Source organism: Pedobacter sp. N36a (assembly GCF_014472395.1).
Taxonomy (GTDB): Bacteria; Bacteroidota; Bacteroidia; order Sphingobacteriales; family Sphingobacteriaceae; genus Pedobacter.
Map to the genome: position 1 here is coordinate 1 of NZ_JACSZW010000002.1, position 115,343 is coordinate 115,343.

Sequence of the window (115,343 nt, forward strand, 5' to 3'; positions counted from 1 at the left end):
GAACCACCTAAGCTGGAACCCAATACCAGCATACAAGGGATTCTTTTTTGAATAATCCTTAAAATGCGATTATTTCAATCCATCCTAAGCCTTTTTACAAAAACATTAAACGTTTAGGACACTATTGTTTAATAACCTCAGATAGGTTCTTGTTATGCACATTTCGATCCGTTAATTTATTTCATAATTTTTATTATGCTGAATAGAATTATAGCTTTTTCTGTTAAGAACAAGCTGATTATAGGGCTTTTTATGCTGGCCTTAATTGGCTATGGCAGCTATGAGCTCAAGCGTTTACCCATTGATGCAGTACCTGATATTACTGATAATCAGGTTCAGGTGATTACTGTTGCCCCTTCATTTGGGGCAACCGACATAGAACGATTGGTAACTTATCCCATTGAACAGGCCAATAGTAACATATCCGGACTAAAAGAGATCCGAAGTTTTTCCAGGTTTGGGCTGTCCCTGGTGACCATTGTTTTTGACGATGCTACCGACGTTTATTGGGCAAGACAACAGGTTGCTGAACGGCTGCAAAAGGTTCAGTCACAAATCCCTCCTGGGATTGGTGTTCCGGAGCTTGGGCCTGTTAGTACGGGTTTAGGTGAGATTTATCAATATGTTCTGAAACCAAAACCAGGTTATGCCGGCAAATTTAATGAAACAGAATTACGTACAATTCAGGACTGGATAGTACGTAGACAATTGTTAGGTGTTAAAGGAATTGCTGAAGTGAGTAGTTTTGGCGGGAAGCTAAAGCAATATTCCATTGAAGTAGAACCTAGTAAATTATTGTCTCATCATTTGACAATTAATGATGTATTTACGGCACTTGAAAAGAACAATCAAAATACCGGAGGCGCCTCTATTGAAAAAGGTCCTACGGTTTTATATATACGTAGTCAGGGTTTATTTGGTAGTGTGGATGATATAAAGAACACACTGGTAAGGACGCTTGAAGATGGCACTCCATTGTATATTAAAGACGTAGCTGAGGTCAAAACCGGATACGCTACCCGTTATGGTGCAATGTGCTACAATGATGAGGGAGAAGTGGCTGGGGCGGTGGTGATGATGCTTAAAGGAGCGAATAGCAGCGAGGTAATAAAGAATGTAAAAGAACGAATCGCCCAAATCCAAAAAACTTTACCCGAAGGGGTGATGATTGAACCCTTTTTGGACCGGACAAAAATGGTGGACCATGCGATTGGTACGGTAACACGCAACCTGATGGAAGGTGCCTTAATCGTAATTTTCGTGCTGGTTTTATGCTTAGGAAATCTCCGGGCAGGTCTTTTAGTCGCCTCTGTTATCCCTTTGGCTATGTTGTTTGCCATCATTTTGATGAATTTTTTTGGTGTCAGTGGTAATCTGATGAGTCTGGGGGCGCTTGACTTTGGTTTGATTGTAGATGGAGCTGTAATTATAGTGGAGGCGGTGATGCATCGCTTGAGTCACAGTAAACATTTTCAGCAGGTGGATCAACTCAGTCAACAGGAGATGGATTCTGAGGTGAAGACCTCGGCAAGTAAGATGATGAACAGTGCGGTATTCGGCCAAATCATCATTTTGGTGGTCTATCTGCCAATTTTTACGCTAGAAGGTATCGAGGGTAAGATGTTCAAACCCATGGCGCAGGTGGTCGCTTTTGCTTTGCTAGGCGCCTTTATTCTGTCTTTAACCTATATTCCAATGATGAGTGCGCTGTTTTTGAGTAAAAAGGTAAAGCACAAACCGAACTTATCGGATCGGGTAATCGCCAGCATAGAACGTGTTTACCAATCTGCTTTAACCGCGGTTTTAGAAGTCCCTAAAATCGTGATTTCTGCGGTGGTTTGCTTGTTCATTACCGCTTTAGTTGTTTTGACTACCTTAGGTGGGGAATTTATTCCCGCACTAGAAGAAGGGGATTTTGCCGTAGATACGCGTGTCCTTCCAGGAAGTAGCATTAGTACAACGATTGCACACACCCAAAAGGCCGCCCACATCCTGAAGTCACAGTTTCCTGAAGTGGAAAAGGTGGTGACCAAAATTGGCAGCGGTGAGGTGCCTACAGATCCGATGCCGATGGAAGCTAGCGATATGATGGTCATCTTGAAGCCTAAAGAGGAGTGGACCTCAGCTAAAACTTTTAATGAGCTCTCTGAAAAGATGGGGAAAGCGCTTCAAGATGTACCAGGTATTACTGCGGGCTTTCAATTTCCTGTGCAAATGCGGTTTAATGAGTTGATGACTGGTGCCCGGCAGGATGTGGTTTGTAAAATATTTGGGGAGGATTTAGATACTTTGGCAAGCTATGCTGAAAAACTGGGAAAAATCGTAAATACAGTGGAAGGAGCAAAGAATCTTTATGTTGAAACGGTTTCAGGTATGCCACAAATCATCATCGTCTATAATCGTAGTGCCATTGCCCAATACAGCTTAACTATTGAGGATATTAATAAAATCATCAATACGGCGCTGGCAGGACAAAGTACCGGTATGCTGTTTGAAGGCGAGAAAAGATTTGAAGTAGTGGTTCGTGTGGCCGGAGCTCAGAAAAAAGACCTCAAGGACATACAAAACCTGTTAATAGCAACGCCTAAAGGGACTCAAATTCCTTTATACCAATTGGCTAATGTAGAAATAAAGGATGGCCCTAATCAGATTCAGCGTGAAGATGCCAAAAGAAGAATCGTTGTTGGTTTCAATGTTCGGGGGCGCGATGTGCAGAGTATCGTTCATGAACTTCAGCAAAAGGTAAATGAAAAATTGAAATTTCCACCGGGATATTATGTCAGTTACGGAGGAGCTTTTGAAAACTTAAATGCAGCTAAGCAACGGCTGATGATCGCTGTCCCGATTTCTCTTTTATTGATTTTCTTATTGCTTTATTTTGCGTTCAATTCTGTTAAACAAGGATTATTGATTTATTCGGCAATACCCTTATCTGCAATTGGCGGAATTTTATTCCTTGCGCTGAGGGGAATGCCTTTTAGTATCAGTGCAGGAATAGGCTTTATCGCTTTGTTTGGCGTTGCGGTCTTAAATGGAATCGTACTGATCTCTGCATTTAATCAATTGAAAGAGGAAGGAATGACAGATTTGAAGCGTATTGTACTGATGGGAACAAAGGTTAGGCTTAGGCCGGTACTGATGACGGCATTTGTTGCTTCTTTGGGATTTCTACCTATGGCAATTAGTAATGGGGCGGGAGCGGAAGTTCAAAGGCCTCTGGCTACGGTAGTGATTGGTGGTTTATTGATTGCTACATTTCTAACCTTATTCGTCCTACCTGTTCTGTATATCATGTTCGAAACCGGTTTTAAAAAGACAATGAATAAATCAATAATCACAGCTGCTTCCTGTTTGTTCTTATTACTCGGTAGCCAAGTCTGTGTGGCTCAAACGCCAATTAGCTTAAAAGCAGCCTTAGATACGGCTCTGAAAAACAACCTGAAAATCAAGAACGAGGAATTAAAAGTTCAATACCAGCAAATGTTAATGAAAACGGGTGCAAATATTCCGTTAACAAACATATTTGCGGAATATGGACAAATCAATAGCAGTTATACAGATACCAAATTCGGGCTAACTCAGTCTTTTAGCTTTCCCAGGGTTTATGCCAGACAGAAAGCATTACTACAACAAGATTGGAAGAGCAGTGTGATGAACGTGGCGCTTAAGGAGGCCATGCTAAAGAAGGAAGTTGCACAACTGTTTTACCTGATCCAGTATATGGAGCAAAAAAGAAAGCTGTTGGTTCAGTCGGATAGTTTATACCGAAATTTTTATGAAAAGTCTACACTCAGACTAGCTAAAGGTGAAAGTAATATCCTGGAGAAAATAAGTGCCGAAACCTTGCTGTCTCAGATCGAGCTACAAATGAGCCAGTTGAAGGATGATCTGGCGGTACTTCAGCTCCGATTTCAGCTGCTGTTAAATTCAAGAGAGGTATTTGTTCCTGATGATGAAAAATGTTTGCTCATCACTAGTGGTCATTTTACAACATTAAATTTGGAGCATCCTGAATTAAAATTGATGCAACAACAGGAAAATATTGCAGCTGCTAGTCTGGCATTAGAGAAAAGCAAATTGCTACCAGAGTTGACCATTGGATATAACAATGGAAGTATCCGGGGTATGGGGGCGGATGAAAAGTTCTATAATAGTGCCCAACGCTTTCATTCGGTACAGCTGGGTTTAGGGATTCCGATATTTGCTTCATCCATCAAGGCTAAAATTCATAGTGCTGAGATCAGTAGAAAAGTAGCCGGAAATGAGTATAATATAGCCGTTCAGCAGCTTTCTGCAAGTTACCAGTCCGCAGTATTGACCTATCAGAAGTGTTTTCAAACAGTCAATTATATGGAAAGTAAGTCCTTAAAAAATGCAGGACTGATTACTAGTACTGCAAATTTGCAACTCGCAGCCGGATATATCAATTACCTGGAATGGGTTCAGTTGATTAATCAGTCAACAGTAGTGAAAAATGATTATCTGGAGGCAGTTAAAAATCTAAATGAAGCCATCATTCAACTTTATTATCTCAGCAATAAATAGGAAAAATCATGAAAAAAATTATATATTTTGCCACCATACTGTTGGTATTCAGTGGCTGTCAAAACAAAGAAGGTAATTCAATAGTCACATTGCCCGCCCAGGATGGCAATGTGCTTAAACTCAATGACGCCCAGATGAAAAATGCGGAGATTATAACCGGGGAAATTGAGCAGAAGGGAATTTCTTCAGTGCTAAAGCTCAATGGTAAAATTGATGTGCCCCCTCAAAATATGATCTCTGTAAGTCTACCTATGGGTGGGTACTTGAAATCTACTAAACTGCTCCCAGGAATGCACGTGGTTAAGGGGCAAGTGATCGCCATTGTGGAAGACCAGCAGTATATTCAGCTACAGCAGGACTACCTAACTGCAAAAGCAAAAATAGGTTTTTTTGAAAATGAATATAAAAGACAAAAGGACCTTAATCAAAGTAAAGCCAGTAGCGATAAGAATTATCAGCAGGCAGAGGCAGATTACAGAAGCTTGCTGGTATTGATGACCGCCTTGAAAGAGAAGTTGAAATTGGTAGGGATAAATGTGCAGCATATCAATGAAAATAAAATACAAACCAACATCAACATATATGCACCCATAAATGGTTATGTTTCTAAGGTTAATGTGAATGTTGGGAAGTACGTTAACCCTACGGAAGTGCTCTTTGACTTGGTTAACCCGTCAGATATTCACCTTGCCCTGAAGGTTTTCGAAAGAGATTTACATCAGCTTTACATTGGTCAGCAATTATTTGCCTATACTAATAATGATTTAGGGAAAAAACTGAAATGTACTATTTTACTGATTGGTAAAGACCTTTCTACTGATGGAAATGCTGACGTTCATTGTCATTTTGAAACCTATGATAAATCACTGGTGCCCGGAACTTTCATGAATGCCGAAATACTGTTGAAAAATGTGAGTTCAGCTGCCGTTCCTACCGACGCGTTGGTCCAGTTTGAGGGGAAACAATTTTTATTCCTTGCAAAAAACAAGAATACTTTTGAACTCAAGGAGGTTAAGGTAGGGGAGAATGAGGGGGGCTTCACTGCTGTTGGATTAACAGATGGTGTAGATTTTAAAACGGATAAGGTTGTCGTTAAAGGCGCTTATTCTTTGCTAATGATGATGAAAAATAAGGAGGAATAAAAGTGAAATTGAATGAGTTTAACCATCACCGATTTTCAAATTGATGATGGTTAGGCTTTTCTCAGTAGGAATGTCTAACGACAAAAAAAGACAGTATAGATCATATTTAAACATGATGGTGATCATTGTTTAAGCGTCTGTATTACAGTATGTTTGTTTTTGTTATAGCGCTACCTTCTCTTTTTAAAACTGGTGTGTTTGTAAAAGACGGTACAAATATCTTAGGAAATTTTGTTGTAGTAAAAATGTAATCATATTTTTTTATGAAAAAGATTTTAGTGGCCACCGATTTCTCAGTGCCGTCTGAAAATGCTGCCCATTATGCCTTAGCGATAGCCCAAAAACTTAAGATGGATATCTTATTGTGCAGTGCTTTTAAAATGCGAACTGAAGTTCAGTTTGGCAAGTCATTAGTGGATGATCAAACGAGGGACACAAGGGATCGTGATTTAATAGGTAAACTGTTAGCTGATCCAGCATACTCAGTTATTGAGGAGGAATATTGTCCTCGTTTAGCCTATGAAAGGGCAGAAGGGAATATTTGTGATGTAATGTGCTCCTTTGTTCAAGAGGAGAATGTAGAAATTATTGTGATCGGAATATCTGGAACTACTGGGATCAGCCCATCTTTTTTCGGGAGCAAGCGCAAAGAAATGATGGAAAAATCTACAGTTCCCTTGTTACTGGTACCTGATACGGCAGGTTTTAATAGTATTCGAAAAATAGCATTTGCAACCGACCTCAATTTAGAAGATTTGAGCTCATTGCAGTTTATAATCAATATTGCGTTACTCCTAAATGCTCAGATAACGATTGTTCATATCACAAATAAAGGGGTAGAGCCACAACAGAATATGAAGCGTAAAATAGATGCCTTCTTTAATAAGGTTAGCCTTTGTATCAATTTTTCAATCATTAAATATGATTATGTCTGGAATATCGATATAGATAATGGGCTGGACTGGATTGCTGAGCAGGGAAATTATGATATGATCGCAATCACCCATCATAAATATAATTTTTTGGAAAGAATGTTTAAAGGAAGTTATACTCAAAAACTTTCAAGGCATACTAAAATTCCATTACTGGTCTGCGCTCCAAATTAATTGGACAATCTTGAGTTTAAAAATTCCCACCTAAATAAAATCCTGCACTTCCATTTTGGTAAGTCGGCATAAAACTAAGAGTGCTCGCTTTCTTTCCAAAAAGTAGTTTTTTTACCTCAGGATAAAGTAAATAACTTAACTTTGTAGATATAATACCGAATCCAGCACCAGCCACTACATCACTTAGCCAGTGTCGGTTGTTGTACATTCTCAAAGCGCCTGTTCCAGTTGCGACGGCAAAGCCTGCATAAGTCATCCATGGATACCGATCCCCGTATTCCTGTTTTAGAAATTCTGCTGATGCAAAGGCTGTGGCGGTATGTCCTGAGGGAAACGAGTTAAAGGTTGAATGGTCAGGTCTTTCTCTTTTGGTGATGCGCTTCAGTGCCGTAACTGAGCCAGTCATAATGGTTATTGACATCAGATAAATTCCTGCTGCATCACCTATATGGTGTTTTCCTTTTATTCCCGCAAGGTTGAGTCCAAATACAATAGCTGCTGGAGAGAACTGCAGGTAATTGTCTGCATGTGCAGCAAATTGGGGATGATCTTCTTGTAGTTCGTTTTTAGTGGTCAAGTCAAGACTGCGGATCGGATTATTTCCTCCAATAGATATCAATCCATAACCGATAAAAATTGCTGGAATAATGAAAGAGGCCACCTTTGGACGGTAATATGAAGATGCTAGGGTATCTATGGTTTGAGCTTTAGAAACACATGGGCTGAAGAAGAGTACTAGAAATGCGAGGTGTAGGAAGGATTTGAATAGACGATGCGTTTCCATAATTAATTGCGTTAAATTTAAGTGCTTCTTTAAACTTAATCATTTTGATCCATTTTTTTTCATGTCGTGCTGCGTTATAAAGAATTTTTTTAAATATGATTTACTTTTTGGTGTATTTTTTTGCTAAAAGCGTCTTCTATTTAAATGATGAAGATCTTCAGCGTTCCCGGAACGCTTTTATAGGTATCAATATGCATGAGGCCATCCTTTAAGGGGCTTAAGCCAGTGTACGATGATTTCATCTATCAAACATATATTTCGTGTGTTTGTTATTTATTATAATTGTTCCAGGTGTCGCAGTTCAAAGGCACTTGGGGTTTTAGAAATTCTTTTTAAAAATAGCGTTTATGAGTATAGAAAATTTAGACCATCGTGATGCATTAGATAAGCTAAAAACCCTGGTTGATAAGATTGATATTGGGATGATGTGCACCAATACTTCTGAACTGGGTCATCTTCATGCTGTGCCAATGAGTAGGCAGGAAGTAGATGAGGAAGGTAATTTATGGTTCCTTTTTTCTTCTGCAAGTGAAACTTATGAAAACTTGCAAAAAAGCAATCAAATCAGTGTTTTGTACTCGGATATTAGTAATTACAATTTTCTTAGTATTAATGGAATTGCAGAGGTATCTAAGGATAAACATAGAATAGAAAAATACTGGAATAAGATGATTGAGGGCTGGTTTGAAAAAGGAAAAGAGGATCCACTTATTAGAATTTTAAAAGTTATACCTTCAGAGGGGCATTATTGGGATAATAAATCAAATAAATTAGTTACCTTTTTAAAAGTTGCCGCAACTGCAGTTTCTGGCAAAAAGCTTGATATTGGTCGTGAGGGAGACTTAAATCTATAATTCGATATCCAAAAAATACACTGTATTTTGATTAGGTTTGGCTATATTAATTCTTTGGCACAGGCATGGAGCAGATAGAAACAGTAGTCTCAAAAGGCCTTCCCCACAACGTAGTTGTGGGGATCAATGCGGCTAAAATTCCTTGCTGATCTTGCACCTTCTTCATCCTCTTGCCAAAAGGATTATTTTCTGTTCGTGTAATAAGGGCCAAAGCCGCCATTGAAAATGCAATAAATAACAACCATGTTAAGACATCTGGGCGCAAAGCGTACGCCTCAACACAACCTTAAATTAGCAACTTTACTGGGACTAACCGCAGGATTCGTAAACGCAGAGGGATTTCTGGGCTTCGCGGTGTTGACTACTAATGTTACCGGACATGCCGCGTTATTGGCTGAGAGAATTGCTCTTGCAGACTGGTATGCCGCTCAGGTTGTTGCCCTATGGATGTTCCTTTTTTTAGCTGGCGCCTTTATTTCAAGCTTAATTCTTTCCTTGACCGGGCATAACCAACGCTTTTCTTATTTCATTGCTATTATTATTGAAATCATTATCCTTCTTTTTTCTGCACTATATGGTCATCGATATGACGGAACTTTAGTTGCTAAAGAGATCTTTGCTGGCAGTCTGCTTTTTGCTATGGGTTTACAGAATTCTTTGGTGTCTATGATTTCTGGATCAGTGGTAAGAACTACGCACCTGACCGGAACGTTTACCGATCTAGGTATAGAGTTGGCACAGTTGTTTAATAAAAATAAGCAGGATCATCCAGCGCTGATCGCTAAAATAAGGCTTCGATTAGTCATTATATTCTTCTTTATGACAGGAGCAGTTGTTGGTGCCTATCTTTTTCATCATTTCGGGTTTAAGTCTTTTTTTGCGCCTATAACCATTTTAATTTATGCATTATCCTACGATATTTTTAGAATTAAGGCAAAACGGTACTACCAAAAAACAGCAAATGCCAGGAAGGGTCATTAAGTAGCTACTTTACATCATGCAAGCCCAGCGAAGAACTGAACTCGGTAATGTCCGATTTCTATCTGGTAATTTTACGGAATCGAATCTTTGACGCCTTAATGCAATTTTTCCACTCTATGTTCGCTACTGGATCTCCTAGGTGGTTTTAACACCAAACAAATAGCCAACAGCTGCAGTCATTAGCATAGCAGCAGTTCCCCAAAAGCAAATCCTCATCACAGCCTTCCGCGGGTTTGAGCCACCTGCCTTTGCGGCAATCATAGCCGATAGTGCTAAAAATAGGATGGAAAAGCCATACTGGTAAAAGACCATTAGTTTTATTGGTGCAAATATGGAAACGATCAAGGGCAGCAGGCCACCTATTATGAAAGATGCAGCGGAGGCGAATGCAGCTTGCATCGGTTTTGCCTGTGTAATTTCATTAATCCCCAATTCATCCTTTGCATGTGCACCCAAGGCATCGTGGGCAGTAAGTTGAATGGCAACCTGCATGGCCAGGCGCTCCTCGATTCCTCTTTTTTGGTAGATTTCTGCCAATTCCAGTAACTCTAAATCGGGGGTGTCTTTCAGTTCCATTTTTTCTCTGCTCAGGTCAGCAACCTCAATATCTGATTGGGAACTTACTGAAACGTATTCTCCAGCCGCCATGGATAAAGCTCCTGCAACCAGACCAGCTACTGCAGCCAAAACAATAGGCTCACGGGTGGTACTGGCTGCAGCAATACCTATAGCCAGACTTGTGGTGGAAAGGATGCCATCGTTGGCACCTAAAACTGCAGCTCTAAGCCAGCCACTCCTGTTGGTGTAATGTTCTTCTGATTCCATTTTATACTTTACCTCCATTGATCATATCCGATACGATTCCTTTACTTTCTTTTTTTTCTGCTAGCAGTACACCAATAATATGTACTGCAATAAATATAAGCATCAAATACATACAAAAGCCATGAAACTCTTTGATGCTATGGCTTGTTGCTTTGCTAATCCCCAATTCCTGGTCGAAAGCCATCGCTAATCCTGTGAGCGCCATAATTGCCAGGAGCAAATAAAAGAAAAGATATAATGATTTTACAGTAAGGTCGTGAAGGGCTAAAGTTGACTTTTGACTTCGACTACGATAAGTCTGATAAGCATCTTTTAGGCTGGAAAAAAAACGTTGCCGGCCAGGCTGATAAAATTCAGCAATGAACCTGAATACGAATAGTCCGGCTAGTGCATAGCCAAAATAGATATGGATAGCCCAAACCTGGTCTTCCAGTCCATGTGCTACACTTTTAGCCTGCTGTGCTGTTACGGATACCCCTGATTCCTGCAGCTGCTGCTGCACATAGGTCGTATTGCTTTTTACATCAAATAGGGTCGAATTCAATAATACCGTTAATAATGATCCGGTAATGACCAGCAGGTTTAGCCAATGCCAAAGCCTCAGGGCGCCAGTATGTTTTTTAATCTCTCCTGGATGATCTATATCTTTTCTTAATGGGACAATGGTAGCCATGTTGATTGCGTTTTAAAAGCATCTGGATTTGATGTTCCAGATGCCCTGGATTTTTATTTTACTTTTAAATTTAAACTAATAATGTTGGAAACCAGTCCGGTAGATCTGCTATAATGGCCGTACCTCAGTTCCAGCATATTTAAGTGCTGCCATCCAAATACGCCATGCGGCGGTGCCAGTCGGATGCCAGCCCCATAGAAATCACTGTTTAAGGTAGACAGGTCATAGTCACTGGTGAAATACTGAGCCGATGGATCATGCTGCCCATAAGGAGCAAAGTATTTTGTTCCTGTTTGGTTATTGTACCGGTAAAATGGGCTCAAAGAAATGAAAGAAGTTAGTTTAACAGGAACTTCTATTTCTGCAGTATGTGCTCTGATACCCCAATTGTCCATAAAATAGCGGTAATAGGCTCGGATGATCACCTGATCGGTGGCAAAATAATTTAATCTTGCAGCGATAGGAAGTTTATACCGTTGATCCGGTAAGTTTTCTGCTCTTAAAGAACCATCAGTAAAGTAAACACGCTGGTATTTGGTCGCCAGTAAACCCTTTTGGTAGGCGGGTTCAACAATGATCATTGCCTGCAGCTTCTGATTGATGACTTGCGAAAGAGAGAACGATGCACTGAAGGAATTTCGCGGACTAGATCCTTCACTTCTCGACTCGTGACCCTTGCCAAGACTAGCATCGGATCTCAATTCAATCGGAAGAATCACCTTCCAGGTATCTAAAAATGCCTGTAATTTGAAGTCAAACTGAGTGTTTTTATCTTTAGATAAACGGGTAAGGTTAAATCCTGCACCTAAAGACTGGTAATCATATTCTGTTGAATACGATCCTGTGAAACCGAAAGCATTTCCAGTTTTTTCATTGCTGTGTGTCCAGTTTAAGGAAGGGTAAACGCGCGTATCTGCCATAGAAGCCGAGGAGATGGTACTCGGATCTATCTGATCAGAGGAGGCGGAAGTGTAATGGTCTACACCCAATTCAAACAAAAAAGTATTTTTATTTCCCACCTTATTTAGCTTGGATAACTGCAGATCAATCGTATTCGCAAAATCGCTGAGTTTTTCTGATCCAATTCCTCCGGTTACCGCAGAATTATTGCCATTCTGATGATAATAAGCGGATACCAGATTGATTTCATCGATCTTTAGCTTGCGACTTTGGTAATGAGTCGTATCAGATGCAGTCGGTTTAATTTTAATTTGTCCTTGCGCCCCTAAGACGCCAGCGAACAGCATGAGTACATGCAGATAAATTTTTCTCATGATTTGAGTTAATTACAACCACAGCCACCACCGCTTTTGCCACCATTGGCACCAGATCCACCTTCCCGGTACAACTGGAAGCTTTGCTCAAACTTCTGTACCTTTCGGGAGGATAAGGCCATTTCAGAATCGTTTAACTTGCTTTTCTGGTAAGGTTTTACTGTGGCGCAGGCGCTCAGCATACACAGGGCGAAAAAGCTCACACCCAGTACTAAAGATCGGTCAAAGGACGTTTTCATATCAGTGTTTTACATTAATATTCTTAGAAGTAAATAGCCTATCATGGTCATCAATGATGATACAGGCTACTTGTTGTAATTGGTTGATCAAGTCAAGCCCGACTTGAACTCCCATGACGATCACTGGAGTCGCCAGGGCATCTGCAAGTTCTGCGCTCGGACAAAGCACACTGACACTTTTAATTCCAGTAACCGGCAAACCAGTCTTTGGGTCAATGGTATGTGAATATCTTTTGCCATTAATCGTGGCGTATTTTTCGTAATTACCAGAAGTAGCAATCGCCATATTGCTGATGTTAAGGGCAGAGAAAGGGCGCTCACTTTGATCCGGATCAGCGATGCCAATGGTCCAGTTTTTATCATCTGACTGGCTGCCCCAGGTCACAAGGTCGCCAGCAGCATTAACAATACCACTCTTGATTCCAAGATTTTGTAATACCTGTTTAGCCCGGTCTGCCGCATACCCTTTGCCTATACCTCCAAAACCGATACGCATGCCTTCATGCTTTAACATCACTGTAGAATGCGGAACATCGACAAGCACATTCTGGTAGTCAATCAAACTCACCGACTGAAGCGCAGTTTCAGCGTCAGGTAAGGAAGTCATATTGGTATCAAAGTTCCACAGGCTTTTATCAATGGAGCCATAGGTAATGTCAAATGCACCTTGGGTAAGGTCTGATATTTTTACTGCACGCTGAATCAGCTGGATCATTTCCGGATCAACTTTTACAGGTTTTATACCGGCATATTGATTGATCAGACTTGTCTGGCTGCTTTCTTTAAAGGTACTGAATAAGGCCTCAATCCGGCTCACCTCTGCTATGGCAGCGTCAATGGCTTTTTGCCCTGAATGCTCCTGCTCAGCAATGACAGTGAATTCAAAACGGTTTCCCATCAGCTTTAACACTCGCTTATAAGTGGCCATAGTTTTCATAAGGCGCTTTATCTGGTTTTAATTTCTGATACAAATTTATCCGCAGGTTCGTTTGGATAGCCATCCCATGTTTTGATCACTTTTCCGTTTTCATCCAGTAATAGGGTATAAGGAAATTTTCCCTCAGGATTATATTGCTCGGCCAGAGATTCGTTCTGTTTAACTTGTGCAGCAGGTAATTGGTTTTTCTTTTGTCTGGGGAAATCGGCCCTTACCAATACCAGGTTTTCTTTTGCATAAGCTTCAAAAACTTCGGATTCCAGAATTTCTTTTCTCAAACGGATGCATGGACCACACCAGTCGGATCCTGAAAAATTAATTAAGAGCTGCTTATGGGTATTTTTTGCTTGTTGCTGTGCCTCGTTGAAGTTTTCATTCCAGATTAAAGTGCTGGGAATGAGTCCGAGGAAAAAAATTAATAATAATTTCATCGTGTTAGCTGTAAATTATGCAGCTAATATCTATGGCAATTCTGAAGACATTATGAAGATCAGAGTTAAATTATGTTAATTTAATCAACTGAGTATTTTATTGGGGCTTGTTGAACTCGATTTTGAAGCGGTGCTGGCCTTCCTGATAATCGTAAGTAAGAAGGTAACTTTGTCTCAGGCATACCTGTTTTAGAATGGCCAGACCCAAACCAGTACCTTCCGATGCATGGTCTTTATAAAACCGTTCAAAGATCTTAACCGGGTCTAAGCATGCCTGGGTGCTGGTGTTCGAAAATTGAAGACTGCAGGGAGTCAGTACAATCTTTATCATGCCTCCAACATAATTATGCCTGATCGCATTACTGAAGAGGTTGTTCATGAGCATCTCTACCATTGACCGGTTGGCGTAAATGGAAAGCTTGCTGATCTCTGTGTTTACGCTCAGGTTTCTTTTTTGAATGAAATCCTGAAAGTAATTCATTCGCTCATAAAGTAATGCTTCCAGGTCGATTTCTTCCTTGTCTTGAAGTTGATTATTATCGATCTTAACCAATAAAAGGAGAGATTGGTTTAATTTGGTCAATTTAGAGGTCGCCTTATAGAGATCTGCCAGGATCTCACTTTCTTCTTTATTTAAAGTGTTAGACTGCAGCATGGTGTCCAGCTTGGAGTTAATCACAGCTAAAGGTGTCATCATTTCATGGGAAGCATTTTCGGTAAATAACTTGATTTCCTTATAATCTGATTTCACTTTCAAGGAGACGTCAAGCACTGCGTTGTTCAACTCTCTAAATTCATCAATGTTGGTTTCAATGGGTTTAAAAACTTCTTCCTGGTTGATGTTAAATGCTTTAATATTTGTTAATATTTGTCTGAATGGAATCCACATTTTTCTGATCAGTACTCGGTTTACCAGCCATAAGATCAACAATAACACCACTACAGGTAATAAAATAATGAGTACAATGCTTTTTATCTGTTCTTTCCGTTCAAACTTTGAGGCAATAATCTTCAGCTCATACGGCTGTCCATTTAACACCATTTGCGTCATCAGGTAACGACCGGACTCTTGATGTTTTTTCTTTGGGTTATAAAAATTGGTGTCGGCAAAAAATTTGCGCTGATCTTCCAATTTTTTAATCTTCTTATATTCCACGATGACATCATCGAAACCATCAGGAGAGGGCAGAATGTTTTTCACGTGCGCAAAGTCCCTAACTTCCAGGAGCTCCTCATACAGATGATCTTCAATCTGTCTGTTGAGGTATTGACCAAGCATTTGATAAAACAGAAAGCCTATGACTAATAACCCTGTTAGGGTAATGACAGATAAGATCCGGTTATAGCTGCTAAATAGTTTCATGATTCGCTGAATTTATAGCCTATTCCATACACAGATTGAAAATAATCTTTGCAGCCAGCATCTGTTAATTTCTTTCTCACATTTTTAATATGAGTATAAATGAAATCAAAACTGTCTGCCATATCTGCTTCGTCACCCCAGATGTGTACCACGGCTGCAGATTTTGAAATGACTTTATTTTTGTTTGTCACAAAGTATAATAGGAGATCAAACTCCTTTCTGGTTAAATATACGAGCTTATTGTTTACTTTGAGTTCCTTAGAAATCGTGTCGATCTCCAGCTCATTAAACTGTACAAGGCTATTTCCGTTAAAACTCCTCCGTCTTACAATGGCCATGATTCTGGCGTATAGTTCTGACAAGTGAAATGGTTTGATCAGGTAATCGTCTGCACCCATACTTAAGCCTTCGATTTTTTGATCTAAAGAATTACGTGCGGAAATGATGAGAACACCATCCGATTTATTGATCTTTTTAAGGTGTTTTAATAGCTGAAGCCCTTCTCCATCTGGCAGTGTTAAGTCAAGTAAAACACAGTCATAGTCGTAAAGGGATAGCTTTTGATAGCCTTGCTCATAGCTGGAAGCCCAGTCACAAATATTGCCTTCAGCAGTCAAATACTGATCAATACTTTTTCTTAATCCTTCTTCGTCTTCAACAATTAGAAATTTCATCAAGTAAATATGGTGTTTAATTCTGAAGACTCTTTGAAGTTAAAGTACTGGCATTGGTAATTATTACAATGATAATAGCACCGTCGAATTTTGAATTCATCATTGATTTAGATCAATAATGAATTACATAAAGCCTGAAAAGAACGTAGAAAGACACCGTACCTTTAAGCCCTTACCTCATCAAGTTCTGATTTAAATTATGTTTAAGCTACCTTACTTAGAGATTTGTGCTGAAATTTTCGATAGAAAATATAAAAACAGACTGCTGCAAAAGCTGGACATTAAACAGCATAAATGTATCCATGTTTCCATTGCAGCGCTAAATGAAAATCTGGTGGGTCATGAATTGAAAAAAGTCTGGCGGGAAGGATTTTCATTATTTTTTCAATTCAAGAATTATTCGGTTTTGGAAATCAACTTATCAATTGCGGCAGAATTTGAAATGAGGCTGCAAAATCAGGAGGTCACTGCTGGGTTATTAGCGCTTAGCTTTAGCGGAGGACAAATTCTTAGTGTCAAGGATCGTCAACAAATGAGTAGGTTTAATCTGAACCCAGTTCCTTTGACTATTCCTGATGTTTTGTCTAAGGAAATGTCTGTGGATTTCCTCATTACCTTGTTTTCCGAAACAGAAGTGGAGATCAAATCCCTATTGATTGATCAGGAAGTAATCAGAGGAATCGATCAATCTTATGCCGACGAAATTCTTTGGTTTGCTAATATTTCTCCTTTTTCAATTGTAAGTAGCATTCCAAATGCTGAAGTCAAAATACTTCATAAAACAATTAAGTACGTTTTACAGGATGTGATCAAGCAAGCAAGGAAGTTAGACTTGTTCAACAATAGGCAAAAAGGCATTGATTTATTGATGATTCATAATGCCAAGAAAAAGTATAGTCCAACAGGGAAGGTGATTAAAATGAAAAGAGATCATCATATCACAACCTATTACACCGATGAGCAAACGCTTTATGTATAAATTTTTCATTAATCCTATGTTCTGAGCTTCTGGGAAAGCTAAATTGAGCCCTACAGTAAAATTCGCCCAGCTTATTTTGGTTAATTTTGTCTATCTTAATACGTATTGGGCATTATTATGGAACAGCCAGAAAAACTTAAAACCATCAACTACTCAGGTATATTCCTATCCTGCTTTTCTGATTACAGCGAAAAGTGCGTCCACGCTACACCAGAACACGTTCTTTTGTATTTATATTCAGGAGAGCAAATTGTAGAAGACAGAAATAAAACGATCACCATCCAGGCAGGAGAATGTGCGTTTATTAGAAGGAACCATAGGTTGCTGATGTACAAGAATAGCAAGGGAGATGAATTGTACAAAGGTATATCCTTAACATTTAACCGCAGTTTACTGCGCGAATTCTACAGTAGGATAAACAAGGGGGATATTCCTAAGAAAGTAATGGTTTCACAAGATAACGTTTTCATGATGGAGCAAAAAGCTGACATTAACAGTCTGTTCCAGTCATTAAATCCCTATTTTGAGGAGGGGCTGAAGCCATCGGATGGCGTAGCTAAATTAAAGTTACAAGAAGGGATTTATGCCCTGCTGAATGCCTCTGATATTTATTTTCCAATGCTGTTCGACTTTACCGAACCCTGGAAAATTGACATCCTGGAATTTCTTAATGAAAATTACATGGATGATCTCTCCATGGAACAGATTGCTGCTTATACCGGTCGGAGCCTTGCGACGTTCAAAAGAGATTTTAAAAAAATAAGTACGCTTAGTCCTCAAAAATGGCTGATCAAAAAACGCTTGGAAACTGCCTATGTTAAACTAAAGGAAGAAGGAAGAAAAGTACAGGATGTATATGTGGAGGTGGGCTTTAAAAATCCTTCTCATTTCTCTACCGTGTTCAAAAAGCAGTACGGATTTTCCCCTACAGAGCTCTGAAATGTCATAAAATCTGAGCTTCTCAGAATAAACAATTGAGCTCCTCACTAAGGTTAATCCGGAGCTTCCTATTAATTTTGCTTTATGAAAAAAGCAATGAAAGAAGTCGTACGAGAACCTGTCCAGCGCGTGCCTTCTTTATTGCTATAACCTAAACTATGGACCAGTAGCGTTTCCTTCTGCTGTTAGAAAACGAATGATGATTACCTAAGTCCTATCGTTTGAATGCATATGTATAAATTTAATAACAAAAAAATAAAGGAGGGTATTGATTCCCAAAAGCCATCCTTCATTTTTAGACGAATGCAAAATCCGATCAGCATCAATAATGACAATCCCCCCGAGGCAATGATCAATGCCGGTTGCCAGGCAAATCCGACAAGCAATCCTGCACCGCCAAGCAGTTGCAGGAAGCCAATAAGTTTCCTGAACTTATCCAGGCCATAACGATAAAATTCCTCCTTCATACCGGAATTGAGCAAACAGGAGATACCATAAAATAGAAAAGAAACGGCAGAAGCGAGAATTAAGATATTTAGCAGCATACAAATTAGATTACCCCTGAACCTACTCCGGCTACAAACAGCGACAGCATCAATAATAGCAATGATGGAACAAACTTCTGCCAGGGGTTTCTGACTTTTAAATGTGCTGCCTGTGCGCATAACATCAGTCCAGCCATCAAAAGGGCAGGCAGCGGCACTAAGGCGGTATACCAGATACCGGTAATAAGAAGCGTCGACAGGGCTATTTTGGCGGCTCCCACCATATTTCTTAACAGGTCTGGAATACCATACTGTTTAAACTCTTTGACAATGTTATCATACCGGAATATCCATACGTAGGTAACGGATATGGCTATAATGAGCTGGGCATACATTGAAGTGGTTTGCATATAAGAATTGCTTAAGATAGTTCAAGAACGGGGTTAATTTTTAGGATTTTGCTGGTTTTTTTGCGAGACGAATAAACCCCAGGCAAAGCCCACGTATAATACGATTACAATGACCGTAAGAAGGATTAGATCTAAGTTTTCCATTTTAGTTTTTCTTTTTAAGGTTGAGGTAGATCAGTAAGCCGATCATGGTTGGAGGCCAAAGACCTATAAAAATGGCGCGGTCATGGTCTTTCAGGATGATGTAATAGTACTCCGATACAAATATGATGGCGACAGTCATCATCAAAATGGCGAATTCGATTTTTGAAAATTTATTCATGGGTTTAAAAATTTAGTTACACTCAAGGCTGGCTACAGACTTCATTGCCGGTAGAAAATAAAGGAAATGGTATAAGAAACCCCCCTAAAGAGGCAAGTAGGATAGTAATGGGATCAGCAAGGAAAATAAAAAAGCGAGCAGGTTCATAAGTGCCTGGTTGTGAAAGACGTCAGGGCTTAATCAGGCCCGGTACAAATGAATTGATTAGAGAAGTATCAAAGTTATTGTATTAGTTTATTAATTTAGTGATAATTTCTCAGTAATGCCTTATTTAAATTTAATAGGTAATTGCCAGTACCTCATCTGACAGTTGGGTGCTGGTTATAAGGTAGATGGCGGTTCCTCTTCAATTTTATTCCAGCCTTTTCAGCTTAAAGCTTTTTTCTACAAGTTTAAAATAAGTTCCTTTTTCTCTTTATTTTTTTACTCTTGTTTGCATCAATTGTGCCACTTTTTAATGTTTGAGAAAAAAAGCTGGTATTGGAAGTTATATTTTCATAATTGATACCCTGTGGTTCCTGAAGCGCATAAATATATTTTCGATAAATTTTAATAGAATTAATGCTTTTGAGCTGGTATGTGGTTTGTATAGTACGATGTCGTGATGGTAGATGATGAAATAGAGATCTTGAGCTATTCCTTACCCGAATATTTGAAAATATCAATGATTTACCAGTTAAAATAAGATGGAATTTTTGGGAACCAATATGACAAGATTTTTAGAGAAATTTAAAGCAATCCGCAACAATGAAGTGGGGCTGCTCAACCGAGGAAGAATCGCCATTCTTGTCCAATTGCTGATTGCTTTTTCTGTACAGAGCATTGTATTGTTGATCATTTATTCCTTTCAGGAACCTAATATCTTAGTGTATAGAAACAGTTTATTATTGCTGCTGTTGATCCTGGGTCTGATCCTGCTATATAAGCAGGTTTCCTGGAAAAAGGTAGGGCATTATTTTATCTTTTGCCTGACTTGCTTTATTTGGTCGAACCTGTTCTTACTGCAGGAAGGAATAAATATAGTGACCCTGCAGTATGTGCTGATTATTATATCAGGTGGTTATTATATCCTTGGATTTCGATGGGGATTGGTCTACTCCCTAGTCAACGCCCTTTCTGTTGTGGCCTTGTTTTTCATCAAAGAATTTACTCAAATTGACCTCTGGGTTGGCAACCAGTCCATCAGTTTTTATGAGTATAGTTTCGCCTTAGTGTTTAACTTTTTACTGCTGATTTTTATCCACCATTACTTTTTTCGGGCATTTAAGAAAACCAGTCGTAAGGAACGGTTGCTGAATGCTGACCTGAAAAATTCGCTGCTTTCGGCAGAAAAAATGGCTGCAGCGAAAACTAATTTCCTGGCAACCATGTCTCATGAACTTCGTACTCCTTTAAATGCAGTGATCGGGATGACCAACATTTTATTAGAAGATCATCCCAGTGCTCGTCAAAAGGAAAATCTGGAGATCTTAAGTTTCTCAGCAGAAAACCTGATGTCGACCATTAATGACATCCTGAGTTTTAATCGGCTGGATGCTGGAATGGAACAGCTGGAAAATGCAAGTTTTAGTCTGGAACGTTTGCTGAGCAATGTGCATGGGGCGCTAAAACTGCGAGTTTTAAATAGTGATTTGGCCTTTGAACTGGAGATGGATGAACAGATTAAGGGCATGCTGGTGATTGGAGACCAGATCAGGCTGGCCCAGATATTTTTTAACCTGGTCGGAAATGCCATCAAATTTACACCCAGGGGATTTGTTAAAATCAGGGCGATGGTCCTGAATACTGATTCAGCTGGGCTAAGGATTCGCTTTGAAATTGAAGATTCCGGAATCGGAATTCCTGAACTGCAGCAAGATCGTGTTTTTGAGCCTTATTTTCGCGCCGAACACCATACTTCCGATCAATTTCAGGGAACTGGTCTTGGTTTAAGTATTGCCCGCAGGCTGGTGGATCTCCATGGAGGTGTTTTGAACTTTAAATCCGAACATGGGCAAGGGACCTTATTTAGTTTTGAATTGACCTTTCCTGAGCTCATGAACGAGGGGTTGAAAGACGATAGCATGTCCGAGGAGTTGAGTACTAAAATTGAGCACTTGAGGATTTTGATCGCCGAGGATAATCCTGTAAATGTAATGGTGCTCCAGAAAACTTTGACCAGATGGGGACTACTTGCTGATGTGGCGGAAAATGGACAGCTCGCACTGAATGCAGTGTTAGCAAAAACCTATGATCTAATATTTATGGACATTAATATGCCTGTGATGAGTGGTTTTGAAGCTAGTAAACAGATTCGAGAGCTGAGCGATCCACAAAAAAACAAGGTCTGTATCATTGCATTGACCGCTTCTATAGGGATGTCCTTAGAGGAGCATCCCGAGCTTCGGTATCTGGATGATTTTTTACTGAAACCATTTTCTGTCGAACAGCTCAAATCAAAGCTGGAGCAGAGCGCCAGGATGGGACATAGTAATTATCAGGTTTAAAATGCCTCTCCAAGGTTAAAGGAGATATTTTTGTAACCTTTACTCATCCCATAGTCAACGCCAATATTGGTATTCGATCCTTTATTAAATTTCAGGCGGAGTCCCGTTCCTGCCGCTGGTTTCCAGGAAGAAAATAAGTGCTGTCCTCCGCTAACGCCAACACTATTGACATTGGCAAATACCACAAATCCAACCAGGCCATTGCTGGTGATGTCACGTCTGTATTCGCTTTCCAGGTATAAAAGGCTTCTTCCTCTATAACGGTTCTGATCTATCCCTCTTGCCGAACGGTTATAGGGATCCCAGCCTGTACTTGGTAAATCAAGGTATGGAGTTTTAGCATCCAATGCAGTCCAGAAATAAGACCAGAAGGCAAGGGTATTTTGCTGATTTTGGTTTTCCTTGTTCATGGAAATGTATTTCCTCACATCCAGGTATAAGGACCTCCAGGTGTTGTTACTGCCCAAATAAGTAGGATTGATGCGGTATACCAGGTTTGCGTATATTCCAGGCATCGGATTTATCGCATTACTGCGCGTATCATAAACCAGGTTTAAACTCAGACCCGAGGAAACCGAATTACTGCCTGTTCCATATTTATAACCGGTATAATTGGCAAGATCTATATCTGCATTTTCAGGTTTAATGTTAAATCGATAATCCAGATTATAACCCAGTCCGGCGTAAAAGTAGGGGCGGATCCGCTTCAATGCATTCTGATAAAAACGGATGTACTTATAATCTAGCAGGACTTTTTCCTCTTCAGCGCGTTTAGTACCTAAGCCCCAGGTATATTGAGGATATACTAAGAAACGAGTATCTCCCTGTATCAGCCAGGTATTATCCGGAAGCCAGATGTTATTGCGTATAGGCAGGCCAAAGCGGCTGCCAAAGTTCCAGTAAGGCGTAAAAGTTGCGGTGGATAGGTTGGTAGTCGCCTTTGGGCCAAGATACACTGCAGCCGTCGTACTGGTGATCAAAGCTCTGCCGGATCCCCCTGGCACGGTTGCACCAACAGGCAATATGGAGAAGTAAACGTGTTTTCCCTTTTCCTCCTTTATTTTTCCGGGCTTAATGTTAAAAATAGATTTGGCCACATCAATCAAGTCTCTTTGTTTGGCGGTATCGAGAACCTGGTTGTTTTCCGGAAGTACATTTCCGGCATTTTGCGCATGAACACAAAAGGGGAACAGCAGCAGCATTAAGAAAATATTAAAGTAAGGTTTTAAATGTATCATAAGCAGTAAATGTGATTAAGGAATTTTGGAGAATAGCGCTTCAGCATCTTAATCAAAATCAGCAGGCAAAGATCGCTCTATTTATGGCTCAAATTCTTTTTTAAGAAAAACTTATAATTTCTGGTATGGTAGCAAGCGTCTCATTCATTTTTACCAGGTACTTTTTCTTACCCGAAACTTTGAATACGGCCATGAGCTTGTCGTTTTCTTTGGATACTTCTACACGTTCCATAAATTTTGATGATTTGCTCTTCTCTAACTGTTATTGGGATGATTTGTTTTAAAATAGTAGATTTTAAATCATACAAGAAAGATCGTTATGATAAATAACGATCTTTCTTTATAGGTTCAGTTCTAAATAGACTAGGAGGATACGCGATCTCTAAGTGCTTTTATTTCATTGTGAGAATCGTATAAATCTGCTTTTTGTTCAGAGATAATATTTTTTAGGTGTACAGAAAGTCCTTCTGCTTCTAGAGCTGCTTGGTATGCTTTCTGAGCAGCATCTTCACCAGCTTCGCAGTTATTTAAAACCGTTTCACGATCGTTGCCTGTAAAAACTGCTTTTAGATCCATCCATGCTCTATATATTTTTCCTGATGTGGTCGTACTGGAAGTTTCTGCGTTACTGCCCAATACCTGCACTTCTTGTGTAAGTGTGGCTTTATGCTGTTTACTCTGTCTGATCATTTCTGAAAATAGAGATCTTAAGTCACTGTCTTGATCTGATAATTCAGAAAGCGCCTTTTCATAGCCAGCTACTCGATCGTTATTAATTTGAATGAGGTCGTTAAGGATTTCTGAGTTAATTGCTGTGTTTTCCATTTTTATAGATTTTGTTTACTAGGAATAACAGCCCTATCATTAGAAAGGTTTCATTTTAGCGTAATCCTCGAAGGGAATGGAAAGGGGGTACTTTATAAATGAAAAACTATTTTTCTGAATACTTGTTTAAGCATTAGTAATTTATAAAACGCGAATTTCCTGTACAGACATGACCACCAAAAATGAACAAACCAGCGCATTAATCGATCTTAATGAAGATTTGGAGAATTATTTCAGTAATACCATAATCCCTCAGCTTTTCGTAGATGCGCAGCTTATACTTAGAAAGTTTACTCCGCCTGCGATGAAGCATTTTAAGCTTAAAGCGGAGTTCATCGGAATGCCCTTTGAAGAAATCAGGGATAATTTTAGGTTTCCTACAATTATGGAAAACATAAAGACGGTGATTGACACCGGTGAAATTCTGGAGAAAGAAATTCAAACCACGGATATGCGCTGGTATCAGATGAATATCTTGCCCTATCTTGTAAGAAAAGAAAAAAAAACCAATGGAGTGATCATCACTTTCGTGGACATTACTCCAAGGATCAACGAACTCAAAGAGCAGGAAAAACTGATCACAGAACACGAACTTCTATTAGATACCATTGCCCACGACATTAAAAACCCGATTTTCGCATTGGGATTAACGGTTCAGGTGCTTAAAAAATTGCCAGAAAAGGGTATGGACGACTTTCCTGTACTGCTGCAGAACATTGAAAACAGCTTACTGGAAATGAAAAAGGTAGTTGGAGATCTTATAGATACCCGCTGGCAAAAACACAAATATCAGGCAAAGCCTGAGCTATTGGATCTTCATCATATCATTGAAGATGTAAAACTGGCGCTTGCTCCACAGATTATCGAAAGGAATGTATTCATCAAACAAGAAATTGATAGCGCTGAAATCACATTTATCAGACGTAAACTTCGTTGTATTATTAACAACCTCATCAATAATGCGATTAAGTATACACCATCAGACCGAAGACCTGAAATCTTTCTGAGATCTTTCAGCGAAAACGGATACCTGGTCATCAGTGTAGCTGATAATGGTATAGGGGTCCCGAAAGCTGAGCAGCAATCCGTATTTGAAAAATTTAATCGCGTAGATCTAACCGCTGAAGGATCAGGGGTAGGACTTTATCTGGTGAATACTATCGTAGCACTTGCCGGGGGCAAAGTTACGGTAGATAGTGAGCCTGGGAAAGGATCTGTTTTCACTGTATATTTGAAATTGCATGATTGATCGTTTGAAACTGCAGACTCTTAACCCTGCTGCGATAAGGTTTTGCCTGAGATTTCGATGTCAAAGAAAAAGGTAGAGCCAACACCTTCTTTGCTATGGATATGAATTTCACTGTTATGGTAAGTAAGGATTTCTGAAGCCAGGTATAGGCCTATGCCGAAACCAGATGCGGTATATTCATTTTCATCATCCACTCTGTAGAACCTTTCGAAGATTCTTTTCTGGTCTGATTTTTTAATGCCAATACCCTGGTCAGTAATAGAAATCCTTACTTTTTCATCCAGTCTTTCGCATTTGATGAATACGTAACCACCTTGGGGTGAATATTTAATCGCATTGCTCAATAGGTTACTCAGTACATATCCTAGTTTTTCTTTATCTGCGTAGACTTTTAAATCCTCGCAATTCACGATATTGATGATGTGCAGGGTGCTCAGGAACTGCCCATCTTCAGCGATTTCTTTTACCAAAGGGGCCAGTTCGAATTCCTGTTTCATAATCTGGAGTTTACCTTCTTCCAACCTGGTGACATTTAGGAAATCCTGCACCATTGCGGTCATCTTTTTGACCTTTACATCCGCTCTGGAGAGCATGTTGAGGTAAAAAGTGTCTTGTTCTTTTTGGGCTTTTTGCAACAGCATTTGCAGGTAAGCAGCTACTGCGGTGATTGGAGTTTTGATTTCGTGACTGACCATCGCTATGAACGAGTTTTTCCGCTGTTCTTCGTGATTCTTTTCAGTAATATCGCGTATGATCTCTGAAAAGCCAATGAGATTACCAGTGGCATCTTTAATTGGACTTAGGGTAATGGCCACTTCTATTTCAGCTAGATCTTTACTGAGCATCCTGGTTTCCAATTGATGGACACGTTCTGCACGGGCAACCTTTGTTAACAGGTTGCTGAGTTCCTGATGTTTTTTTTCAGGAATAAGGGCATGTGCCGTTGATCCGATGACCTCATGCTGCTGGAAACCGAAAATATCTTCCGCAGCATTGTTCCAGCTCGTGATTTTTCCTTCCAGATTGAAACTGATAATCGCATCGTTGCTGGAATCAATAATGGCCAGCAGACGCGAATTTTTCTCTTCTGCAAGGACTGCTGCTGTGATGTCCAGCACGGTGCCAATAAATCGGATCGTTTTCTTGTTGGATGTTAATATGATCTTTCCTTGTAAGTGTAACCAGCGTTCCGCATGGTCGCTAGGTCTGATGATTTTAAATTTAGTACTGTAAATTTCATTTCCTGTAGCTTTGACAGAAGCGTTTAATCCTCGATGAACCCGGGTTCTTTCCTTCGAGTCGACAATTCTTAAAAAACGGGCATAATCTACAGTCTGGTCTTCTCGAAATCCCAGAATACAGCTCGCTTCTGCTGAAAGATACAAGTAAGATGGTGAGGGGCTATATTCCCAGGTTCCCATATTTGTGGAACTGATCGCCATTTTCATCCGGGTTTCACTTTCTTTTAATTCCAGCAGCAGGCTTTCCTTGCGTTCCATTTCCGTAACCAGTTCGGTTACATCTCTGGTAAAACAGCGGGTGTGAATAAATTCGCCATCTTTTCGGGCTACGTTGGAACTGATCAGCACATGTTTAATGGAGCCGTCCTTACATTTTAGCCGAGCAGGATAATTGTGCAGGGTCTCATTGTTGGAGAGTCTGGTCAGTATGTCGCTGATCACCTCCTGATCTACATGGAAATTGGTAATAGAGGCGCCGATGTATTCCTCTCTTGTAAAACCTAAGGCATCTAGTTCGGCTTGATTGGCCCAGGTAATATATCCGTTTTTATCCACCCAATGCAGGGGGAGAGAAGCGTTTTCAATGAAGTCTGACAATTCATCAACACGTGCCTGCAGTGCCTGTATTTTTTCGTCATGTGCAAATTCGCGGGGAATATTTGTTAATTTTTTCATGAGTTAATGCTAGGCAGACTGAACTGAATGGCAGGTGTAATTTATTTGTTTTGATTGAATCCCATTATGGGCTGGCCATATGGTGTAAAAAAGCCTAGATAGATTCAGAAAAACGTGTGTTTTTTATTCAGGAGTTGATGACTTCGAAGCCCCCGTAGCTGAGCATTTCTGCATCATGTTGAATGGTCAATTTAAGGCCTAATCTTTCAATCAGGTGCTGGGCTTGAGTGATGGTAGTATGCATGTTGCTGATCCCTCTTACTTCAATGCCGCGAGTTAAGTGTTTAAATTTGTTGGGCTGAAAGATGTTAATGAATTGCTGCAAATCTGGGCTAATATTTGTTTCTTGATTTTTCATAGTGATATTTTACTGCTTAATGGCGTTGTTCTGTTTTAAATGAAATGTATATATGCTAACTTTTATAAGTTGTTTTGATTTCCAGTGCGGTTATTGCGCTTCCTAAATCGAGCATCATCAAAGTGTTTGTGGGTATAAAAGTCATCCGGGTGAGTCTCATATACCACCGTTTCTGCATCAGGCAAAGCATCCTGTCCAAGAAAGGCATAACGTAAGGCCAGCTCTTCTGCTGGAGAAATGGTTTTACCTGGGGTGTACCTGGGAAGTGTAGCCAGAAAACCGATAGAAACTTCTGGTAAAACAACTTCCTCCTCATCCTCGTCCAAATCAATAATCCCGATTGGAATCAATACCAGGTAGTCATCATTTCCTTCGCTTTCTAGTTCCTCAAGATCCAGGTTTGCGACTAGATAGCGCACTTTCCTCGCATTGCTGTCGAAGATCAAATCTTCTACTTCGCCTAGTTCATTGCCCAGGGGATCTACAATTTCCCAGCCGTTGATATCCGGCTGCTTGTCGGCAACTTCAAAATCACTGGCACTTAATTCTTCCAGGTAGGTAGTTTTGTGATGTTCGTTGGTTTCCATGTTCTCTGTGATAGGTAAATAATTAACCGAATGTAGTGGCAGTTTCATTGCCTCCTCTTAATACAAAATACAATATGATCAGCACTATGATGATGCCGATGATCCATGGGATCGGACTTTTCTTTTTAGGTTGTACGTCTATTTCAGCCATAATATTTTTTGTAGGTCTACCCAAGATAACCTTCAAAACGGCATTTTGTTTTCATGGCTATTTTGTGTTAATCTTGCGAAGAGCTAATGATAGCCTATGCTATCCTTTCTGATCAGGAAATCAGCACCTTACTGAAGGAGGTTCCGCTTGTTTTTTGATCAGGTTTGCAACCGTGTATTTGCAATAAATAGACCAAATTTTGTGGAGTTTTGATGGGAGGGAAGTAGAGTTTTAGATGTGGTCGGGAAGAGATTTGAAGTTTTATAGGGGCTGGAAGGGGTTCGGATAGGGTCTGGATAGCAGAGACTATGGTAACCCTATGGCAACCCCAGGGGAACCCCTTCCGCTACCTATTATAAGGCCGACCAGTGTCCGACCACTACCCGACCACAAACAGGCAAATAACATCCATTTTTCTAATTTTTTTCCGGAGAAAACTTTATAGTGTGTAATCCAATTTTAGTGTTCTATCCAAGTCGTTTTCCTCGTTTTGAGTTAGGTAAGTCAATTCAGGAGCTTTAGGATTAACTATATGACCATTTCTATCCATTTTACCATGATTGCATTTGCCATTTTTTATGCGACTATTCTGCTCATATGCAGATATGATCCATAGAAGCTATGGCTTGTGTTGTAGTCTGGAATTGAGGCATCATTGATAGGAAGAATTATTGAACCAGATAAGAATTGATTTTAAATTCAATTTTCCGTAAATTTAGGAATGAGGAAAGTTGAACCACCGTTTGACCTGGAATTAGAAGGGGCTGCTATTCGCATTGCCGAACATGAGCTACAGGGTAAAAGGGTGTTTCATATTGATTTCAAGGGTTCCAGAAAACCTTTGGTAATTGTTGTGGGTATAGGTCTTAGGGATCAGAAATTCTGGACTTCCATTCCCCAGGGGAGGCAAGAAGAGGCGGAAAAGATAGGGAAGTTAATTGCGGAGTACTTCCGCGGTAAAAGCAAGTAATGATGTGTTATTACAACGGACAGAGGGTAACCAGGGCAGAATTTATTCAGTTGAAGCAATTGGAAAAAGCTGTAAAAGATTATGATTTTTTAGATACCGGGATTCACAATGGTTTTAACTATGGCCCTTGTGCAATCATTGTGGCCACTGACGATCGCCGGGATTTTGAGATCCAGCAGGCAGAGTGGGGATATATTCCTGGCTACGCCAAAGATCGTGCAGACGCGAAACTGTTCCGTTTAAAGTATACTACGCTAAATTTCAAAGGCGAAAACCTGTTTAAAAAGGAAGACGGAAAGCCCTCGATGTGGGCAGAGGCTGGTCGCAAGCGCCGCTGCCTTGTTTTGTCTACCGGATTGGTGGAATCGATGCATATGCCCACTTATGGCATAAAAGGTCAACTGTTAAAAGCGATTGAAAAAATTCCATATCAGGTGGGCGTAATTGGCAAAGAGTATTTCTGGTTTGCTGGTGTGTATAATGATTGGTTTGACAAAGAAGCACAGCGGTGGGTAAGAACTGTAGCTTTTGCAACTACTTCGGCAAATCTGGTGATGCAACAAATCCACAATTCTAAAAAACGGATGCCCACCATATTGACGGATGATCTGGCTTGGGAGTGGTTAATGGAAGAACCTAGTGAGGAGCGTCTAACTGAGATTGCCTTGACGCAAATCCCCTCCAAATTAATGGAAGCCTGCACAATTGATAAAAACTACCGTTTTGCAGGAGAAGCAACACCAGTAGACTACCCTGATCATCCTGCTCTCGACTTGACTTTTGTAGATCAGGAAAAACTGGACTTTGATTACTGGAGCCTATAGCTTCTATTTATTCCTGATCCAGATTGCTTTAAAGCAGTTCCCAGCAATGTGCGCCATTTCATTTTCTTCCTGCCTGGGTGTGTAAAGTGGAAGTTTTGTTTTCATGTAGTAGTTTAGTAGAACAAATCCTATATATGGAAAAGCTTCAGAAACTAAATGTTGTCTGCTATGTCTTTTGATTGATCCTGGAAAGCAAAATGGTTGCAACTACTTTATTAAGTTCTCAGCTATACTATTGTCTGATTGAAAAGTCTACTACCAATTCTCCTTTGACTTCATTTGGATCAATTAGCTTCCGTCTTTCTCTTTTATTCTTCACGATTTTATATATGGATGGCAAATATAATTAAGACATATTTAAAAATGACAATAATAGTTAATTAAATTTCTTTAGTAGTAATAAGGTTAAGTCAGCTCCACAGTTATGTATTAGTAGATCGATACTGGTTCTTATTTCTATGAATTTAGATTACAAGTTCAGGTCATGATTATCTATTTTCTGATGCCATAAAGGGGCAATTTGAAATTTAAACCACTTAAAATCAGATGTAAAATTAATGATTTGGTGATCCAGTGGGGCTGAAGTTGGGATTGGAATAACCATTCCTAAACTCCTTCTGTTCTGTGTTAAGTTTGTCCAAAATTATTTACAGATTTAAAATCTTTTTCAATAATCCTTAAGATACTAACAATTTTAGCTTTACATTTGTAATGTAATTATTGTGCTAATATTTTTAGTTATTTGGTTCGACAGATTATGGAAGGGAAAAAGGAAATAGTGATCAAACTGCAGCAGGATATCCTGCTCTGGCAGGGCTTAAAGCCTCAAGCTGCGGCAAAAGAAGCGCGTGTTGGTCTTGGGGAGATTGAACAGGCATTTCCAGCTGGGGTGTTTCCCAAACGTGCGATTCATGAATTTATAACGGTGCTCCCAGAGGATTCGGCGGCTAGTGATGGCTTCATTGCGGGGCTACTGGCTGTTTTGATGCAAAATGGGGCAGCTTGTGTTTGGGTGAGTACTGCAAGGAGGTTGTTTCCTGCCGCTTTGAGTTTGTTTAATGTGGAACCTGAGCGCATCATTTTTATGGACGTAAAAACCGAAAAAGATGTGCTATGGGTTACTGAAGAAGCATTGAAATGCGAGGGATTGGCTGCGGTGGTAGCGGAACTAGGAAGTTTAAGTTTGATTGAATCAAGGAGGCTACAGCTGGCAGTAGAGGAAAGCGGGGTAACTGGCTTTATTCTGCGAAAGGATGCAAGTAAAGCGCCTAGTACTGTGGCTACGGCAAGGTGGAGGATTAGTCCTTTGCCATCGGATACGCTGGATGGCCTTCCGGGACTAGGCTTTCCCAGGTGGCAGGTTGAACTGTTGAAAGTCCGTAACGGCAATCCGGGTAGCTGGGTGCTGGAATGGGCTGGTGATGGTTTTGAAGAAGTGAAAAAGGTAAGGGGCAGGTCGGTTTGGTCTGAAAAGCTGGACAGGCAAATTGGATAAGTTTATGCAGAGGCGTTTTGTTTCGATATGGTTTCGCCAGTTGCTGGCAGACTGGCAGCTGATCCGCCGTCCGGAACTTGCTGAGGTGCCTTTTGTTTTTTCTGCGCCTGATCATGGGCGCATGCTGATCACAGCGGTTAGTCCGATTGCCGCTCATTCAGGTGTTAAACCAGGGATGCGGGCAGCGGATGCGAAAGCGATTTGTCCCGGACTGGAAGTTTTGGATGATAAGCCTACTCGTCCGCGAAATCTGCTTCGAGGTCTTGGAGAATGGTGCGTTCGTTATGCTCCCATTGTTGCTATTGATGAATTTGGAATGGATGGCTTGCTCCTGGACATCAGTGGTTGCGCACATCTTTGGGGCGGGGAGCGAGAATATTTAAAAGAGATTGTTTCCCGGTTAAAAAGTAAGGGTTATACCGTCCGACTGGCGATTGCTGATACGCCCGGTGCTGCCTGGGCGGTTTCCCGTTTTGGTAAAGTGACACCGCTCATCCCAGAAGGCGGGCATACTGAGGCATTGCTTAGTTTGGTTCCTGAAGCCTTGAGGTTAGATGATGTGGTGCTCGCCAAACTGCGCAAACTAGGGTTTTACCACATTAAAAGTTTTATCGGGATGCCCCGATCCGTATTGCGCAGGCGCTTTGGCGAAGAATTCTTGTTACGCCTGGCACAAGCGCTTGGAACCGAAGATGAAGTACTGGTTCCTTTGCAAATCCCTGTGCCATTTCAAGAGCGCTTACCCTGCTTAGAGCCAATCAGAACTCGTACGGCTATAGAAATTGTCATTACTAAAATGCTGGAAAGTTTATGCAAGCGCATGCAAAATGAAGGAAAAGGCTTGCGTACTGGAGTGTTGAAGGGGTACCGCCTTGATGGCAAGGAAGTTCAGATTTCCATTGGCACTAGTGGCGCTACACATAGCGTCATTCATCTGTTTAAACTTTTCCAATTAAAGATTGATCAAATTCGCCCGGGTTTGGGGATTGAGCTGTTTGTACTGGAGGCACCGAAAGTGGATGATGTAGCAATTCCTCAGGAGCACATGTGGAGCATCAAGCCTGGACTGGATGATCAGAGTGTCATTAGGTTGCTAGACAGGGTAGCTGGAAAGGTTGGCCTGGAGGTGATCCGCCGATATTTACCGGCTTCGCGCTACTGGCCGGAGCGGGCAGTGCTGCGGACAGCTGCGGTAACTGAAAAGCCAGTGTCCAGTTGGCGACTGGATAAACCTCGCCCTACAGAACTATTGAGGCGACCTGATCCGATTGAAGTGATGGCGTTGATTCCCGATCACCCGCCGAAGTTTTTTATTTACAAAGGTGTGCAGCATCAGGTCATTAAAGCTGACGGGCCAGAACGTATTGAGCGGGAGTGGTGGCTGGATACAGGTGAGCACCGGGATTATTACCAGGTGGAAGATGATCAGGGAAAGCGTTACTGGTTATTTCGATCTGGGCATTATGGGGGTGATCAGAAATACCAGTGGTTTATTCATGGATTTTTTGCGTAGAGAGGAGTGTGATGGGATATAGTGAATTACAGGTGACTTCAAATTTTAGCTTTTTGCGTGGGGCTTCTCATGCTCATGAGCTAGTGAACCAGGCGGAGGTTTTCGGGTATAAAAAGATTGCGGTCACAGATCGGAATACTTTAGCGGGAATTGTCCGTGTGCATGCGGCTTGCCGGGAAAAGAATGTGAAGCTCATTCCCGCTTGCAGGCTGGATCTATTGGATGGACCTAGCTTGCTGGCTTACCCTACAGATAAAGAAGCTTACGGCAGACTGTCCGCATTACTGACTTTAGGCAACCTACGAACAGAAAAAGGTTCTTGTCATATTTCCAGGGCCGATGTGTATGCGCACAGTAAAGGGATGATCTTCACCTTGGTGATGCCAGGGCAGCTCAATCGCAGGTTTGAATATGAGGCTGGTTTTATCTCAGCTGTTGCGCAATACAAGGAAGCATTGGGTGCTCAGCTGTATCTTGCTGCCACCAGAACTTATCAGGGCAATGATGATAAATTGATTTTCAGGACTTCACAGCTCTCAGATTTTTACGGAATTCCAGTTGTAGCAACAAATGATGTGCATTACCATGATCCCTCACGTAGGGAATTGCAGGATGTGCTCACCTGTGTCCGTGAAAAATGTACGATCCAGGAGGCGGGTTTCCGCTTGCATCAGAATGCAGAACGATATATGAAAGAGGTGGCTGAGATGGAGCGATTATTTCGCAAATATCCTGAGGCCATCAAAAATACAATGGTGATTTCCGAAGCCTGTAGTTTCTCTTTAGATGAATTAAAATATGTTTATCCAGAGGAGATCAACCAAAGCGGGCGTTTACCTTTGGAAGAATTGGAGTACTTGACTTGGAAGGGCGCGCATGCGTTTTACGGAGAAGTGATCCCTGAAAAGGTGGTGAATATGATCCATCACGAGATGGCCTTTGTGAAGCAGATGGATTATGCCAATTACTTTCTTTTCGTAGAGGATATTGTGCGGGAAGCAAGGTTTCGGGGGATTCTTTGTCAGGGCAGGGGATCTGCGGCAAATTCTGCGATTTGCTTTGTTTTAGGGATTACCTCCGTTAATCCTATGAAGTTTGATTTGCTTTTTGAAAGGTTTATTTCCCCGGCCCGAAATGAGCCACCGGATATTGATGTGGATTTTGAGCATGAACGGCGGGAAGAAATCATCCAATACATCTATAACAAATATGGCCGTGATCGGGCAGCCATTGTCGCTACAGTGACGCAACAACATCAAAAAGGTGCCATACGGGATGTGGGTAAAGCGATGGGCTTATCTGTGGATACCATTAACAGGCTTTCCGGATCGCTCTGGGAATATACCGATGAATGGTTTGATGGAAAAAAGGTGACAGAACAGGGGCTTAACCCGGAAGATCCACATTTAAAAAAGACTTTGGAGTTGACTGCGCAAATGATGGGTTTCCCCCGTCAGCTTGGGCAACATACAGGTGGATTTGTGGTGACTCAGGGGAAGCTGACTGACCTATGTCCCATCTTAAATGCACGTATGGAAGACCGAACTAACATTGAATGGAATAAAGATGATATTGATGCACTTGGTTTTTTAAAAGTAGATGTTTTAGCATTGGGGATGCTCACCTGTATCCGTAAGGCATTTGATTTGTGCAGGGATCATTATGGAAAGCAACTCACCTTAGCTAATATTCCACAGGATGATCCGGAAGTTTATGATATGATCTGTCTTGCAGATACTTTAGGTGTGTTCCAGATTGAAAGCCGGGCACAGATGTCGATGTTGCCCAGGCTCAAGCCAAAAGAGTTTTATGACCTGGTGATTGAGGTCGCTATTGTACGTCCGGGGCCAATACAGGGAGATATGGTGCATCCTTACCTAAGGCGTCGAAATGGTGAAGAACCAATTGTCTATCCTTCAGAAGAATTGAAAGAAATTTTGGGGCGGACGCTAGGAGTGCCCTTGTTCCAGGAGCAGGCGATGAAAATAGCTATTGTGGCAGCAGGTTTTACACCTGCTGAGGCGGACGGTTTGCGGCGAAGTATGGCCACCTTTAAATTCAAAGGTTTGGTCAATCAGTATGAAAAGAAACTGATAGACGGTATGATCAAAAAAGGTTATACGGAAGAGTTTGCCAAAAGAATATTTAAACAATTAGAGGGCTTCGGGAGCTATGGATTCCCGGAAAGTCATGCCGCTAGTTTCGCATTGCTGGTGTATGTGTCCTGCTGGTTGAAACATTATTACCCGGATGTATTTGCTGCGGCACTATTGAACAGTATGCCGATGGGTTTTTACCAGCCTGCTCAAATTGTAATTGATGCACAGAAGCATTCAGTTGAGGTAAGGGAGGTAGACGTAAACTATTCGGCATGGGATAATTTGCTGGAAGAAAAGGCGGGCAAGTACTATGCGCTTCGATTGGGTTTTCGCCAAATCAAGGGGGTTAGGGAAGATGAAATGGAGATTTTGATCGCTGCCAGGAGTGGAGGCTATAAAAGTGTGACGGCCATAAGAGATGCAGGTGTTTCGCTCTCCGCTATAGAACGGCTAGCAGACGCAGATGCTTTTCGATCGATGGATTTAGACCGTCGGAAGGCATTATGGGAGGTGACAGCTTTGCAGGATATGCCGATAGAGATTTTTAAAGGCCAGCCTTCAGAAAGTGTACTGGAAACCCAAGTGGAGTTACCCCTGATGAGTAAAGGCGAGCATGTGGTGCAAGATTATGCTACAATTGGTTTGTCCTTAAAAGCCCACCCGGTCAGCTTTGTGCGGGATCAGCTGGAAATGCTTCGGGTCTTGTCTTGCAAAGGGATCAACGAGGATGCGAGTAATGGACAGTTGGTGAAAGTAGCTGGTTTGGTGTTGGTGCGACAACGCCCGGGAACTGCCGGTGGGGTTTGTTTCATTACAATTGAAGATGAAACTGGCTACAGCAATCTGGTCGTCTTTGAAAGTCTGTTTGAAAAATACCGTAAGGAGATTTTACATTCCCGCTTGCTCATGGTAGAAGGGCGCTTGCAACGGGAAGGGCAGGTAGTCCATGTGATCGTCAGTAAGTGTTTTGATTTTACGAAAATGCTGGGTAAACTAGTGCAACGTGAGGCGGAGGATTTGCCAGTGTTGACATTGGCGCGGGGAGATGAGAAATCTGCTCCTTACCCGTCTCAGGATAAGCGATCACAGGTGAGGGAACAAGCACCGAAAGATGCCTTTCACGGTGGCAGGAATTTTAAGTAGTTGTCTGTAAACTAAAGTCAGCACAATAACGGTGCGACTTTATAAATCTTGAAGGGACTTACTACCTAATTTTTTTGATGAACAAATTCTGAATTATGCGAATGAGATTCTAGAGATGGATCATTAATTTGAAATTTTGTACTCATGATAGATCAAGGTACAAATATTAGAGATTATGTTACATAATATTGGTTAAACTGACTGTATTTTAATAATTTTTAACAATATAATTTCCAATAATGCCCATTCTTCAGGGGAGTTAATCCAAGCATTCCTTAGTATAACAGAATTACCAACATTAAATGTATACTCAGATCGTCAAAATCGACCATATAAGTTGTTAGTTCCCAGGTAGTATTTTTTATCATTTGATTCCAGACAGCATTTGTAATTCTTTACAGACAGTTCTTTTTGTTAGGCAATCAGTTACAATAGGTTTAGATTTATTGAAGTTCAATTTATTTATACATTATTGTTGTAAACTCTCCTATAAAAATTTCATCCTAACCGTTAAAGCATTACTTGGAAAAATACCTCGCAGGAAATTCGCAAAATATTAAACACTTAAAAAGATTGGAAAATTATGGAAATAGCAAAAAATGAGACTTTTAATGTGAACCTCTGCATGAGAGGATTGGGAGTTCTGGTGACTACAATGCATTCGGATATTTATGAATTTATTTACCATTTGACGTTCAAGAAGTCCATGAAAATATATGCCAATGAGTTCAAAAAGCCCTTTGAAGATATCATACCGCACGACGCATTCTTTGATAAAATTGATGATCCTTACGTCCAAAATTTTATGATCCCAATGAATAAACTAATTGAGTTTAAGTTAGAAATTATGTTAAGATTTGGGATCGATGAGGCTGAAGATCTAGAAGACGATTTCATCATTTCGCAAAGCAAATTTAAACCCTACCGTTTGGTATTTAAGCGTAGCAAAAGCTATAGCAAGTTGCTTACCTACTATGATCGCAGTCTGTCGAGTACTATTAATAGTTTATCCCTATATGCTTGTGCTTTAACTGCTAAGAGTTACAAAATACCAAGCGTATTGAGAGCCCAGTTGAAGCAACCCGGTATGGATAACCTCAATCTATTGAATCGAGACGATAATAATGTAGAATTACTCCTAGACTTAATTGTTGAATTAAAGCAGAGTCTTGAGGCATTTAGAACCTTATATCGCTAAGGTGAAGGGAAAAGATTGATATTCTCCCTCTTGATGTTAGTGAATTATCATACACTGTTACAAGAGGGAGAATTGGAGCTAATCAAAAAGTTCTGTATAATGTACGGTAATGTAAGGGAGGGCTTTGGCTTCATAAACGATCGTGATGGATTCTAACACTTTTTCCAAAAACTCCGCAATCTCTAGGATCATGTGGCCATATTCTTCTTGTTGCGTGAAGGTGTTTTCCTGTTTAGAGTAGATGAATAGTTGATATAGTATTTTGTGCCATTGGTCTAATGACATAAACTCAAATAAGTCCTCAAAGAAGACTTTAACATCGTTGATTTCATCACCTGTTAAACTTCTGAAGTATAAATCTGGGCAGGTCAAGGTTTGTTTATTCTCCATGTGCCATGCAAAGCAGTCGTTATTTAGGCGATAAAGCGGGTGACTGCTGTCGATGCTTAGGTCGATCTCGGCTTGAAGTAGTAAGTAGGCGATTTACAATAACTTGGTGCATTGCTGATGAATCACCGCAAACTCATCGGGATTACCAAACTGGTCGTTAGAAAGTGAGCAGGCGGTTTTTATCCAATTGTGAATGTCCTGACGTAGCTCTTCAATATAAATTTGTTTTGTGCATAAATAGCCGATACAATGAAGTGGGTTGTCAATTTCATCCTGGCTCAAATAGCTGAATTCGAATCCTTTTGCTGTGGTTAATGCTGGTGTTGTCATGTCTTTTAATTTTTAAATGAGTGATCTGTTTGTTCTTCCGAAGAGGAATGAAACGAATAACTATATAGCTGCCATTCTAAACCATGCCTTTTAGTTCTAATTTAGTTCCTGATTAATTTTAATGTATTTTTATGATACTTTTGTGCACTTTTGTTTATTAAAAGGATAATAGTTAATTTGTTGTTTAATTTAAATAGTAGTGATATGAGATCAATAAGAAATAATGAATTAAGGGTTCATCAGGGTAAAAATGTGAAACGGTTTAGGGAAATGCTCGGCTACAAACAAGAAGGACTGGCATTGGAAATGGGAGAGGAGTGGAATCAGAAAAGGATTTCATTGGTGGAGGCAAAGGAAGTTGTGGAAAAGCAAGTGTTGATCCTGGTTGCGAGTGCTTTAAAGATACCGGTGGAGGTCTTAGAGAATTTCACCGAAGAAGCAGCGATTAACTATTTCAATACGTTTATTAATAGTGGAAATGGGAACGGTGCTATCAATACTGAAAATAGTTCGAGTACAGTAAATGGTCAAGTCAATGGAGGTCGCTTTAACCTGGTAGATCAGTTGATAGAAGCGATGGAAAGTCTCAAGATGCTTTATGGTAAAAACACAGACCTTTATGAAAGGTTACTTTCTGTGGAGCGGGAAAAGGTAGAGATTCTTTCTGCCAAGTTGTGATAATGAAAGCTTTTTTTGTCTAACCTTGCTATTCCATCTTGGATAGCATGGTGCGGTGGAAAGTCAAGATTTTGGTTCACATACAACTCGAATTGAACTCGAACAGAAAATGGACAACAGTTCATACTGAAAAACTTCTATATATTTAGGCTAGAAATAAAGACTATTGGAGAGTACAATCAAGGACGTGCTAAACGCTTAGTATTAATTTTATGAAAAAACAATTCCTGAATAACTTAACGATCTTCTATGTTTTAAGCCTAATCGCATTGCTGGGGATAGTCGTCTCTTCTATAATTATGACCAATCAAAATGGAATGAACCAAAGATTACAAGGTTGGGTAAACCTGCTTTGGTTGCCCTTGCCAATATTGATCTTCATCATTGACAGGATTTGGCTGAAGAAATCCGGCGTAAAAAAGACAAATAAAATTCAGCTCTACATTGTAGCTGCTTTCGTTTTACTTTTTGTACTAAATGTAATGAGGTTACAAGTCCAGATATAGCAGGTCGTTAAATCGATTAGGTATTCAAATCCTGCAAATACTGACTTGGGGTCTTGCCAAATTCTTTCTTAAACGCTTTGGTAAAGTAAGACTGGGTTTGGATTCCTACTCTGTACATGACTTCTGTAAACAGCACATCTTCCTGCGTCATAATCTCCACCGCTTTCCTAAGTCTGATAGAGCGGATAAATTCTCCGATCGACTGCCCTGTAATGGTTTTGATCTTTTGATACAGCTTGGTTCTGCTCATCCCAATTTCTGCGCAAAGGAATTCGATGTCCATTTCAGGATTGATCAGGTGCAAATGGATGATCCCTAAAAGTTTTTCCATAAACTCCTTGTCCTTGGTAGAATGGACCAGGTCTATCAGTTCTGCATGGTGATCTTTGGAATAATGTTCCTTCAATTTCATGCGCTGTTCAAAGATATTCTTGATGTTGATCTGGAGTAAGCTGATGTTAATCGGTTTGCTGAAATACAGATCAGCACCGGATTCCGCACCTTCTATTTCTGCTTCGATGCTGTTCTTGGCGGTGAGCATGATGAATGGAATGTGACTCGTCTCCAGGTCATTTTTCAAGGCCTTACAAAGCTGGGTGCCCGTCATTCCTGGCATCATCACATCACTAATGATCAGGTCTGGAAACTCTTCTTTCGCTTTCTGCAACCCTTCATAGCCGTCTGCTGCTTCGGTGATCTGATAAGCTGGACTCAGCGTATCTTTTAAAAATGAGCGGAGTTCTTCATTATCTTCGACGATCAAAATGCGTCTGCTAAGCGCTGGATATTCAGCAGTTGGAGCGTCTGGTAGGACAGGCAAGGTCTGATCAGACCTGTAGCTGATGCTTTCCAGTCGGGTTCCGCCTTGTTCATTACTTTGTCCCCATAACTCTTCAGGTTTAAAGGCCTCCTTACTGCAGGGCAGGCCAATGATGATTTCGGTACCCTGATGACGTTCACTGGATACATAAATCAGCCCCTTATGCAGCATGGTTAAACTTTTAACGAAGGCAAGTCCTACACCTGATCCTAGATGGGTTTCAGTAATCCGGTAATAACGCTCAAATAAATGTTCAATCGATTCTTTGGAGATGCCAATGCCATTATCAACTACCCGGATATAAACGTACCTTTTCCCTTGGTAATTACTCTTGATGTGTAGCTGGTTTTCAAACAAAGGCTGGTAATTGTCCAGGTTGTCGAGAATCTCCAAAACGACTTCGCCACCATGCTTGGTGTATTTCAGGGAATTGTTGATCAGGTTCAAAATGATCTTTTCAATGACATTCCGATCAAACCAGGTATCAGCCGGCTGAACCGTATTTTTAACAATGAAATTGAGGTGTTTCTCCTGGGCCATCTCCGCAAACTCTTCCGCTACCTCATCTATAAATAGGTTGATATTTCCCTGGATCACTTTCAATTGCAGGGCACCAGATTCAATCTTCCTAAAGTCCATCAGTTCATTGATCAGACTGAGCAGTCGGTTCGCATTGCGATGAATAGTTTTGTAGTAACTCAGAAAAGCCGCTTTTGAATCTTCTTTCAGGAGTCGGTCTATAGGTCCAAGGATCAAGGACAATGGTGTTCTGAATTCGTGAGAAATATTGGTGAAAAACTGCAATTGGATCTGATGCATTTCTTCACGCTGCTGCTCTTCCAGGGCCCGGAGCTCCATACGCCTTTTGAAACTCAGTAAGGCATAAGCAATCCCGATCACGATAACCGCCATCAGCAGTCTAAACCACCAGGTCGCCCAGAAAGGAGGGGAGATGTGGATATTAACCGCAGTGCCGGCTTCATTCCAGTTGTTGTCATTATTAGAAGCTTTCACCCGGAATACATAATCTCCCGGATCCAGATTCGTATAAGATGCCTTTTTCGTGTTTCCAGCGTAGTTCCAGTCCTTGTCAAAACCTTCCAGTTTATAGGCGTATTTGTTGTTTTCAGGAGCGGTATAGTTTAATGTGGCAAAACTAAAGGAAAAGGTATTCTGCTTGTGGGAAAGCGCCATCTCTTTGCTGAAACTGATGTCCTTATCCAGCGGGGAATCCTTAGCGCCAGGCAGCATTCTATTGTTGAAAATCTGAAATTCCGTGAGGTAAACAGGAGGGATAAAGCTGTTGGTCTTGATTTCTTCCGGATAAAAGGAATTGAAGCCATTGACACCGCCGAAATACATTTCCCCTTTTTTGGTTTTCAAAAAGGCATTGGCCTCGAATTCCAGCCCTTGCAAACCGTCCGCTTTATTATAGGAGCTGGATTTTAAGGTCTCTGGGTTGAATTTGGTCAAGCCCCTGGAAGTGGAAATCCAGAAATTACCTTGCTCATCCTCTGTAATTCCCTTAATAAAGTCGCTGGCTAAACCTGCTTTTGTCGTATAAATGGAAAAGCTGTCTTTGGCAGGGTTAAATAGATACAAGCCCGACTGGCCAATCCATAACCTTTTTTTACTGTCGATAAAGATGACCCGCAGGTCCGGTCTTTTTTCTTCATTTAAAAAGTAATGCTTGAAACGCTTCGTATTCAGATTATAGGCGTTCAGTCCACCGTCATCTGTGCCGATCCAAAGGTTCTGCTGCTGATCTTCATTGATGGAAATGATGTTTTTACCGCTGATTTTCGTGTTCCCAGCTCCATTGATCAGCCGAGTAAATCTTTTACTGGACCTGTCCATCAGGTTGAGTCCACCATAATAGGTGCCCACCCATAAATTCCCCTTACTGTCTTCAAAGGTCTTCTGTACATAATTAGAAGAGATCGAAGCGGGATCTGCAGGGTTGTTCAAGAATCGGCGGAAGCTGCCCGATTGGCGATCCATCAGGTTTAATCCACCAGCCCAGGTGCCAATCCAAAGTTGCTTGGAACGGTCTTCGGTAATGTTTAAAACCGCATTAGAGCCCAGACTTTCGGGGCGAAAAGGATCGAATTTGTAGGTTTTAAACCGCCCGGTAGCTTTATCATAGAAATTAAGTCCGCCGCCATCCGTTCCGATCCATAGATTTTCATCGGGATCTTCATAGAAGGCTTTCACGTCATTATAGCTCAGACTGTTTTTATTCAACTCCTGCTGCACCAGTCGGAATCGTTCCGAACCAGGGGTATATAAGTTGATGCCCCCGCGATGCGTACCTACCCATAAGTTATCCTGTCTGTCCAGAAATAGGGCAGAAACCGTCCTTTGGGAAAGGCTGGAAGCATTGCCTGGTTCATTTTGGTAATTTTTAAAGGTCTTGGTTTGTGTATTGAAATGATCCAGTCCGCCGTTAATACCGCCTATCCAGAGGTTGTTTTTTTGATCTACGATAATTGCCCGCACGAGGTCACTGCCCAGACTATTACTGTTCGTATACTCATGTTTGTAAACCTTGATGGTATTATTGGAAGGTTGATAGGCAATCATGCCTTGTTCTTCTGTTCCTAGCCACAATATGCCATCAGCAGATTCTGCAATCACACGTAAAGTATAATTAGCAAGACCTTTGATCTTCGTAAAGGAAGCAGTTTTCTTGTCGAATTTGTAAAGTCCGCTATCCGTTGCAATCCAAAGGTTGCCTTTTTTGTCGGTATGAATGTCGTTGGTAGGCTGTTTAAACTGTCGAAAGGTATTTGTTTTTTCATTCAGCAGTTCCAGGAGTCCACCAGAAGTGGCGATCCAAAGACCTGTTTCATGTTCTTCAATGGCGGTGATGTTGTGATGACCAGTACTACCCGCTGCATTGCCCGTGTGGTAACGTTTGAAACTGTTCGTTTCCGGATCAAACCGGTTTAAACCATTCGAAGTACCGATCCAAATCTTTTGATGCTGGTCTTCATAAATGTGGCGTATAAAATTATCAGAAAGGCTTGCGGGATCCTTGCTGCGCTTAAAAACAGTGATCTGTTCCCCATCATACTTGTTTAACCCCTCTCGTGTGCCAAACCAAAGGAAACCCCGGTGGTCTTGAATAATACATTCAATGGTACTATTAGAAAGCCCCTCATCAAGACCGATGTGTTTAAATTTTAAATGCTGAGCAAGGCTGATTTGGCCGCTCATAAATAGTAAAATGAACAGTACATTTTTGAAGAATGAACTCATCGGTTTAGCTGGAGGTATTTGGTTTATATTTTTTTAAAGGTAATAGAAATTAGGAATAAATGCCCATTAAACCTGCTTTTAAAGCGTTGCTAACTACAAATTTGTTAAATAGAACTAAAAGAAAACACGATAGCACAACCCGATTATGGGAAAAACTGATTCATTTGTATCAGTAAATACTAACCAAATACTGTATGCGAATTTTTACTTTTATTGTAAAGCTCAACTTATTGTTGCTGCTTTTTTTCTCCACCACTGCAACACTATATGCACAGCAAACGGTTACCGTTACCGGTACGGTGAAGGCTGCTGTCGATAAGCTGGGAATCCCCGGTGTGAGTGTGATGCTAAAAGGAAGTACTATTGGTGCGGTAACCGGCACAGACGGAAGTTTTGCCATCAAGGTTCCAGGAGGAACAGGTACACTGACCTTTAAATTTATTGGCTATAAGACCGAGGAAGCGAGTATTCCTGCCTCCCGCATTTTAAATATATTGCTTTCAGAAGATGAGTCTAAACTGAATGAGGTAGTCGTAGTCGGATACGGAACCACTAGAAAGCAAGACCTGACAGGAGCTGTGGCGGTAGTTTCCGCAAAGGATTTCCAGAAGGGCAGCATCACCACACCGGAGCAAATGCTTGCGGGTAAAGTATCGGGTGTGGCCATTACTTCAAATGGTGGTCAGCCGGGCAGTGGGAGCACCATCCGCATCCGGGGAGGATCTTCTCTGAGTGCGAGTAATGATCCCTTGATTGTGATTGATGGGGTACCATTGGAAAACAGTACCGTTGGAGGAGCTTCCAATGCTTTAAGTTTCATCAATCCTAACGACATCGAATCATTTACCGTGTTAAAAGATGCTTCTGCGGCTGCGATTTATGGGGCCAGAGCTTCTAACGGGGTATTGATCATTACAACGAAAAAAGGTCTTTCTGGCGGATTAAAAGTAGGTTTCAGCACGGTCAACTCCATTGCGCATTTAGGCAAACAAGTAGATGTGCTGACTGCAGATCAGCTAAGAGCAATTGTAAACCAACACGGTACCCAGGTTCAAAAAGAACAGCTGGGTCAGTTCAATACCAATTGGCAGGACTTGATTTATCAGGATGGTTTGTCGACTGATAACAACCTGAGCATTAGCGGCGGGATCAAAAAACTTCCTTACCGCCTGTCGCTGGGCTATCAAAATCAGACCGGCGTACTTAAAACGGATAAGCTGGAAAAGACTTCTGCGGCTATCGTATTGAACCCTACTTTCTTTGACGATCACCTGAAACTGGACATCAACCTTAAGGGTAGTGCACAGCAGACCAGATTCGCCAATCAAGCAGCCATTGGTGGCGCAGTGAGTTTTGATCCTAGCCAGGCAGTGTATACCAACAGACCTGATTATAACGGCTATTGGGAATGGCTGGATCCGAGCACACCAAGTGGACTGGTAAATCTGGTAGGCAGAAACCCCGTTGGGCTATTGAATCAGCGCGAAGACCGTTCAAAACCACTCCGTAGTATCGGAAATATGCAGTTGGATTATAAATTTCATTTTCTGCCGGAACTGCGGGCCAACCTGAATATGGGTTACGATGTGGCCAGCGGAAAAGGAACCGTATTCGTTGATCAGAATGCTGCAGAGCAGATCAACAGAATGGGAATTAATAACGTATATAAACAAAACCGGGCAAATACGCTGGCCGACTTTTACCTGAATTACGTTAAACAGTTTGAGGCGATAAAAAGTAGGGTAGATGCCACCGCTGGTTATTCTTACAATGATTATCAGACTAAATTCTTCAACTATGCCGACTTTGATGCCAACGGAAATAAGATCCTCAACAGCGATCCTGATTTTGCTTTCAATACGCCGCAAAACAGACTGATTTCTTACTTCGCCAGAGTGAATTATAATTATGATGAACGTTTCTTATTGACGGCCACCATCAGAAGAGACGGCTCTTCACGTTTTGGACCGAGCTATAAGTATGGTTATTTCCCTGCAGTAGCCCTGGCCTGGACGCTAAAGAACGAATCTTTCTTAAAGGATAGCAAGCTGGTTTCTGCACTTAAACTGCGTGCGAGTTACGGGATTACCGGTCAGCAGGAAGGAATTGGCAACTATGGCTATCTTTCTACCTACGGCCTGAGTACGCCAAATGCTTCTTACCAGTTTGGCGATACTTTTTACCAGATGTACAGACCTACGGCCTATATCCCGGATATCAAATGGGAACAAACTTCGACCACCAATATTGGTATAGACGCAGGAATCCTGAACAACAGAATTACAGGTTCCCTGGAGGTTTATCATAGGAAAACCAGCGATTTGCTGAACCAGGTTCCTCAGCCGGCAGGTACCAATTTCAGCGCCACAGCAATCATCAATGTGGGCGATATGGTAAATAAAGGAATCGAACTGACTTTAAACTTCGTGCCGATCCAGCGTCCTGATTTCGAATGGAACATTGGCTTAAATGCGACTTATAATAAAAACACGATTACCAACCTGACGGTGATTCCAAACGATCCTAATTATAAAGGATTTCCTACAGGAACGATTGCAGGAGGGGTAGGCGGACAAAACGCGTTCATCAATGCAGTGGGTGGCCCAAAAAGCACTTTCTACTTGTTCCAACAGGTTTATGATCCCGCAGGAAATCCAATTGAAGGCGTATACGTGGATCAGAATGGCGATGGCATCATCACCGAAAGCGACTTTACCAAAGGTAAATCTGCCGATCCGAAATTCTTCCTGGGTTTCAACAACAACATGACCTATAAAAAATGGAACCTTGGCTTTACACTGCGTGCTAATCTTGGTAATTACGTGTACAACAATTCCTTTAGTCAGCGAGGTAACCTGACACAAATACTGGGGACCGCAATTATCAACAACGCTTCTCCGAATTACTTGGTCAGCAATTTCAAAGGCCAGCAGCTGTTGAGCGATTACTACGTGGAAAATGCTTCCTTCCTAAGAATGGACAACATCAACCTGGGCTATAAATTCGGCGCGATCCTGAAAAATAAAGCCAGTCTGCAGCTCAACGCAACCCTGCAGAACGTGTTTGTGATCACTAAATATAAAGGTCTTGACCCAGAGGTTCCCTCAGGTGTGGACAATAACCTTTACCCAAGACCACGTGTATTCTCATTGGGCTTAAACCTTAATTATTAAAACGATGAACTGGAACATAAAGAAATTCTATCCCCAACATACTACCGGTAAGGCAGCTGCGGTTGTACTGTTGATCCTGCTTTCCGCTTGTAATAAATTAGACCTGACACCCACCAACGACCTGACCGCGGAAAAGGTATATTCCACACCATTGGGATACAAACAGGCCTTGGCTAAAGTATACGGTGCATTTGCATTAACTGGAAACGCGACTACAGGCCAGCAGGACATCCCTGCAGAAATCATCAAAGATGAAGGAAACTCCGACTTTTTGAGGCTGTACTGGAACTTGCAGGAGCTGACTACAGATGAAGCCGCCTGGTCCTGGCAAAATGATGCAGGCATCCAGGGACTGCATGAACTGAGCTGGTCTTCGATCAACTCCATCATCAACGGTCTTTATTACCGTTCATATTTCCAAATCACCCTGTGTAATGATTTTATCAGACAGTCTACGGATGAGAACATTTCCCAAAGAGGCATTACCGGAACTGATGCAGAGAACATTCGTAAATTCAGAGCAGAAGCGAGATTCCTAAGGGCCTATCAATACTGGGTGCTGATGGACTTATATGGAAACCCGGCTTTCGCTACCGAAGATACCAAAATTGCAGGTAAAGAATTTCCGAAGCGCATAGTCAGAGCAGACCTTTTCAAATACATAGAGTCTGAGCTTTTGGCGATTGAAAACGACCTCGCTGCACCGAAAACCAATGAATATGGCAGGGCAGATCGCGCCGCAGCATGGGCATTATTGTCGCGCCTTTACCTAAATGCTGGCGTATATACTGGAACCACCAAATATACCGAAGCCATCACTTACAGCAACAAAATCATTAGCGCTGGTTATTCCCTGCACAATAAATACAGGGACCTGACCATTGCCGACAATCACCTGAATACAGATGAGTTTATCCTGACGATCAATTATGATGGTACGAGCACTCAGAATTTTGGAGGAACGACCTACCTGATGCATGGACCAGCCAACGTGCCTGCCGATGTTTCGGGATCTAACGGAGATTGGGGTGGTTTAAGATGTACACAGCAATTTGTGAATTTATTTGCCGATAAAACTGGAAATACAGATAGCCGTGCGCAGTTTTATATGGTTGGTCAGAATCTGGAAATGAATGAGCTGTATGTAGAAACAGAGGGTTACTCAACCACGAAATACCGCAATAAAACCAGAACTGGCGCACCTGCTCCACATCAGGATGCAGCGAAGGATTTCTCGGATATCGATTTTCCTTTATTCCGCCTGGGAGAAGTTTACCTGACGTACGCAGAAGCAGTTTTACGCGGAGGTACCGGAGGTGATACGGGAACCGCATTAAGCTATATCAATGCGTTAAGAACCCGTGCTTACAATGGCAGCACTTCAGGAAACATCAGCTTAAGCGCGATGAACCTTGATTTTATATTGGACGAACGTGGTAGAGAGCTGTATTATGAAGCTGTGAGGAGAACCGACCTGATCCGCTTTGATAAATTTACGACAGCGGCTTATTTATGGGCCTGGAAAGGTGGTGTAAAAGCTGGAACTGCGGTATCGAGTAAGTACAATATTTTCCCTTTGCCGCCGACAGACCTTTCAGCGAATCCAAATCTAATTCAAAATACCGGTTATTGATCCAGGGAACGGCCTTTTGGCCTACCGATAAAATATAAAAATTATGAAGACGTTATTGAAACAGTTTTTTTATCTGCTGCTGTTCACCCTCGCTTTATCCGCTTGTAAAAAGGAAAAAAGCAGCAATGTGTTGGCTCCGCCGACTGCTGGAATAAAAGGCTTTACCGCTTCCAGCACCAACCTCAGCCTATCTGAAGCCAATGCAGACAAAAATGTGCTGACCTTTAGCTTTAACGCTCCGGATTACGGAGTGAAAGTGATCCCATCGTATACCTTACAATTTGACCTCCCTGCGGATACTTCAGGAGAAAACGCCTGGGGAAAGGCCGTTGAGGTTAAAATCGCTGCAGATAGCCTGAGGAAAACTTTTAAAGGCGCCGATTTTAATGCCTTGCTCGCGGTGCAATTGTTATTGCCGGTAGATGTGAACAGCACCATTGCAGTGCGTTTAAAATCAGACGTGAAGCAGAATAGCGGCCTGGCATCGGCTGTAAAACCTGTGTATGCCAGCTTAACCATGGTGGTGAAACCTTACCGTTCATTTGTGGAATATCCGGCTTTATTAGTTAAAGGAGGCAATTCCTGGAGAACACCTGCAGAAAGAACCAATGGCTATCTGCTGACTTCCGCGAAATTTAATGAAAAGTATGAGGGGTATCTTGACCTTCCAAATGCCGACGGATGGGCTGGGGATGCCTTTAATTTAATCTCCACCAAAGATGGGAAGTCTTACGGCTGGGGAACCAGTGCAACCACGCTGAGCGTTGGCGGCGGCGGACTATGGCTAACTCCTGCACCAAACCAGATGAAAGTAAATGTAGATCTGGATGCGATGACCATCAATTATACACCTGTTCGTTTCTTTATCTCCGGTGACGACAATGGCTGGAGCACTTCTGCTACGCCAATGGTTTACAATGCAAGCACCAAACTATGGACCGCCAGCAATGTAACGCTGACCGAAGGAAAAGGTTTTACATTTACCTGTAACGGCAGTTACGACATTAGTTATAAGCTGAACAAAGCGGAAAATGGGGTGTTGACCTTTAGTGGTGCGCCAACATGGGGCGGAGTGAATATTCCGGTGGCCAAAACTGGCGTGTACACTGTAACCCTGGATTTAAGTGCAGGCGATGGAAATTATACTTATTCAGTTAAATAGTAGGACCTTAAAAAGACGAAGCAATGAAAACAAATAAATGGTTAGCCCTGATATTTACCATGATCGTGATCGGTGTGGCCTGTAAAGAAAGCACTGTGGGTGCTACACAGATTTATCCTGAACCTGAACCTCCGGGAAGTTATGCCAGAGGGGCAGATGTGAGCTGGCTAACAGAAATGGAAGCTTCAGGAAAGAAGTTTTATAACAATGCCGGTGTGGCGCAGGATTTACTGAAAATTCTAGGCGATAAGGGCCTGAATGCAGTGAGGTTAAGGGTATGGCTGAACCCAGCCGGAGACTGGTCGGGAATGGCCGATGTGCTGGCTAAAGCGAAACGCGTAAAGGCCGCCAATATGAGGTTGATGATTGATTTTCACTACAGCGACAGCTGGGCGGATCCAGGACAGCAAAACAAACCTGAAGCCTGGAAAACACAGAACCTGGAAGCTTTAAAGGCCTCTGTGACCAACCATACGGTGGAAGTATTAACCCTTTTGAAAAACAACAAGATCGTTCCAGAATGGGTACAGGTGGGCAATGAAACCAATAATGGCATGTTATGGGAAGAAGGTAAAGCATCTGTCAACATGAAAAACTTTGCAGACCTGGTCCTTGCAGGATACAATGCGGTGAAGTCGGTAAACCCAAGCTCTAAAGTCATCGTGCACCTTTCCAATGGTTATGACAACGGATTGTTCAGGTGGATGTTCGACGGCTTAAAGAGCAATGGTGCCAAATGGGATGTGATCGGAATGTCTTTGTATCCTACAGCAGCGGATTGGCAAACTAAGAACACCCAATGTCTGGCCAATATGAACGATATGGTTAGCCGTTACGGTTCAGAAGTGATGATCTGCGAGATTGGGATGCCTGCCTCGGAAGCAGCAGCTTCGAAAGCTTTTATCACTGATCTGATCGCCAAAAATAAGTCCTTGCCCAACCAGAAAGGTCTAGGCGTATTTTACTGGGAGCCCCAGTCTTACAACAGTTGGAATGGCTACAAACTTGGCGCTTTTGACGATAGCGGCAAGCCAACTATAGCGATGGATGCCTTTTTACCTTAAGAATTTATGATGTTTTTTAGAGCGATATTAGTTTTTCTTTTTATTTCGGCAATGAGTCTTTCTGGTTATGCCCAGAGTAAAAAGGCGAAATCTGGGATATTTGTCGATAAGAGTGGAGTGATGCGGTGGGAGAAAGATGGTACCGAAGCCAGTTTTTTCGGCGTCAATTATACCGCGCCATTTGCTTACGGTTACCGTTCCATTCAGCGAACCGGTATTTCTGTAGAACAGGCGATCAAAGACGATGTGTACCATTTCTCGCGTCTGGGATTGGATGCTTTCCGTGTGCATGTATGGGATGTGGAAATCTCCGATAGCCTTGGGAATCTGATCAATAACGAGCACCTCAGATTGTTTGATTTTCTGATTGCAGAGCTAAAAAAAAGAAAGATTAAAACCCTCATCACCCCAATCGCTTTCTGGGGAAATGGATATCCTGAAAAGGACGAGGATAGGGGCAGCTTCTCCAGTAAATATGGAAAGCAAAGGGCATTGGTGGAGGAAGCTGCATTCTTAGCTCAAGAACGTTACCTGAAACAGTTTTTTCAGCATAAAAATCCATACACCGGGCTAACTTATCAGAATGATCCGGACGTGATTGCAGCTGAGGTCAACAATGAGCCACAGCATAGCGGCGCCAAGGAGTTGACCACACAATATGTGAACCGCATGGTAAAAGCGATTCGCTCAACAGGCTGGTCTAAACCTATATTTTATAACATCAGCGAGTCTCCGAAATATGCAGATGCGATTGTAAAAGCAAAGGATGTACAAGGCTATACTTTCCAGTGGTATCCTACAGGATTGGTGTCCGGGCATACTTTGAAAGGAAATTATCTGCCTCATGTTTCCAGATACCACATTCCTTTTGATACGATTCCAGCTTTTAAGAAAGGCGCGAAGATCGTCTATGAGTTTGATGCCGGAGATGTGTTGGATTCCTATATGTATCCGGCTATGGCCAAAAGTTTCAGGGTTGCAGGTTTTCAATGGGCCACCCAATTTGCATACGATCCGATGGCTACAGCGCATGGGAATACGGAATATCAGACCCATTATTTGAACATGGCTTACACACCTTCAAAAAGCATTAGTTTATTGATCGCTTCTAAGGCTTTCCATACCTTGCCAAGGTCAAAGCCACAAGCCATTGATAGCGTATTTGGGCCTTTCCGACTAAGCTATGCTGCTTCAAGGACTGAAATGAATACGGATCGGGAGTTTTATTATTCCAACACCACCAGCGCCAAACCTGTTGATCTGAATAATCTGCAGCACATCGCTGGAGTTGGTAGTTCTCCTGTGGTCCAGTATACCGGAACAGGGGCTTATTTTGTAGACCGGATTGCTAATGGCGTATGGAGATTAGAGGTCATGCCCGACGCAGTGTATTTAAGCGATCCTTTTGAACGGACTTCTGCTGATAAAATGGTCACAGGCATCAGCTGGGCAAAACACGATATGAATTTACAATTGCCGGATCTTGGGGCTGGTTTTGCCATTAAAGGTTTAAATAAGGGCAATGAAACCACCGGAAAATCAGTATTGGGGGAGTTTAAGATCAGTCCTGGAGTATATCTATTAACACGTGAAAATGTAAGCAGTACTTTAAATGCGGACAGTTACTGGTTAAATATACAATTGGGTGAATTTGTAGCGCCTAAAGATACGGAAAGCCCTGTAATTGAGCTGTTCAATGCCGATAAGGATACTGATCGGATCATGCTTTATAATCCAGATTGGAAACATCGTCCGATCCAGAACGCAGCAGCAGGAGATCATTTTGTGAGATTCAATATGCCAGAGCTTAAAGAAAGTACGCCTGTACATCAAGATGTCAATATGTCTTTGCATAAAGAGATCCCGATGCTGGGATTCCAGGTTTATTATGGCGATCGCATGAAATCAGCAGGTTCCACAAAGCTAGCGAGGGTAGATACCCTGGTGATCAAGGCAAGATCTACCCAGCCAGGTACTAACAGCATCCAGATTGGCCTGATTGATGTAAACGGTCAGTTTTTCGCTGCCAAATTAGAACTTGGCGCAGATTTCAAAGCGATAAAAGTACCTTTGAACACTTTAAAACAGACTGCGCAATTGCTATTGCCTAGACCGTATCCAGGTTTTGGACCGCTCTATGCTCAGCCTTCAAACACTGCAAATTTCGATCTGAAGCTGACAGAGAAAGTAGAAGTTACCTTTCAGCAAGGACTGGAAATCTCGACCATTTATTTTAAGTAAATCCATGTATTAATTTTATGATCATCCCCAAAAATAATTTATCCTGGTTGAAGGTGCTGGCCGCATCTTTTTTGCTAACCTTATCTGCTTATGGCCAAAATAGAGTAGAAATTGAATTGACAGACAACTGGAAATTTTACCGCGGTAAAAATGACCAGGCCTTTGCAAAAGATTACAACGACAAAAGTTGGAAAACCGTCACAGTTCCTCACGACTGGGCAATTTCAGGTCCATTCGATAAAGAGATCGACAAACAAACAACGGCCATTACTCAGAATGGAGAAAAGATAGCTACAGAAAAGACGGGGAGGACTGGCGCGCTGCCTTATACCGGAGAAGGTTGGTATCGCAATAGCTTCAAAGTTCCCGCCTTATCACAAAAGCAGCGGACTTTGCTGGTATTCGATGGCGCAATGAGCGAACCAAGAGTATTCCTGAATGGAAAATTGGTAGGGCAATGGAATTATGGCTACAATAGCTTTTATCTGGACGTGACGGATCAGGCTTTGCCGGGTAAAATCAATCAGCTGGCGGTACATTTGTCGAATCGCCCGAAATCTTCGCGCTGGTATCCTGGAGCTGGTTTATACCGCAATGTGCACCTGATCGTAAAGGACGAAAAAAGCATTGAACAGTGGGGTGTTTCTATCACTACTCCAGTGATCACCGAGAAATTTTCAAAAGTAAACATCAAGACCAGGTTAACTGGAGATCACTTACGCATCCAAACACAAATCATAGATCCAGATGGTAAAGTTGTTGCCTCAGAAAGTACGGAGCAGCAATTTGGAAATGAGTTCGACCAGAATATTGAAGTTGCAACACCGAAATTATGGAGTCCTGAAAGTCCTTATTTGTATACCGCTGTTTCTAAAATATACCAGGGTGATGTGCTAAAAGACGAAGTGAAGACCCGTTTTGGCATTCGGGAGATCCGTTACGAAGCCAATAAAGGGTTTAGCTTGAATGGCCAGGTACGTAAATTTAAAGGCGTTTGTCTGCACCATGATCTCGGCCCTTTAGGTGCCGCAATTAATACAGCAGCGCTCCGCAGACAGCTGACCATACTGAAAGACCTGGGCTGCGATGCGATCAGGAGTTCTCACAATATGCCTTCACCGGAACAGCTGGAACTCTGCGACGAGATGGGCTTTATGTTCCTCGCAGAAAGTTTTGACGAATGGGCAAAGCCGAAAGTTGAAAATGGCTACCACCTTTATTTTGATACTGATGCGGAGAAAGATGTAGTAAACCTGGTGAGGGCCAACCGGAACCATCCGAGTATTGTGATGTGGAGTTCTGGTAATGAAGTTCCTGATCAATGGGGCGCAGAAGGGGTGAAACGGGCCAAATGGCTGCAGGATATTTTTCACAGGGAAGACCCAACAAGGCCAGTTACCGTAGGCATGGATCAGGTGAAGGCCACCATGGAATCTGGATTTGGCGCGCTATTGGATGTTCCGGGTTTAAATTACAGGGTTCATCTGTATGAAGACGCCTATAAGGCTTTTCCACAAGGCTTTATTTTAGGTTCAGAAACAGCGTCCACGGTGAGTTCAAGGGGGATTTATAAGTTTCCGGTGGTGATGGCCAAAGACAAACAATACCCGGACTTGCAAAGTTCGTCCTATGATATGGAATGCTGTTCCTGGTCTAACCTTCCTGATGATGATTTTGTGTTACAGGATGATAAAGCCTGGGTAATTGGTGAATTTGTTTGGACAGGTTTTGATTACCTGGGAGAACCCACACCTTATGATGAGCACTGGCCATCAAGAAGTTCTTATTTTGGGATCAGCGACCTTGCCGGTTTACCAAAAGATCGCTTTTATTTGTACAGAAGTCGATGGAATAAGGAAAAGCCTACCCTGCATCTATTGCCGCATTGGAATTGGGAAGGCAGGGAAGGAGAGACTACACCGGTATTTGTGTACACCAGTTACGATAGCGCAGAGCTGTTCCTGAATGGCAAAAGTCTAGGGATCAGGAAAAAGAATAAAGCTACTCCTCAGGATCGTTATAGATTAATGTGGAATGACGTAAAATATGCGCCAGGAACGTTAAAAGTGGTGGCTTTTGATGCCGCTGGTCAGGCTGTTGCGGAAGAAAAAGTGGTGACGGCGGGGAAACCGGATAGGATCGTTCTGGAAGCAGACAGGAGCCAAATTACTGCTGATGGAAAGGATATTTCCTATGTTACGGTATCTGTGCTGGATAAAGATGGCAACCCTTGTCCGACGGCAACATTACAGCTTAAATTTAAGGTGACTGGCGAAGGTGTATTCAAAGCAGCATGTAATGGTGATGCGACTTCTCTGGAAAGCTTTGAATTGCCAACCATGAAGCTTTTCAGCGGGAAACTGGTAGTACTGGTACAGTCGAGCAAAAAGGCAGGATCGATAGCACTGAACGTAACTGGCAGCGCTGTGAAAGCGGGGGAGATTACGTTGCAATCCAGCCTGCCTGAAGGTTAGTCTAGGTATACTGCTGGCAAATGGTGTTTGATTTTAGCGATTAAATTCGATAAGTCAAAAGGCTTAGGAATGAATTCGTCGGCATTGCAGGCCTGACTAGCAGTAATGTCTGCATTGGCCGACATGATCAATACCGGAAGCTGTTTTGAGCGTAAATCTTTTTTGATTTGATCACAAAGCGCTATTCCATTTCCGTCGGGCAGCATCACGTCCAGCAAGAAAATATCAGGTAATGCAAGTTTGAAAGCGCTCTTAAATTCTGCTGCGGTACTCAGAAGCTTCACTTGAAATCCTTCTTCTGTAAGTACATACTCAAGGATAAAACCGATGTCCTGATTGTCCTCCACTACGTAAATCTCTGGCTTATGATGCGCTGATGTACTGCTGTTTAAATTCATTTTTCATGTATTTATATACGAATAACCATTGAGATCGCAATTTGTTTAAAAGCAAGGCTCAGCTTAACTGAGCCTTGTCTTTTGTTTTATTTTGAAACAGCCTGCTCATTGATAATGCTTTATGAGCGGCAATACTTTATACGAGAATTACTCCAGGTCTTGTTCCTTTCCTGAGCCAGCGATTGCCCAGGTTGCAAAGAAGCAAATCGCAGAAGGGATCACCCAACCTAATTCATATGGAAAAAGTGGAATGTAATTTAATACTTCAAGCGTACTTTCGCTAAGTAGCGAGAAGTGTTTGAGTAAATAAAGAATGGCAATGGTCGTTGAAGCCAGTAAAGCATAAATATATGGCTTTCGGTTTTTGACGATCGAGCCAAAGAAAACTGAATAAAGCACCAGTGTGATCGTAATGGGATAAACGAAACTTAAAATCGGATACGCGAAACTAATGATGTTATCCACTCCGGTAATCGAAAGTAGACAGGAGGCTGCACAGCAAACGGTCACCAACAGTTTATAACTTAATTTCCCTTTGCTAAGCGAAGAAAAGAAGGTCCCAAAAGCGGCAACCAGTGCAATTGAAGTCGTCAAACAGGCAAGCGCAATGGAGATGGCAATCGCGATGTTTGCATACGGCCCCAAAATGGAATGGGAGATTCGCAGTAAGAGCTCAGAACGCTTGATGGAAGTATCTGCGATTCCGGAAGTAGCGCCAAGGTAAATCAGTCCACCGTAAACAATAAATAGGAATGCGGATGAAAGTGCGCCAGCGGTAATCACCACCTGCATTTTTGAACGGGCGTTTTCATATCCTTTTGCTTTAGATGCGGTAATAATAATCCCGGCGAAGATCACGGAAGCCAAAACATCTAAGGTTTGATAACCTTCAATAAAACCTAATCTGAACGATTGACCACTGCTTAGTGCGGATTCAGTATAGCTGTCCGTAGGTGAAAATATACCTGTCAGTATCAATACAATGAGTAAAATTAAGAGTAAAGGGGTCAGTATATTACCGATAATATCTATGACCCGAGAAGGTCGGATGGTTAAAAGCCAGGTCACCACAAAAAAGAGAATGGAAGTCACGATTGGACTAGATGCTGGAAATGAGGGTAAAACACCCACTTCATAAGTCGTAGCTGCGGTGCGTGGAATGGCAATCAGCGGGCCGATGCAGAGCATGATCACAGTTCCTAAAATGGGCGATAAGAGTGGATGAATCTTAGCTGCCAGGTCTTCGAATTTATCTCCTGCATTAACTACGGAAAGGATTCCGAGGAAGGGTAATAAAATACCCGTCAGTCCGAATGCCAGGATGGTGACCCAAACATGGTCTCCTATCTGTATGCCAATATAGGGAGGGAGTAATAAATTGCCTGCTCCGAAGAACATGGCGAAAAGGGCAAAGCCTATGGTGAGGATGTCTCTTGTCTTCTTATTCAATTGTGGTTTCTATTGGATGGGTTGATCTAAAAAGCGTGTAATGTAGCTAATTTTTTATTGTAATTCAATCCCATGATCTGTGGATTCCTTCTGAACTCTTCAGCTGTTTCAGCCTCATGCTAGCTGTCAAAGGCGAACAGAAATATTTACGTACTAAAAGCTGTATTTATTCGAAAGGATAATAGGAGAACGGCAGAAGGATAGCAGAATGAAATGCTTAAACAACATCATTGATCAGGTTTAATGGAATCTTAACTTCAATAATTGATCCTTGTCCTGGCATGGAGGATAGTTGGAAGGTTCCATTTAAAAGTGCGGTTTTTACACGGATTGAGGACAAGCCAATCCCAGAATCCTGTACTTTTTCAATTGGAAATCCCCGACCGTTATCTTTTACTCTCATGACCATAAGATCATTTTCAATCACCACATCTACAGATAATAGCGTTGCCTCTGCATGTTTAATTACATTGAACACCAATTCCTGAACGATTCGGAACACTGCAATTTCCATAAACTTATCCAAATTGATCTCCTCCAATTCCACATGGCATTTATAAGTAATCTCCTCGTTCATCTGGTTGCATAGGTCAGATAAAGCCTCTTTTAAGCCAAATTCGGCCAGCACTGTTGGCATCAGCTCGTGTGAAAGCGTTCTACAGGCCTTTATCGCCTCATTGAGCAAATCGCAGGTATAGTTTTTGGCAGTATTGAATTCTTCAGGAGTATCGGTTGCCGTGTTAAAGCCTAAATAATTTATGGACAGTTTAACCGCGTATAGTAATTGCCCTAATCCGTTATGAAGACTTTCTGAAACCCGGCGTCGTTCTTCTTCCTGGGCATTTAAAGTGACCCGGACAATCTCCTGTTGCTGGCATATTTCCATATAACGGATTTTGCGTTCCGCTTCCTTGATGGCAGTCAGGTCTTTCGCCGTTCCAAACCATTCTATAATTTCACCTTGTTTATTCAAAATAGGGATGGCGCGCGAACATGTCCATCCAATACTGCCGTCAGCAGCTAAAACTTCATGTTCGAGCTCAAAAATAGCCTTATTGTCGATGGCTTCTTTTATCGCCAGTAAAACCCTGGGCTGTTCTTTTTCAGGTATATATTGCTGGATCCAGTCGCTGGTCACTTCTTCGGTATCAGCCAGAAATTCTTTGCCTTTAAGCTGATACAGCTGAGCCCAGTCTGCGCTCATCTCATAGACCATATCTGAACTCGCGCTAACGAAAACCCGAAATCGTTCTTCCGATTTTTTTAATGCAACACTCCTAGAATCTAGTTCTTCTGTTAAAATAGAAGGATTAAACACGAGAATAATGCCATCTTCTTCAGGGCTTGCGGTTAGTTTGATCCATTCAGACCCTAGGTCTGAAAAAAACTCATAAGTAATAGGTTGTTGTTCAGCGCTAGTCTTTTCCAATGCCTGAAACATTGGGCTGGATTTCCAGGCTGGGAACACTTCCCAGAAATTGAATCCCAATAATTCAGTTCTTTTTTTTGCACAAAGTGTTTCGGTATGAAAGTTGACATAATCAATGCAGCCCTGCTCATCAAGATGGAAACAGGCCACAGGAATAAGGTCTAAAATTTTTGATGATAATGTCATTTATTGGGAACTTTTTTTATAAATATGACGTATTTTCTTGTAGCCTAAATGTTCCGGTCTTAAAAAGATAGAAAAAAATACAGCCTTTAGCTCAATGCGTCAGTGTTTTTAGAATAACAAGCGATAGCCTACATCTGTTCTATAGGAAGTTTTATGAGCCTTATAAATTGGATTGTTTTATGCGGCATCCAAAAGAATTTCATAAGTTTAGGGCTTAAAAAAAAGCATTGTCACTAAATTCTATTCCTAATGATGTCTTTTTACTCCGCAGAGTAGCTGCCGGAGATGAAGATGCTTTCTCGAAGTTGTTTGATGATTACCAGCAGCAGGTTTCGGGATTTGTATTTTCTATTATAGGCGATAAGGAACTGACTCAGGAGATTGTACAGGATATTTTTATCAAGGTGTGGCAGAAGAAGGAGGAGCTGTTAGAAATACAGAAATTTGATGCCTACCTGTTTGTTTTGAGTAAAAACTACACTTTAAACTGCATTAGAAAGATACAGCGAGAGCAGCAAAAAGCAACGGAATACAATACACTATTTCCAAATACTGGAGAGGAGCAAAGCGAGATTGATAAAGAGGATTACCTTCAGGTGATTGAAAAAGCCACTGTTCAACTGCCTCCACAACAGCAGCGGGTATTCCGACTTCGAATGGAAGGACTTAAAAACCATGAAATCGCGGCTCAGTTGATGATCAGTCCAGATTCCGTGAAAAAGTACCAGCAGCTGGCTTTAAAAAGTGTGACTACTTTTGTCAAAATGCATCTTTCTTATCTCACACTTTGGATGATGATGGGTTTTATGCAAAAATAATTTTCTGCGCTGACATCCACTTTTCTATAATTTCGGTGTCTTTATGTTTAGACAGGGACAAATAATGAATTTACGAATCGTTTATCTACGGGCGCGACAACGCGCGAATACCATCAGCGACCTACAAAAAAAGGAGTTGTTGAGCTGGTTAACCGATCCAGCCAATGAATCAGAATTTGAGGAGTTGACGGAAGAACTCTGGGCAAATCCAGAATCCAGAACTCCTGTTTTTAAAAAGGAGGAAAGTCAGGCGATGCTGAAAAATATAATGTCAGCAGTTAGGACCAGCCCTGATGAAGAACATAAATCGGTCAAGCTGAAGCCAAACCTAATCCCTTTATGGCTAAAAATAAGTGCTGCGGCAGTCTTCATCAGTTTGTCGGCAGTCCTTTTCTTTTATGTCAATTCTTCAAATAAATTTCAAAAATCAGAGCTGGTGTCCATAGTGAAGCCTGGAACTGAAAAGGCCTTTCTAACCCTGGCAGATGGTACTAAGTTTAGTTTGGCAGACCTGGAAACCGGAGATGAGGCAAAATTCCGTTCCAATGGAATTTCTAAAACTAAAGACGGTTTTCTAGTATACAAACCTGTAGCGCAGCAGCTCCAGTCCCAGATTAAAGGTTCGAATGTGCTCATGACTCCTAAAGGAGGGCAATATAAAATCATGCTGCCGGATGGTACAAAGGTCTGGATGAATGCAGCCAGTACCCTCACATTTCCGCTGACATTTGATGGGCGAGTACGTATGGTAGAACTAGCAGGGGAAGCTTATTTTGAAGTGGCGAAAGACAAAAGCAAGGCTTTTAAAGTCCGTAGTCTCCAGCAGGAGGTGGAAGTATATGGTACACATTTTAACATCAACAGTTATCCGGAAGAGGCGAAAGTAGTCACCACACTGCTGGAAGGATCTGTTGGGGTAACTGATCTAAAATCAGGAAAGCACCTGATGCTTAAGCCCGGACAGCAGGCTTTGCTGACAAATACCAATACCAACAACAATGCCGATGCAAAAGCTAGTGCCAATGGTAACAGCCTTTCTCTGGCACCAGCCCAGCTAGAAGAAGCCCTGGCCTGGAAAGAAGGTTATTTCTTATTTGAACACGAAGAACTGGGCAGCATCATGCGAAAACTATCGCGCTGGTACAATATTGAAATCCAATTTAAAAATGAGGAGCTGAAAAGCGTACGTTTTGCAGGAACCGTAGACCGCTTTCAGAATCTGGCAGACGTATTACGTATGCTGGATCTGACCGGAAATGTGAAGTTTAAAATCGAGGGAAGAACCGTTATTGCTTATAAATAATTATTAACCAAACCAAACAACAAATGACAAAAGAAATCAGCGAATCTGGACCTTAATTGGTCGAGGGGCTAAACAGCTGAATAGAAACAGAGGCGCTTCCGACGCCTCCGTTCTGATGCTTGTTTAACCTGATGGCTATGCGCCGGAAAAAATTACTGTAGAATTTTTCACGATAAACAAGATTATAAATGTATAAAATTTATACTAAAATCATACTGCGCTGTGCGCCGGTTTTCCGGCGGCTAATGGTTGCAGATAAAACACAAATAATTATGCGATTGAAGCTGATGAGCGTAATTCTTCTGGCCACTTTTATGCAGGTGAGTGCCAACGGCTTTGCGCAAAAATTATCACTAACAAAGAACAACATCTCGCTCGAACAGCTGTTCACCGAGATTAGAAAACAGACCGGATACAATGTGTTGTGGTCTGTAGAGCAGGTAGATCAGCAATGGAAAATGAACGCGAATTTTAACAGTACGCCAATAGAAGAAGTGCTGGAAAAATCGCTTAAAAACTATGGGCTGACCTATGTGATCGACCAGAAAACCATTGTGATCAAGGCAAAAATAGGAGCGAATCCTGAACTTACTGTGGTGCTTTTAGAGATAAAAGGCAAGGTGACTGACGAGTCGGGTAATCCTTTGCCAGGTGCTGTAGTTCGCGTAAAAAACAGCAGTATTGGATCCAGTGCGGGCACTGACGGTTCCTTCATGCTGAAAGGCGTTCCTGAAAATTCATTGCTATCCATTTCCTATATCGGTTATCAAACCCAGGAAGTAAAAGTGGAAGGTTCAAAGTACATTCAGATCTCGCTAAAACCGAGCATGGTGAATTTGGATCAGGTACAGGTAGTCAGCAATGGTTATCAGACAATCAAACGCCAGCAGTTGACAGGTGCTTTTGCAACCTTATCTGGCGATGACTACAAGCAGAGCATTCCGGTAAACAGCAACGTGCTGGAAAACATGGAAGGTAAATTGGCCGGATTAGTGATGAATGTAAATGCTTCGGGCAGTGAAGACAGCAGTCCGATCAGCATTCGCGGGGTATCTACTTTCAATGCGGTAAAATCTCCTTTAATTGTGTTGAACGGTTTTCCGACTGAAATCAGTCTGGAGTCGATCAATCCTTACGACGTAGTGTCGGTAACGGTATTAAAAGATGCGGCCGCTGCGGCTATTTACGGTGTCCGTGCCTCCAATGGCGTGATCATTATCATGACCAAGAAAGGAACAGAAGGCGCACCAAAGTTTCAGCTCAACTCCACCGTATCCTTTAAACCAAAGCCTAATTTTAAGAAGCTAGATTTATTGTCTGGCCGCGGATTTGTTGATTTGGAAGCCAGTCTGGCGAAGAACAACATCGTCAATAACTTCATGACCAAGGAGAATTTTGACCTGGAAGGTGGAACTTATACACCGGTTTATGCTGCTGTGGATGATTTGTTGAACGGGGTCATCAGCCAGGAAGCAGCAGATGCGATCTTCAATCAATACGCAGCCTACGACAATACCAAAGCGTACCAAAATCTATTTCAGCAGAACCGTTATTTAAGGGCATTGGATTTAAACGCCAGCGGCGGTACTAAAAATGCGACTTATTTCTTCGGTATAAATCGTGTAGATAATGACCAGCTGGTAAAAGGTGCAGCCTTTAATAAAACCAGCTTAACCTATCGCGGTTCGATGGACTTCCTAAAAGTGCTGAGTTTGGATGTTCAAGGGGTATATTCCAATTCCAATGATCATAGTCCTAATACGCCTGATTATATGGCCATAAAACCATATGAAGGATTTTTGGATGCCAACGGAACTGCAATTGCCACCTTTTTGAGACCTTACAGCAACAGTCCATATTTCGGATATGATGGCAGTTATGGCAGTATAAATGCAGAGAAAAACCAGCAGAATATCGCAATGGGACTGTACGACGGCAATTACTACCCTTATAACGACTTTATAGATTATAAGAATGAGACTAGAAGTAATAACTTCCGTTTTCAGGGAAACCTTAAAGCGAAAATTACAAAAGACCTGAATATCGAATTTGGTGGTGCCTTTGAAAAAGGCTTAAGCACCAATAATTTCATTTCCTCGGAGTCTGCCTATGAAAATAGAATGCGCTTAAACTATTTTGCTAAAGCCGGACAGAACGGACCAGAATTTAGAATTCCTAAAGGCGGTTCAAAACAAACCAATAACTATACAACCGAGACTTACACGATCAGGGCACAGGCAACTTATAACAAGCTGATCAACGATAACCATGATTTGTCGTTCCTGGCGGGTGTAGAACAGCGTAAATTGACATACCGTACCGAGCGTAATACTTTATTTGGTTATGATGATCGCTCTTTAACCTCTAAACCATTTGATGCCGGGTTGTTAGGGAACTACAATTTCGCGCCGGATTATATGTATGAGCTGATTCCACTTTCGGGTTACTTGAGCGACTACTCTGCCTACAGTGACTTCTTTAACCAGACCTATCGCGACGATCGTTTTGTGTCTGCTTATGCAAATGGTGCTTATACTTTTAACAAAAAATACAGTGTGACCGGTAGTTTAAGGATCGACCAATCTAATTTATTTGGTTCTGATCCAAAGTTCAGATACACCCCATTATGGTCGGCGGGAGCTGCCTGGAACATTAAGGGAGAAGATTTTCTGCAAAATGTTTCCTGGTTAGATGAGCTTAAATTAAGAGTGGCGACTGGTTACAATGGTAACATTATCAAATTAAGCGGCCCTTATAACATTCTGAACAACAGAATTAATAGTCAGGCGCAGCCGGAACCCATCATCGGTTACTACGTACAGACCCCTGCAAACAGTGGTTTAAGATGGGAAAAAACTGTAAACTACAACTTCGGACTTGATTTCGGACTGGGTATGAATCGCATCTCAGGAAGCGTGGATTACTATATCAAACACGCAGAAGATGTGTTTTCTTACCTCGCTACCGATGCCACAAAAGGTTTCTCCAACCAGTTGGTGAACAACGCGGAAATCATGAATAAAGGGTTAGAGCTGAACCTGAGAAGTGTAAATATACTGAACGACAATTTCTCCTGGAGTACTCAGCTTACTGCCTCTTTCAACAAGAATGAAGTGTTAAAATATAGAGTAAACACTGCTCCAACCACCTTCAACCAGGTAAATGGCGGACAAAGTGTAGAAGGGTACCCATTGAACGCCATCTTCACCTATAACTATAAAGGATTGAATGAATTGGGACAGCCAATGGTGGATGATGGAAATGGCAACAATGTAATTTTGAGAAACAATTTCGGTGATGTGGTGGATATTCCTTTATCTGCACTTCATTATGCAGGAACAACCGATCCTAAGTATGTTTTAGGTTTAACCAACCAGTTTAAGATGGGCAATTTTGACCTGTCGATGTTGTTCATGTACTATGGTGGCCATGTAGCCAGGATTGCTCCACCAAACTATAATGCGTTCAGGCCAATGAATGGCGCACAGGATTTCTGGAAGCAGACAGGGGATGAGTTAACTACGCGTATGCCTGGAATTCCTGTTTATGGCACCGAAAACTATTTCGACTATGCAGCAATTAATGGCTATACCTATGCTACTGAGTTTGTGAGAAAGATGGATTTCATCGCCCTGCGCAATGTAACCCTGACCTATAAAGTGAAGCCGGAGGTTTCTAAAAAACTGGGCTTAGATCAAACAAAGCTGTCCATTCAAGTTCAGAATCCCTATAAATATGTGTTTAGCGGAAATGACGTAGATCCTGAAACCATCGATTTTAGAAGTGGTGTGCGCAGCTTTGGTGTAGTGCCTGCTTATACTTTTTCTTTAACCACTAATTTTTAAAGATCAAATGAACAAGATATATACTGTGGTACTCCTTTGTACTGTGATGATCAGCGCCTCTTGCAGCAAGTTTCTTGATGTAAAGCCTGTTGGAATTATTATTCCTGAAAAAACTAATGATTATGAGTTGATGCTGGATGATATTAACATCACCAGATCATTTTATTCGAGTACGATTTTTACTTATGATGACCTCAGCAATGTGACTTTTACACCGCAGACAGAAACGTCAATTGATGCGAATCTCTATTTCTGGAAGACCTATTTAGATGTCAACTCACAAAGCAGGCCAGCAGCCTGGGCGGATTATTATAACAACATCAGCAATTTAAACGTGATTGTGGAGGGTGTCCTTAATGCTGCCGATGGTACTCCTCAAAAACGCAAGCAGATTTATGCGGAAGCATTGGTGGCGCGGACTTTTCCATATTTTCATTTGCTGAGCCTTTTTTCACCGGCATACGATCCCCTGACCGCAACAACAGATTTAGGATTGCCATTCGTAGTTTCTACAGATCAGAACGTTCCACTTCCAGAGCGCCTTTCCTTAAAAGCGCATTATGATCAGCTAATTGAAGACATTCTAAAAGCGATTCCAGATTTGCCGAACCAGAATATCAATAAAACCAGGATCACTAAAAATGTGGCTTATGGAATGCTGTCGCGTATTTATATGAGCATGCGTGATTATCCGAATGCCTTAAAATATGCGGATCTCGTGATTGCCAGTGGAAATGCGGTTTTGCTGAATTATAACGATTACGCCTCTTCGAATGACCTTCCGCAAACGAATGTGAGTCCGGAGGAGTTGTTTTTGCGCTACTCTACGAATTCCAGATATAGGTTTTCAAATGAGCTATTGGCGAAGTTCGACCAAAGTACAGACTTGCGCATGAAGCTTTTTACCGCAACTGATGCTGGTGTAGTTAGTTTTCAGAATGCCAATTATAATCCAAACCGAGGCATTACTTACGCTGAAATTTATTTGAATAAAGCAGAGTGTCTGGCTAGAAGCGGAGCGATTGACGAAGGGATGGACATCCTGAATAACACCATTCGCGTAAACCGCATCGCAGAAGAAGCTTACGAGCCGCTGGAAGCAGCAGATCAGGAAGATGCGCTGCGTATGATTTTATTGGAACGCCGAAGAGAACTGGCTTTCAAAGGTTTGAGGTGGAGTGATATGAAACGTCTGGACAAAGAAAACAGAATGCAGCCAGTGCTTCGCTATGCGCCAAATGGCACTACAGTATTTGAAACCCTAACGCCAGGCAGTTTGAAATATACCTTCCAGATTCCTTTACAAACCCAGCTGTTTAATCCAAACATGAAATTAAATCCAAGATAATAAAATGAAAAGAACAATCCTATATAGTCTGTGTCTGCTGCCAATCATCTCAGCAGCACAGGCACCATTTACGCTTAAAGGAAAAATCGGCAATTATTCAGCGCCGGCCAAAGTATTTATCAGCTATGCTGGAGGACCTTCAGGAAACAAGTTGATGAGAGACTCTGCAGTCTTAACTAATGGCGTATTTACCATCAAAGGACCTGCCATTAAAGAACCTAAATCTATAGAACTTCAATTTAGCCCTAAAGGTTATAGCAGAAATAAGCTGGTGATGGAGTCTTATCAGATGTACAATAACCTGGATCATATTGATAAATTCAGAATGCTAGTGCAGTCTGGGAAGAATGAAATCAGCTCAAAAGATTCCCTAAAGAATAGTGTGATTGGCGAAAGTCAGATTGAATTACAGCGCAGGAAATTTGAATCCTTTATCAAACCTGTTTCTGACCCATTAAGGGAAGAGGAACGTGTTTGGACAGCGATGGCTGAACTAAGAACTCAAAATAAGCCGATCGATGAGAAAGCCTACCTGGCCTCACTGGAAAAAAGAATAGTTTTAGAGCGTGCTTATAAGTTAAAATTGGCAGACTTTGTTCGTGCCAATCCTGATGCTTATTTCAGTGCGGTTGCGCTGACTAAACTGTTATCAGCAGGCACGCAAGCAAGCGCTGTAGACAAGCAGAAGGCCGAAGATCTGGTGTTTGTGAAGGAATTGGTGAAGGTTTTAACACCAAAAGTCAAGCAATACCAGATTTTCGCTGGTGTTCAATATTATATCACTGAACTGGAGAAAAAGCCGGTGGATATCGATTATAAAAACTTCACACAATTTACACCAGAAGGGAAGTCTGTAAGCTTAAACGACTTTAAAGGGAAATACCTGTTTGTAGATTTTTGGGCCTCATGGTGCGGACCTTGCCGCGGGGAAAATCCGAATGTGCTACGTGCCTACAACAACTACAAGCAAGATGGCCTGGAGATTTTAGGGGTTTCTTTTGATGATAAAAAGGAAGCCTGGCTGAAAGCAATAGAAGAGGACAAAATGCCATGGACGCAGATTTCTGTACTGAAAGGCTTCCAGAATGAAGCCGCAGACTTGTACGAGATTCAAGGTATTCCTGCCAGTATACTCATCAATCCAGAAGGGAAGATCATTGCTTATGACCTTCGTGCGGAAGATTTAGAAAGAAAATTATTGGAAATATTTAAACACTAGTGAACCTAACAGGTAAATCTAAAATTTACATGAACACACCTAACTTTAAAATTAGCCTGATTATCGGGCTAATTTTTTTTACGGCTTTATCGGCCGGCGCGCAAAACAAACAAAACAAGTATCAATGGAAAACAGCATCATCGGCTGGCTATTCTTATAAATACATTACTAATGATCCTGCTAAAGCAAGATTTTATACTTTGAAAAATGGCCTTACGGTCATCCTCAGTGAAAACAAAAAAGAGCCAAGGATTACCTCTAAGATTGCAGTGCGGGCAGGAAGTAATACAGATCCGAAAGCACATACGGGTTTAGCCCATTACCTGGAACATTTGCTGTTTAAAGGGACGGATAAATATGGTTCTTTAGACTGGGCAAAAGAGCAGCCTCTGATTCAGGAAATCGAAGAGCGATACGAACAATACAACAAAACAACCGACGAGGCTAAGAGAAAGGAGATGTACAGAGGGATAGATTCTGTCTCTGTATTGGCTTCAAAATATGCCATCGCCAATGAGTATGATAAGTTGATGGGTGCCATGGGCGGACAGGGTACCAACGCGCATACCTGGGTAGAGGAGACTGTTTATGAGGAAGATATTCCTGCTAGCGCATTAGATAAATTCCTTACGGTACAGGCAGAGCGTTTCCGCAATCCGGTGTTTAGGTTATTCCATACCGAGCTGGAAGCAGTTTATGAAGAGAAAAACGAATCTTTAGACAACGATGGATGGAAAATTCAGCAGGCCATGCACCATTATTTGTTTCCTACCCATAATTACGGACAACAAAGTACTATCGGTACCATTGCACACCTGAAAAACCCTTCTCTGAAAGCGATTAGAAAGTATTACAATGATTATTATGTGCCTAATAATATGGCGGTGATTATGGTTGGTGATTTCAAATCCGATGAGCTAGTGAAAAAGATCGATCAGTATATGGGTTATATGAAAGCAGCACCTGTGAAAGCCTATCAGCCAGCAGCTGAAAAGCCATTGGCCGGACCAATTGTACAGGATATTTATGGGCCTACTTCTGAAAGTCTGGCTTTAGGCTATCGCATTGGCGCCAACGGAACTAAGAATGCATTGATGGCGGGTTTGGTCGCTGAAATTCTTTCTAATGGAAAGGCTGGTCTGCTGGACTTAAACCTGTCACAGCCACAAAAAGTGTTAGAGGCAGGAGCTTATACCAGACAATATAAAGACTACGGTATATTTTCAATTTACGCAGCACCGAAGGAAGGCCAGAGCTTAAAAGAAGTCAAGGATTTGGTATTGGCACAAATTGAGCTGCTGAAAACCGGAAACTTTTCTGAGGCATTGCTAAAGGCAATCGTAGCCAATCAAAAGCTGAGGGCCTTAAATGATATAACAGACAATGCTTCAAGAGCGGAAGATTTGATGAGTGACTATATCAAGTCGAACAGTGAAAACTGGATTCAGGAAGTTTCCAGAATTGATGATATAGAAAAAGTAACCAAGGGGGAAATCGTTAGTTTTTCAAAAACTTTCTTTGCAAACAATTATGTCGTATTAAACAAGTATCAAGGAGAGGGGCCTCAGGTGGATAAAGTAGAAAAACCACCGATTACTGCAGTAGAAACCAATGCGGGTTCACAATCAGATTTCCTTAAAATGGTAGGAAAGATTCCAGCCGAGACTATTGCTCCGAAATGGCTGGATTTCCAAAAAGACATTCAACATGGAAAATTTGGGGCAGCGGAAATTTATGCAGTGCAAAATAAAGATAACCAGCTATTTCGTCAGTATTTTCAATTCGAAATGGGTAATTGGAACAGCAAACTTTTGCCGGTAGCAGCAGCTTACCTCAACTTTTTGAGCCACGATAAAAAGTTCTATGAACTGGCTTGTAATTTCTTCCTGAATGTGGACAATCAGGTGACTACCATCGGCCTGACTGGATTACAGGAAAACTACAGCAAAGCGATGCATTTGCTGAAAGAAGTTCTATCAAATGGTCAGGTAGATCAGGCCGCTTTTATCGCGATGAAAGAAAACCTGTTAAAAAACCGTCAGAACAATAAGTTAAATAAAGGGAGTATGATGCAGGCCATGTTGAGCTATGCGGCTTATGGCAAGAACAACCCGTACAATTTTACCCTGTCGGATGCGGAAATCAACAACCTAAAACCAGAAGAACTGATTGCCGTACTTCGGGATCTTTTTCAATACAAGTACAGCGTAATTTATTATGGACCGGCAGGATTGCCTGAATATAAAGTGCTGCTTCAAGCAAATCATGAGGTAGCTACACAGTTCAAGGCATATCCTGAGGCGATGGCCTTTAAGAAGCTGGAGCAGAATGAAAATAAGGTGCTCTTTACAGATTATAATATGTTGCAGGCTGATGTGAGCTGGTATCGCAATGCGAATGTATATGCACCAGCACAGGAAGTAACTGCCGACTTGTTCAATAATTACTTTGGTTTTGGTATGGGCTCCATCGTTTTTCAAACGCTAAGGGAATCGAAAGCTTTGGCTTACAGCACCAGTGCAGTTTATGGAAAACCAAGAAAAAAAGAAGATCATTTTTACGTGACTGCGTTTATTGGTTGTCAGGCGGATAAGGTAGACGATGCCATTAAAGGCATGAATACTTTACTTAACGAATTGCCTTATAATGAAAAAGCATTCCAGTCTGCAAAAATGAGTCTTGCTACTCAGCTGGAAACAGAAAGAATCATGGAGGATCGAATTATATTCAGTTATATCGATGCAAAGCGCAAAGGGCTGGATGATGATTTAAGGAAAGATGCGTACGCAGCGATTCCTAAGCTTTCTTTTACGGATATTAAAAAGCTTCACCAGGATTATTTTGCAAACCAGGCCTATACTTATTGTATCGTAGGTTCGCAGAAAAATCTGCCGCTTTCTCAATTGTCGAATTACGGAAAGGTGGAAAGTCTATCATTAGACACGCTTTTTGGATACTAAAAAAACAAAAGCCTAAAGGCTGGTGTATGCCGGCCTTTAGGCTTGAGAATGCATGTTATAAAAAACGCCGTCCTAAAATATTAGGACGGCGTTTTCTATTTAAATTATTTCGGCATTAAGACGGTATCTACTACATGGATCACCCCATTTTTTTGATGCACATCTGCAATGGTTACGGTACTCATTCCACCTTTTTCATCTTTCAAAACCAGTTTATTTCCTTTCATCCATGCCCAAAGCTTTCCACCTTCTACAGTAGTCAATTCTGCTTTTCCATTTCCTTTTTTGATGGCTGCTGCGATGGCTTTGCTGTCCATTTTTCCCGCAACTACGTGATAGGTTAATATTTTGCTCAGCGTTGCTTTATTTTCTGATTTAAGGAGTGTTTCAACGGTTCCTTTAGGAAGTTTATTGAAAGCTTCGTTTGTCGGTGCAAACACGGTAAAAGGTCCTGCTCCTTTAAGGGTTTCTACTAAGCCGGCCGCTTTTACTGCTGCTACCAAAGTCGTGTGGTCTTTTGAGTTCACCGCATTATCGATGATATCTTTTGAAGGATACATGGCTGCGCCGCCCACCATTTTTGTTTTTTCAGCCATGCCCATTTTTGACTGGGCCTGAACTGTAATATTGGATGCAAATGTGATAGCTACTAGGACAATTGCAGTTAAGAAAACTTTTTTCATGTTTATGTTTATTTGATTGCATTTACGCAAACAGATACCCATTCGGTTTTTGATGTACTGAATAAAATATTTAAACTTTTTTTTGAAAACTGTTTGTCAGAGGGAAGAAATTGGTGCGCATGTGGAGTGGAGAAGGTTTCCGAATGCTCGCCTCCATATATGAAGGCATTGGAAGAGGGGAGCCATTCCAGCACCAAGGGGACCCTTGGAGAAAAAGGCTATGGCTTTGGCTTGATTTGGTGAAGCACCTTATACAAGGTTTAGGCGGCACCATGCATCTCCGCAATCTGGAAGGATCAGGGGCTTGTTTTAAGCTGAAAATACCTTTTCAAAAGACGCTTGTTTAGCAAAATTCAAAATAAAAAAACCTCAGCGAAATACATTCCCTGAGGTTTTTGCATTTAGAACGCGCAATTAAATAAAGTGATAGAGAAAAACGACATTACCGTTGTAAGCTGGCTTAGCCTGACCATTTATTTTTAAGGTGGCCTCGATGACTACCTTGGTAACGCCTCTTAAATCTGCAATTGAAATTAGTTTTGCCTTTAATTGTACCTCACTGTCTACCAAAACTGGCTGGCCAAACTTGAAACTCTCAATGCCATAATTGATTTCCATTTTGATGTTACGCACGTCGGCAATCTGCTTCCACAAGTACGGAATTAAGGATAAGGTTAAATAACCATGCGCAATGGTATTTCCGAATGGTCCCTCTTTCTGCGCTTTATCCGGATCTACGTGGATCCATTGATGATCAAGTGTGGCATCAGCGAATTTGTTAATCTGCTGCTGGTTGATTGTATGCCAGTTGGAAACACCGATTTCTTTTCCTAAGTAGGACTTGTATTCTTCGAAACTATTAATAATTTTCATTAAATATGAGCGATTTGTCTGTAATAAATATCAAAATTATAGTAGGAGTAATATAGCATTATTTGCTGAGGTAAAAGTAAAACATGGCCTTTACGATCTGGCTCATTGATCTTTTTCCTGATACCCACTCTGCAATGCTCTCGCGGTCCACACCGGTATCAAAAGCGATCTGTTTGATACGTACCCCTTTTTCGTCCATCTTTTGTTCCAGCCATTTAGGATTAACTACACTTGTTGCGGACGGCAAGTAGGGTGCAGGAATGACCTGGATGTCAAATTTAGGGAGCCATTTGTCAAAAACTTCTTTGGTTCTTTTCAGCAGTGAAGCCTCTGTGGCGTATTTTCCAGATCGATTTTCTGCCTGACTGGTTTCAATTTGTATGGAATCTGCTTCCATAAGAAGGATGCAGAAAGTAATATTTGACTGCTTTTTGTGAATTTCAGCAGCCTGTTCTAACGAGTCAAGCTGCTGCTCGTCTAACTGACTTTTAAGTTTTTCTATTCCAAGGATTACGCTCATTTTTATCGTCTGATTGTTGGCTGACTAATAACAGCTAAATACTGTACTTGTTTTTCAAAAAGCCGCGTGGTTAAGGATTTGCTTGATGCCCAGTTTAATAGGTTGTCTGGTTTTAACTGGCTAAGGAAAATCTATTGTTTCCCCCGGGATGTTACAAGTTAAACAAATATGATTTGGAGGAGCAAAAAAGCAAGGCCAACACGCCCGGTATCCCTGAGAATGGAGGACATTCGTTAGAACAAAATATAGCAAAGGCTGTTATACAGGAAATTTTTAGCCAATGTTCAGCTTCTTTTTTAAAAGATATCATGCTATTTTAAGAATAGAGCACACCTTGCTCAACAGGGCAAGGATTGCGATTTTGGTACAATTACTGTTTGCCTTTTCTATTATAAGTGTGCTGCTTTTTGGCTTATATTTCTTTACAGAGCGTAATATCTTGTTATATAGAATCAGTATTTTTATGATTCTTTTTATTTCCGGTCTGGTGATGATCTTTACGAAAGTGCCCTGGAAAAAGGTGGGACATTATTTCATTTTTAGCTTAACGTGTTTCATTTTGACGAACTTGTTGTTGCTTAAAAATGGGATCAATATTGTTACTGTGCAATATGTGATGATGATTGTTACTGGAGGATATTATATCCTTGGTGCAGGCTGGGGCCTGATTTATTCGTTATTAAATACATTGCCGCTGGTACTGTTATTTACGCTTCAGCAATTTTATGGGCTTGAACTTCCAAGTGCTACACAATCCTTAAATATTTACGCTTATAATTTTTCCATCATCATAAATTTTCTGATGCTGATCCTTATTCATTACTTTTTTTTTAGAGCATTTAAAAGTACCAGTCAGAAGGAGCAGCTGTTGACCGCCAACTTGAAAAATTCTTTGGTGTCGGCACAGAAAATTGCGGAAGATAAAACCAACTTTCTCTCCACGATGTCTCATGAACTCCGTACGCCTTTAAATGCAGTGATTGGCATCACCAATGTGCTTTTGGAAAATGAGCCAAGAGCCGATCAAAAGGAAAATCTTGACATTCTACACTTTTCAGCTGAAAATCTGATGTCAACTATAAATGAAATTCTGAGTTTTAATCGCCTGGATGCCGGAATGGAAAAGTTAGAGCTTCATGCTTTCCGCCTCGATCAGCTATTGGCAAATGTTTACGGGGCATTAAAATATAGGTCTCTCGCAAAAGGCCTTGAGTTTTCCCTGGTGATAGACGATCCTTTGGAGGGGATCATGCTGATGGGTGATAAAGGCCGATTAACGCAGATCCTTTTTAATCTAGTGGGGAATGCAATTAAATTTACCGCACATGGATTTGTTAAAATTAATGTTCATCTAGCAGAAATAAAGGAAGAAGTTTATACGATTAAATTTGAACTGAGCGATTCTGGTATTGGTATTCCAAAGAATCAAATTGAGCATATTTTTGAACCTTATTTTCGCGCGAAACATGAAAATAACAGGCAATATCATGGCACCGGACTTGGTCTAAGTATTGCCCGCAGATTGGTGCTCCTACATGGTGGAGCGTTGACTTTTCAAAGTCAGGAAGGACATGGTACAACTTTCAATTTTCAGCTCAGCATGAGGAAGGTTGAAAAGTCTAAAGAGCAGGAAGATCCAAGTTTGAAACCTGTGGATATCGACATTAGCCATTTACGGATTTTAATTGCAGAAGACAATGAAATCAATGTGATGGTTTTGCAAAAAACGCTGGCCAGGTGGCATTTGAATGCAGATGTTGCTCAGGATGGCCAAATTGCTTTACAGGCCATAGAAAGCGGGCATTATGATGTGGTATTCATGGACATTAACATGCCGGTAATGGATGGGTTTGAAGCCTCCAGAAGAATTAGGCAATTAAATGACCCGATCAAAAGCCGCATTTGTATTATCGCTTTAACGGCTTCAATTGATATTTCTGTAGCGCTGCATCCTGAATCTCAGTACCTCGATGATTTTATGCTGAAACCTTTTTATCCCGATGAACTCAGAAATAAACTTGAAAGAGTGGCCATGCGTCATTAGTTTAAAACCTCGATGAAATACAGATTTTATCGAGGTTTTAAATTGATATTCGTTCATAATTGGCAGAATTAAATCTAGCCGTAACCCAATATATTTAAAAGCTGCTCGCTGTTTTGTTTTTCAGAAAAGACAACATATTCGAGAACATCATCTTGATTACGATCAATAATTAGATGCTTAGGTGATGGAATTAAACAATGGTTTACGCCTCCAAAGCCACTTAATGCTTCCTGATAAGCACCTGTGTGAAGGAAAGCAATAAATTGTTCTTCTTCCGTATCAGGTAGCCTGATAAATTCATTTTCGGGGGTATTAGGATAATAATCTGCACTGTCGCAGGTGAGCCCGCCAAGAATAAATGGTTTAAGATTTTTATTCCAGTTGTTGATCGGCAAAACGGGATACTCTTGATGAATTGCCCAGGTATCTGGAAGATGAGTAATAAAAGATCCGTCAATGATAGCCCAGTTGAACTCATCAGCTGTTTTTTTCTCGCAAATCTTGAAAATTGTGCTTGTTGCTTCGGCAACCGTATATTTTCCAAATTCCGTGATGATGTTCGGCTCCATCACAGCTTCTTCATGACAAATATTTTGAACCGTTGAAATGATACGCTGAACTAATAAAGGAAGGTCAGCGTCGGAGTTGATACTACTCCTGAAGGGCATTCCACCACCAATATCTAAAGTGGTCAAACTTGGGTTCCATCTTTTCAACTGACAATAAAATCTGACAATCTTTTCTAGCACTTTCCAATAATCATCGCTATTGTCCATCCCTTTTTCATTAAAGAAATGTAATGTGCTGAGCTCCAGTTTTTCATTTTTGCTGATCTCATGCTGATAAAAACTGAGAATGTCTTCTGGTGACAAACCAAACCTGGATTTTCTATCATATCCTGAAATAAAACTTAAGTTTAACCGGATGCCTATTTTAATAGGAGATAGGCCCTTGGATTCACGGAGGTAATATAGGAGCTCCGTTTTACTATCTATGATCGGCACCACCGAGCAATATCCTTGTTGAATCATCGCTGTAATTCCTGCTTGATATTCAGGAGTCTTATATCCGTTGCAAATAATTGCTGTTCCAGGTTTTAAATTACCCGCTTTAATCAAAGATCTGATCAAGTCTATATCGTAAGCTGAGGAGATTTCAATGCCGATATTGGATTGAACTGCCTTTTTCAGTATATGTTCGAAATGAGAACTTTTCGTACAATAGTAATAGCTGTATTCACCTTGATAATCCGTTTTTTCTATTGCCTTTTGAAAATACATTTTCATCCTTTCAATTTGATTAGAAATGGCGGGTAGAAAGGTAAACCGTAATGGGCTGCCGTAATCTTTAGCTAGTTTTAGTAGATCTATATTGCTATAAAATAATTTATCTTCTTTTACATCGAATTCATCAGGAAGGTCGATCTCCTGATGTATCAATAGTCTTTCATTCATTCAAAAATCTCCGTTTCCTAAGCATGCGAAGTTATTTCTATTTTAACTTTGAATTAAGGTATAAAATCTATAATAAATAGTACTTTCTGAATGAATCTTATCACCTTTTATTAGCCAGGTGTTCCAGTTGCTTTTTTAAGTGTATCCTATTCTTTTTCCAAGCATTTAAAAGCCCTTAGTTCTTGAAGGATTTCCGTAATGTGCTTCATGAACAGCAGGTTTCAGAAAATTTAGGTGTAAGCTGTGGCATACCTATTGTATAAGCTAAAATTGAGAATGATAAAATGCCATTAAAAAACGAACTCGCGACGCGTTTTTTTTAAGACTTTTTATTGGTGGATTACCATTAGGTTTTTTCGCAGTTGCGATGTTTGGCGACAAACAGAGCGGTAATAGTGGAATGTCACCAAATATGGATAAGTTTTTTCCTGTTATTTTAGTAGTCGCCTGGATTGGATATCTGATCATTGAGGCTGTTTATCTTTTCGTAAAACAGCGAATTGATGATGGATTAAGCAGTGTTTATACCGCCACAATTTTAGCTTTATTGTTTTTTTTAATCTTGTATTTAGAGCATATTTAGTCGTCATTTAACCTCCGAAAACAACGAGCTATGAAATTTCTCCTCCTCTTCTTATTCGGTATCACCAGTTTTCAATCTTTATCAGCGGAAGAAGTGCAGAATACGCTTTACAAAGGGACAAAAAACAACAGCGCCATTACTTTATATTTAAATCAGCAAGAAAATCCCTGCGGCGGAGAGGCTAATCTTAAAATAAGAACCTAGAAAAAATACACTATATAAATTATGATTGTTAAAATGAAATCTACCTATATGTTAATGGTGTTGCTCTCTACCGGAAGCGGTGCATTCTGCCAGCAAAATGAGACTAAAGCAAGCAAAGCGAAACCTATGATTAAAACGGAAAAGATAATTTACTATGATGTTAAACCCTTAAAAAATGAAAGGAGTTATGGTTTTGGCAGAGATTTGTACAAGGAGTACGACAACAACGGGAATCAGCTTACAGAGTCCATAATTTTAGCAAAGGAAGGAACAGATGAAGATGAAAATAATTTATCTTACCGGTATCATTATCAGACTGGGAAACTCGATAAAGCAGAACACTTTAGTGTGTTAAGAGCTGGAATCAAGCACGAAGAAGTCCGCTTTACCTATAGTACTGATGGAAAACTTGAAAAAGAAGCACTAATCGTTTTCCAGGACGGTAAAGAAGTCTTAAATAAAAATAGCTTTTATACGCTTTATAGCTATGAAAAAGACCAAAAGGAAGAACACTGGCGCTTCGATGAAGCAGCTCAAAAGTTTAAACTTTCTTATCGAACGGTAAAGGAATTTGATAACCGCAGGAATCTGATTAAGGAAACTAATTATGATGAGGACCATCAACCTTACCGAACCAACATAAAAACCTATAATGATAAAAATCAGATCATCAGGGAAATAGCAGTAGATCAGTATTCAGATAGAGATGAAAGTATCTTGTACAATCCGCAAGGCGATGTGCTAAAAATCAATGCTAAAAATAGGGGAGAAGTGAGTTACACCTACAAATATGATGAACATAATAACTGGATTGAGAAAACGGAAAAAGAGATCAGCGTAAATCAAGGAAAATCTAAAATTAGTAATCATCACCTCATTAAAAGAACAATTATATATTATTAATCCTAATCAATAAGCGTTTATGATTTATAAAAGAGAAAAACATGACCAAAAGACTAATTCTATAAGTTTACAACTTAACTGATGATAAATACCAAATTACTAGCCAATTTCTCTACTCCGAGAAAGGCAATACTGATGGTAGGGATTTTTACCCTCCTAATCAGCACCTGCGTTATTTTCCCCATCCAAAAAGAAGAAAGTAATTTCCTGGAGGACTTTACGTATACCTTTCTAGGTCTATTCCTGGCGCTGTTGCTCCTGATGATTGGCTTGTTGGGCAAAGATTTTTTCAAAGGGCTTTTGTTCCTTTTTTTAAGCGCTATTTTTGGGGCTGTCTTTTTTTATGTAGCCTATCCTGTTGTTCAATATGCAAGCTTTATCGCCGTTTGGCTAGGTGTTCCCTCTGGTGTGCTTACTGCGATACTATTTATGATCTTTAATTTCTGCTTATTGAAGGATTTAAAACGCTATAAACTGCTCAAACAAATCATTGTTTATCTAATTATTCTGTTCATTGTTTCTGTTTTATTCGGCTACGGCGGTGATTGGATGTTTGAAATCACTGAATATTTTAAAAATAAAAGCTAACTCAAAATTTAAACCGATCTTTTATAGATTGCTGATCAAAAATGTACTCAAGAACGAATTATAAAAAACACAAATTAATTAATATGAATAAATTGATCCTATTTATTTTACTGATATTCATTTTTGGCTGTGGTGATACTCAAAAAAAGAAGACTATGACCTTAGCAGATACCTCAAGCTCCACAAATAATGATCATGTGGAATCTATACAGAAAGATTCCATTAAGCCTGCTCCAAAGAAAATAAAAAAACCTGAAGAGCTAGTTCAAAATGAAATTAACGCAGAGTTTATTCAAAAAGCGATCGTCTACAGAAGGGATAGTTCGTTAAATATTTTCGGAAATATTAGAGCCGACTATAGAATTTTTGGCTATCAGAAGGCCGATACAAATTCTAGGAAATTGCTATTGGTATCCGTTTTTACAAGTGATGTAAAAGACAATCCTTATCGCTGTGAGTATGGCGCATATTATTCTTCTAGTGATATCGAAAATACACGCTTAAAATATGTTAGAAAGACTGGCGACTTTATAGAGGCAAATTTAATAAAGAATGGGGTCATATTAACGCCCATTTTTTTTCAGAAAAACTGGGTAGAATTTAAAGATTAAAATCATGAAGAGATTGTTTTTCTTATTTGCTTTCCTCAGTATTTTAAATACAGGGAAAGCATCAGACAGCATTCGTAAAGCGAATTTGGCAGAGGTTGATTTTAATAAGAATTTTGTGGGCACTATAAACCGAAAAATTGATGTTGTTTTTAGCTTGAAAAGCGTAAATGGTAAAGTTGCTGGCTTTTATTATTATGATAAAATTGGTGTAGAGATCAACCTGACTGGAACTATTATTAATGGGGAAGTATTGCTCTATGAATTAGACCATCAGCATATTAAAAAAGCAAAAATTACAGGGAAACTCCTCAAAAACACCTTTATTGGTAGATGGGAGGATTTATCCACAAAAAAGGACTTTCCAATCCAATTACAGGGAACCAATAAAAGTATTCCCAGTTTGCCTAAAAATCTTGTTGGTACCTATAAATTTGATAGTGAATCTGGCTGTCCATTAACCATAAAGATCTCAAAAATGAATGGGGCATATGGTTACAGTTTTAAAAGTTCAATTAGGACCTTAAAAGGTAAAGTTACCTTTAGCAGAAGCCTCGATGAAAAATTAGTTTATATCAATTTCAACGGAATTGAATGGGAAGATAATACGGGTGCAATCAGCGATGACGACCTTGATGAGGAGCCTAAAGCAACAATGAACCTGCCTACCTCTGTTGGTGGCCTATTAAGTGATGGCGAAATCAACATCCAGAATTCAGGTAATTCCATGAACGCTTATCTTAAAATTGGAGAATGTTCCGCAATGTATATTCCGCTTAAAAGGGTCGGTGGCTAAATGTTTAAATTATCCATAATGTGCGTCAATAGCCAAACCAATCGAGTTGACCTCCTTCTGATCTAATTTGCCTTCCAGCTGTTGCCAGGAATGGTGCTGATCGGATTTAAGGATTGCTAATGTTTCCTTGTCTCTGGTGACTTTAAAACTTAATCCCGCTTCAGGACTGATTGAAGCATCATCCACAGGAATAATAGTGAAGGTTAATGGCTCCAGTCCCTGATTGATTTCTACCGATACGTTAAAACTTTTATCCTGATGATCCATTGTTAATGTGTTGATTTATCAGATAAACAACCTGTACGCTAAATTGTTAGTTCTTTTAAGGTTCTTTGAGCGTTTAATATTGAGGCGCTGAAACTATCTGTTGTTGATATTGTTCTTGATTTAAAAATAATATCATGGATCCATTTAATATAATGATCACCGTCGGAAATGAAAAGCTGGATTTAAATATTCATCCAGAGGAAGCAGGTAGCTATAAAATTGTCTACCATGGTGCACTTGTAGGGGAAATTTTCATGGGACAGGGGGAAAGTTGGGAAGCCATCTCTGCGAATGAACTGGATGCTTTTCCTCATCCGATTTATGAATATGATGAAACTTCAGGACACGCTGAAATTCTGCTGGAACAGGACGTGGTCCAGCAAATAGGAGCGCAAATCAAAATAGCGACAAATAATTAGCAAAACTGAGATTGATCCCATAAACAACTTTTCTCATGGTTTCTTTTTCTATTTAAATTAGAACAATAATGATTAGTGGTTTGTTGTAGTTTATTGAGTAATCGGCTGAAATTTAAGGTGTTGGTTGGTTGCTTCAAACAAAAAACATCAAAACCAAAATTATGAAAAAGTTATTTTTAATGATTACAGCGTTAGGCATGTTGACCTGCAGTACGGTTGTCGCACAGGACACTATCATGCACAAAAAAATGAAAACTCATAAAATGAGTCCTCCTAAAGACCACATCATGATGAAAGACGGGAAAATGTGGGTGATGAAAAATGGTAAACATACCGAATTGAAGGAACCAATGACCCTGGAAAATGGAACAATGGTGATGGCTGATGGCACGGTGAAAATGAAGGATGGAAATACCATGATGTTGAAAAATGGTAATTCGATAGACATGATGGGCAAGGTGATGCCTATGAAGATGAAAAAAACCATGAAATCTCCTATGAAAAGGGATAGCATGAAAAGAGACACCATGAAATATTAGATTGATTTGCGGGTAATAAAATTTTTCATGGTTAAGAGGGACAATTAGTACTTTTTTTAAAATCCGGACACTGCAATCTTTCAATTTAGGAGGAAACGAAAACAGGATTGGCGGAGTCCGGATTTGGTTATCAGTGAAATAAACACAATTCTCTAGGAATATGGGGATGGAATGCTTAATTCAGCGCTGAACAAAATGAATATTTGCTAAACTTTAGTAAATTTAGTGCTAGGGAGCGAGATAAATCGCAAATAAGCTAGCAACATAGGGTATGACATCTAAAATAAATAATCAAAATGGTTTTTTTCAGGATAGGTTTGATACTGAACCTTTTTTTGAAGTTTCCCAGGATTTGATGTGCATAGCCGGCTTTGATGGCTACTTTAAACGAATTAATCCTGCAGTATCTAAACTTTTAGGATATTCGGATGAAGAGTTGTTTTCAAGACCAATTAATGATTTTGTCTATGAAGAAGATCAGCATATGACAGAGGACCATCGAACCGATCTCAGGGAAAATATTCCACTATTAAATTTTGAAAATCGTTATGTAACTAAGCAGGGTGAAGTAATATGGCTATCATGGACATCAATTCCTGTTAGGGAATCGAAGCTAGTCTATGCCGTTGCCAAGAATATAACACATAAAAAGAAAATTGAAGAAGAACGCAGCCAACTTTTGATCAGTCTTTCCAAGATCAATGAAGAGCTGCAGCATTTGACTCAAATGGCCTCCCATGATTTGAGGGCACCTGTAAATAATTTGCTGGCCTTGTTCAACCTTTTAGATGTTGCTAAAGTTGAGGACAAGGGCACTATCGAACTCATCAATGTATTACAGTCAACAACAGAGGAATTGAAGGGCCGCTTAAATTACTATCTGGATGCGGCCTGTCAAAAAAAGAGTGTGCATGTGCCGACAGAAAATTTGAATCTTCAGCACTCGTTGAACGCTGTCTTTTATTCTATTAATTCTTTGATATCAGACTCTAAGGCGCTCATTAATATTGATTTTTCTGCATTCGATACGATCAATTTTAATAAGGTTTATATGGATAGTATATTCCTGAATTTGATTACCAACTCAATTAAGTATACCAAGCCGGGGATTTACCCTGATATTTCGATTGCAACAAAAAGAGTAAATGGCCATCGGCAATTGATTTTTAAGGATAAGGGTTTGGGTTTTGATATGGAAAACGTGAAGCACAAGGTATTTGGGCTGCATCAGACATTCCACGATCATGCAGAGAGTAAAGGTGTTGGTCTTTTCTTGATCTATAACCATATTAATAGTTTAGGAGGACATATTGAGGTCGAAAGTAAGGTGAATGAAGGGGTGAAGTTTGTGCTGACTTTTAAGGATTAAGGAAAAACCCTGACATTTTATCGATTATACGAAAGAAGGATTGCCGGAACTTCGCTGGGAAACCCAATCGGTGAAGCTAGTGGATTTAAATAATGATGGAATTATGAATTTAATGATGGAAAAGGACTTTTACCGAACAGCCGGAAAAGCTGGAATTGAAAGTTCCGCTGCATACCAGTTAAGTGCTGACCTTTGATGTAAATAGCGACCAGCATCCGGATATTCTGTTTCTTAACTTAACAAGTAATGGTGCTGCATTTGAGAAAGACCCTACCGCCCGTTAACTGAGCAATGATGGTATCCTGGATCTTTTTATCGGTCAATGGGGAACACAGGCAAGATTGCTTTTGGGAAAATAACTAAGTGTTGCTTCCTTAAACCACAAAGTGTGGCATATCTCTACAGTTGAAATCTGATTTTATTTTGTAACTACCTCTTTTTCAGTTGTGTGCCAAAGAGGGTCATTCATGGCACTATTATGAACATTAGTATTAGTATAATTAACAAGAATATTTAACACTAATATATAAGTTATGAAAAAGATCATTTTATCAGCAGCATTTTTAGCATTCGCATCAATCACAGCAGTAAACGCATCAGAAGTAAAAAGTCCAGTAGCTATTACTGTGAAACAAGATAGTACAACTAAAGTTCCGGTTGAATTGAAAGATCTTCCAGAAGCAGTACAAACTACATTGCAAAGTGAACCAGTTAAAGCATGGACTCCAGTAGCCGCTTTCCTGGTAACGAATGCAGACAAAACTAAATATTACCAAATCGATGTGAAAAAAGACGCAGAAGCGGCTTCTATCAAAATCGCAGAAGATGGTAAAGTAGTTCAATAGTTATATTGAATCCCCAATTGTCTAAAATAAAGGCTGTCAAGCCAATCAGGAGGCTGTATCATATAATATGATTAGCCTCCTTTTTTTATTGGCGTCAACTTCCTTGATTTGCTTACAAGCTTCAGGGCTTTGCATACATGCGCATGATTTGGCTCACCGACCTTTAGATCATGGAAATAAAACAAATAGCATTGGGCAGCCAGGGTTTGGTTGTGCCTGTGATCGGCCTGGGCTGTATGGGCATGACGGGTTTTGAAAAGGCGAATATGTATGGTCCTGCTGATGAGCACTGTCTCCAGTAAATGCTTAGCCCAAAAAATCTGGAGGATAAGTTCTCTGAGCGTATTTCAAGTCTATTTCTTTTAAAAAGGCTTATGTTCAATAAAAGAATAATTTTAAGCGTTTTCTCTTCATCTATTTTTGATTAAAATTTTAATTAAAGATACGATTTCCTGCTTTTAATCGGATCAAAATTGAAGGGTTGAAGCTCCTTATCGGTTAGGTAAGTTTTAACGCTTTGTTCTTATATTTGAGCTATGATTGATATAAAAGATTTCAAACAATCGCTAAAAGATCAGCGCTTACCTGCTGATTTGCCTTCATATTTAAAAGCGCTTTGGTACGACGGAACAGGGAATTGGAAAACAGCACACGATGTAATTGACCAGTTGACAGACCCGCGTTCAGCTCATATTCATGCGTACCTGCATCGCAAGGAAGGCGACATTTGGAATGCAGATTACTGGTATAAAAGAGCGGGGAAGAAAAGGCCAGAGCTGTCGCTGGAGAAAGAATGGGAAATGCTGATCAAGGAATATTGTCTGTAATCTGGTCAAACAACATTTTCAGGAAAAAGGAACATCATCCAAAAAATAACCCGAATGAATAAAGACATCAGCGCTTATAATGAATCGCAATCGGTCGCAGATCGGGAAATATGTAAGGTATTGTCGGCAGAAATCAACAGCAAATTAGCTGATGAAGAAAGTAAAATCTGGCATGCGCATCCCGTATGGTTTATAGATGGTAACCCAATTGCAGGTTATAGCAAACTGAAAGCGGGCATCCGTTTGATGTTCTGGAGCGGTGCTGATTTCGAGGAACCGGAACTAAAGATAGGCACTGGGAAATTTAAGGATGCCTCAATTACCTATACCGCTGTTGAGCAAATCAACACCGCTGACCTGGCACGCTGGCTTGAAAAATCTAAAACCATACAGTGGGACTATAAAAACATCATTAAAAGAAAAGGTGTTTTATTGCGATTGCCCCTTTAAATCGCTTATTTAATTGTTCTAAATTTCTACGCTATACTTATTTAAATCAACATTCATCGAACAACAATAGGAATTACATGAGGTTATATTTTGGCTGACAGAATATGATCAGCAAAGTCTTTAGCAAATCATCGACAATAAAACAGACTTTGAAACTTTCTTTGCTCAGGCACCGCAATTAAACCCAAATGTTCCAAAAATTACTGGTGTCATCTTCGGTTACCGCGTAGAAGAAATCGAAAACCAGCGGATGCAAAAGATCCGTTATCTGGATCAGCTGGTGGAGGAATTGCCAAGGCGAAAAGCCATGGAAAAGATGCTGCGGAAATAAAATAAAAGAAATATATTCAGGTAAATAAACGTAAACACAATAAAAGCGCATTTCTTACGCTATAATTGCACTATGAATTTACCAATGCGCATCACTTTTGATGAAAGAGACTATACTTACGTTGTTTTAACAAAGGGAATAACTAAAGAAACTACTGCAATTGAGATTAACCTAAATGATATCGAATATCAATTGGTTTGCAATCCAAAAGGGGATTGGGATGTAGTTGATGCAACTGTAAACAATCATCCTGGACTACTTAAGGCTATCGGAAGAAACATCAAACTTCGCTATAGATTATAAAAAAAATGCTAGACTATTTTCCTGGTTGAAGCGCTATAAATTAACTCAGCATCGATCACTGTTCTGCTTAAGGCATCGCTGTCTTTGATTTTTCTAGAATCAAGCCGGCAGCAATTTCTCCCATTTGAGTTAGTGGCTGTTCCACGCTGGTAATTGAGGGTGTACAAGGCTGGCCAATTCAGTTTCTGAGAAACTTGCGATTGAAACTTCTTCAGCGATTCTGATAGCGATCATCATTGGCGGTTGCTTTTGGCTCTTGGAGATGGACACTCACTGTAATTTGTGAGTTGTTAATGCTATCTTATGCTTTATTTGGATCCCGTATCAGCGTCAGGGACCTGATCAATTAAACAATAATCAAATGGAAATAAAGAAAATAAAAATAGCTTGTTTTGGTGAAGTCCTATGGGATATCTTTCCCGGAGGTCAGCGAAGGGCAGGGGGAGCGCCATTTAATGTGGCGTATCACCTTTTCAAAATGGGCGTTGAAGTCAACATGATCAGCAGTGTTGGGAAGGATGACCTTGGTGAGGAATTACTGCATAAAATTAAAAACTGGAACATTTCAACGGAGGGCATTCAGGTTGATCCTTTGCATCCGACCAGTACGGTGATCGCTTCTTTGGACGAAAACAATGATGCACATTATGAGATCGTAGAAAACGTAGCCTGGGATTTTATTGAAGTCCGTCCGAAAGATCAAGAAAAGTTAAGCAGTACAGATGCCCTGGTTTTTGGAAGTCTGGTGACCCGAAATGAAAGGTCGAGAAATACCCTGTTTGAATTGATCGAGGCCAGTGCTTATCATGTATTTGATATTAACCTGAGGCCACCGCATTACGATGTGAATGTGATCAAAGATCTGCTGCATAAAACACAATTGGCCAAGTTCAATAAGGCAGAACTGCGCATGATGCTCGATTTTCTTGGCAAAAGCTACCGCACGGAAAACGATGCAGTCAGGTATTTGCAGGATACCTTTGATTTGCAGGAGATCATCATCTCTAAAGGAAGTAAGGGGGCACTTTACGCTCATGGGGACGACTTCTACTTATGCCCGGCAATATCCATTGAAGTAAAAGATACTGTTGGGAGCGGTGATTCTTTTCTGGCTGGATTTCTGTCTAAAAGATTTGAAAATGGCGCATCTGCACAGCAGATCATGCAGCAAGCAGTTTCATTAGGCGCTTTTATTACGGCACGTGAGGGCGCTTGTCCTGAATACTCATTAGAAGATTTCTTGCTTTTTCAGGGATAGTCATGATACTAAAAATATACCAGCTCCGGTGCTTTTACCATTTGTAAAACGCCATTTTTCTAGAACATCAAAACCTGCGATTAAAGTTCCTCTCCATAACATTTGTCGTTTTTATAAAAATAGACCCTACATCCGCTGTTTACCATAGCATCAAAATGTAATGACAACCGAAATTTCAAAATGACAATAGCCGAAAAAATCAATAAATCGGAAACACATGTTTTTAAGGTGGTGTTTCCTGATACGACCAACCACCACAATACCATGTTTGGCGGAAGAATATTAATGATGATGACCGAGACCGCCTTTATGACGGCAACGCGGTTCAGCCGGAAAAACTTTGTGCTGGTCAGCAGTGGTCAAATTGATTTCACCAAGCCCATTCCTGCCGGTATGCTGGTGGAATTGGTGGGGCGGGTTCAACGTATCGGGAATACCAGTATTACGATACAGGTGGAGGTTTATTTAGAGAAGATGAGCGAAGAGTTCAGAGAAAAAGTAGTGAGCGGTGCTTTTACTTTAGTCGCCATTGGAGAAGACCATGAGCCCATTTCAATTGGTTAAAAAATAGTCGGCTAATTAATGGCTAGTAAAAAGAATATTGCAGCCCGGATATCATGCCGGGCTGTATGCTTAAAAATTAATATTGTAAGAGTTCTTGATCTCTGCCATGGCAAAAGTACTGTGTGTACTTCCGATACTTTTAACCGATCCCAGTTTGTTAAAAACAAAATCCTGGTAGTGTTTCATATCCCTAGCATAGACTTTTAATATAAAGTCATAATCCCCCGAAATGTTGTAACACTCTACGACTTCATCAATCTTTAGAATATCTTCTACAAAGCGGTGACCGATCTTTCTATCGTGCTGTTTGAGTTTGATGTTGCAGAAAACAATAAAGCCCTGGTTGAATTTTTCAGCATCCAGTACTGCAATGTATTTTTTGATAAATCCGGTACTTTCCAGCCTTTTTATTCGCTCAAAAACAGGCGAGGTGGAGAGGTTTACCTTAGCGGCGAGCTCTTTTACAGTGTAATTTGAATTGTCGCCTAATATCTTTAATAGCAGCAAATCTGTTTCATCCAATTCTTCCATAGCATATTTTCCCTTTAGGGTAGTAAAAATAGCAACTTAAAAGGATATTGTGCTTTAAAATTTAAGAAAAAAAGCTGATTATACTTATTTAATACTGTTTATAAAGATATATAATCTGTGTATGTACATTTGTTTAGCATTTAGTCCCTGTAGGGGGCTGGATCACAAACAATAGTTCTTTTCTATACTTTATCTACCGGAAAAGGTTTCCGATGAAAATCGGAATTAAAAGGGAACCGTGTGAAAATCACGGACTGTCGCGCAACTGTAAGTAACCACATAGTTTCTGCCAAAATAGGTCCACTGTCTTTTGATAAAGATGGGAAGGACGGCTGAAATGTTACAAGTCAGGAGACCTGCCGATTCTGGAAAGACAATGCTTTCGCGAATTAAAGTAAATGATCTGATGATTTTGAGACTGGAAATTAGCCGGTCCGGAGGATACAGTATGCCCTTTTTTTGTGAAGCACTTTGAAGTCTGGCAAAAGCAATTTAAAAGTTTTACTAATTAAATCTTTTTAAGAAATGTTAACACAAAACCTCGGCTACCCGCGAATTGGTAACCAAAGACAACTAAAAAAAGCCTGTGAACAATATTGGGCTGGTAAAATAGGTAAGGACGAGCTACATGCGGTGGCCCGTAAGATTAAGGAAGAAAACTGGCAGACGCAGCTCGATGCTGGAATTGATCTGATCCCTTGCAATGATTTTAGCTTTTACGACCAGGTATTGGATACCAGTTTATTGCTTGGTGTCATTCCTCAGCGGTATTCGCCGGTACTTTCGCAGGTGAAATCAAACCATGAAATTGACCTTTACTTTGCGATGGCACGTGGTTATCAAAAAGATGGATTGGACATTACGGCTATGGAAATGACCAAATGGCTGGATACCAATTACCATTATATTGTACCTGAATTTACTGCCAATCAGGAATTCAGAATTTTCAACGAGAATATTTTTAGTGAATACAATACGGCAAAATTGCAGCTTGGCGAAAAAGCCAAACCTGTACTTTTAGGTCCGGTAAGTTACCTTTTACAGGGTAAAGAAAAAGAACAGGGATTTGAGCGCATTGACCTGATTAAAAAAATAGTCCCTGTTTATGTGGACATCATTAACCGCCTGAGACAGCAGGGGGCGAAATGGATTCAATTGGATGAGCCTTGTCTGGTACTTGACCTTTCGAAAAAAGAGAAAGCAGCATTTGATTATGCTTATCGCGCAATTTCTAACCGGGTGAGCGGTGTTAAAATTGTGGTGGCTACTTATTTTGATGCTTTGCTAGACAATACACAGCTGGCGGTAAACCTGCCTGTTGCTGCATTACACATTGATCTGGTACGTGCAGCAGAACAGCTGGATGAAGTGCTGGCCTTGATTCCTGATGGACTTCAGCTTTCTTTGGGTGTGGTAGATGGTCGTAACGTATGGAAAAATGATGACAAAAAATCATTGGGCCTGATCGATAAAGCGGTTGAGAAGCTGGGTACAGATAGGGTAATTATTGCACCTTCCTGTTCCTTGCTCCACAGTCCGATTGACCTGGATCTGGAAACTGCTATCGATCCTGAAATCAAGAACTGGATGGCTTTTGCCAAACAGAAACTAACTGAAGTTGCAGAATTGAAACAGATTGCTGAAGGCAATGAGGATCTACTAAGCGCAAATCAAGCAGCGATTGAAAGCAGAAGGTCATCCCAAAAAGTGCATAAACAAGCGGTTAAAGACCGTGTAGCGGGCATTACTGAAGCAGATGCAACACGTTTAAGTGCTTTCCCTGTACGTCAGAAATTGCACAATGAACGCTTCCAATTGCCATCCTTCCCTACAACTACCATTGGTTCTTTTCCGCAGACAGACGACATCAGACAATTGCGGGCAAAATTCAAAAAGGGCGATCTAACACTTGAACAGTATGAAACCGCGATTGAACAAGCAACTGTAGAGACCATCCGCTGGCAGGAAGAAATAGGCCTGGATGTGCTGGTGCATGGCGAATTCGAACGTAATGACATGGTGGAGTATTTCGGCGAGCAGCTGGATGGCTTCCTGTTTACTAAAAATGGATGGGTACAGAGCTATGGAAGCCGATGCGTAAAACCTCCTGTTATTTATGGTGATGTTAGTCGCCCAAAAAACATGACGGTACGCTGGAGCGAATTTGCTGCTGCGCAAACGGACAAACCAATGAAAGGCATGCTGACCGGCCCGGTAACCATTCTGCAATGGTCATTTGTGCGTGACGATCAGCCTAGAGATGTGACGACAAACCAGATTGCTTTTGCCATCCGTGATGAAGTGCTTGCACTTGAAAAAGCAGGTATTGGCATCGTTCAAATTGATGAAGCGGCCATCCGTGAAGGATTACCATTAAGAAAAGCCAAACACCCGCATTACCTGGACTGGGCAGTTAAAGCTTTCCGTATCACTGCAAGTGGTGTACAGGATAAAACACAAATCCATACACACATGTGCTATAGCGAATTCAATAACATCATCGAACATATCGCGGCAATGGATGCCGATGTAATCACGATTGAAACTTCTCGTTCACAAATGGAATTACTAGAAGCCTTTGCGAATTTTGAATATCCAAATGAGATTGGCCCAGGGGTATATGATATCCATTCCCCGCGTGTACCTAGTACAGAAGAAATGGCTTCCCTTTTGGCGAAAGCAGCAGATTTACTGCCAGCAAATCACCTTTGGGTAAACCCGGACTGCGGACTTAAAACACGTAAATGGCCGGAAACTAAAGCTGCATTGATCAATATGGTAGCTGCCGCTAAACAGGCGAGGGTACAGATCAGCGTAGAAAGTGTACTTTAATTCCTAGTACTACGGGTGTACTGCACCCGTAGTTTTTTTAACTGCTGCCATTACGACCTCTGGGTGGAAAGAAAACCATACGGAAGAGATTGTGGCACTAATAGATAAAGTAATTAACCATCCGGAAGATGAAGTTGGACTAAAGAAAGTTCGTGAGGAAGTAGAACGGATGATGGAGAAAAACCCATTGTATAAATTATAACGTTTGTCATTAATGTTCTTAAATAAAATCAAATCCGGAGCGTCCGGAATTTTAACCTACGGAATCACCCCTCCGAAATCAGAAACTACGCCTGAGCGAATTGCAGAAATCGCAGAAAAGACGATTGCCAGATTAATCCCTTTAGGTATTGATGCCTTAATTGTGTATGATGTTCAGGATGAATCTGCCCGTACCTGTGAAGAAAGGCCATTTCCTTTTGGGAAAGCACATGATCCTTTTAGTTTTGCAGCAGGCTATCTTCAGCAGCTCGATGTTCCTAAGATTATCTACCGTCCAGCAGGAAAATTCTCTGGAGAAGAACTATCGGATTGGCTGGAGGATCTTCATCAGCATAATTTTTATCCGGTTTTTGTGGGCGTACCTGCACCTGATTTCCCGGTTAAAATCAGTTTGCCGGAGGCTTACGGGATTTGGAATAAGTACAATAATACTTCTGTGATGGGAGCCGTTACTATTCCTGAAAGGCATGAGGTATTAAAGGACGAAGATCAACGGATCCTGGACAAAGCCAGCTGTGGAGTGAGCTACTTTATCTCCCAATGTGTGTTTGATGTCAGCTATGCGAAAAAAGTAGTAGAAGACCTCTGCAGGACTTGTCTGGAGCAGCAAAAGACAGCACCAACCATTATTTTTACGCTCAGCGCCTGCGGTTCGGCTAAAACCTTGTGTTTTATGGAATGGCTGGGTATTCATATTCCGGATCCGCTTAAAGAGGAGCTCAAACTTGCCGATAATATGCTGGAGAGATCAGTGAATGTCTGCCTGGAAATTGCGGCTGAACTGACTGCATTTTGTGCGGAACGCTGTGTGCCTTTCGGATTCAATATTGAAAGTGTAGCGATCCGAAAAGACGAGATTGAAGCCTCGATTTTTATGGTCAATGAAATTGCAGCAATGCTGCAGGAGAAAGGGATCAGAAAAATGCAGCCGGTTTTGGCAGGTAGAAACGATTAAAGTGATTCGATACCCTCCACACTAAAAATCCCCACTTCAACAGACTTACCTCGGAGCAAAATCATCCCTATAGCTTCTGTTTGTAGTTGATGGTGTGGGTCTAAGGAAGCTAAAGCATATTCTGAGATTAGAAATTTTTTGTGGTAGTCATTACAGACACTTTGAATTCTTGCTGCAGTATTCAAAGTGTCACCATGATAGGCGATGTCTCTTTTGATGTCACCAATCTCTACAGCAGTCACTTTTCCCATGTGTAGGCCTGCTTTAAAATGCGGTAGAAACCCATAGTTGGAAAGGTAATAATTGGCGTTGTCTTGAAACTGCTTTTCACAGCCGAAAAAGAACCGAATGCAGGAGAGGTCTCTCTCGTCATCAGTTATCCTCCAGGTGACCACAATTTCATCCCCTACATATTGGTAAACGTCAGCATTGAACGACAAAAGAATCTTGTTGATGTCTAAAAAACTATCTCTGATAAATGAACTGTATTTGAGATGCCCCAGCTTTTCTGCGATAGCAGTGGAGGATTTTAAGTCCATGAACATGAAAATCCGTTCCTCTTCCTTTGGGCTTTTATACTTGCCAAGTAGCAGAGGAACCAGTACACCTGGGCCATATTTTCTGTTCACCTGGTTGATAAAACCGATGATGAATGTCATGAATAAATAGTAAATCACCAGGATAAAAAAGATGTACTCCCATGATTTATCGTTCAGCATAAAGTTGGGCGCATATAGGGCTGGATCTACAAATAAATTCAGGAAAATACGCTTGGTGAAAACCAGCATCGATACAATTAGTACCAGGGAGAGGATGGATTTGATCAAAATTATCCTGCCCATAGATTGCCTTTTCTGGAGATTCTTATCCAAATAGTGGTCGGTTAAGCCGAGGATAACCCCATAAAGAAATCCGAAAAATACAGCCAGTATTAAGGTGGTGCCCAATCCACTGGGCGGATGGATTGGATAAGTTTCACTGATGGAAAGTGACTGCAAATGCATGAGCACACACAGAAAAACATTGGCAACGATCCAAAAGTTAATTTGTATGCCCAGATAGCTTAAGACCGGGAACTTAGCCGTGAATTTTCGTGCGGAACTGGTATAATCCCATTTTTTTGACATCTTATTCAGCTTTTTTTTTGAGTTTCCTCAACTCCCTTTACCATTCAGTGGTATTCTTGATTCCCAGTTCTTTAGCATTAAATACCGGATCTTTACCCGCTTTACGCTGCTGCTGATAGTCTTTGAAAGCAATCATAGCAGGCTTCCTCAGTAAAAGAATGGCCACTACATTTAACCAGGCCATCACACCTACACCAATATCACCCAAAGTCCAGGCTGCTTCTGCGGTTTTAATAGATCCATAAAATGTAGCCACAAGAATCAGGATACGCAAGGTCCATAAAGCCCATTTACGACCTTTTTTGTCGAGGTAACTTAAATTGGTTTCTGCAATATAGTAATAGGCCATGATCGTCGTGAAGGCGAAAAATAATAGAGAAATCGCTACAAATCCAGAACCTAGGCTTGGGAAATGAGCATTTACCGCGTGCTGTGTATATTCAGCGCCAATTTTTGCTCCGGGTAGGTTTTCTACAATAAAACCACCTTCCGGATTGATCACATTGTATTTTCCAGTAAATAGGATCATGAAAGCCGTTGCGGTACATACAAATAAGGTATCTACGTAGACAGAAAAAGCTTGAACCAGGCCTTGTTTTACCGGATGACTCACTTCAGCTGCTGCGGCTGCATGCGGCGCAGTGCCCTGACCGGCTTCATTTGAATAAATTCCCCGTTTTACACCCCAGGCGATGGCCATCCCAAATACACCAGCAAAGGCAGGCTCAAGCTTAAATGCGGATTTTACAATCAGCATAATGACCGATGGAATCTCTTGAATGTGCATGGCCATGATAACGATCGCCATTAAAATATAGGCACCAGCCATAAAAGGAACTACAATTTCTGCAACTTTACCAATTCGCTTTACACCGCCAAAAATGATCAATCCTAACAATACGGCAACGCCAATACCAGTATAAGCAACAGGTACATCAAAGGCATTATGGATGCTCAGGGCGATGCTGTTACTTTGAACACCTGGTAAAAATAGGGCAGTGCTCAATATGGTCGCTACAGCAAAGATGATGGCATACCATTTTACCCCCAAGCCCTTTTCAATATAGAAAGCCGGACCTCCACGGTATTGTCCATTGTTTACCTGTTTATAGATTTGACCTAATGTAGCTTCAATAAAAGCAGATGCGCTGCCTAAAAAAGCAATCAGCCACATCCAAAATACAGCACCAGGGCCCCCCATAGCAATGGCTGTGGCCACTCCAGCGATATTACCCGTTCCTATACGACCGGAAATCGCGATGGCAAAAGCCTGAAAAGAACTCACGCCTTTATCGGAGCTGCTGCCTCCAAAAAGGAGTGCAACCATTTCTTTTAGGTAGCGGAGCTGTACAAAACGTGTAACTATTGAAAAATAAATACCAGCTCCCATACAAAGGAGAATAAGGGCGTTTGACCAGATGAGGTCGTTTATTTGATTGATGATTTCTTCCATGCGGCCGTAAAATAATAGATTTTTTTTAATCATCCCATATCTTTTTAATTACTTCCTCCTGTTTCATTTAACATTTTGTTAATATCCGCGTCATTTGCTAAGCCTAATTTCGCTTCATATTTTATGGGCGAAAACAATACTGTCGGACTTAATGGGGATCTTGGAGACGACTTCGATGGAAAAGCATTCGAAGGTCTTTACCGTCGGATGTTTCCAACGCTGATAAAGTATGCGATCTATCTGGTCAAAGATGCGGAAGAAGCGCAGCTCATTTTAAATGATGTGTTTATCGCAATATGGAAAAACAAAGTCCTGCTTGTCAATGAAAAAGCTTATTTGTTTAGGGCCGTAAAAAATGGCGCCAACAATTATCATAAAGCTTCCAGGTTAAACTATCAGCCGATCGAGGAAGAGGAAGTCCAGGGAATTGTAGATGTGAAAGCTGATCCTTTTCAATCTTATGAGCATAAAGACAAAGTGCGGATGCTTTATGATCTGATTGATCAAATGCCGGAACGCAGACGCCTGATTTTTTATATGTATCGAATTGAAGGTTTCAGTTATAAAGAAATCGCAGCCCTGCTGGATATTTCTGTTCGGACAGTAGAAGATCATTTAGTTAAAGGCTTTCAGTTTTTGCAGGAAAAAGTCTTGAAAAATAGAGCTGAATTCCAATAAATCGAGCTTAACAATTTCTTAATGGATACTTAACGTTTTTGGGCCCGTAATCGCCTTCGTAATCTTGTCTTCTAGTTATAAAATGCATAACAATGGAACAAGAAATCTGGAAACTGGTACTCGAATATTTAGCTGCGAAGGAGCGGGGGGAATGGAAAGAGGCGGCAAATTTAGAGGAGCGTTTACAGGACTGGATCAGTAGAGATCCGCTGCATCGGCAGGAATTGGATCAGGCGATATGGCTTTGGGAAAGTACCGCAGTGGTACCGCAATCAGATGCCTGGAAATCTGGGTTTGCAGCGATTCAACTTCCGGTTCCATACGAAAAAGCTCAAAAGAAAACTACCTTTAAAATCTGGCTGGGCGCAGCAGCAGCTGTGGTAGCAGCCATCTCTATCTTGATCATATTTAATAAAAACAGAACAGTACTTAGGGAAGTGGTTCAGACCACCTGGACGACTAAAACCTCGGCGCCCGGAAAAATCACCAATATCATCCTGCCTGACAGTACGGAGATCTTATTAAATGCAGGAAGCAGCATCAGCTTCCCTAATCACTTCAGACAAGCTTCGATGAGAACAGTGAAGCTGGTAGGAGAGGCTTACTTTAAAGTAAAGCGTGATCCGAATCATCCTTTTATTGTGCAGAGTTCAAACATTCAGACCCTCGTATTGGGTACTAGTTTTAACATCTCTGCATGGGGGAAATCCAGTCCTCAAGTAACCGTGCTGACGGGGAAAGTGGCGGTATCTAGGGATTCCGCAGGAAGACAGTCGGCAGCCATTTACCTGCTTCCGAATCAAAAAGCAGGACTTGATGCAAAATCAGGATTGCTATACCGCGAGAAGCTGGAAGATGCCCGCAGCGCAATTGGCTGGACTGAAGGGAAAATGATATTTGACCAAACGCCAATGGAAGAGGTGTTTAAAGTGATCGAACGCCGGTACGGAGTTCAGGTGATTGCAGACCGGTCTTTTAAAGATTGCAAGCTCAGCGCCAAATTTAGCAACATCGATATCAAGGAAGTTTTACAAACCATTCAAATGACCTTAGACATCCACTACACGATCAACAAACAGACAATTTATATAAAAGGAGGTAAATGTAGCTAGACCATGTACAAAAATAGCCGAAGCATGTTGACGCACGCTTTCGGCTAAGAATTCAATTTTATTTTAACCCATCACGATTAAAACACTCAAAGTTATGAAAAAGTCCGCAGTGACTAATCAATTAATTTTTAAAGTAATGCGTTTTTTTACCCTGATCTACATTTTTCTTTCTGTAATGCTCTTCGCAGGGCAGGCCTCGCCTTTAAAAGCGCAGGAACTCAACAGCAGGATCAGTTTCAGCTTTAAACACGGTACCTTAACCGAATTACTTAAAAACATCGAAAAGAAAACCAATCTCTCTTTCGTTTACACCAACAAAGATGCCGTCTTAAACCGGTACATAGCCACTGTTAAAGCTGAAAATGAAATGGTCAGCACTTTGCTGCAGCGCATATTAACGCCAATGCAGCTGACTTACCAGGTTCAGAACAACCAGGTCATTATTAAAAAAGCAATCCGGGTAAAAGGAAGGGTAACCGACGAAAAGGGCCTGCCGATACCTGGTGTGAATATCATTGAAAAAGGAGTAGAAAATACCGCTGTAACCGATTTTAACGGGGAATATAGTGTAAATGTAAAGGACGCGGCTGCGGTACTTATTTTTAGAATGATGGGTTATCAGACCCAGGAAAAAGCAGTTAAAGGAGCGTCCGTGCTGAATATTAATCTGGTACCTGATCAAACTGAGCTTTCAGAAGTAGTGGTCACCGCATTAGGGATTAAGCGTTCCGAAAAAGCATTGGGTTACTCCATTGCAACGGTTAAAGGTGCTGATGTGAGCACTGTTCCAGAGCTGAATGTGATCAATTCTCTAGCCGGAAAAGTGGCTGGTGTAAATGTGGTCAGTACAGGTTCTGATCCGGGTTCTTCTGCTTTCATCACGATCCGAGGGCAATCTTCTATTGCAACCGATAATCAGCCGCTGTTTGTGGTAGATGGTGTTCCTGTGGCACATTCTTTACGTGCAACATCGGAGGTAGGACGTTCTTCAGTAGATTATGGCAGCCCGATTGCAGACATCAGTCCGGATGATATTGAAACGATTACCGTTTTGAAAGGCGCCAGTGCTGCAGCTTTATATGGCAGCAGGGCAGGAAGCGGCGTCATACTCATTACCACGAAGAGTGGTGCAGCAAGTAAAAAAGGTTTAGGAATAAGTTTCAATTCCAGTGCCCAGTACGACAAAGCTTATCTCTTTCCTCATTTCCAAACTGAGTTTGGTGCCGGTGAGGATACCGATGATCCAGCAGTTTCAACAAGTTCAGCATGGGGGCCTAGATTGAATGTAGGCAGCAAACACCTGCAATGGAACAGTCCGCTGGATGCCAATGGAAAGCCAATCCCTACCGATTGGGTATCCTATCCAAACAATGTGAAAGATTTTTATGAAACAGGCTCTACCTATACCAACAACCTAGCCATCACTGGTAAAAATGAATCTGGTAATTACAGACTTTCTTATACCAACCTGGCGAATAAGGGCATTGTTCCCAATACAGATCTGAGCAGAAATACTTTAAATCTGGCTGCCACTTATGTATTGCATCCTAAACTGAAAATCAGCACGAATTTCGGCTATGTAAATAATAAAAGTGACAACCGTCCATCAGCTTACCGGGAGAGTGTGACTCAAATGCTGTATTCGATGCCTGCCAATATGAACATTAATGATTTGAGAAATTATTGGAAGCCAGGGCGTGAAAATCTGGAACAATTCTCGCCGGATGACTCAGATAACCCGTTTTTTGTGGCCTACGAACATACTAATGGTTACGATAGAAACCGCATCACCGGAAATGTGCAGGCAGTAATTGACCTGACCAACGACTTGAGTTTTATGGCTCGTACCGGTCTTGATATGTACAATGAACAGCATGAAACCAAGCGTCCTTTTAGTTCCAAGCGTTTTAAATTTGGCGGTTATGGTGTAGACAATAGTTTCTTCAAAGAGCAGAATACAGATTTCTTATTGAGCTACAAGAAAACCTTAAATGAAGACTGGTCATTTAGCCTTTCCGCTGGAGGAAACCAAATGGATCAAACGGCGAGAAGTACTGCGCAGCGTACCGAAAGTTTAAGTATCCCTGGCATTTATAACATCAACAATGCACAGGCTGGAACAATTACCAATTCGCAGTACAGCTCCCGCAAACGGATCAACAGTTTGTATGGAATGGGACATGCTGCCTATAAAGACATGGTTTTCCTGGATGTCACCGGAAGAAATGACTGGTCCAGCACACTTCCTTCAGAAAACAATTCTTATTTCTACCCTTCAGTTTCCTTTAGCACCATTTTGACAGATGTCTTTAAAATCAAGTCTAATGTACTGTCCTTTGCCAAAATCAGGGCCAATTGGGCGCAGGTAGGAAGTGATACTGATCCTTACCAATTGTACAACACCGTTCCTTTTAACCAGGATTGGGGTGATGTGAAAAGAGCGACTATTGAATTTAACCTTAAAAACAACTTCCTGAAACCAGAAATTGCTACTTCTTATGAATTCGGCGGAGATTTACGCTTCCTTGACAGCCGTTTGGGACTGGATGTCACCTGGTACAAAACGAACAAAAGAAACCAGATCATCAATATCCCTACTACCATTGCTTCAGGTGCTTCAAACCGATTGATTAACGCAGGTAACATCCAAAATAGCGGATGGGAAATTGGATTCTTTGCCGTTCCGGTAAAATCAGCCTTTAAATGGGAAATGAATGTAAACTTCACAAAGAATGAAAACAAAGTGATCTCCCTGATGGAGGGCTTACCGGAATATTCTATGGGTAGTGCCGATGGAGATAACATCCGTTACCTGATCAAAGAAGGGACAAAAATCGGTGATTTCTATACCCCAAGTTATACCAAAGTACCAACCGGACCAAACGCAGGTGCTGCTTTATTGGATAAAACAGGGCATTATATCCGCAACAACAGCGAATACCTAAAAGTTGGCAATTACAATCCTGATTTTACAGTAGGCTTTAACAATACGTTCAGTTATAAACGTTTTACGCTTAATGTTTTGCTGGACTGGCGAAAAGGTGGTAATTTCTACTCCTACGTCGTTAAAAGTTTGATCAATGCCGGTTTAACTGACAACACACTGGTAGGTCGAGACGCGCAAAGTGGTGGTTTGCCATGGGTAGATTCACAAGGAAGAAGCCGAAATGACGGGATGATCATTCCTGGGTTTATCGCCAATACTGATGGCACCTATGCTGAGAATAAGGTCATCATTGCCGCTTCCGATTTTTACAACAACACCTATAACAAATATTACGAACGCTTAACCTACTCCGCAACTTTCCTGAAGTTAAGAGAAGCCTCATTAACTTATGTATTTAATCCCCAATTGCTGCGTAAGCTTCCAATCAGCAACCTTTCTATTTCCTTGATTGGTAGAAATCTGTATACCTGGACGGCCAATGGATTGGGCTATGATCCGGAAAGCACCATGAGTGTAACTGAAGGATTTAAATTGGGCGTTGGTCACTGGACACTGCCAGGAACACGTTCTTTTGGCTTTAAATTAAGTTGTAATTTTTAATGATTATCAGAAATGAAATTCAAATATAAAACCATTCTGGTGCTGTTTGCAACCTTATTGGCTGCCTGTACTAAAGATTTCCAAGAAATCAATACCAACCCGAATTCCCCGGAAACGACCAACACAGAGTTTCTGATGTCGGAAGTAGTATTGTCTACCGCTTATGCCTATCAGGAAAATGCGGTGGGTAGAAGACCGGCATCGGCAGCCCGTTACCTGACGCTGGTTCGCAATACCGGATATGACCTTTTCGATTGGGGACCAGTGGATTGGACTGATATTTATGCCCGTTTATCTGTCAACAAAACTTTCATGGAAACGGCACAAAAACGTTCTGAGAATCAATATGTGGCGATCAGCAAAATTATCAAAGCTTTTAACTTCGGTTATTTAACGGATTTATATGGTGATGTTCCTTATTCGCAGGCCTTGAAATCTAAAGAGAGTAATTTGATTTATCCGGAGTACGACCAGCAGCAGGCGATCTATCCTGATTTGCTAAAGGAACTTCGCGAAGCTAATGATCTTTTAAAAGGCGGAGCACCGGATATTAATGCCAAAGCTGATGTGATGTTCAAAGGCAAGGCTTTGCAGTGGAGGAAATTTGCCAACAGTCTGCGCTTAAGAATGCTGCTGCGCATCTCCAAAAATTATAGTCCGGCTTTTACTGAAATGCAGGAAATCATCAATGATAAAACAAACTTTCCAATATTTGAAAGCAGTGCTGATAATGCGGAAATCCCTTACCTGGGAAATCTGGCCGGTTATAGCTGGCCTGGAGGTCCGCTGGCAATGATTGATTTTGATTACCAGAAAACAAAAGTAAGTAAGGAACTGGTAGATCGTTTGGTTCAAAGAAATGACCCTAGATTGGCGGTATGGGTAGAACCCGTTAAAAGTACAGTAGGTTCAACGGTAGACCTGAATAGATATGTTGGCGTACCGAATGCGATTGATGCGCCTGCGGCGTACAATGGCGGAGAGGATCATGTTTCGGTGTTTTCCTCCAGCTTTTTCAGAAAGAATGGTGCCTCTTCAAACCCTTTATTGAAAGCTAGTCTGCTGACCTATACAGAGCTCTGCTTTATCCTGGCGGAAGCTGTGCAGAAAGGAAAGTTAACTGTGCCTGGCGAAACCGCCGAATCGCTGTACTATAAAGGAATTAGAGAATCGATGAGCAGTTACGCGGTCACGGCTCCTCCAAGTTATTTCGATCAGCTGATCGTGAAATATGACGGCACACAAGAGCAGCTGATCACCCAAAAATGGCTGGCCATGCTGTTCAAAGGTGCAGAAGGATGGTTTGATCAGCGCCGTACGGGTTATCCTGCTTTCGTTACCGGGCCGCTTGCTGCAGGCCGAGGGATCCCAAAACGTTATGTTTTTCCGGATTCTGAAAGCGCAAAAAATAAAGTGAACTACCAAAAAGCAGTTTCTGCCTTTGGCGCCGACAAAGAAACCACGTTAATGTGGTCCCTGAAATAAATGATATATAACACAAATTCAAGATGAATATATTTAAACGTTCAATTGCGCTCATGGCCATGCTGGTAACGGCTGGCCTTAGCCAAACCAATGCCCAGGACTTTAATCCTAAACCTTTTCCGGATCGTGTGATTTTAACCTGGACGGGAAATCCTGAAGTGAGTCAGACGGTCACCTGGCGTACAGATACGACAATTACTGCGGCTAAAGCACAAATCAAAGCAGAAGATTCTAGTCCAGCGCTGGAAGAATCGATTACCAATTATGATGCAGGATCTCGTGTTTTATCTGGGGGGAATAACTATGCCACTGCAAAATATCATCAGGTTACTTTTAACAATCTGAAACCAGGAACGGTGTATGCTTATCGCGTAGGGGCAGGGGAGCATTGGAGCGAGTGGTTTCAATTTACAACCGCTGCTAATACCAACAAGCCTTTTTCTTTTATTTATCTGGGCGACGCGCAGAATGACATTCGTTCCAAATGGTCACGCGTGATCAGAAAAGCATTTTCGCAGCAACCGGATGCCAGGTTCATCATCCATACCGGCGACTTGATCAATCGTTCTAACAATGATAAGGAATGGGGGGAATGGCATTATGGAGGTGGTTTCATCAATGGGATGATTCCTAGTTTACCTTCGCCAGGGAACCATGAATATGTGAGGAATGAGCAAAAAAAGCTGGTTTTGGATCCGCATTGGGGGATACAGTATACCTTGCCGGGTAATGGGCCGAAAGGTCTGGAAGCATCGGTGTATTATGTCGATTATCAGAACGTTCGCATTATTTCTTTAGATTCTCAGATGATCATTCTGGATGAGGCTTCGGCTAAAATTCAATATGAATGGCTGGAAAAGGTATTAAAAGAAAACAAGCAATTGTGGACGGTCATTACTTTTCATCATCCTATCTTTTCTACCGCTAAAAGCAGGGACAATAAAGATTTCCGAGAACGTTTCAAACCATTATTTGATCAATACCATATCGATCTTGTATTGCAAGGACATGACCATACTTATAGCCGCGGACAAAATCTGCCCCGCGGATTATCTGGCAGGGAAGCCAGCGGACCAGTTTACCTGGTTTCTGTGGCCGGTCCTAAAATGTACAAAGTGGATGGTGCCAAATGGATGAATGTCTCTTTGGAAAACACACAGCTTTTTCAAACGATTCATGTGGATGGTCAGCACTTAAAGTTTGAAGCGTATAAAACTTCTGGAGAATTGTTCGATGCTTTTTCTCTGAAGAAAACAAGCAGAGACCATGCCGCTGAATTTACAGACCTGAACCCCGCTTCGAAATAACAACAGCACTAAAATAATCATCATAAAAATGACGATCATGAATCTAAAAAAAGTTTTTTTAACACTGATCTTGATGAGCTTCATTTCTATTACATTTGGACAGCGGACCATCGTGCCGCTGCCTAAATGTAAAAATGGCTTTATCGTGATTGCCCACCGGGGAAGCCATTTGGTAAAACCCGAAAATAGCATCGCCGCGATGGAAGAAGCGATTGAACTTGGCGTTGATTATGTAGAAATAGACCTTCGGACCACCCGTGATGGGCATTTGGTTTTAATGCACAATGAAACCGTAGATGGAACTACCAATGGAAAAGGTAGAATTCAAGACTTAACCCTGGATGAAGTTCAAAAACTAAGTTTGAATGTGAAGGATGGTAAGCAGTATCGTGTGCCAGGTTTTATAGAGGCCTTAAAGACCTGCAAGAACCGGATTAACATTTATCTGGATTTTAAAGCAGCTAATGTTTTGAAGGCCTACCAGGAAATTCAGGCTGCTGGGATGCAAAAACAAGTATTGGTTTATATCAACAAAACAGACGATTATAAATCCTGGCGTGCATTGGCTCCACAGCTGCCATTGATGTCTGGCTTGCCAAAAAGTATCAAAACAAAAGAAGAGCTAGCGGCAGTTCTTCAGCAAATGCCTTTGGAAGCGACAGACAATATTCCGAATCCCATGCTTGTGGAGGCGATGAGGGAAAATGGATTGTCGATCTTTTTAGATGTGCAAATGGCAAATGAAGATCCGATAAAATGGAAAGCGGCCATGGATAAAGGGATTCAGGGCCTGCAAACGGATCATCCGGCTGCGCTAATTCAATATTTAAAGACCAATCAGCTGCGGAATGGATTAAAGGTTTCAGGACTATAGTGGAGACGTTTTTTCATCTTTGCAGTGATCCTTGTGTTTTATGGAGGATTTGTTGTAATTTCAAAGCAACCCAACTATTGTTTTAAGTATGCAGGTAGCCAGTGATTTATTTTATCATCATTTACCAGAGCATAAATTGTCTCTGCCCGAATTGTTGAAAACTACAAGTTTGTTTGAGCAGGTGCCTGCGGACTGGCATGTGATCATCAGCGACATCAAAGGATCTACTCAAGCGATACAGGATGGACAGCATGAAACGGTTAACTTTCTAGCGACCGGCAGTATTGTCGCAGTGCTGAATTTCGTTTTCAAAAGCGGCATTACAGTCCCTTTCTTTTTTGGCGGGGATGGTGCCACATTTATCGTTCCCCCGTCGGTAGTAACTGCGCTAATGGATTTGCTGCTGCTTTATAAAGAAAGTGTGCAGCTTAATTTTGGACTCCATCTCCGAGTGGGTACAGTCCCTGTGCAGGAGATCTATGGCCAGGGACAAGAACTTCGGATCAGTAAGTTCCATATTTCGAGCTCGTTTTCTATTCCTGTGGTTCTTGGAACAGGCTTGAATTATGCAGAACGACTGATCAAAGCCGAAGATTATTTGTTTAACCCATTGGAGGCGATTGCAACTGAATTGGACCTGAGCGGAATGCAGTGCCGTTGGGATAAAATTGGACCTCCTGAAAATAGTACTGAGGTGGTTACCCTGTTGGTTGTAGCTGGTAATGGTCATGAGCAGTCGGCCGTATTTAGTAAAGTATTTACTTTATTAGATGATATTTATGGGGAACCGAAGAAGCGGCAGCCAATTTCAGTAGCAAAACTCAAACTGAAAACTACTTTTAACCGCCTGAATCTGGAGCTGAGAGCAAGGACGGGTTCGCTGAATTTCGTTGAACTGATCCGTACCTGGCTGACCAATTTATATGGTTATGTCTATTTTTATACCGAACCGGGCAAGAACTACCTGAACCGATTGGTAGAAATGTCTGATACCTTGGTGATTGATGGTAAAATTAATACGGTGATTTCCGGGGATGACAGGCAAAGATTGAAACTACTGAGTGCTTTGGAGGAACTAGAAAAGGCGGGAGAGGTTAAATACGGAGTAAATATTAGTAATGATGCGATCATGTCTTGTTATGTTCGTGATCTGGAAGAAGGGCATGTTCATTTTGTAGATGGATCAGAAGGAGGGTATACGAAAGCAGCAATCCTGCTGAAGTCTAAATTTAAATACAAATAAAACCTATCCATATTGTTACATTTAAACAAACGCTTGCGTAACAGTCCTGATACAGTCGCCGTTTTTCCTTGTTCCCTAATTGGCTAACTTAGGCCTATGAAACAGCTATTTTTTATTTGTCTATCCTTCTTTTGTTTAAACATTAAGGCTCAGGACGCCAGCTTAGCACTGCAAAAAAAACCTTTGGTAAATCCTCAGATTCTCAAAGAGGAGTGGGCTAAAGAACCCAATGGATTAAATGTGAGTTTTGCCTCCTCTAATGTACGTTTTGCAAGAGAACTGCCAGCAAAAATAATAGTGCAAAAAGCTTGGGCAGCAAAAGCCTGGAAAGGCGAAAAAATACACACACAAATACTGGTATGGACAAACAAAGATTTGAACAATATCAGTGTACAGCTGGAAGACCTGAAAGATACACAAGGCCATGTGATTAAAAAGGAAAACCTGACCGCTGGCTTCCTGGATTATGTCATTACTGATGAATTCAGAGATGGCTGCGGCCACAGAAAGCCACAGGATTTCGATTCTTCTTATGTTGCCGATGCCATTGACACAAAAACTAAATCAGTAGTACTGAAAAAAAATAGCACCCAGCCAATTTGGTTGAGTATCAAAGTACCAGCAAACACCATTGCTGGAAATTATAAAGGCACCATCAAGGTAAAAGGGGATCAGGAATATGCTTTAGCGGTCATGGTTCAGGTATTGAACAAGACATTGCCAGCGCCTGATAAATGGCAATATGATCTAGACTTATGGCAGCATCCAGCGGCTATAGCCCGTGTGCACAATGCAAAATTGTGGAGCGAGGAACATTTTTCATTGATGAAAGATTACTATACCATGCTGGCGGACGCAGGTCAAAAAACGATTACTGCGAGTATCGTAAATGAGCCTTGGGGACATCAAACTTATGATGATTATCCGAGTTTGGTAAAGTGGACCAAGAAAAAGGATGGTTCCTGGACATACGATTACAGTTTATTTGATAAATACATCTCCTTTGTAATGGATTGCGGCATTACCGAACGTATCAACTGTTACAGTATGGTACCATGGAAAATCGCTTTCACTTATTACGACGAAGCTGCGCAAAAAGAAGCGGTGTTTACGGATGCGATTGGTACACCAGGTTATCATGCTTTCTGGAAGACGATGCTAGTTGATTTTACACAACATTTGAAACAAAAAGGATGGTTCAGCAAAACTTATATTGCCATGGACGAAAGACCAATGGAGGCGATGAAATCTGTCATCAAATTATTAAAAGAGACCGATAAAAACTGGAAAATTGCCTTGGCTGGAGATTATCATCCGGAAATAGAACAAGATATTGATGTGTATTGTGTGGCTTCAAGGTGGGAGTTCCCGGCAGCTACATTGGCGAAACGTAAGGAAAAAGGTCAGCTGAGCACCTGGTATACCTGCTGTACGGAGCCTTATCCAAATGGCTTTACTTTCTCTTCACCGGCAGAAGGCGTTTGGATTGGCTGGTATACGGCAAGCAAAAATATGGAAGGATATTTACGATGGGCTTATAACAGCTGGACAAAAGATCCGCTAAAAGATAGCCGTTTTATCACCTGGCCAGCAGGCGATACTTACATGGTTTACCCGGGGCCTTTGAGTTCTATCCGGTTCGAGAAACTTATTGAAGGCGGCCAGGATTTTGAGAAAATCAAATATTTAAGAGCTGTTTATGCTAAAAATAAGCAGACAAAACAGTTAAATGACCTCAATAAGGCCCTGGAGATTTTTGACATCAAATCATTGTCGAAGACCACAGCTGATGACATGCTGAAGAAAGTAAAACCATTGCTGAATCAATAGTTTTAAAAACACCAATTTTCAGCTTTGAAAGCTATAATTGTTTGGGGATCCTTTGATCAGCTTATGCGGTAGGTTGCTAGGGCCTATATAGGTGAATTTGCCTCTCAAGGAGGGAGTATGCTTCTTTTAAGATACACCTATTGAGAACTAATATCATTAGTATTTATAATGATTATAGTAGGTTTTTGGTGTTTTTTATTAGTATCTTGCTGAAAGATTAATTCACCTTAATAAATCTCTTCATCATGGCAAAATTTAATGTAGGCCCCTATGGCCACCCTTCTGGGAAAATAGGAAATATGGTTTTTTATATGTTAAACGGACAGGGAGTATGTCGGTTGATTGGTAAGGCAGGCAAACCTACGATAAAACAGCTGGCCAATCGTCAGGCAATGGCTGTGACTATGGAATTGCTGAAACCAATGGCTAATTTTATCAATGTCAGTTTCAAGCTGGAGGCAGCAGGAACGATACGAAATCCCCATAATCTGGCTACTTCTTACAACAAAAAACACGCTTTAACCGGTGAATATCCCAATTTAAGGATAGATTATGAAAAAGTTGTGCTTAGCCGGGGAAGCCTGGAATTGATCAAGGACCTGAACATCAGTAAAGGCGAGCATGGGATCAATTTAACCTGGAATTCCGACTATAATGAAAATGCGGATACTGATGACATCATGATGGTCATGGTGAACCATCCAGGCAGAAATAAGGCAAGTGCCTTCCTGAATGCTGGGAAAAGAGTTGATGGAGGCTGTTTTATTCCACTTGATAAAGATTGGATGATGGAGGAACAGATGGAGATCTATATCTGCTTGAAATCGGCTAATGGCAAATTAATTTCGGACAGCCTTTACGCAGGAAACCTAAATGGCGCCGCGGAAACGGCACAGCAAAAAGCAGATGCAGCGCATTATAATCTCATAAAAACGCGGTTTGATCAGGTATCTGCAGCTTATCAGAAAAAAAGAATGGATGCTGCGGAGGACATCCCCAAAACCAAGGCGTTCCGGCAGCTGGAAAGAGAATACCATGTGTTAAAGGATAAATTGATCCATCTAGCAGGGAAGCCTTTGTCTTAAAATCTGGGTATGATCTGCCTTTTCCTGGTTTATTTTTCTTTGTTCTGGCCAATGGGTTTATTGTAATGAATAGTGCCGGTTAAATTTTTAATGCTAAAATCGTAGTTTTAGGGTTCTAATATTTCTTAAACACAATTTAACCTAGCCAATTGAAGAAAACTATTTTACTGGTCTTATTAACTTTCAGCTTAATACCACCATTAACCGCGCAAACTACCACGAAAGTGTATAGGCTCTCTGCTTATGGCATAAAACCCAACACTGGAAGAAACATTACTCCTTTATTAGGGAAATTACTAAAGGAGATTAAGGGTAAAACGACTGATCAGGAAACTGTAGTGATTCAGTTTCAAAAGGGGAAGTATCAGTTTTATCCGGAAGGAGCTGTAAAAAGAGAATACTATATCTCTAATCATGATCAGCTGAACCCAAAGACAGTTGGAATCGAAATAGATCAATTCAAGAACATCACATTGGATGGTAATGGGGCAGATTTGATGTTTTATGGAAGAATGCTTCCTCTAGCATTAATTGAAAGCAGCAATGTGAAGATCAAGAACCTAAGCATCGATTTTGAGAAACCACAAATTACGCAGGTAAAGATTATTGCCAATGACGCCGCAGAAGGAAGCATCACTTTTGAAACTGCTCCATGGGTAAAATATAAAATAAAAGACAGCACTTTCTTCAATGTAGGTGAAGACTGGGAGATGCAGCCAAACTCGGGTATCGCTTTCGAAAACGGTACTAAGCACATCATTTTTGATAGCGGAGATATCAGGGTCGGGACTAAAGGCGTGTCTGAGCTTTCCCCTGGAAAGATCAAGGCACACCACTGGAAAAATAAAAAACTGATCCCTGGAACAGTCATCGCTATGAGAAGCTGGGGCCGTCCTAATCCAGGCATTTTTGTACACAAAGGCAAGGATATCCATCTTGAAAATGTGAAAGTTCATTATGCAGAGGGTATGGGACTTTTAGCGCAGCTGACCGAAAACATTTATATGGATGGTTTTGGGGTGTGTTTAAGGGGTAAAAATGACCCTAGATATTTTACTACTCAGGCAGATGCTACTCACTTTTCTGGATGCAAAGGAACAATTGTATCGAAAAACGGATTGTATGAAGGGATGATGGATGATGCGATCAACATCCACGGTACCTATCTGAAAATGATGAAAAGATTGGATGATCATACGCTGATTGGCAGGTATATGGAAGGACAGTCTTTTGGTTTCGACTGGGGTAATGTACAGGATACGGTTCAATTTATCCAATCTAAAACCATGGACCTATGGGATGCTAAAAACACCATTGCTTCAATTACACCGATAAGAGCTAATCCTCAGGATCCAATTAAAGAGTTTAAAATCGAGTTTACCAATGCGCTGGGCAAGGAGATTGATCCTTCGAAAACAGATGTGGGTATTGAAAATTTATCCTGGACACCATCAGTAGTTTTTACAGGCAATACCATCCGCAACAACAGGGCAAGAGGAGCCTTGTTCAGTACACCAAAACCAACACTGGTTGCAGATAACTTATTTGATCATACTTCGGGCAGTGCCATTGTACTTTGCGGTGATAGCAACGGCTGGTATGAAACCGGATCTTGCAGAGACATTACCATTCGTAACAATACCTTTATCAATGCTTTGACCAGTATGTATCAATTTACTAATGCGATCATTTCGATTTATCCAGAGGTTCCAGATCTTAAAAATCAAATGAAATACTTTCATTCAGGTATCAAGATAGAAAACAATAAGTTTGACACTTTTGATCAGCCGGTATTGTATGCAAAATCAGTAGATGGCATCACTTTTAAAAATAATATCATTAGGACCAATACCGCCTATCCAGCCTTTCATTTTAATAAAAAGCGGGTGCTTTTTGAAAGGGTCATCGGAGTGGAGTTAGGCAATAATAAAGTAGATGGAAAAGTAACTGATTTGCTGGCCAAATAAACTGAAATTCAGTGCTTGCTAACCTTCATAGCATGGAAGTTAATGAAATGTTTTTAATTGTCGCTGATCAGTTTCAGGGAAATATTGGATTTCAGCTTTCACAAATTCAGTTGTGATCGTAAAAAATATTTATGTACGTTTGTTAAGAGGGGATGATGCTATTGTTAGCTAAATGACAACCACCATCCCTAATTCTCAAATCTTGTTTTATTCTTTTTAAAATGCTGGGGGGCATGGAATACCGGTTATAATGAAAATGTATTCTGAATTTACGGATTCTGAATTGGTCCTTCTTTTAAAAGACAGGAACCATGAGGCCTTTGCAGAGATCTACAATAGATACGCAGTGCTGATGTTTTACAAAGTAAATCAAATGTTAAGGGACGAAGAGCCATCTAAAGACCTGGTCCAGGATTTATTTGTGGGCCTATGGGATAAACCTGAGTTGGTTCAGGAAGACAATAACATTGCTGGCTACCTTTACGTCGGTGCCAGAAACCGTGTGCTGAAATTCATACAACGTAACCAGCTTAAAAACGACCATATTGCTTCTTTAGCAAAATATGCGTCGGAAGTGAGCATGGAAACCATACAGGACATTGATGAGCGTGAACTGAAAATTATTGTACAGCGCGAGATTGATCAATTGCCTCCTAAAATGAGGATCATATTCGAAATGAGCCGTAAGGATAACCTTTCCCATGCGGAAATTGCCGATAAACTGGGTCTTTCCCACCAAACTGTAAAAAAGCAAGTCAACAACGCTTTGAAGATTCTTCGTTCAAAATTAGCCGTATATGCCCCAATCGGACTAATTATCATTGAACTTTCCAAAAGAAACTGAAATATTTAACACTGAAAATCAGTTGGTTGCAATTATTTTCTATTTTTTATCATTTTCATCTACGCCCTGAGGGCTTTTCATGGCTATTACTATAAATCAGGGATAAAACTGATACAAATAGATGAATAAAGAACAGGCAATGGAATTGATCAGGAAGTATAATGAAGGCATTGCCTCCAAGGAAGAAATCCGCCTGGTCGAAAACTGGTTTGTTCAGCAATCTGAGATCCAGCAGCAGCAGCCTGAAAACCTGGACTATCTGAAGGTAAAACAACAGATGTGGCTAAATATTGACCAGCAAATTGAACGCCCTATAATTGAACGCAATGTCGGTTTCCCCCCTTCAAGAAAATCAATTTGGCGTTATAGTATAGCTGCCGCCGCTGCTGTAGTATTGATTTCGACGACGGCAATATGGTTCTATGGTGATTATAAAAATGCTGCTGGGCCTCAGATCGTTAAAAATGACATTCATCCTGGTAAAAATAAAGCGGTGCTGACACTTTCTGACGGAAGGAAAATTAGCCTGACTGATGCGCTGAATGGACAGCTGGCGCAGCAGGAGGGGGTAACCATCAGTAAAACTGCAAACGGACAATTGATTTATCAGATTGCTCCAAATGCTTCCGGAAAAAGGAGTTCGGAATACAATACCATTGAAGCACCACGAGGCGGCCAGTGGCAGGTGATGCTGCCAGATGGCTCAAAAGTATTTCTAAATGCTTCTTCCAGTTTAAAGTACCCTGTAAGTTTTGCTGCTAAAGAAAGAAAAGTAGAATTAAAAGGAGAGGCCTATTTTGAAATCTTCCACAATAAAAAATCTCCATTCCGTGTTCTGGCAAAAGGGCAGACGGTGGAAGTATTGGGGACTCATTTTAACATCATGTCTTACGAAGATGAGAAAACCGTAAAAACCACCTTGCTATCCGGAAGTGTGAAAGTTTCCGCCAATGGAAACAATACTGCTAAGGGGATCGAATCGCTGATTCTGAAACCTGGCGAGCAGGCACAGGTTGCTCCGGGATATATGAAAGTGATCAATGATGTAGACCTCGAAGATGTACTGGCCTGGAAAAATGGGTATTTCAAATTCAATGAAAACCTGCAGTCTATCATGACTAAAGTTTCCAGATGGTACGATGTGGAGGTAGTTTATGAAACCCAGCCAGATCCTGATTTTAAATTCAAAGGCGAGATTTCCAGGGATAAAAATATCTCTGAGTTGTTGAATATGCTTGATTATACAGGGAATGTCCACTTTAAAATTGAAGGAAGGAGGATTATCGTTAAAAAATAGATACTATTTAAAACGTAATCCAAAAAAAGAGGTCAGAAGTGCTGGAAACACCCCTGACCGATGCTGGATACGTTCATAAAAATTTGAGATCCTATCAACTAAACCAGACAAACAAACTTAGCAAATATTGTGAGTTATTACAATGTTACGGTTTCATCGGCCGCTAAGAATTTGTCCTAAACCAGATGAAATGTATAAAACCTATACGAACAAACCCGTACTGAAAAAGTATGTCCATAAAGTTTTGCTAATGATGCGATTCACCACTGTTATTTTAATAGCGACCATGATGCAGGTAAGTGCGAGTAGTTTCGCTCAGCGCATTACCCTGAATACCAAAAATACCCAATTGGAGAAGGTGTTAAAGAACATTCGATCGCAAAGTGGTTATGATTTCCTTTTTAGTGAAGCATTGATTAAGTCCAGCAAACCGATCTCTATCTCTGTGAGAAATGCATCGATAGAAGAGGTCCTGGAAAAGTGTTTTAACGAGCAGCCGATCACTTATAAGATTGAAAATAAAACCGTTTTGCTGAGGGCGAAAGCACCGACGATCATGGATCGTGTTGCTGCAATTTTTGCCGGTGATATAGAAGTCCGCGGAAATATTGTCAATAAAAAGACGAATGAACCCCTAAGTGGAGTTACACTTAAAGTCAAGAATAGAAAAATAAACGTGGGTTCTAATGCTAAGGGGGAATTTTTCCTGCCTAAGCTAGAAGAAAATACGGTCATTACCTTTAGTTCTGTAGGATTTGATTCCGTACAGGTCAGGTTGGGGGAATTTGAAAAAATGGCACCAAATACCAGTTCATTTTCTAAAGATATCAGTGTAGTGAAAACCGCCGCAGGCTTTTACCTGACCATCATGATGGAGCCATCAGTTTCCTTTTTGGATGAAGTAATGGTGCAGGCTTATGGGACCACAGACCGTCGTTTAAGTACCGGTAATATCTCCAGGATTACTTCCAAAGAGTTAGAACAACAGCCGGTGATGAATCCTTTATTGGCTTTACAGGGAAGGATTCCTGGCGTGATTGTGACCCCAACCAATGGTTATGCGAGCAGCCCGGTAAAAGTAGAAATCAGAGGAAGAAAATCAGTCAATAATGATTTCGTTTCTGATCCTTTGTACGTGATCGATGGGGTACCTCAAAATAACCTGGAAGTGGGTGGAATATCTAGTTACGAGACAGGTTCTTCTGGAATTACTCAGAATATTCGTTCCCCTACAGGAGGTCAGAGTCCGATGTTTAACATCAATAGTAAAGATATTGAAAGTATCGAAGTCTTGAAAGACGGTGATGCTACTGCGATTTATGGTTCAAGGGCAGCCAATGGAGTCATCTTGATTACGACCAAAAAAGGCAGACCAGGGGCGACCAAATTTTCAATAGGCGTGGAGCAGGCTTTTTCTGAAGTCACCAAACACTGGGATGTACTTACTACACCAGAATACCTGCAAATCAGAAGAGAAGCGTTTAAAAATGACAATATCATTCCTGACTTCATCAACGCACCTGACCTGGTGCTTTGGGACCAAAATAAACAGACCGACTGGCAAAAATTACTTTGGGGAAATATTGGTAAACAGTCTAATGTGAACATGAGTTTAACTGGTGGAGATGTGCAAACCCAATTTCGCCTGGGTGCTAATTATGGAAAACAAACCGAAATCCTAACCAGTACAGGAAGCAACCAAAGGGCTGGACTAGCCTTTAACCTGGGGCATAAAACTGCAGATCGGAAGTTTAAGATAGATCTTGGAGGGATGTATACCTATACCACCGTCAATACTACTGGTTTTCCTAGTATGGGTACTTTGCCACCCAATGCTCCTGATATTTATGGACCTGATGGCCTCTTTAATTTTGGTCCATGGAGATCATCTCCTGAATCAAGAGTAAGCTTTCCTTTTGGTGTATTGGATAATCCGTATTTTTCTGATACTCATATGATCACCAGTAATTTAAGATTGAGTTATGAGATCCTGGATAACCTGAATTTTTCTACCAATTTTGGATACAATTACAGCAATAATACCAATAAATACCTGAGCTATATCCGAGCACAGGATCCGATCACTAACCCCACAGGATCGTCATTTTTTGGCAGCAATACCAATATGAATGTGCTGGTAGAACCACAGCTGGACTATAGAACGAAAATAAGCAAAGGACAGCTTTCTCTACTATTAGGGGGATCTCTCCAGAAAAATATAACGAGGGCCAATTCTATCACAGGTATTGGCTATGAGAACGATGACTTCATCGAATCAATTTTTCTAGCGCCTGGTACTTTTAATCCTACAGGAGATGTTGGATATTATAAATACGCTGCTGTATTTGGCAGGATCAATTATAAATGGGAAGAGAAATATATCCTTAACCTGAATTTTCGAAGAGACGGATCCTCCCGATTTGGTCCAGGCAACCAGTTCGGTAATTTTGGTTCTGTTGGCGCCGCTTGGATCCTAACGGAAGAAAAGGGGATCAGAAAAGCACTTCCTGACTTTATCAGTTTCCTGAAGCTGAGGGGAAGTTATGCCTTAACGGGCAGCGATGCTATTGGTGACTATAAATACCTGGCACAATGGGCTAAAAGTAAAGGTTATGCTAATGCATTGCCTGATTATGACGAATCCGGTTCTCTCATCAGTGTTTTGGCCTTGAATCCAAATTACCAATGGCAGGTGAATAAAAAAATGGAAGGCGCCCTGCAAATCGGGTTCTTAGACAACCGGATTAATGTGCAGTTTGATCTGTACCGGGAACGCTGCGACAACCAGCTGACTGAATTTCCTATACCGCTTTATACTGGTTTCCCAGCTGTGGTTTCTAACTGGCCTGCAGTAGTAGACAATAGGGGCTGGGACTTCACGGTAAATGCAGATCTGATTAAAAACGAAAACTTTAACTGGTCGGTCGCAGTGTTTGCTTCCAGAAACAAAAATATATTGGTTTCTTATCCGGATATCGCGCATTCCCCTTTTGCAAATAAATTGAAAGTCGGTAAATCTATCAATACCAAATATCTTTTCCATTATTTAGGCGTAGATCCGCTGACTGGAGTTTACAAGATGGAAGATTATAATCAGAATGGTAGTATAGAGCAGAATTCTGGTGGACTAGCAGGTGATGGCGATCAATATGTGGCCTTAGATCTTTCGCCAAAACTTACCGGTGGAATGACTAGTAATTTTAGTTATAAAAACCTCAGCTTGAGTACCACCTTCAATTACAACAGTTTTATAGGTTCTGATCCCAATTACAACTCAGACGTATATGCTGGAAACTTAGGGAATCTACCAAGACAGATCCTCGGTAATTATTGGAAGGCTCCAGGCGACCATGCCTTGTATCCAAAAGCAACCACGATGTTTAATGAGGGAACAAGTCAGTTTGCGAATTCTGATGGCCGATATAGGAGTGTTTCTTATGTCCGACTGTCTAATCTGGCCCTTTCGTATACTTTAAATCAAAATTGGGCTAAAAAATTAGGCGCAGAATCGCTGAGGATTTATATGAATGCTCAGAATGTATTTGTGATCAGTAATGTCACAGGTTTTGATCCTGATGTACAGCAGTTTGGGGCGCTTCCGCCTGCTAAAATCTATTTATGTGGGCTTTCCGTAACTTTTTAATTCCTATCGAGATGACAATTAAAAGAAATTTAAACCGCTATACTTTATTTGCTGCAATCATCCTGATGTGTGCTTCCTGTAAGGACATGATCGCCATTCCCGATCCGATCAATACCATTACTACGGATAAGGTTTTTGATAATGACAATCAGGCCAATTCTGCAGTGACTGGCGCCTATTCACAATTGATTAATAGTGAGGGGCTTAATTTTGGAAATGGCTTAACCACTTCTTTGGGTAGCATGGGTGCTGATGAACTCAGCATGTCCAGCAGTAGCCCCAGTCCATATTACATTAATAAAATACCAACAGAAGACTTTACTACCCGCGCATTATGGGTGACTGCTTATAGTAATATTTACAATGCCAATGCCATTATTGAAGGGATCAGTGCCTCTACCTCTACTAAATTACATGCAGAGGTAAGGATCAAGCTGACTGCTGAGGCTAAGTTTTTGAGGGCTTATAGCTATTTTTATCTGGTGAACCTTTTTGGAGATGTACCATTGGCACTTTCAGCGGATTTTAATAAAACTGCGAAGATGACCCGGACACCTGCAGCAGAAGTGTATGCACAGGTGATCAAAGACTTGCAGGATGCTAAAGCAAACCTGACTGCTGATTTTTCAGGATCAAAAATTGGAGAACGCATTCGTGCTAATAAATGGGCAGCAACAGCAATGCTGGCCAGGGTTTACCTGTATACAGGAGATTACGCCAATGCCGCTGCAGCAGCAACAGAAGTGATTGATCAAAGCGGATTATTTGAATTGAAGTCGGATTTAAATGAGGTGTTTTTAAAGAATAATAAAGAAGCCATCTGGCAATTACAGCATAGCAATAAGATGAGTCCTCATGGAAATGCAACCCCTGAAGGTTATGCCTTCAGAGCTTTTCCTGCTGGTATAGCCGGTCAATATTACGGTTACCGTGTTTCGGATGCGCTGGTACAGGCATTTGAAAATCAGGACCAAAGAAAGTCTTCCTGGCTGGTGCCGATTGACTTTGTAGGCACAACTACTTATTATATCAATAAATATAAAATAGGATTAGGAAATTCGGCGGTCAACGGGACGATTACAGAGTATTATACCATGCTCAGATTGGCAGAACAATACTTAATCAGGGCGGAAGCTTTAACGCTTGGTAACCAGCAATTGGATCTGGCAATTGCCGATCTG

Annotated in this window: 94 protein-coding genes and 1 riboswitch (1 of these 95 running past the window's edge); of the genes, 61 read left to right on the top strand and 33 right to left on the bottom strand. The window is 41.1% G+C overall.

What is annotated here, in order from left to right; genetic code table 11:
* The first annotated feature begins 195 nt into the window (after nucleotides 1–195).
* The 3 genes from H9X96_RS03830 (at nucleotide 196) to H9X96_RS03840 (ending at nucleotide 6,793) form a co-directional block, all read left to right on the top strand.
* On the top strand, nucleotides 196–4,545 hold the full coding sequence (locus H9X96_RS03830) for a CusA/CzcA family heavy metal efflux RND transporter (RefSeq protein WP_187665021.1): 4,350 nt from the start codon (nucleotides 196–198) through the stop codon (nucleotides 4,543–4,545).
* Between the two features lie 8 nt (nucleotides 4,546–4,553).
* Complete coding sequence (locus H9X96_RS03835) at nucleotides 4,554–5,687, top strand: efflux RND transporter periplasmic adaptor subunit (RefSeq protein WP_187665022.1); 1,134 nt, start codon at nucleotides 4,554–4,556, stop codon at nucleotides 5,685–5,687.
* Between the two features lie 263 nt (nucleotides 5,688–5,950).
* Complete coding sequence (locus H9X96_RS03840) at nucleotides 5,951–6,793, top strand: universal stress protein (RefSeq protein WP_187665023.1); 843 nt, start codon at nucleotides 5,951–5,953, stop codon at nucleotides 6,791–6,793.
* A gap of 16 nt (nucleotides 6,794–6,809) precedes the next feature.
* Here H9X96_RS03840 and H9X96_RS03845 read toward each other — a convergent pair whose 3' ends face one another.
* Complete coding sequence (locus H9X96_RS03845) at nucleotides 6,810–7,577, bottom strand: phosphatase PAP2 family protein (RefSeq protein WP_187665024.1); 768 nt, start codon at nucleotides 7,575–7,577, stop codon at nucleotides 6,810–6,812.
* A gap of 347 nt (nucleotides 7,578–7,924) precedes the next feature.
* On the opposite strand from H9X96_RS03845, the gene H9X96_RS03850 reads away from it, so the two are divergent.
* Nucleotides 7,925–8,431: a pyridoxamine 5'-phosphate oxidase family protein gene (locus H9X96_RS03850; RefSeq protein WP_187665025.1), complete on the top strand. Its 507-nt coding sequence runs from the start codon at nucleotides 7,925–7,927 to the stop codon at nucleotides 8,429–8,431.
* A 243-nt stretch (nucleotides 8,432–8,674) separates the two neighbouring features.
* Nucleotides 8,675–9,412, top strand: coding sequence for a YoaK family protein (locus H9X96_RS03855; protein ID WP_187665026.1), 738 nt, complete (start codon nucleotides 8,675–8,677; stop codon nucleotides 9,410–9,412).
* A gap of 135 nt (nucleotides 9,413–9,547) precedes the next feature.
* On the opposite strand, the gene H9X96_RS03860 is transcribed toward H9X96_RS03855, so the two are convergent.
* The 8 genes from H9X96_RS03860 to H9X96_RS03895 all read right to left on the bottom strand — a co-directional run bounded on the left by H9X96_RS03860 (nucleotide 9,548) and on the right by H9X96_RS03895 (nucleotide 15,828).
* Nucleotides 9,548–10,237, bottom strand: a complete 690-nt coding sequence (locus H9X96_RS03860; RefSeq protein ID WP_187665027.1) for a VIT family protein — start codon at nucleotides 10,235–10,237, stop codon at nucleotides 9,548–9,550.
* Between the two features lies 1 nt (nucleotide 10,238).
* Nucleotides 10,239–10,910, bottom strand: a complete 672-nt coding sequence (locus H9X96_RS03865) for a cytochrome b/b6 domain-containing protein (protein ID WP_187665028.1) — start codon at nucleotides 10,908–10,910, stop codon at nucleotides 10,239–10,241.
* A 53-nt stretch (nucleotides 10,911–10,963) separates the two neighbouring features.
* Nucleotides 10,964–12,184: a DUF3570 domain-containing protein gene (locus H9X96_RS03870; RefSeq protein WP_187665029.1), complete on the bottom strand. Its 1,221-nt coding sequence runs from the start codon at nucleotides 12,182–12,184 to the stop codon at nucleotides 10,964–10,966.
* Nucleotides 12,185–12,192: 8 nt separating this feature from the next.
* Nucleotides 12,193–12,366 carry a DUF4266 domain-containing protein gene (locus H9X96_RS03875; RefSeq protein WP_370576716.1) on the bottom strand — a complete coding sequence of 58 codons (174 nt, stop codon included), beginning with the start codon at nucleotides 12,364–12,366 and terminating at the stop codon, nucleotides 12,193–12,195.
* Nucleotides 12,367–12,424: 58 nt separating this feature from the next.
* On the bottom strand, nucleotides 12,425–13,351 hold the full coding sequence (locus tag H9X96_RS03880) for an FAD:protein FMN transferase (RefSeq protein WP_255430983.1): 927 nt from the start codon (nucleotides 13,349–13,351) through the stop codon (nucleotides 12,425–12,427).
* Nucleotides 13,352–13,368: 17 nt separating this feature from the next.
* The gene (locus tag H9X96_RS03885; RefSeq protein ID WP_187665031.1) at nucleotides 13,369–13,791 is read right to left on the bottom strand and encodes a thioredoxin family protein; all 423 of its coding nucleotides are present in this window, start codon (nucleotides 13,789–13,791) and stop codon (nucleotides 13,369–13,371) included.
* Nucleotides 13,792–13,888: 97 nt separating this feature from the next.
* On the bottom strand, nucleotides 13,889–15,154 hold the full coding sequence (locus tag H9X96_RS03890) for a HAMP domain-containing sensor histidine kinase (protein WP_222943826.1): 1,266 nt from the start codon (nucleotides 15,152–15,154) through the stop codon (nucleotides 13,889–13,891).
* Nucleotides 15,151–15,828, bottom strand: a complete 678-nt coding sequence (locus H9X96_RS03895; RefSeq protein ID WP_187665032.1) for a response regulator transcription factor — start codon at nucleotides 15,826–15,828, stop codon at nucleotides 15,151–15,153. Before H9X96_RS03895 ends, H9X96_RS03890 begins: the two co-directional genes overlap by 4 nt.
* A 199-nt stretch (nucleotides 15,829–16,027) precedes the next feature.
* Between H9X96_RS03895 and H9X96_RS03900 the strand changes: the two genes are divergently transcribed.
* Together H9X96_RS03900 and H9X96_RS03905 are read left to right on the top strand one after the other, a co-directional pair.
* Entirely contained in the window at nucleotides 16,028–16,807 is a 780-nt protein-coding gene (locus tag H9X96_RS03900; protein ID WP_187665033.1) for a hypothetical protein, read from the top strand.
* 117 nt (nucleotides 16,808–16,924) lie between these two features.
* Nucleotides 16,925–17,746, top strand: coding sequence for an AraC family transcriptional regulator (locus tag H9X96_RS03905; RefSeq protein WP_187665034.1), 822 nt, complete (start codon nucleotides 16,925–16,927; stop codon nucleotides 17,744–17,746).
* A 203-nt stretch (nucleotides 17,747–17,949) separates the two neighbouring features.
* On the opposite strand, the gene H9X96_RS03910 is transcribed toward H9X96_RS03905, so the two are convergent.
* The 3 genes from H9X96_RS03910 to H9X96_RS03920 all read right to left on the bottom strand — a co-directional run bounded on the left by H9X96_RS03910 (nucleotide 17,950) and on the right by H9X96_RS03920 (nucleotide 18,963).
* Complete coding sequence (locus H9X96_RS03910; RefSeq protein WP_187665035.1) at nucleotides 17,950–18,291, bottom strand: DoxX family protein; 342 nt, start codon at nucleotides 18,289–18,291, stop codon at nucleotides 17,950–17,952.
* Between the two features lie 5 nt (nucleotides 18,292–18,296).
* The gene (locus H9X96_RS03915; RefSeq protein ID WP_187665036.1) at nucleotides 18,297–18,641 is read right to left on the bottom strand and encodes a DoxX family protein; all 345 of its coding nucleotides are present in this window, start codon (nucleotides 18,639–18,641) and stop codon (nucleotides 18,297–18,299) included.
* Nucleotides 18,642–18,786: 145 nt separating this feature from the next.
* Nucleotides 18,787–18,963 carry a hypothetical protein gene (locus tag H9X96_RS03920; protein ID WP_187665037.1) on the bottom strand — a complete coding sequence of 59 codons (177 nt, stop codon included), beginning with the start codon at nucleotides 18,961–18,963 and terminating at the stop codon, nucleotides 18,787–18,789.
* 686 nt (nucleotides 18,964–19,649) lie between these two features.
* Between H9X96_RS03920 and H9X96_RS03925 the strand changes: the two genes are divergently transcribed.
* Nucleotides 19,650–21,449 carry an ATP-binding protein gene (locus H9X96_RS03925; protein ID WP_187665038.1) on the top strand — a complete coding sequence of 600 codons (1,800 nt, stop codon included), beginning with the start codon at nucleotides 19,650–19,652 and terminating at the stop codon, nucleotides 21,447–21,449.
* Here the strand turns inward: H9X96_RS03925 and H9X96_RS03930 are convergent.
* The 3 genes from H9X96_RS03930 to H9X96_RS03935 all read right to left on the bottom strand — a co-directional run bounded on the left by H9X96_RS03930 (nucleotide 21,446) and on the right by H9X96_RS03935 (nucleotide 23,512).
* The gene (locus H9X96_RS03930; protein ID WP_187665039.1) at nucleotides 21,446–22,687 is read right to left on the bottom strand and encodes a BamA/TamA family outer membrane protein; all 1,242 of its coding nucleotides are present in this window, start codon (nucleotides 22,685–22,687) and stop codon (nucleotides 21,446–21,448) included. The genes H9X96_RS03925 and H9X96_RS03930 overlap by 4 nt on opposite strands.
* Before the next feature lie 100 nt (nucleotides 22,688–22,787).
* Nucleotides 22,788–22,919: a hypothetical protein gene (locus H9X96_RS22820; RefSeq protein ID WP_255430984.1), complete on the bottom strand. Its 132-nt coding sequence runs from the start codon at nucleotides 22,917–22,919 to the stop codon at nucleotides 22,788–22,790.
* Between the two features lie 131 nt (nucleotides 22,920–23,050).
* Nucleotides 23,051–23,512, bottom strand: coding sequence for a PA2169 family four-helix-bundle protein (locus H9X96_RS03935; RefSeq protein WP_187665040.1), 462 nt, complete (start codon nucleotides 23,510–23,512; stop codon nucleotides 23,051–23,053).
* 169 nt (nucleotides 23,513–23,681) lie between these two features.
* Between H9X96_RS03935 and H9X96_RS03940 the strand changes: the two genes are divergently transcribed.
* Complete coding sequence (locus H9X96_RS03940) at nucleotides 23,682–24,761, top strand: ATP-binding protein (RefSeq protein ID WP_187665041.1); 1,080 nt, start codon at nucleotides 23,682–23,684, stop codon at nucleotides 24,759–24,761.
* A gap of 20 nt (nucleotides 24,762–24,781) precedes the next feature.
* Here the strand turns inward: H9X96_RS03940 and H9X96_RS03945 are convergent, their stop codons facing one another.
* From H9X96_RS03945 to H9X96_RS22825, 4 genes are all read right to left on the bottom strand, one after another.
* The gene (locus H9X96_RS03945) at nucleotides 24,782–26,677 is read right to left on the bottom strand and encodes a PAS domain S-box protein (RefSeq protein ID WP_187665042.1); all 1,896 of its coding nucleotides are present in this window, start codon (nucleotides 26,675–26,677) and stop codon (nucleotides 24,782–24,784) included.
* A 127-nt stretch (nucleotides 26,678–26,804) separates the two neighbouring features.
* Nucleotides 26,805–27,035: a hypothetical protein gene (locus H9X96_RS03950; RefSeq protein WP_187665043.1), complete on the bottom strand. Its 231-nt coding sequence runs from the start codon at nucleotides 27,033–27,035 to the stop codon at nucleotides 26,805–26,807.
* A 62-nt stretch (nucleotides 27,036–27,097) separates the two neighbouring features.
* Nucleotides 27,098–27,622 carry a PRC-barrel domain-containing protein gene (locus H9X96_RS03955; protein WP_187665044.1) on the bottom strand — a complete coding sequence of 175 codons (525 nt, stop codon included), beginning with the start codon at nucleotides 27,620–27,622 and terminating at the stop codon, nucleotides 27,098–27,100.
* 22 nt (nucleotides 27,623–27,644) lie between these two features.
* On the bottom strand, nucleotides 27,645–27,773 hold the full coding sequence (locus H9X96_RS22825) for a hypothetical protein (protein ID WP_255430985.1): 129 nt from the start codon (nucleotides 27,771–27,773) through the stop codon (nucleotides 27,645–27,647).
* A 721-nt stretch (nucleotides 27,774–28,494) separates the two neighbouring features.
* Here H9X96_RS22825 and H9X96_RS03960 point away from each other — a divergent pair.
* From H9X96_RS03960 to H9X96_RS03985, 6 genes are all read left to right on the top strand, one after another.
* Nucleotides 28,495–28,743 carry a hypothetical protein gene (locus H9X96_RS03960; protein WP_187665045.1) on the top strand — a complete coding sequence of 83 codons (249 nt, stop codon included), beginning with the start codon at nucleotides 28,495–28,497 and terminating at the stop codon, nucleotides 28,741–28,743.
* Entirely contained in the window at nucleotides 28,743–29,567 is an 825-nt protein-coding gene (locus H9X96_RS03965) for an SOS response-associated peptidase (RefSeq protein ID WP_187665046.1), read from the top strand. Before H9X96_RS03960 ends, H9X96_RS03965 begins: the two co-directional genes overlap by 1 nt.
* A gap of 757 nt (nucleotides 29,568–30,324) precedes the next feature.
* Nucleotides 30,325–31,062, top strand: a complete 738-nt coding sequence (locus H9X96_RS03970; protein ID WP_187665047.1) for an ImuA family protein — start codon at nucleotides 30,325–30,327, stop codon at nucleotides 31,060–31,062.
* Between the two features lie 4 nt (nucleotides 31,063–31,066).
* Entirely contained in the window at nucleotides 31,067–32,575 is a 1,509-nt protein-coding gene (locus H9X96_RS03975; RefSeq protein ID WP_187665048.1) for a DNA polymerase Y family protein, read from the top strand.
* Between the two features lie 11 nt (nucleotides 32,576–32,586).
* Nucleotides 32,587–35,817, top strand: a complete 3,231-nt coding sequence (locus tag H9X96_RS03980) for an error-prone DNA polymerase (protein ID WP_187665049.1) — start codon at nucleotides 32,587–32,589, stop codon at nucleotides 35,815–35,817.
* A gap of 583 nt (nucleotides 35,818–36,400) precedes the next feature.
* Entirely contained in the window at nucleotides 36,401–37,015 is a 615-nt protein-coding gene (locus H9X96_RS03985; RefSeq protein ID WP_187665050.1) for a hypothetical protein, read from the top strand.
* A 78-nt stretch (nucleotides 37,016–37,093) separates the two neighbouring features.
* Here H9X96_RS03985 and H9X96_RS03990 read toward each other — a convergent pair whose 3' ends face one another.
* Both H9X96_RS03990 and H9X96_RS03995 read right to left on the bottom strand, forming a co-directional pair.
* Nucleotides 37,094–37,405: a hypothetical protein gene (locus H9X96_RS03990; RefSeq protein ID WP_187665051.1), complete on the bottom strand. Its 312-nt coding sequence runs from the start codon at nucleotides 37,403–37,405 to the stop codon at nucleotides 37,094–37,096.
* Nucleotides 37,406–37,498: 93 nt separating this feature from the next.
* Nucleotides 37,499–37,735: a hypothetical protein gene (locus H9X96_RS03995; RefSeq protein WP_187665052.1), complete on the bottom strand. Its 237-nt coding sequence runs from the start codon at nucleotides 37,733–37,735 to the stop codon at nucleotides 37,499–37,501.
* A 204-nt stretch (nucleotides 37,736–37,939) separates the two neighbouring features.
* On the opposite strand from H9X96_RS03995, the gene H9X96_RS04000 reads away from it, so the two are divergent.
* Together H9X96_RS04000 and H9X96_RS04005 are read left to right on the top strand one after the other, a co-directional pair.
* Nucleotides 37,940–38,413: a helix-turn-helix transcriptional regulator gene (locus tag H9X96_RS04000; protein WP_187665053.1), complete on the top strand. Its 474-nt coding sequence runs from the start codon at nucleotides 37,940–37,942 to the stop codon at nucleotides 38,411–38,413.
* Nucleotides 38,414–38,625: 212 nt separating this feature from the next.
* Nucleotides 38,626–38,919, top strand: coding sequence for a hypothetical protein (locus H9X96_RS04005; RefSeq protein WP_187665054.1), 294 nt, complete (start codon nucleotides 38,626–38,628; stop codon nucleotides 38,917–38,919).
* Between the two features lie 16 nt (nucleotides 38,920–38,935).
* Here H9X96_RS04005 and H9X96_RS04010 read toward each other — a convergent pair whose 3' ends face one another.
* Nucleotides 38,936–43,000, bottom strand: coding sequence for a hybrid sensor histidine kinase/response regulator transcription factor (locus tag H9X96_RS04010; protein WP_187665055.1), 4,065 nt, complete (start codon nucleotides 42,998–43,000; stop codon nucleotides 38,936–38,938).
* 194 nt (nucleotides 43,001–43,194) lie between these two features.
* Here H9X96_RS04010 and H9X96_RS04015 point away from each other — a divergent pair, with 194 nt between their 5' ends.
* The 6 genes from H9X96_RS04015 to galB are packed head-to-tail and all read left to right on the top strand — an operon-like array spanning nucleotide 43,195 to nucleotide 54,747.
* Complete coding sequence (locus H9X96_RS04015; protein ID WP_187665056.1) at nucleotides 43,195–46,173, top strand: TonB-dependent receptor; 2,979 nt, start codon at nucleotides 43,195–43,197, stop codon at nucleotides 46,171–46,173.
* A 4-nt stretch (nucleotides 46,174–46,177) separates the two neighbouring features.
* A complete protein-coding gene (locus H9X96_RS04020) occupies nucleotides 46,178–47,806 on the top strand; it encodes a RagB/SusD family nutrient uptake outer membrane protein (RefSeq protein ID WP_187665057.1) in 1,629 nt (542 codons plus the stop codon).
* A 43-nt stretch (nucleotides 47,807–47,849) separates the two neighbouring features.
* A complete protein-coding gene (locus H9X96_RS04025; RefSeq protein WP_187665058.1) occupies nucleotides 47,850–48,968 on the top strand; it encodes a SusE domain-containing protein in 1,119 nt (372 codons plus the stop codon).
* Nucleotides 48,969–48,991: 23 nt separating this feature from the next.
* The gene (locus tag H9X96_RS04030) at nucleotides 48,992–50,032 is read left to right on the top strand and encodes a glycosyl hydrolase 53 family protein (protein ID WP_187665059.1); all 1,041 of its coding nucleotides are present in this window, start codon (nucleotides 48,992–48,994) and stop codon (nucleotides 50,030–50,032) included.
* Between the two features lie 6 nt (nucleotides 50,033–50,038).
* Nucleotides 50,039–52,273 carry a membrane or secreted protein gene (locus tag H9X96_RS04035; RefSeq protein WP_187665060.1) on the top strand — a complete coding sequence of 745 codons (2,235 nt, stop codon included), beginning with the start codon at nucleotides 50,039–50,041 and terminating at the stop codon, nucleotides 52,271–52,273.
* Nucleotides 52,274–52,290: 17 nt separating this feature from the next.
* Nucleotides 52,291–54,747 carry a beta-galactosidase GalB gene (gene galB, locus H9X96_RS04040; RefSeq protein WP_187665061.1) on the top strand — a complete coding sequence of 819 codons (2,457 nt, stop codon included), beginning with the start codon at nucleotides 52,291–52,293 and terminating at the stop codon, nucleotides 54,745–54,747.
* On the opposite strand, the gene H9X96_RS04045 is transcribed toward galB, so the two are convergent.
* From H9X96_RS04045 to H9X96_RS04055, 3 genes are all read right to left on the bottom strand, one after another.
* Nucleotides 54,744–55,145, bottom strand: coding sequence for a response regulator transcription factor (locus H9X96_RS04045; RefSeq protein ID WP_187665062.1), 402 nt, complete (start codon nucleotides 55,143–55,145; stop codon nucleotides 54,744–54,746). The two genes, galB and H9X96_RS04045, sit on opposite strands and share 4 nt — an antisense overlap.
* A 147-nt stretch (nucleotides 55,146–55,292) precedes the next feature.
* Nucleotides 55,293–56,594, bottom strand: a complete 1,302-nt coding sequence (gene brnQ / locus H9X96_RS04050; RefSeq protein ID WP_187665063.1) for a branched-chain amino acid transport system II carrier protein — start codon at nucleotides 56,592–56,594, stop codon at nucleotides 55,293–55,295.
* 217 nt (nucleotides 56,595–56,811) lie between these two features.
* On the bottom strand, nucleotides 56,812–58,209 hold the full coding sequence (locus H9X96_RS04055) for an ATP-binding protein (protein WP_187665064.1): 1,398 nt from the start codon (nucleotides 58,207–58,209) through the stop codon (nucleotides 56,812–56,814).
* Between the two features lie 227 nt (nucleotides 58,210–58,436).
* On the opposite strand from H9X96_RS04055, the gene H9X96_RS04060 reads away from it, so the two are divergent.
* From H9X96_RS04060 to H9X96_RS04085, 6 genes are all read left to right on the top strand, one after another.
* Nucleotides 58,437–59,027 (top strand): RNA polymerase sigma factor, encoded by a 591-nt coding sequence (locus H9X96_RS04060; RefSeq protein WP_187665065.1) that lies wholly within the window; start codon nucleotides 58,437–58,439, stop codon nucleotides 59,025–59,027.
* 64 nt (nucleotides 59,028–59,091) lie between these two features.
* Nucleotides 59,092–60,330 (top strand): FecR family protein, encoded by a 1,239-nt coding sequence (locus H9X96_RS04065; RefSeq protein ID WP_187665066.1) that lies wholly within the window; start codon nucleotides 59,092–59,094, stop codon nucleotides 60,328–60,330.
* A 188-nt stretch (nucleotides 60,331–60,518) separates the two neighbouring features.
* Nucleotides 60,519–64,175: a SusC/RagA family TonB-linked outer membrane protein gene (locus H9X96_RS04070; RefSeq protein WP_187665067.1), complete on the top strand. Its 3,657-nt coding sequence runs from the start codon at nucleotides 60,519–60,521 to the stop codon at nucleotides 64,173–64,175.
* Between the two features lie 7 nt (nucleotides 64,176–64,182).
* Nucleotides 64,183–65,523, top strand: coding sequence for a RagB/SusD family nutrient uptake outer membrane protein (locus H9X96_RS04075; RefSeq protein ID WP_187665068.1), 1,341 nt, complete (start codon nucleotides 64,183–64,185; stop codon nucleotides 65,521–65,523).
* A 4-nt stretch (nucleotides 65,524–65,527) separates the two neighbouring features.
* Nucleotides 65,528–66,742 (top strand): TlpA disulfide reductase family protein, encoded by a 1,215-nt coding sequence (locus H9X96_RS04080; protein WP_187665069.1) that lies wholly within the window; start codon nucleotides 65,528–65,530, stop codon nucleotides 66,740–66,742.
* Between the two features lie 29 nt (nucleotides 66,743–66,771).
* A complete protein-coding gene (locus tag H9X96_RS04085) occupies nucleotides 66,772–69,702 on the top strand; it encodes a pitrilysin family protein (RefSeq protein ID WP_187665070.1) in 2,931 nt (976 codons plus the stop codon).
* A 104-nt stretch (nucleotides 69,703–69,806) separates the two neighbouring features.
* Here H9X96_RS04085 and H9X96_RS04090 read toward each other — a convergent pair whose 3' ends face one another.
* The 3 genes from H9X96_RS04090 to H9X96_RS04100 all read right to left on the bottom strand — a co-directional run bounded on the left by H9X96_RS04090 (nucleotide 69,807) and on the right by H9X96_RS04100 (nucleotide 71,778).
* On the bottom strand, nucleotides 69,807–70,385 hold the full coding sequence (locus H9X96_RS04090) for a fasciclin domain-containing protein (protein ID WP_187665071.1): 579 nt from the start codon (nucleotides 70,383–70,385) through the stop codon (nucleotides 69,807–69,809).
* Nucleotides 70,386–70,799: 414 nt separating this feature from the next.
* Nucleotides 70,800–71,258 carry a MaoC family dehydratase gene (locus tag H9X96_RS04095; protein WP_187665072.1) on the bottom strand — a complete coding sequence of 153 codons (459 nt, stop codon included), beginning with the start codon at nucleotides 71,256–71,258 and terminating at the stop codon, nucleotides 70,800–70,802.
* A gap of 58 nt (nucleotides 71,259–71,316) precedes the next feature.
* Entirely contained in the window at nucleotides 71,317–71,778 is a 462-nt protein-coding gene (locus tag H9X96_RS04100) for a helix-turn-helix transcriptional regulator (RefSeq protein WP_187665073.1), read from the bottom strand.
* 280 nt (nucleotides 71,779–72,058) lie between these two features.
* On the opposite strand from H9X96_RS04100, the gene H9X96_RS04105 reads away from it, so the two are divergent.
* Nucleotides 72,059–73,822, top strand: a complete 1,764-nt coding sequence (locus H9X96_RS04105; RefSeq protein ID WP_187665074.1) for an ATP-binding protein — start codon at nucleotides 72,059–72,061, stop codon at nucleotides 73,820–73,822.
* 74 nt (nucleotides 73,823–73,896) lie between these two features.
* On the opposite strand, the gene H9X96_RS04110 is transcribed toward H9X96_RS04105, so the two are convergent.
* A complete protein-coding gene (locus H9X96_RS04110) occupies nucleotides 73,897–75,276 on the bottom strand; it encodes an arginine decarboxylase (protein ID WP_187665075.1) in 1,380 nt (459 codons plus the stop codon).
* Nucleotides 75,277–75,889: 613 nt separating this feature from the next.
* Here H9X96_RS04110 and H9X96_RS04115 point away from each other — a divergent pair.
* From H9X96_RS04115 to H9X96_RS04135, 5 genes are all read left to right on the top strand, one after another.
* A complete protein-coding gene (locus H9X96_RS04115) occupies nucleotides 75,890–76,063 on the top strand; it encodes a hypothetical protein (RefSeq protein ID WP_187665076.1) in 174 nt (57 codons plus the stop codon).
* 21 nt (nucleotides 76,064–76,084) lie between these two features.
* A complete protein-coding gene (locus tag H9X96_RS04120) occupies nucleotides 76,085–76,966 on the top strand; it encodes a hypothetical protein (RefSeq protein WP_187665077.1) in 882 nt (293 codons plus the stop codon).
* 81 nt (nucleotides 76,967–77,047) lie between these two features.
* The gene (locus H9X96_RS04125; RefSeq protein ID WP_187665078.1) at nucleotides 77,048–77,554 is read left to right on the top strand and encodes a hypothetical protein; all 507 of its coding nucleotides are present in this window, start codon (nucleotides 77,048–77,050) and stop codon (nucleotides 77,552–77,554) included.
* A gap of 83 nt (nucleotides 77,555–77,637) precedes the next feature.
* Nucleotides 77,638–78,165 (top strand): hypothetical protein, encoded by a 528-nt coding sequence (locus tag H9X96_RS04130; RefSeq protein ID WP_187665079.1) that lies wholly within the window; start codon nucleotides 77,638–77,640, stop codon nucleotides 78,163–78,165.
* A gap of 4 nt (nucleotides 78,166–78,169) precedes the next feature.
* The gene (locus H9X96_RS04135) at nucleotides 78,170–78,958 is read left to right on the top strand and encodes a hypothetical protein (RefSeq protein ID WP_187665080.1); all 789 of its coding nucleotides are present in this window, start codon (nucleotides 78,170–78,172) and stop codon (nucleotides 78,956–78,958) included.
* Nucleotides 78,959–78,967: 9 nt separating this feature from the next.
* Here H9X96_RS04135 and H9X96_RS04140 read toward each other — a convergent pair whose 3' ends face one another.
* Nucleotides 78,968–79,225: a hypothetical protein gene (locus H9X96_RS04140; protein ID WP_187665081.1), complete on the bottom strand. Its 258-nt coding sequence runs from the start codon at nucleotides 79,223–79,225 to the stop codon at nucleotides 78,968–78,970.
* 134 nt (nucleotides 79,226–79,359) lie between these two features.
* Between H9X96_RS04140 and H9X96_RS04145 the strand changes: the two genes are divergently transcribed.
* The 10 genes from H9X96_RS04145 to H9X96_RS04190 all read left to right on the top strand — a co-directional run bounded on the left by H9X96_RS04145 (nucleotide 79,360) and on the right by H9X96_RS04190 (nucleotide 86,130).
* Nucleotides 79,360–79,644 (top strand): hypothetical protein, encoded by a 285-nt coding sequence (locus H9X96_RS04145; protein ID WP_187665082.1) that lies wholly within the window; start codon nucleotides 79,360–79,362, stop codon nucleotides 79,642–79,644.
* Nucleotides 79,645–79,805: 161 nt separating this feature from the next.
* Entirely contained in the window at nucleotides 79,806–80,183 is a 378-nt protein-coding gene (locus H9X96_RS04150; RefSeq protein ID WP_187665083.1) for a DUF6799 domain-containing protein, read from the top strand.
* Nucleotides 80,184–80,454: 271 nt separating this feature from the next.
* Nucleotides 80,455–81,552 (top strand): PAS domain S-box protein, encoded by a 1,098-nt coding sequence (locus H9X96_RS04155; protein ID WP_187665084.1) that lies wholly within the window; start codon nucleotides 80,455–80,457, stop codon nucleotides 81,550–81,552.
* 533 nt (nucleotides 81,553–82,085) lie between these two features.
* Nucleotides 82,086–82,397, top strand: coding sequence for a hypothetical protein (locus H9X96_RS04160; RefSeq protein WP_187665085.1), 312 nt, complete (start codon nucleotides 82,086–82,088; stop codon nucleotides 82,395–82,397).
* 536 nt (nucleotides 82,398–82,933) lie between these two features.
* Nucleotides 82,934–83,224 carry a hypothetical protein gene (locus H9X96_RS04165; protein WP_187665086.1) on the top strand — a complete coding sequence of 97 codons (291 nt, stop codon included), beginning with the start codon at nucleotides 82,934–82,936 and terminating at the stop codon, nucleotides 83,222–83,224.
* A 54-nt stretch (nucleotides 83,225–83,278) separates the two neighbouring features.
* Entirely contained in the window at nucleotides 83,279–83,674 is a 396-nt protein-coding gene (locus H9X96_RS04170) for a DUF1801 domain-containing protein (protein WP_187665087.1), read from the top strand.
* A gap of 130 nt (nucleotides 83,675–83,804) precedes the next feature.
* Nucleotides 83,805–84,005, top strand: coding sequence for a DUF2200 family protein (locus tag H9X96_RS04175; protein WP_370576717.1), 201 nt, complete (start codon nucleotides 83,805–83,807; stop codon nucleotides 84,003–84,005).
* Between the two features lie 72 nt (nucleotides 84,006–84,077).
* Complete coding sequence (locus H9X96_RS04180; protein ID WP_187665088.1) at nucleotides 84,078–84,308, top strand: hypothetical protein; 231 nt, start codon at nucleotides 84,078–84,080, stop codon at nucleotides 84,306–84,308.
* Nucleotides 84,309–84,669: 361 nt separating this feature from the next.
* Nucleotides 84,670–85,566, top strand: a complete 897-nt coding sequence (locus H9X96_RS04185) for a carbohydrate kinase (RefSeq protein WP_187665089.1) — start codon at nucleotides 84,670–84,672, stop codon at nucleotides 85,564–85,566.
* Between the two features lie 180 nt (nucleotides 85,567–85,746).
* Nucleotides 85,747–86,130 (top strand): acyl-CoA thioesterase, encoded by a 384-nt coding sequence (locus H9X96_RS04190; protein ID WP_187665090.1) that lies wholly within the window; start codon nucleotides 85,747–85,749, stop codon nucleotides 86,128–86,130.
* A gap of 69 nt (nucleotides 86,131–86,199) precedes the next feature.
* On the opposite strand, the gene H9X96_RS04195 is transcribed toward H9X96_RS04190, so the two are convergent.
* Nucleotides 86,200–86,661, bottom strand: coding sequence for an Lrp/AsnC family transcriptional regulator (locus H9X96_RS04195; protein ID WP_062549084.1), 462 nt, complete (start codon nucleotides 86,659–86,661; stop codon nucleotides 86,200–86,202).
* A gap of 186 nt (nucleotides 86,662–86,847) precedes the next feature.
* Nucleotides 86,848–87,040: riboswitch (cobalamin riboswitch) on the top strand.
* 146 nt (nucleotides 87,041–87,186) lie between these two features.
* On the opposite strand from H9X96_RS04195, the gene metE reads away from it, so the two are divergent.
* On the top strand, nucleotides 87,187–89,493 hold the full coding sequence (gene metE, locus H9X96_RS04200; protein ID WP_187665091.1) for a 5-methyltetrahydropteroyltriglutamate--homocysteine S-methyltransferase: 2,307 nt from the start codon (nucleotides 87,187–87,189) through the stop codon (nucleotides 89,491–89,493).
* A gap of 214 nt (nucleotides 89,494–89,707) precedes the next feature.
* Nucleotides 89,708–90,670 (top strand): methylenetetrahydrofolate reductase, encoded by a 963-nt coding sequence (locus tag H9X96_RS04205; protein WP_187665092.1) that lies wholly within the window; start codon nucleotides 89,708–89,710, stop codon nucleotides 90,668–90,670.
* Here H9X96_RS04205 and H9X96_RS04210 read toward each other — a convergent pair.
* Nucleotides 90,667–91,797 carry an adenylate/guanylate cyclase domain-containing protein gene (locus H9X96_RS04210; RefSeq protein ID WP_187665093.1) on the bottom strand — a complete coding sequence of 377 codons (1,131 nt, stop codon included), beginning with the start codon at nucleotides 91,795–91,797 and terminating at the stop codon, nucleotides 90,667–90,669. The genes H9X96_RS04205 and H9X96_RS04210 overlap by 4 nt on opposite strands.
* A 37-nt stretch (nucleotides 91,798–91,834) precedes the next feature.
* Complete coding sequence (locus H9X96_RS04215) at nucleotides 91,835–93,283, bottom strand: sodium:alanine symporter family protein (protein WP_255430986.1); 1,449 nt, start codon at nucleotides 93,281–93,283, stop codon at nucleotides 91,835–91,837.
* Nucleotides 93,284–93,373: 90 nt separating this feature from the next.
* Here H9X96_RS04215 and H9X96_RS04220 point away from each other — a divergent pair, with 90 nt between their 5' ends.
* The 14 genes from H9X96_RS04220 to H9X96_RS04285 all read left to right on the top strand — a co-directional run.
* Nucleotides 93,374–93,928, top strand: coding sequence for a sigma-70 family RNA polymerase sigma factor (locus H9X96_RS04220; protein WP_187665094.1), 555 nt, complete (start codon nucleotides 93,374–93,376; stop codon nucleotides 93,926–93,928).
* Between the two features lie 92 nt (nucleotides 93,929–94,020).
* The gene (locus tag H9X96_RS04225) at nucleotides 94,021–95,040 is read left to right on the top strand and encodes a FecR family protein (protein ID WP_187665095.1); all 1,020 of its coding nucleotides are present in this window, start codon (nucleotides 94,021–94,023) and stop codon (nucleotides 95,038–95,040) included.
* A gap of 94 nt (nucleotides 95,041–95,134) precedes the next feature.
* Nucleotides 95,135–98,587, top strand: a complete 3,453-nt coding sequence (locus H9X96_RS04230; RefSeq protein ID WP_187665096.1) for a SusC/RagA family TonB-linked outer membrane protein — start codon at nucleotides 95,135–95,137, stop codon at nucleotides 98,585–98,587.
* Between the two features lie 12 nt (nucleotides 98,588–98,599).
* Nucleotides 98,600–100,072: a SusD/RagB family nutrient-binding outer membrane lipoprotein gene (locus H9X96_RS04235; RefSeq protein ID WP_187665097.1), complete on the top strand. Its 1,473-nt coding sequence runs from the start codon at nucleotides 98,600–98,602 to the stop codon at nucleotides 100,070–100,072.
* 23 nt (nucleotides 100,073–100,095) lie between these two features.
* The gene (locus H9X96_RS04240; RefSeq protein WP_187665098.1) at nucleotides 100,096–101,379 is read left to right on the top strand and encodes a metallophosphoesterase family protein; all 1,284 of its coding nucleotides are present in this window, start codon (nucleotides 100,096–100,098) and stop codon (nucleotides 101,377–101,379) included.
* 37 nt (nucleotides 101,380–101,416) lie between these two features.
* Complete coding sequence (locus H9X96_RS04245; RefSeq protein ID WP_187665099.1) at nucleotides 101,417–102,253, top strand: glycerophosphodiester phosphodiesterase family protein; 837 nt, start codon at nucleotides 101,417–101,419, stop codon at nucleotides 102,251–102,253.
* An 88-nt stretch (nucleotides 102,254–102,341) separates the two neighbouring features.
* Complete coding sequence (locus H9X96_RS04250) at nucleotides 102,342–103,496, top strand: DUF3095 domain-containing protein (RefSeq protein ID WP_187665100.1); 1,155 nt, start codon at nucleotides 102,342–102,344, stop codon at nucleotides 103,494–103,496.
* A gap of 96 nt (nucleotides 103,497–103,592) precedes the next feature.
* A complete protein-coding gene (locus H9X96_RS04255) occupies nucleotides 103,593–105,326 on the top strand; it encodes a DUF4091 domain-containing protein (RefSeq protein WP_187665101.1) in 1,734 nt (577 codons plus the stop codon).
* 245 nt (nucleotides 105,327–105,571) lie between these two features.
* Nucleotides 105,572–106,411, top strand: coding sequence for a DUF6266 family protein (locus tag H9X96_RS04260; RefSeq protein WP_187665102.1), 840 nt, complete (start codon nucleotides 105,572–105,574; stop codon nucleotides 106,409–106,411).
* 149 nt (nucleotides 106,412–106,560) lie between these two features.
* Nucleotides 106,561–108,378 (top strand): hypothetical protein, encoded by a 1,818-nt coding sequence (locus tag H9X96_RS04265; protein ID WP_304622249.1) that lies wholly within the window; start codon nucleotides 106,561–106,563, stop codon nucleotides 108,376–108,378.
* A gap of 250 nt (nucleotides 108,379–108,628) precedes the next feature.
* Nucleotides 108,629–109,222: an RNA polymerase sigma-70 factor gene (locus tag H9X96_RS04270; RefSeq protein WP_187665103.1), complete on the top strand. Its 594-nt coding sequence runs from the start codon at nucleotides 108,629–108,631 to the stop codon at nucleotides 109,220–109,222.
* Nucleotides 109,223–109,343: 121 nt separating this feature from the next.
* Nucleotides 109,344–110,519 carry a FecR family protein gene (locus H9X96_RS04275; protein ID WP_187665104.1) on the top strand — a complete coding sequence of 392 codons (1,176 nt, stop codon included), beginning with the start codon at nucleotides 109,344–109,346 and terminating at the stop codon, nucleotides 110,517–110,519.
* Nucleotides 110,520–110,769: 250 nt separating this feature from the next.
* On the top strand, nucleotides 110,770–114,162 hold the full coding sequence (locus H9X96_RS04280; RefSeq protein WP_187665105.1) for a SusC/RagA family TonB-linked outer membrane protein: 3,393 nt from the start codon (nucleotides 110,770–110,772) through the stop codon (nucleotides 114,160–114,162).
* A gap of 11 nt (nucleotides 114,163–114,173) precedes the next feature.
* A protein-coding gene (locus H9X96_RS04285) for a RagB/SusD family nutrient uptake outer membrane protein (RefSeq protein WP_187665106.1) crosses the window boundary here: on the top strand, nucleotides 114,174–115,343 show its 5' portion. 273 nt of this gene lie beyond the right edge of the window; 1,170 of the gene's 1,443 nt are visible here — the first part of the coding sequence; its start codon is at nucleotides 114,174–114,176; its stop codon lies beyond the right edge, outside the window.

Excerpts from the sequence above, each read along its gene's own strand:
- H9X96_RS03830 (WP_187665021.1), top strand. The coding sequence starts at position 196 with ATGCTGAATAGAATTATAGCTTTTTCTGTTAAGAACAAGCTGATTATA.
- H9X96_RS03835 (WP_187665022.1), top strand. The coding sequence starts at position 4,554 with ATGAAAAAAATTATATATTTTGCCACCATACTGTTGGTATTCAGTGGC.
- H9X96_RS03840 (WP_187665023.1), top strand. The coding sequence starts at position 5,951 with ATGAAAAAGATTTTAGTGGCCACCGATTTCTCAGTGCCGTCTGAAAAT.
- H9X96_RS03845 (WP_187665024.1), bottom strand. The coding sequence starts at position 7,577 with ATGGAAACGCATCGTCTATTCAAATCCTTCCTACACCTCGCATTTCTA.
- H9X96_RS03850 (WP_187665025.1), top strand. The coding sequence starts at position 7,925 with ATGAGTATAGAAAATTTAGACCATCGTGATGCATTAGATAAGCTAAAA.
- H9X96_RS03855 (WP_187665026.1), top strand. The coding sequence starts at position 8,675 with ATGTTAAGACATCTGGGCGCAAAGCGTACGCCTCAACACAACCTTAAA.
- H9X96_RS03860 (WP_187665027.1), bottom strand. The coding sequence starts at position 10,237 with ATGGAATCAGAAGAACATTACACCAACAGGAGTGGCTGGCTTAGAGCT.
- H9X96_RS03865 (WP_187665028.1), bottom strand. The coding sequence starts at position 10,910 with ATGGCTACCATTGTCCCATTAAGAAAAGATATAGATCATCCAGGAGAG.
- H9X96_RS03870 (WP_187665029.1), bottom strand. The coding sequence starts at position 12,184 with ATGAGAAAAATTTATCTGCATGTACTCATGCTGTTCGCTGGCGTCTTA.
- H9X96_RS03875 (WP_370576716.1), bottom strand. The coding sequence starts at position 12,366 with ATGCTGAGCGCCTGCGCCACAGTAAAACCTTACCAGAAAAGCAAGTTA.
- H9X96_RS03880 (WP_255430983.1), bottom strand. The coding sequence starts at position 13,351 with ATGGCCACTTATAAGCGAGTGTTAAAGCTGATGGGAAACCGTTTTGAA.
- H9X96_RS03885 (WP_187665031.1), bottom strand. The coding sequence starts at position 13,791 with ATGAAATTATTATTAATTTTTTTCCTCGGACTCATTCCCAGCACTTTA.
- H9X96_RS03890 (WP_222943826.1), bottom strand. The coding sequence starts at position 15,154 with ATGAAACTATTTAGCAGCTATAACCGGATCTTATCTGTCATTACCCTA.
- H9X96_RS03895 (WP_187665032.1), bottom strand. The coding sequence starts at position 15,828 with ATGAAATTTCTAATTGTTGAAGACGAAGAAGGATTAAGAAAAAGTATT.
- H9X96_RS03900 (WP_187665033.1), top strand. The coding sequence starts at position 16,028 with ATGTTTAAGCTACCTTACTTAGAGATTTGTGCTGAAATTTTCGATAGA.
- H9X96_RS03905 (WP_187665034.1), top strand. The coding sequence starts at position 16,925 with ATGGAACAGCCAGAAAAACTTAAAACCATCAACTACTCAGGTATATTC.
- H9X96_RS03910 (WP_187665035.1), bottom strand. The coding sequence starts at position 18,291 with ATGCTGCTAAATATCTTAATTCTCGCTTCTGCCGTTTCTTTTCTATTT.
- H9X96_RS03915 (WP_187665036.1), bottom strand. The coding sequence starts at position 18,641 with ATGCAAACCACTTCAATGTATGCCCAGCTCATTATAGCCATATCCGTT.
- H9X96_RS03920 (WP_187665037.1), bottom strand. The coding sequence starts at position 18,963 with ATGAATAAATTTTCAAAAATCGAATTCGCCATTTTGATGATGACTGTC.
- H9X96_RS03925 (WP_187665038.1), top strand. The coding sequence starts at position 19,650 with ATGGAATTTTTGGGAACCAATATGACAAGATTTTTAGAGAAATTTAAA.
- H9X96_RS03930 (WP_187665039.1), bottom strand. The coding sequence starts at position 22,687 with ATGATACATTTAAAACCTTACTTTAATATTTTCTTAATGCTGCTGCTG.
- H9X96_RS22820 (WP_255430984.1), bottom strand. The coding sequence starts at position 22,919 with ATGGAACGTGTAGAAGTATCCAAAGAAAACGACAAGCTCATGGCCGTA.
- H9X96_RS03935 (WP_187665040.1), bottom strand. The coding sequence starts at position 23,512 with ATGGAAAACACAGCAATTAACTCAGAAATCCTTAACGACCTCATTCAA.
- H9X96_RS03940 (WP_187665041.1), top strand. The coding sequence starts at position 23,682 with ATGACCACCAAAAATGAACAAACCAGCGCATTAATCGATCTTAATGAA.
- H9X96_RS03945 (WP_187665042.1), bottom strand. The coding sequence starts at position 26,677 with ATGAAAAAATTAACAAATATTCCCCGCGAATTTGCACATGACGAAAAA.
- H9X96_RS03950 (WP_187665043.1), bottom strand. The coding sequence starts at position 27,035 with ATGAAAAATCAAGAAACAAATATTAGCCCAGATTTGCAGCAATTCATT.
- H9X96_RS03955 (WP_187665044.1), bottom strand. The coding sequence starts at position 27,622 with ATGGAAACCAACGAACATCACAAAACTACCTACCTGGAAGAATTAAGT.
- H9X96_RS22825 (WP_255430985.1), bottom strand. The coding sequence starts at position 27,773 with ATGGCTGAAATAGACGTACAACCTAAAAAGAAAAGTCCGATCCCATGG.
- H9X96_RS03960 (WP_187665045.1), top strand. The coding sequence starts at position 28,495 with ATGAGGAAAGTTGAACCACCGTTTGACCTGGAATTAGAAGGGGCTGCT.
- H9X96_RS03965 (WP_187665046.1), top strand. The coding sequence starts at position 28,743 with ATGATGTGTTATTACAACGGACAGAGGGTAACCAGGGCAGAATTTATT.
- H9X96_RS03970 (WP_187665047.1), top strand. The coding sequence starts at position 30,325 with ATGGAAGGGAAAAAGGAAATAGTGATCAAACTGCAGCAGGATATCCTG.
- H9X96_RS03975 (WP_187665048.1), top strand. The coding sequence starts at position 31,067 with ATGCAGAGGCGTTTTGTTTCGATATGGTTTCGCCAGTTGCTGGCAGAC.
- H9X96_RS03980 (WP_187665049.1), top strand. The coding sequence starts at position 32,587 with ATGGGATATAGTGAATTACAGGTGACTTCAAATTTTAGCTTTTTGCGT.
- H9X96_RS03985 (WP_187665050.1), top strand. The coding sequence starts at position 36,401 with ATGGAAATAGCAAAAAATGAGACTTTTAATGTGAACCTCTGCATGAGA.
- H9X96_RS03990 (WP_187665051.1), bottom strand. The coding sequence starts at position 37,405 with ATGGAGAATAAACAAACCTTGACCTGCCCAGATTTATACTTCAGAAGT.
- H9X96_RS03995 (WP_187665052.1), bottom strand. The coding sequence starts at position 37,735 with ATGACAACACCAGCATTAACCACAGCAAAAGGATTCGAATTCAGCTAT.
- H9X96_RS04000 (WP_187665053.1), top strand. The coding sequence starts at position 37,940 with ATGAGATCAATAAGAAATAATGAATTAAGGGTTCATCAGGGTAAAAAT.
- H9X96_RS04005 (WP_187665054.1), top strand. The coding sequence starts at position 38,626 with ATGAAAAAACAATTCCTGAATAACTTAACGATCTTCTATGTTTTAAGC.
- H9X96_RS04010 (WP_187665055.1), bottom strand. The coding sequence starts at position 43,000 with ATGAGTTCATTCTTCAAAAATGTACTGTTCATTTTACTATTTATGAGC.
- H9X96_RS04015 (WP_187665056.1), top strand. The coding sequence starts at position 43,195 with ATGCGAATTTTTACTTTTATTGTAAAGCTCAACTTATTGTTGCTGCTT.
- H9X96_RS04020 (WP_187665057.1), top strand. The coding sequence starts at position 46,178 with ATGAACTGGAACATAAAGAAATTCTATCCCCAACATACTACCGGTAAG.
- H9X96_RS04025 (WP_187665058.1), top strand. The coding sequence starts at position 47,850 with ATGAAGACGTTATTGAAACAGTTTTTTTATCTGCTGCTGTTCACCCTC.
- H9X96_RS04030 (WP_187665059.1), top strand. The coding sequence starts at position 48,992 with ATGAAAACAAATAAATGGTTAGCCCTGATATTTACCATGATCGTGATC.
- H9X96_RS04035 (WP_187665060.1), top strand. The coding sequence starts at position 50,039 with ATGATGTTTTTTAGAGCGATATTAGTTTTTCTTTTTATTTCGGCAATG.
- galB (WP_187665061.1), top strand. The coding sequence starts at position 52,291 with ATGATCATCCCCAAAAATAATTTATCCTGGTTGAAGGTGCTGGCCGCA.
- H9X96_RS04045 (WP_187665062.1), bottom strand. The coding sequence starts at position 55,145 with ATGAATTTAAACAGCAGTACATCAGCGCATCATAAGCCAGAGATTTAC.
- H9X96_RS04055 (WP_187665064.1), bottom strand. The coding sequence starts at position 58,209 with ATGACATTATCATCAAAAATTTTAGACCTTATTCCTGTGGCCTGTTTC.
- H9X96_RS04065 (WP_187665066.1), top strand. The coding sequence starts at position 59,092 with ATGAATTTACGAATCGTTTATCTACGGGCGCGACAACGCGCGAATACC.
- H9X96_RS04070 (WP_187665067.1), top strand. The coding sequence starts at position 60,519 with ATGTATAAAATTTATACTAAAATCATACTGCGCTGTGCGCCGGTTTTC.
- H9X96_RS04075 (WP_187665068.1), top strand. The coding sequence starts at position 64,183 with ATGAACAAGATATATACTGTGGTACTCCTTTGTACTGTGATGATCAGC.
- H9X96_RS04080 (WP_187665069.1), top strand. The coding sequence starts at position 65,528 with ATGAAAAGAACAATCCTATATAGTCTGTGTCTGCTGCCAATCATCTCA.
- H9X96_RS04085 (WP_187665070.1), top strand. The coding sequence starts at position 66,772 with ATGAACACACCTAACTTTAAAATTAGCCTGATTATCGGGCTAATTTTT.
- H9X96_RS04090 (WP_187665071.1), bottom strand. The coding sequence starts at position 70,385 with ATGAAAAAAGTTTTCTTAACTGCAATTGTCCTAGTAGCTATCACATTT.
- H9X96_RS04095 (WP_187665072.1), bottom strand. The coding sequence starts at position 71,258 with ATGAAAATTATTAATAGTTTCGAAGAATACAAGTCCTACTTAGGAAAA.
- H9X96_RS04100 (WP_187665073.1), bottom strand. The coding sequence starts at position 71,778 with ATGAGCGTAATCCTTGGAATAGAAAAACTTAAAAGTCAGTTAGACGAG.
- H9X96_RS04105 (WP_187665074.1), top strand. The coding sequence starts at position 72,059 with ATGTTCAGCTTCTTTTTTAAAAGATATCATGCTATTTTAAGAATAGAG.
- H9X96_RS04110 (WP_187665075.1), bottom strand. The coding sequence starts at position 75,276 with ATGAATGAAAGACTATTGATACATCAGGAGATCGACCTTCCTGATGAA.
- H9X96_RS04115 (WP_187665076.1), top strand. The coding sequence starts at position 75,890 with ATGAAATTTCTCCTCCTCTTCTTATTCGGTATCACCAGTTTTCAATCT.
- H9X96_RS04120 (WP_187665077.1), top strand. The coding sequence starts at position 76,085 with ATGATTGTTAAAATGAAATCTACCTATATGTTAATGGTGTTGCTCTCT.
- H9X96_RS04125 (WP_187665078.1), top strand. The coding sequence starts at position 77,048 with ATGATAAATACCAAATTACTAGCCAATTTCTCTACTCCGAGAAAGGCA.
- H9X96_RS04130 (WP_187665079.1), top strand. The coding sequence starts at position 77,638 with ATGAATAAATTGATCCTATTTATTTTACTGATATTCATTTTTGGCTGT.
- H9X96_RS04135 (WP_187665080.1), top strand. The coding sequence starts at position 78,170 with ATGAAGAGATTGTTTTTCTTATTTGCTTTCCTCAGTATTTTAAATACA.
- H9X96_RS04140 (WP_187665081.1), bottom strand. The coding sequence starts at position 79,225 with ATGGATCATCAGGATAAAAGTTTTAACGTATCGGTAGAAATCAATCAG.
- H9X96_RS04145 (WP_187665082.1), top strand. The coding sequence starts at position 79,360 with ATGGATCCATTTAATATAATGATCACCGTCGGAAATGAAAAGCTGGAT.
- H9X96_RS04150 (WP_187665083.1), top strand. The coding sequence starts at position 79,806 with ATGAAAAAGTTATTTTTAATGATTACAGCGTTAGGCATGTTGACCTGC.
- H9X96_RS04155 (WP_187665084.1), top strand. The coding sequence starts at position 80,455 with ATGACATCTAAAATAAATAATCAAAATGGTTTTTTTCAGGATAGGTTT.
- H9X96_RS04160 (WP_187665085.1), top strand. The coding sequence starts at position 82,086 with ATGAAAAAGATCATTTTATCAGCAGCATTTTTAGCATTCGCATCAATC.
- H9X96_RS04165 (WP_187665086.1), top strand. The coding sequence starts at position 82,934 with ATGATTGATATAAAAGATTTCAAACAATCGCTAAAAGATCAGCGCTTA.
- H9X96_RS04170 (WP_187665087.1), top strand. The coding sequence starts at position 83,279 with ATGAATAAAGACATCAGCGCTTATAATGAATCGCAATCGGTCGCAGAT.
- H9X96_RS04180 (WP_187665088.1), top strand. The coding sequence starts at position 84,078 with ATGAATTTACCAATGCGCATCACTTTTGATGAAAGAGACTATACTTAC.
- H9X96_RS04185 (WP_187665089.1), top strand. The coding sequence starts at position 84,670 with ATGGAAATAAAGAAAATAAAAATAGCTTGTTTTGGTGAAGTCCTATGG.
- H9X96_RS04190 (WP_187665090.1), top strand. The coding sequence starts at position 85,747 with ATGACAATAGCCGAAAAAATCAATAAATCGGAAACACATGTTTTTAAG.
- H9X96_RS04195 (WP_062549084.1), bottom strand. The coding sequence starts at position 86,661 with ATGGAAGAATTGGATGAAACAGATTTGCTGCTATTAAAGATATTAGGC.
- metE (WP_187665091.1), top strand. The coding sequence starts at position 87,187 with ATGTTAACACAAAACCTCGGCTACCCGCGAATTGGTAACCAAAGACAA.
- H9X96_RS04205 (WP_187665092.1), top strand. The coding sequence starts at position 89,708 with ATGTTCTTAAATAAAATCAAATCCGGAGCGTCCGGAATTTTAACCTAC.
- H9X96_RS04210 (WP_187665093.1), bottom strand. The coding sequence starts at position 91,797 with ATGTCAAAAAAATGGGATTATACCAGTTCCGCACGAAAATTCACGGCT.
- H9X96_RS04215 (WP_255430986.1), bottom strand. The coding sequence starts at position 93,283 with ATGATTAAAAAAAATCTATTATTTTACGGCCGCATGGAAGAAATCATC.
- H9X96_RS04220 (WP_187665094.1), top strand. The coding sequence starts at position 93,374 with ATGGGCGAAAACAATACTGTCGGACTTAATGGGGATCTTGGAGACGAC.
- H9X96_RS04225 (WP_187665095.1), top strand. The coding sequence starts at position 94,021 with ATGGAACAAGAAATCTGGAAACTGGTACTCGAATATTTAGCTGCGAAG.
- H9X96_RS04230 (WP_187665096.1), top strand. The coding sequence starts at position 95,135 with ATGAAAAAGTCCGCAGTGACTAATCAATTAATTTTTAAAGTAATGCGT.
- H9X96_RS04235 (WP_187665097.1), top strand. The coding sequence starts at position 98,600 with ATGAAATTCAAATATAAAACCATTCTGGTGCTGTTTGCAACCTTATTG.
- H9X96_RS04240 (WP_187665098.1), top strand. The coding sequence starts at position 100,096 with ATGAATATATTTAAACGTTCAATTGCGCTCATGGCCATGCTGGTAACG.
- H9X96_RS04245 (WP_187665099.1), top strand. The coding sequence starts at position 101,417 with ATGAATCTAAAAAAAGTTTTTTTAACACTGATCTTGATGAGCTTCATT.
- H9X96_RS04250 (WP_187665100.1), top strand. The coding sequence starts at position 102,342 with ATGCAGGTAGCCAGTGATTTATTTTATCATCATTTACCAGAGCATAAA.
- H9X96_RS04255 (WP_187665101.1), top strand. The coding sequence starts at position 103,593 with ATGAAACAGCTATTTTTTATTTGTCTATCCTTCTTTTGTTTAAACATT.
- H9X96_RS04260 (WP_187665102.1), top strand. The coding sequence starts at position 105,572 with ATGGCAAAATTTAATGTAGGCCCCTATGGCCACCCTTCTGGGAAAATA.
- H9X96_RS04270 (WP_187665103.1), top strand. The coding sequence starts at position 108,629 with ATGAAAATGTATTCTGAATTTACGGATTCTGAATTGGTCCTTCTTTTA.
- H9X96_RS04275 (WP_187665104.1), top strand. The coding sequence starts at position 109,344 with ATGAATAAAGAACAGGCAATGGAATTGATCAGGAAGTATAATGAAGGC.
- H9X96_RS04280 (WP_187665105.1), top strand. The coding sequence starts at position 110,770 with ATGATGCGATTCACCACTGTTATTTTAATAGCGACCATGATGCAGGTA.